The following is a 115,343-nucleotide window of genomic DNA, read 5'->3' on the forward strand; positions in this document are numbered from 1 at the left end:
AATTAGTCTCATAGTAAATAATTCTTTCAAAAAGTTATATTTTTTTTTGATATCTTAAATATGCTTGTGAAATAATAGATTGGGCATTTTCTAAATTTTTTAAAGAGATGTTTTTAGTCCATTTATTTTTTTCTAAATTTTTATAAGTTTCGAAAAAATATATTATTTTATTTTTTAAAGATTTTGAAATATCTCGAATATCAAAAATGTTGTTATATTCATCAGTAATATTTGAATGTGGAACTGAAATAATTTTTTCGTCTATTCCTTTTTCATCTTCCATATTTAACACACCAATAGGTCTACATCGTATTATTACATTTGATTGTAAAGGATATGGTGTAATGATTAAAATATCAAGTGGATCTCCATCTAATGATAATGTTTGATTAATATAACCATAATTACAAGGATAAAATATTGTTGTAGGAAGAAATCGATCTACAGATAATAAATTATATTTTTTATTATATTCATATTTTATAGGAGTAGAATAAGCTGAAATTTCTACAATAGCATATAAATCATTTGGTATTTTAATTCCTGCAGGTATTTTTTTTTGAAACATTTTAAATTCTCTTATAAAAAGCAAACATTTATATAATAAAAATATTATATTTTTTTAAAAAAAGTATTTTTTTTAACAAAATTTTTTATATTTTTAATTGAAAAGTATCAAGATTGAAAATAAAAATATAATCATATATAATATTTATATAATTATAAAATTTATATAAATTTTTTTTATTTTTTTAAATTAATATTTTTTTATAAAAAAAATTTGAAATATATAATCAAAATATTATTAGGATCTAGAATGTTACATTTTAATACAGTTGAAAAAGAAAAAAATATGTTATTACATTATTTAAAATTTTCTTTATGGTATTTAAAGAAAAAAAATATGTCAGGTATTGTAGAAATTAAAAAAATTAATAATTTTAATTTAATGATGCGAAATAAAATTTTAGAAAATTTAGAATATTCTTCTAATATTTTTATTTATATTACAGTATATCATAAAAATCGAAAATATAGCATTTCTTTAAGTAATGTCACAAAATATACTATTCAACAATCTATTGATCGTGCTTTTTTAATTATTAAACATATTGAAAAAGATAATGATAATGATTTACCTAATAAAAATCTATTATTTCAAGGTAATGAAATTTTAAATTTGTTTTTTCCTTGGAATTTTAATATTAAAAAAGTAAAAAATTTAGTTTTAGATGTTGAAAATAGTGCTTTAAATTATAATAAATTTTTAATTCAATCTGAAGGATCTCTTTTTAATAGTTCAATAATAATAAAAATTTTAGGAAATAGTTATGATTGGTTTAAATCACAATTATTTACTGAAAACTATTTATCTAGTTGTATGATTGCATCAAATACTAAAAATATGGAACGTCACTGTGAAGATTTTTTAAGTCGTGATTTTAAAGATTTACAAAATCCTACATTACTTGGGTTAAAAAGTGCTCATAATAGTATTTTAAAATTAGGTTCTCAACGCATCAAAACTCAAATTACTCCGATTATTTTTTCTTGTGAAGTATCTTATAATTTATTTTCTTATTTAGCTAAAGCTTTGAGTGGTTATGCAGTATATAAAAAAAATACTTTTTTATATTCTTTATTAAATACTCAAATATTTCCAAACTGGTTAGAGATTTTAGAAGATCCTTTTTATTTAAAAGGATTATTTTCAACTCTTTTCGATCAAGAAGGTGTCAAAACAGAACGAAGAAAAATCGTAAAAAAAGGAAAAATTAAAACTTGGTTATTAGATACTTATTATGGAAAAAAAATTTTTAAAAATAGTACGGGACATTCAGGAGGTATTCATAATTGGTTTGTGAATAGTCGTATTCCACGATTATCATTTGAAAATTTATTAAAAAAAATGTTTCAAGGGATTTTAATAACTGAAGTTATGGGAGAAGGAGTAAATATGATGACTGGTAATTATTCACAAGGTGCATCTGGTTTTTGGATTGAAAAAGGATGTATAAAATATCCAATTCATGGAATTACTATTTCTGGAAATTTATTGAATTTATGGAAAAATATTATTAATTTATCTAATGATTCTAAAAAATATCAAAAAATTTCTTGTGCGTCTATATTATTGTCAAAAATTCAAGTTTCTGGAATATAATAAAAATATTCATTTTTTAATAATACTCCAAAGAAAGTTAACTTATAAGCCGGGTTCTGTTTTAAACAGCCATTTATCTAGATTAATAATTACTTATTAATTCAAGCGACTCACCCGGAATTTTTTATGCGGGTCACATCTAATTCCTGTTTAGTCTTGCTCCAGATGGAGTTTACCTTGCCAAAATTGTTACCAATTTTGCGGTGCGCTCTTACCGCACCTTTTCATCCTTACCTATTATATAAAATTTTTTAATTTATGATTAAAAAAAAATATAATGGCGGTTTTTTTTCTGTGGCACTAGTCGTAAAATTTCTTTTCCCAGGCATTACCTGGCATCATTACCCTGTGGAGCCCGGACTTTCCTCTATTTATTATCAAAACATAATTCAATAGCGGCTGTTTAGTTAACTTTATTTAAAGTATTTTTATTAATCATTTTATTGTACAGAAAATTTTTTTTTATACCATATATTTTATTCATAATTTTTATAGAATTAGAAAACGATATTTCTTTCAATAAAATATTAAAAATTTTTTTCATTTTAGGAGATATAATATTTTTTTTTTTATTTTTATATCCTTCTATAATAATAACTATTTCTCCTTTTTGCCAATTTAAATTATTTTTTAATAATAATAATATTTCTTGTAATGTTCCAGTTAAAATTTGTTCCCAGATTTTTGTTAGTTCACGTGCAATCATAATTTTTCTTGTTATTTCTATTTCTTTTTTTAAGTCTTTTAAAGTATTCATAATTCTTTTTGGTGATTCATAAAAAATTAAAGTTCTTGTTTCATATTTAATTTTTTTTATTTTTTTTATTCTTTCTTGTGATAATGATGGAAAAAATCCTTCGTAACAAAATGAAGTAGTTTGAATGTTACAAGCACTTAATGCAGTTATAGCAGCACATGCTCCTGGAACAGGGACAATACGAATTTTTTTTTTATAAGCTAAATTTACTAATAAATAACCAGGATCATTTAAAAGAGGTGTACCAGCTTTAGAAACTAATGCAATATTTTGACCATTTAATAATTTTGTTACATATTGAAACGTTTTTTGATATTCATTATGTTTATTTAGAGTGTTAATAATATTTTTTATAGAGAATTTTTTTAGTAAAATTAATGTATGTTGAATACTTTCAGAAAGAATTAGATTAACTGATTTGAGAATGTGAAGAGCTCGATACGAAATATCTTGTAAGTTCCCTATTGGGGTAGGAATAATATATAAAATTCCAATATTATTTTTTTTTTATACATTTTTAAAATCCTTTAAATTTTTAATTAATAATAACATATTTTTGTATTTATTAAAAATATTTTAAAATTACTATTTTAAAAATATACTTATTATATGATATATTATAATAATAATAAAAAATTATTATTTATTTTTTATAAGATAAAATAACTTTTTAGGATGAAAATGTGTGCAGAGTAGTAATAACTGGATTAGGAATTCTTTCTAGTATTGGAGATACTATTGAAAAAGTATTATTTTCATTAAAAAATTTACAATCTGGAATTGTTTTTTCTCAAGAAATGAAAAATGCTGGCTTGAAAAGTAATGTTTGGGGTCCAATTTATTTAAAGAAAAAATATTCTATAAAACGAACAATTAAAAGATTTATGAATGAATCAACTCAATATACATATTATGCGATGAAAAAAGCTATTTTAGATAGTTGTTTGTCAAAAAAAATATATTCTAAAAATTCTAAAATAGGTTTGATTCTAGGTTCAGGATGTGGATCTATACATTCTTATTTAAATTTTTTTAAAATTTTGTTATTAAAAAAAAAAGTACGTTTTATTACCCCATATTCTTCGGTTAAATGTATGCCTTCTTGTAGTTCTGCATTATTAGGTTCTATTTTTAAAATTTATGGGAGAAATTATTCTATTAATTCTGCTTGTTCCAGTTCTTCAAATTGTATTATTCATGGCATAGAATTAATTAAATCTGGTGTACAAGATTTAATATTTGTAGGCGGCGGAGAAGAAGTAAATTGGCAATTAGCATCTCAATTTGATGCTATGGGAGTTTTATCTTCTCAATTTAATTTAAATCCTAAAAAATCTTCAAGAGCTTATGATCAAAAAAGAGATGGTTTTGTAATTTCTGGAGGGAGTGGTATTATTGTTTTAGAGTCTTTAAAACATGCTTTAATACGAAAAGCAAAAATATATGGAGAAATAATTAGTTACAGTAGTACTTGTGACGGATTACATATTACTAATCCTTCAAAAAAAGGTATTATACGTTGTATGACAAATGCTCTGAAGAATGTGCATGTTTCAGTTGATTATCTGAATACTCACGGGACTTCAACCAAAATTGGAGATTTAATAGAATTACAAGCAATTAAGTCTAGTTTTAAAAAAAAAACATTTCCTTTTTTATCCTCAACAAAATCACTTACAGGGCATGCGTTAGGAGTTTCAGGCGTTCAAGAAATTATTTATATTATCTTAATGTTAAAATATAATTTTATTGTTCCAAGTATTAATATTGAGAATTTAGATTTTGAAGCAAAAAATATGAATATTGTACAAAAAAAAATTCAAAAAAATTTAAATGTAGTGATGTCTAATAATTTTGGGTTTGGTGGTAGTAATACTTCTATAATAATTAAAAAATATAAAAAATTTTTATAATCTTTAGTAATATAATTTTTTATAATAACCTAATATACAATATAAGATTTTTAATTATATCATTTTTTTAGATAGGAAAAAGTTACATGAATAAATTAGAATCTTTAAAAAAACATAGTACGATAGTTGTAGATAGTGGTGATTTTGATCAAATTTCTAAATATAAGCCTAGTGATGCTACAACTAATCCATCATTAATTTTAACAAGTATATTATCGAAAAAAAATAATGTTATTTTAGAAAAATCTTTAAAATATGCACGTTTACAAGGTGGTTCTCATAAAAAAAAAATTATAAATGCTAGTGATATGATTACTGTTTTAATTGGAAAAGAAATTTCAAAAAAAATACCTGGATATGTTTCTACTGAAATTAATTCTGAATTTTCTTTTAATATTGATCAATGCGTACGAAAAGCTCAAAAAATAATTAATTTATATAATAATATTGGTGTACATAAATCTCGTATTTTAATTAAATTAGCTGCTACTTGGGAAGGTGTAAAAGCGGCTGAAATTTTAAAAAAAAGTGACATTTTATGCAATTTAACCTTAATTTTTTCTTTTGCTCAAGCTCGTATTTGTGCTGAATCTAAAGTGTTTTTAATTTCTCCATTTGTAGGAAGGATTTCTGATTGGTTTTTAAAAAACGATATAGATAAAAAAAAATCTTTAATTATTGATCATGGAGTTTTAGCATTAAAAAAAATTTTTTATTATTATAAAAAAAATAATTATTCTACTATTATTATGGGTGCTAGTTTTCGAAATGTTGATCAAATTCTTTCGATTGCTGGTTGTGAAAAAATTACTATTTCTCCTGTTTTATTAAATATTTTAAAAAAAAGCAATGGTTTAGTTCCTATAAAATTAAAAGAATGTAATTTATCTAAAAATATTGTTCAACCTACCGCATTAGAAGAATCAGAATTTCGTTGGTTACATAATCAAGATATGATGGCAGTGGAAAAATTAGCGGAAGGAATCCGAAAGTTTTATATAGATCAAAATTCTTTAGATTTATTAATTTCTCAAAAATTGTAAATTTTTATTATAATAATAAAATATTTTTTATTTATTACATGTTGAAAAATTTTATAATATTTTTTAAATTCAAAAATAAATAAGAGGATTTATCATGATTTCAAGACAAAAATTGTCAAATGCTTTACGAATTTTAAGTATTGACGCTATCGAAGAATCTCAATCTGGTCATCCTGGTGCACCATTAGGAATGGCTGATATTGCAGAAGTTTTATGGCGTAATTTTTTAAAACATAATCCTTTAAATCCTCAATGGTGGAATAGAGATCGTTTTATTTTATCTAACGGACATGCTTCTGCATTATTATATAGTTTATTACATTTAACTGGATATTCAATTTCATTACAAGACTTAAAAAATTTTCGTAAATATTTATCTAATACTCCTGGTCATCCTGAAGTGAATCGAACTCCGGGAGTAGAAATTTCTACTGGTCCTTTAGGTCAAGGATTAGCATCTGGCGTTGGTATGGCTATTTCTGAACATATTTTATCTGCATATTTTAATCGTAAAAATTTTTTAATTGTAGATCACTATACTTGGGTATTTGCCGGTGATGGATGTTTAATGGAAGGTATATCTCATGAAGCTTGTTCTTTAGCAGGTACTTTAGGATTAGGTAAATTAATTGTATTTTATGATGATAATGGAATTTCTATTGATGGTAAAGTTGTTGAATGGTTTTCCGATAATACTAAAAAACGTTTCTTAGCTTATAATTGGCAAGTATTAACTGTAAATGGACATGATTTTCAAGAAATTTTACATGCTATTAATTTATCCAAAAATAATCTTTCACAACCTTCATTAATTATCTGTAAAACTATTATTGGTTTTGGATCACCGAATAAATCTAATCGTTCTATTTCACATGGTTCTCCTTTAGGATCAAAGGAATCAAAATTAACTCGATTATCATTAAAATGGTCAGATAAAACTCCTTTTTTTATTCCATCAGAAATTTATAAATTGTGGGATTTTAAAATACAAGGTCAAAAATTAGAAAATCAATGGAATGTTTTGTTTCAAAAATATACTCAAAAATATCCTACACTTTCTAAAGAATATGTTCGCCGTATGTCGCGTCAATTACCAGAAATTTTTCATAAATCTGTTAAAAATTTTTTACTTACAGCACAAAAATTTCCTGAAAATATTTCAACAAGGCAAGCGTCTCAAAAAACATTAGAAATTTTTGGAGCTATTTTACCAGAATTATTAGGAGGATCAGCAGATTTAGCACCTAGTAATTTAACTTTGTGGTCTGGATCTCGTTCTATAACAAAAGACTCTTCTGGAAATTATATTCATTATGGTGTTCGAGAATTTGGGATGACTGCTATTGCTAATGGAATTTTTCATCATGGCGGTTTTATTCCATATACTGCAACTTTTTTAGTTTTTTCAGATTATGCACGTAATGCTATTAGAATGGCGGCATTAATGCATACTCATCAAATTTTTATTTATACACATGATTCTATCGGTTTAGGAGAAGATGGTCCTACTCATCAACCGATTGAACAGTTATCTACTTTAAGATATATACCAAATTTAAGTGTCTGGAGACCATGTGATACTATAGAAACTATATCATCTTGGTATTATGCTGTTCAAAATCAAACTGGTCCTACTGCATTAATATTATCTCGTCAAAACGTTTATCAAATTTCGCGTAGCACAAAACAAATAGAAAATATTTTACATGGTGGTTATATTCTAAAAGAATATGGACAGACAGTAGATATAATCGTAATTTCTACGGGTTCAGAGATAAAAATTGCATTACAAGTATCAAAAATTTTACATTTAAAACATGGTTATGGAATTCGAATTGTCTCTATGATTTCATCTGATGTTTTTGATCAACAAAATCAAAAATATCGTGATTCTATTTTACCACCTAAGATATTAAAACGTATTTCTATTGAAGCGGGTTCTAGTGAATATTGGTATAAATATACTGGTTTAGAAGGTATAAGAATTGGAATTGATAGTTTTGGAGAATCAGCTTCTGGAGAAAAATTATTTGAAATGTTTGGTTTTACTGTAAAAAAAATATTAAAACGTATTCAAAAATTTTTAAAAAAATAAAAATTTAAATTTTTTAATATTTTTGTCTTTTTTTTAATTAAGTAAAAAATTTTTTAGGATATAGAATGCTTAATAATGTATTAAATATAACAAAAAAATTAATTAGTATTCCTTCAATTACTCCTGAAGATTTAGGATGCCAAAAATTTTTAATTTCTCGTTTAAAGAAATGTGGGTTTTTTATTGAAGAATTTAATTTTAAAGATACTAAAAATTTTTTAGCTTCTAAAGGTACAGGACGGTCTTTTTTATTTTTAGGTCATACAGATGTAGTATCTCCAGGAGATATAAAAAAATGGAATACAGATCCATTTGTTCCTCAAGTTATTGAAAATGTTTTATATGGTCGTGGATCATCTGATATGAAAGGTGCGATTTCTGCAATGTTAATTGCTACAGAACGTTTTTTAAAAAAAAATCCTTATCATTTAGGACGTTTTTTATGGTTAATTACTTCAGATGAAGAAGGTAATGGGACTAATGGTATTAGAAAAGTTATTAAAATTTTAGAAAAACGTAAAGAAAAAATTAATTTTTGTTTAGTAGGTGAACCAACGAATGAAATGTTGTTAGGAGATTGTATAAAAAATGGACGTCGAGGTTCTTTAAGTGGAAAAATAAATGTTGAAGGGATTCAAGGTCATATTGCATATCCAACATTATCTAAAAATCCTATTCATATGTCTTTAAAATTTTTAAATGAAATTACAAAATATGTTTGGGATTATGGAAACGATTTTTTTTTGCCAACTCAATTTCAAATTTATAACATATTTACAAATAATTTTAGTAATAACATTATTCCAAGTTTTTTACAGATAGAATTCAATTTTCGTTTTTCTCCTTTACAAACTGTTCAATCTTTACAAAATATTGTAAATTTTTTATTAAAAAAAAATAATTTACAATATACTATTCAATGGAAATTACATGCAAAACCATTTTTTTCTTCTTCAAAATTTTTAATTAATACATTATCAAAAAGTATATATCAAATTATGAAAATTAAACCAAGAATTACAACTACTGGAGGTACTTCAGATGGTAGATTTTTAACTAAAATTTCAGATGAAATTATAGAATTTGGTTTAAAAAATACTACTATTCATCAAGTTAATGAATGCGTTCATGTTGTAGATTTAAAAAATTTAAGTCAAATTTATGAAAATTTTTTATCTTTAATATTTTTATAATTTTATTTTTTTAAAAAAATTTTTTTGTTTAATTATGCAATGATTATGTATATATATTTATCATTGCATAAAAATTTATATAAATATTTTTTTTATATTTAGTATAATGATTTTAAATTTTGTAAAATTATATTAATATTTATTATAAAATAATTATATGTGTGTAATATGAATAATTTTTAAATATTATTTTTTTTTAAATTTATTTTTTTAAGAATAGAAATTAGTTGTAAGCGCATAATATGTGTTAATTTTGTTAAGGGAAGTCTTAAATTGTCTGTTGTAATTAATTTTAAATATTGAGCTGCTGATTTAATTGGTATTGGATTAGTTTCTTGAAATAAAATTTTATGTAAAGGAAGTAATTTTTTATTTTCTTTATAAGCTTTTATGTATTTTCCTTTTAATGCTAATTGACAAATTTTTGCTATTTCTTTTGCAGCAATGTTTGCTGTTACTGAAATAACGCCATGACCTCCTAATTTTATAAAATCTAAAGCAGTAATATCATCTCCACTTATAAGTAAAAAATTTTTTTTAACAGAAAATAAAATTTTTTGTACTCTTGTTAAATCTCCTGTGGCATCTTTAAGTCCTATAATATTTTCAAATTTTGATAAACGAATAATAGTTTTAGGTAATAAATCACAGCCTGTTCTAAGTGGTACATTATATAAAATTTGTGGTAATGTAGTATTTTCAGTAATAGATTTAAAATGTTGATATAATCCTTCTTGTGTTGGACGATTATAATAAGGGGTAACACTTAAACATGCTTTCACGCCGGAATTTTCAAATTTTTTAGTTAAATAAATACTTTCAGAAGTAGAATTAGATCCTGTACCTGCAATAATTGGAATTCTTTGATTTGCAATTTCTACAGTATATAAAATAATATCTGTATGTTCTTGAGGGGTTAATGTTGCAGACTCTCCAGTTGTTCCAACAGATACAATAGCAGTTGTTTTGTTTAAAATATGATATTCGATTAAATTTTTTAAGCTCTTTTTACATAAATTACCTTTAAGATCCATCGGGGTAATTAATGCTACAATACTACCTTTAAACATTTTTATTTTTCCTGAGCTCATATAATCTTAGTAAAATACTTTTTAATATATAAAAATTTTTTGTAAAAATTTTTTTTTATAATAATTTTTGTTAAATTAATAAAATTTTTATATTTTTTTTTATTTAAATGAATAATATTTTTTATAGTTTTTATATTTTTTTTATAAATTCAGAGCTTTAATAAATATTTTTATCGATTTTTAAACGAAGTATTGCATTGTGCTCGATCACGTAATAAATGATCCATTAATACGATTGCGATCATAGATTCAGCTATTGGAATAGCACGTATTCCTACACATGGGTCATGTCGTCCTTTTGTAATAATTGTTGTTTCTTCGCCGATGTCATTAATAGTATTTCCGGGAATCGAAATGCTTGAAGTAGGTTTTAAAGCAGTATGAATAATTATAGAATTTCCATTGCTTATACCACCGAGAATACCTCCTGAATGGTTAGTTAAAAAACCTTGTTTATTAATTTCATCACGATGTTCGCTACCTTTTTGTGATGCTACTAAAATTCCATCTCCAATTTCTACTGATTTTGTTGCATTTATACTCATAATCGCATGTGAAATATCAGCATCTAATCGATCAAAAATCGGTTCACCTAAACCAACAGGTATATTTTCACAAATAATTGTAATTTTTGCTCCTATTGAATCTCCTTCTTTTTTTAGATTATCTAATAGTGAACAAATTTGTGAAATTTTAGTTATATCACTACAAAAAAAAGGATTTTTTTGAACATGATTCCAAGAAATAAAAGGACATTTAATTGGACCAATTTGTGAAAGATAACCACGAATTAAAATACCATAATTTAAAAATAAATATTTTTTTGCTAAAGCTCCTGCTGCAACTCTAATAGCAGTTTCTCGTGCAGATGCTCGGCCTCCTCCTCTATAATCACGAATTCCATATTTTTTTTGATATGTAAAATCTGCATGATTTGGACGAAAAATGTGTTTTATATTTTCATAATCTTGTGAACGAACATCATTATTTTTGATTACAATACCAATACTTGTACCTGTGGTTTTTCCTTGAAATATTCCAGATAAAATTTGAACATGATCGTTTTCACGTCTTTTAGTAGTATATTTTGAAAAACCAGGTTTTCTACGATTTAAATCAATTTGTAGATCTTTTTCTGATAAAGGAAAACCAGGTGGAACACCATCTATAATACCCATTAAAGATTTTCCATGTGATTCTCCACATGTTGTAACACAAAATATTTTTCCAATAGTATTTCCAGACATAAAATTTTCCTATAATTTTATCTTTTTTTAATATAATATTTTAAATATTAAAATTTTTCATAAAACATTTTTATTTTTAAAATAATAAAATTTTTAATATTTTTAAAAATTTTTTTTTAAATTTTTTTTTTTAATATATAAAAATATAATAACATAATTTATATTAGAAAAATAAATGAAATTTTTAATCTTTTTAAAAAATATAATGTTTTTTATAGATTTAATATATATTTTTATTAATATATGCTTAATATTATTTAAAATAATATTATATTAAATAATATATTGTTTTTAAAATTTTTAATATTTTAACATGTTTTATAGAAATAATATTTTTTGGATAATTTTTACATGAATAAAAAAAGAACTTTAATTTCTTCAGAACGTGATTTATTTTTATGCCATGTTCATGATGTTAAAAAAATAACACAAGACACTATTTTTCATACACGTTTACGTGAAAAAAAAAGAAATTTATTAGATAAAAAAATTATTTTTGAACAAGAATTACATAGTTTTTATTTTAAAAATGTTTCTTCGGATACATTATATGTTTTTCATACAGATCCGATTTGTTATATTCGTAATATTAATAATACATTTGATCTCAAAAAATTTAAAAAAGGCGAGTATATACCTGAAGTTTTTTTAGATTTACATGGAGTAAATTTATCTCAAGCTAAAAAAGCTTTAGGTATGTTAATAGCTATTTGTTTAAAAAAAAAATTTTTTTGTGCTAACGTAATACATGGATATGGAAAAAATATTTTAAAAAGTAACATTCCGATTTGGTTAATTCAAAATCCTAATATTATAGCTTTTCATCGAGCTCCTAAAATTTTTGGATTTGATGCAGCTATTTTAATTTTTATAAAAAAAATTAATTAGAATTTATAATTTTTTTTTTAAAAAAAATTTTATATATAATAAAAATTTTTAAAATTATGTTGTGTATATGTTGAAAAATTTAATATATAATTTTTTTTTAAAAAAATGATATAATAATAAAAAAAATTTTAAGGAATATCAATTTTCATACTATTTAAAAATTATTATTTATAAATTTTTTATAAAATAATATTAATTAAAGGAATTAAATGTGTTTATAAAATCTCGTTTACGTTTGGCTATTCAAAAATCAGGTAGATTAAGCGATGATTCTAAAAATTTGTTAATGCGTTGTGGTATAAAAATTAATTTTCAGAAATCAAGTTTAATAGCATGTGCAGAAAATATTTTAATTGATGTTTTGTTAGTTCGTGATGATGATATTCCTGGATTAATTATGGATGGAGTAGTAGAATTAGGTATTGTTGGTGCAAATGTTTTAGAAGAAAAAAGATTAAGCAGATATATGAAAGGTGAACAAGTAATTAAATATGAGATATTGCAAAATTTAGATTTTGGAATTTGTCATTTATCATTAGCTGTTCCAATAGAAATGAAATATAAAAATATTTTAAGTGTAAAAGATTTAAAAATCGCAACTTCTTATCCTTATTTGTTAAAAAAATATTTTGATAAAAATAATGTTTCTTTTAATTCATTTGTTTTAAATGGGTCTGTTGAAGTAGCTTTAAATGCTGGTTTATCTGATGCAATTTGCGATCTTGTGTCAACAGGAGCTACTTTAGAAGCTAATGGTTTAAAAGAAGTAGAAAGAATATATGATTCAAATGCGTTATTAATTTCTCAAAATAATTCAAAAATTTCTACAGAAAAAAAATATATTATTCAAAAATTATTAACACGTATTCAAGGAGTAATAAAAGCTCGTGAATCAAAATATATTATGTTACATGTTCCGGAATCAAAATTAAAATCTATTGTAACTTTGTTAAATGGTGCAGAGCAACCTACAATTTTAAAATTAACTGGTCATACAAATAAAGTTGCATTGCATATGGTTAGTAGTGAAAATGTATTTTGGGAAACAATGGAAAAGTTAAAAGAACTAGGAGCGAGTTCAATATTAGTTTTACCAATTGAAAAAATGATGGAATAAAAGAATTATGAATAAATTGTTAAATACTATAATGATTTGGGAATCTCTTTCTCAAAATAAAAAAAAAAAAATTTTAGAAAGACCAATTTTGTCACAACAAAAAAATTTAAAAAAAAATGTTTCTAAAATTTTGAAAGACGTATTAGAAAATGGTGATTTTGCATTAAAAAAATACACAAAAAAATTTGATAATGTACAATTAAAAAATTTTTATGTTTCAAAAGATAAATTAGAAAATTTTACTCAAAAAATTGACTCAAAATTAAAACAATCTATACTTTTATCTAAAAAAAATCTTGAAATTTTTCATCAAGCTCAAAAACAAAAAGATATAGATGTTATTACATATCCAGGAGTGAGATGTCAGCGCATTACTCTTCCTATACAATCTGTTGGATTATATGTTCCTGGTAATAAATTTCCTTTAATTTCTACTGCTTTAATGTTATCTGTACCTGCTATATTATCTGGATGTTCTGATATTACGATTTGTACTCCACCTCCTGTAAGTGCAGAAATTTTATATATTGCAAAAATTTGTAAAATAAAAAAAATTTTACAGTTAGGAGGGGCACAAGGAATTGCTGCTTTAGCATTTGGAACTACTAGTATACAAAAAGTAAATAAGATTTTTGGTCCAGGTAACATGTATGTTACGGAAGCAAAATTACAAGTAAGTCAAAAAATATCTGGTGTTTCAATTGATATGTTAGCAGGTCCTACTGAAGTATTAATTATTGCAGACGAATTTTCTAATGTTTCATATATAGCGTCGGATTTGTTAGCTCAATCTGAACATGATAAAAATTCTCAATTTTTTTTATTAACACCTAGTTTAAAAATAGCTGAATTAATTCAATTAGAAATTATTCAACAATTTGAAAAACTTGAAAATAAAAAAAATATAAAAAAAGTATTTACACATAGTTATATTATTTTAACTAAAAATTTATTTGAATGTTTTAAAATTTCAAATCAATATTCTCCTGAACATTTAATATTACATATAAAAAATTCTCGAGATTGGATTCCAGAAATAAAAAATGCAGGTTCTGTTTTTCTTGGTTCTTGGACTCCTGAAGCTGCAGGTGATTATGTGACAGGAGCAAATCATGTGCTTCCTACATATGGATCTTCCAAAACATATTCTTCTCTTGGATTATCTGATTTTCAAAAACATATTATCATTCAAGAAATTCAAAAAAATTCTTTAAATGAATTATCTTCTTATATTACAACATTGTCTAATTTAGAAGGAATGGAAGCTCATACTCATTCTGTTAATATTCGTACTTTACTAGCATAAAAAATATATGAAAAAATTAATTCCTATCCATATTGAAACATTATTACCCTATCAATCTGCTAAACGTATAGGATTATTTGGTCAATTTCTTTTGAATGCTAATGAATCTCCGTATAATTATAATATTCAAATGAATTTGGACAATTTGAATCGTTATCCAGATTTTCAACCTAAAAAATTATTAAAAAAATATTCAAATTATCTTCAAATTCAAAAAAAAAATATTTTAATTACGCGTGGATCTGACGAAGCAATTGATTTATTAATTCGAACTTTTTGTGTTTCAAAAATTGATCAAATTATGTTTTGTCCACCGACTTATGATATGTATGAAGTTTGTGCTAAAATTTATAATATTGAAATAATTAAAATTCCTACTTTAAAAAGTTTTCAATTAAATACAATACAAATTGTACAACATATTAAATATGTAAAATTATTATATATTTGTAATCCTAATAATCCTACTGGAAATTTAATTGATATTTCTGATTTATTGTATCTTTTAAAAAAAGTACCTTCAAATTGTTTAGTGATTATTGATGAAGCATATATTGAATTTTCATCTAAAAATAGTAGTATTTTTTTGTTAAAGAAATATTCTAATTTAATTATTTTACGTACTTTATCAAAAGCTTTTGGATTAGCAGGAATACGTTGTGGTTTTTTAATAGCAAGTTCTATAATTGTTAATATATTAAAAAAAGTTTTAGCACCATATCCGGTTCCTTTACCTGTTTCTCAAATAGCAGAAAATGCTTTAAGTAAAAAAAATTTTTCTTTAATTTTTAATAATATTAAAAAAATTTTAGAAAATCGCGATTTTTTTATTTCTAAAATATCAAATTTTCCATATGTAAAAAAAGTATATCCTAGTAATACCAATTTTATTTTAATAAAATTTAAAAATTCTATTAGTGTTTTTCAATATTTATTAAAATGTGGTTTTGTAGTTCGTGATCAATCACATAAAAAAATTTTGAAAAATTGTTTACGGATTACAATTGGTACTAAAAAAGAATGTTTGTTATTAATAAAAAGTTTATTTGATGGATATACAAATGGAATCATATGATTAAAAAAATTTTATTTATTGATCGTGATGGAACATTAATTCATGAACCTTCTATATCAAAACAAGTAAATGATTTAAAACAAATAATTTTTGAACCATTTGTTATTGTTTCTTTAGTAAAATTAATTAAATATGGTTTTGAATTAGTATTAATTACTAATCAAGATGGTTTAGGAAGTAAAAATTATTCTATTCAACAGTTTAGTATTGTTCAAAATTTTATTTTAAAAGTTTTAAGTACGCAAGGTATTAATTTTAGAACAGTATTAATTTGTCCACATTTAAAAATAGATCAATGTAATTGTCGTAAACCAAATCTTGGTTTAGTTAAGTATTGGTTAAAAAAAAATAAAATTTCAAAAGAACATAGTTATGTTATTGGAGATCGTATTACTGATATTCAGTTAGCAAATAATATGCAAATTAAAAGTATTTTATATCATAGAAAAAAATATCCTTGGAATAAAATTACACAAGTTTTAACCTCTTTAAATCGTTATGCTGTTATTAAAAGAATTACTAAAGAAACTCAAATTTTTATTAAAATTTTTATTGATCAAAAAATTAAAAGTTATACAAAAACTGGAATCTTTTTTTTTGATCATATGTTAGAACAAATTCGAGTTCATAGTGGTATTTCTTGGCATTTAACGGTTTTTGGTGATTTAGAAATAGATGATCATCATATTATTGAAGATGTAGGTATCGCTCTTGGTTTAGCTTTTAAAAAATCTTTAAGTTTAAAATATGGTATTTCAAGATATGGTTTTACTTTACCAATGGATGAAAGTTTAGCATCATGTTTTTTAGATATTTCAGGTCGTTCATATTTTTCTTTTTATGCTAAATTTAAAAATTGTTTTATAGGAGATTTAAAATCAGAAATGGTTGAACATTTTTTTAGATCTTTTAGTATGACTATGAAAATTACGTTACATTTACATGCAATTGGATTAAATGATCATCATTGTGTTGAAAGTTTATTTAAAGTTTTTGGAAGAACTTTAAAACAAGCAATTGTAGTACAAGGTAGAAAAATTCCAACTTCAAAAGGTGTTTTATAATGAAAAAAATTATTATTATTAACACAGGTTGTGCTAATTTTTTTTCTTTAAAAAATGCTATTCAACGTTTAAAATATAAAGTTAAAATTAGTTCTAATATTCAAGATATTTTAATGGCTCAAAAAATTTTTTTACCTGGTGTAGGAACTATGCGTGCTGCAATGAATTATTTAAATCTTTTTAATTTAATTCCAATTATAAAAAATTTAAAAGTTCCTGTATTAGGAATTTGTTTGGGTATGCAGATTTTTTTTTCTAATAGTCAAGAAAATGGTTGTTATTCTGCTTTGAATATTATTCCAGAATCTATTATAAAATTAAAAAGTCAAAAATTATTTTTGCCACATATTGGTTGGAATATTGTACAATTTAAAAAGAATAATTTGTTATTTAAAAATATTCCTTTTAATTCAAGATTTTATTTTTTGCATAGTTATTGTTCATTAATAAATCAATATACACTTGCAAAAACTAAATATGGTTCTTTTTTTAGTTCTGCTGTACAAAAAAAAAATTTTTTTGGAGTTCAATTTCATCCTGAAAAATCAGGTAAAGTAGGTGAACAATTGTTAAAAAATTTTTTGGAGATTTAGTTTATGATTATTCCAGCATTAGATATTATGAATAATAAAATTGTTCGTTTATATCAAGGAAATTTTAAAAAAAATACAATTTTTTCAGAAAATATTTTAAAAAAAATTACACAATATGTTAGTGAAGGAGCTAAATTTATACACATTGTTGATTTAGATAGTTGTAAAAATCCTCTAAGAAATCGAAAAAATTTTATTAATTTTTTTTTAAAATTTAAAAAATTTTTTTTTCAAATAGGAGGAGGTATTCGTACTTTTTGTCATGCCTCTGAATTATTAAAATTAGGTATTTATAGAATTGTAATGGGGACTAGTGCATTAAAAGATCCAATGATTTTAAAAAAATTATTTAAAAAATATGGCAGTGATAGAATTGTCTTAGCAATTGATGTTTATGTAAAACAAAATAATTTTACTCAAGTTGCTATTAATGGTTGGCAAGAAATTACTAATGTAACGATAGAAAACATATTAAATATTTATAAACATTATTCTTTAAAACACGTGTTATGTACGGACATTACAAAAGATGGAACATTAAAAGGACCTAATCTTCAATTATATAATTGGTTAGTAATGCGTTTTCCGAAAATTCATTTTCAAGCATCTGGAGGTATTAGTAATTTACAAGATATTAAAAATATTAAAAAAACAGGTGTTAAACATTTAATTATAGGTCGTTCATTGTTAGAAAAAAGGTTTACTTTCTTTGAGGCTAGAAAATGTTGGCAAAACGTATAATTCCATGTTTAGATGTAAAAAATGAAAAAGTGGTTAAAGGAAAAAAATTTGAAGGGCATATTGTAATGGGTGATATTATGTCTTTAGCAAAATTTTATTCTGATGAAGGAGCAGATGAAATAATTTTTTATGATATTATTGCATCAACAGAAAAAAAATTAGTTGATACTGAATGGATTTCTCAGATTTCTGAAATAATTAATATTCCATTTTGTGTTGCAGGAGGTATTCAAAGTGTTCATGATGCAAAAAAAGTTTTGTCTTTTGGGGCTGATAAAATTTCTATTAATACTCCTGCCCTCAACGATCCTTATTTAATTAGTCGTTTAGCAGATTGTTTTGGAACACAATGTGTCGTAGTGGGAATAGATTCTTGGTATAATAAAGATCTTAATGAGTATGAAGTATTTCAAAATACAGGTGACATTAAAAAAAAAAAAAAAACTGTTTGGAAAACTCTTGATTGGATTCAATACGTACAAACTTTAGGAGCAGGAGAAATTGTTTTAAATACTATGAATCATGATGGTTTAGAAAATGGTTTTGATTTAATACAATTAAAAAATATTCGTTCTATTTGTAAAGTTCCTTTAATTGCTTCTGGAGGTGCAGGTACTCTACAAGATTTTTTAGATGTTTTTGTTCAATCTCAAGTAGATGGGGCTTTAGCGGCTTCAGTATTTCATAAAAAAAAGTTTTCAATATATGATGTAAAGAAATTTTTAAATAATAATGGAGTTCAAATCCGTTTATGAAAATTCATCAAAATGTTCATATCTTAGATTGGAATAAAATGAAAGGTATTATGCCTGTTATTATTCAACATTACATTTCCGGAATAGTCTTAATGCATGGATACATGACTTTAGAGGCTTTTTTACAAACTAAAAAAACAAAAATAGTAACTTTTTTTTCTCGTAGTAAACAACGTTTATGGGTAAAAGGAGAAGTTTCAAAAAATTATTTAAATGTAATTAAAATTACTACAGATTGTGATGGTGATGTAATATTAGTTTTAGTGAAACCTAGCGGTTTTACATGTCATTTAAAACGAATTAGTTGTTTTTTAGATAATGAATCTTTGTATTCAACATTATATAATTTAGAAAAAATTATTGAATCTCGAAAATTTTCAATAAACTCTAAATCATATATTAAGAATCTTTATCATTTAGGGATAAATCGTATAACTCAAAAAGTTGGAGAAGAAGCTGTCGAAACAATAATTTCTGTTTTTGATAAAAATATTAATCATTTTATAGATGAAGTATCTGATTTAATATTTCATTTATTAATATTGTTACATTATAAAAATTTAGAATTATATATTATAATAAAAAATTTAAAAAAACGTATTTATTCTTTGTAATTTTTCAATCAATTATAAGTTTTTTGCAAAAAAAATGTTATTTATTATGATGTTTAGGTTTTTAAAAAGAGGATTGATTTAATGATTTTAAATAATATTGGTATTATTGGCATGGGAGTTATGGGGTCTAACATTGCATTTAATTTTTCTAATCATAATGAACGTATCTCCGTATATACTCGTTCTTCAGAAAAATTAAAACAAATTGTTCAAAAAGATCAAAATAATTTTATTATATCTTTTAATTCTTTAAAAGATTTTGTTTTTTCTTTAAAAAAACCTCGTCATATTTTATTGATGATTCCGAGTGGTTCTTCAATTGATTTACTTATTGAATCTTTGTTAAAATTTTTAGATATTGGAGATGTTATAATTGATGGAGGAAATTCTTTTTTTAAAGATACACAAAAAAGAAATAATTATTTAATTAAAAAAGGAATATATTTTATTGGTGCTGGGATTTCCGGTGGAGAAAAAGGAGCTTTATTAGGACCATCTATTATGTATGGAGGAGATAAAAAAGCATGTGCAATATTAGAAATTTTATTTCAAAAAATTTCTGCAAAATATCACGGACAATCATGTTCTGAATATATAGGATCTGATGGTTCAGGTCATTATGTAAAAATGGTGCATAATGGTATTGAATATAGTGATATGCAATTGATTTCTGAAGTTTATTATTTGTTAAAAAATTTACTTCAATTCGATAATCAAAAAATTTCAAATTTATTTAAAAAATGGAATCAAGGTGAACTATGTAGTTATTTAATTGAAATTACTGGAAATATTTTATCAAAAAAAAATAAAAATGGAAATTATATAATAGATTTGATTGAAGATATAGCTAATAATAAAGGTACAGGAATGTGGACGTCTCAAAACGCATTAGAATTATGCGTCCCTTTATCTTTAATAACTGAATCTGTTTTTGCACGTTATTTATCTACTTTAAAAACACAGAGAATTTTAGCTTCTACTTTATTTACAGGACCTGAAAAAAAAATAAAATTTACAAGTAAAGAATTATCAATTTTTTTGAATCATCTTCAAAAAGCATTATATTTAAGTAAAATTTTATCTTATGCTCAAGGATTTACACAATTAAAATTTGCTTCTGAAAAATATAATTGGAATTTACAATATTTCAAAATAGCAAAAATTTTTAGAGCAGGTTGTATTATACGTGCTGATTTATTAAACAAAATTGTAGATGCATATGTAGAAAATAATCAAATTATTAGTTTTTTATTTTCTCCATATTTTCAAAATATTGTAAATCAATATCATAGTTCTTTACGTTATATTGTGTCAATAGGAGTAAAATTTGGAATTTCTATACCTGTTTTTTCAGCAGCTATTTCATATTATGATTCATATCGTTCTAAAATATCATCAGCAAATTTAATACAAGCGCAAAGAGATTATTTTGGATCTCATACATATTCGCGTATAGATAAAGAAGGTTCGTTTCATACTGAATGGATATAATGTATTTTATTTTTTTATAAAATTTTATCAAATATTTTGAGTTATAAATTTTATTTTATACATATATAAAATTTTTTTTAAATTTTGTAAAAAATATATTCTGCAAGTGTTTTAAAAATTTTGGAATCTTGCAGAAAAAAGTAAAAATTTATAATTTTTTATAAAAATTTTTTATATTTTTTGGTGAATAAAAATCAATGAAAAGACAAAAAAAAGATAAATATTTAATTACATGTGCGTTTCCGTATGCAAATGGGCCTATACATTTAGGACATTTGTTGGAACATATACAAGCTGATATTTTTGTTCGTTTTTTACGTATGCAATTACATACTGTTTTTTTTATTTGTTCCGATGATACCCATGGAACTGCGATTATGTTAAAATCGAAACAAGAAAAAATAACTCCTGAAAATTTGATTTTAAAAGTGTTTAAAGAACATAAAAAAATTTTTTTAAAATTTTCTATTATACATGATAAATATTCTTCAACTAATACAAATATTCATAAACAGTTATGTGAAAAAATTTATATAAATTTAAAAAAAAAAAATGTATTTTTTAAAAAAAATATTTTTCAATTATATGATCATAAATTAAAAACATTTTTGTCAGATCGTTTTGTGAAAGGAACGTGTCCTTGTTGTTTTAGCATTGATCAATATGGAGATAATTGTGAAAAATGTGGTGCTATCTATGCAGCTTCAGATTTAATCGATGCAAAATCAGTATTATCGAATTCTTCAGTAAGTTTAAAAAAAACATTACATATTTTTTTAAATTTACCTATGTTTGAAAATTTTTTAAAAAATTGGATTAATTTAGATATTTTTCAACCAGAAATTTTTAATAAAATACAAGAATGGTTAATTCGTGGTTTAAAACCTTGGGATATTTCAAGAGATCAACCGTATTTTGGTTTTTTAATACCGAATTATTTTAATAAATATTTTTATGTTTGGTTTGATGCTTCTATTGGTTATTTAAGTTGTTTTCAAGAATTATGTAAAAAAAAAAAAAATATTGTTTTTTCAGAATTTTGGAAGTTGAATTCATCTACTAAATTATATCATTTTATTGGAAAAGATATTGTAAATTTTCATAGTTTATTTTGGCCTTCTATTTTAGATAGTCTTGAATATCGAAAACCAACAAAAATTGTTGTACATGGGCATATTACTATTCAAGGAAAAAAATTATCGAAATCTACTGGAGTTTTAATTACTGCAAAAAAATGTTTAAAATTTTTTGATTCTGAATCTGTAAGATATTATTTTGCTACAAAGTTAAATAATAACGTTCAAGATATAGAAATTAATTTAAAAGATTTTGTTTATAAAGTAAATGCTGATTTAGTAAATCGAGTGGTAAATTTGGCTTCTAGAACGTCTAGTTTTTTAAAAAAATTTTTTTTTAATACATTATCTAAAAAATTTATTAAATCAGATATATATTTAATTTTTTTAGATGCAATACCTATTATTAAAAAGTTATATTATAATCATCAATTTAGTTTAGTTACAAAAAAAATTATGCATTTAGCTGATTTAGCAAATCAATATATTACTAATGAAAAACCTTGGACATTAGTAAAAGAAAATAATTTCGAGAAAATTCATAATATTGTCTCCATGGGTCTTAATTTGTTTCGTATTTTAATGATTTTTTTAAAACCAATTACCCCTATTTTAGCCAGAAAAACTGAAAAATTTTTAAAAATCTCTTTAGATTGGAACACATGTCATGTTCCTTTATTAAATCATCAAATTGAGAATTTTTTTGAATTACATAAGAGGATCGATATAAAAATTTTAAAAAAATTTTTTAAGGATTATAAGATATAGATTGAATATGATAATTTTTATTATTATTTTTTTTTTTAATAGTTGACGTACTCCAAATGAAAGATATTTTTTTTTTAATTTTTTTTTGATCGTAAGGACAATAAAAAACTCCAATACCTCCAATTAAATTCTGATTATAAAAAATTAATGGAATATTATGTCGTAATTCTATTGGTATTTTATAATCTTGCCAGATATCTTGAATTGTTTTTTTTTTATTATTTCCAGAAACATAAAATTTTCCATTTATTATAAATCTAATATTAATAACAGTATTTTTTGATGGATATGGAAAAAAAGAATATTTTTGATTGTAAGAAATATATAAACCACCTAAATCATAAGGTAATAAAATTTTTTTATAAGGTTTCTTCCATAATAGAATTATGTTTTTTACACATATATTTTTTTTAGTAAAAATCAAAATATTTTTTTTATTATAAATTAGAAAATTTTTGTAAATAATTTTTTTTTGAAGCAAATTATAATTTTTTAAAAATTTTTCTTGAATATTTTGAATTAAAAAAAAAGGAATATTTTTATGTTTTTTTTCCAAAATCCATAAGCGTAATAAAGAATTTTGAAAATTACTTTTTAATTGAGAGAATAAATTTAGATTTAAATTTTTATTGATATCTAAATATTTTTTTAATTTTTTTTGTAAAAGCATTAATAATATTTTTCGTTCTTTTTCTAAAATTTTAATACTAATATAACAATTTTTTAAAAAATAAGACCATTTATTTTGAAAAATAGGTAAAATTTTGTGTCTAATAAAATTTCTTTCATATTTGATATTTTGGTTTGTTTCATCTTCTATCCACGATAATTTGTTTTTTAATGCGATTTTTAAAATATCTTTTTTCAGATATTGTAAAAATGGACGCATTAAAAATGTATGAAAAAAAGGTATTAAAATTTTCATACTTGATAAACCAGTAATTCCACTTTTTCTTTTTAAAGCTAAAAAAAAAGTTTCACATTGATCATTAAGATGATGGGCTGTAACTAAGATTTCTTTTTTTTTTAAAAATTTTTTAAAAACGTCATATCTAGCTAGACGTGCACTAGCTTCTAAACCATATTTTTTAATATTTTTTAATATAATTGAAATTGAAAAAAAATAAATTTTATAATTTTTACATATTTTTTTACAATGTTTTTTTTGTGTTTTGGAGATGTTTGTTAAATTGTGATCTATATAAATTGCTCGTATTTGGATATTTTTTTTTTTTTTATATAAAAAAAATTGATTTAATAAAACAATTGAATCTACTCCTCCACTAAGAGCAATTAAAAATTTTTTAAAACGTTTATGTTTTTTTAATAATTTTTTAATCAAATTTTTTAAACTCATATAAAAAATCAAATAAAATTTTTATATATTTGATGTAATAATAAAAAATATATACGTTTGATCGGATTTGAACCGATTACCTCTACTATGTCATAGTAGCGCTCTAACCAAATTGAGCTACAAACGTAATTTTTTAATTTTTAATAAATTATATTTTTTTTTAAGTAAGAATACAAGAAATTTTTTATTTTTTAAGAAAAAATATTAAAAAATTATTATTAAAAAATTTTATTGTAATAAATAATATTGAACTTTTTATAAAAATTATATATTATCATAAAGATTATTAATTTTTTAGTGTTTTTAAAAATATAAAATTAAATATTTTTTAATAAATTTAAAATTTTTATGTTTTTGAATTTTTTAATATTATATGTTAGATAGTGCTATTATATAAATAAAATTATATGTTAGTAGTTTTTTAAAAATTGTATATTATTTTTGAAATTTTTAAATTTTAAAAATTATATTTGCTTTATGTGAAGATATAATAAATTAAAAATGAATAAAAAAAAACGTTTATCTATTTTATATTCTTTAGAAAAAAAATGTTATTTTCCAATGTCAGAATTACAATATTCTACAAACTTTCAATTATTAATTGCAACGATTTTATCCGCTAGGTCTACAGATTTAAAAGTGAATAAAGTTACAAAAAGATTGTTTTTATTAGCACCTTCTCCATTAGAATTATATTTGTTAGGAGAAAAAAAAATTATGGAAATAATACAATCTTTAGGATTATATAAAAAAAAAACTCAATATATATATAAAGTTTCTAAAATTATTTTATATAAACATGCTAATGATATTCCAAATACACGTTCAAAGTTATTAAAATTACCAGGTGTAGGACGAAAAACAGCAAATATTATTTTAAATAAAATTTTTCAAAAAAATACGATAGCAGTAGATACGCATGTATTTCGTGTATGTAATCGCACTAATTTTGTTTCAGGTAAAACATATAAAATCGTTGAATTAAAATTAAAACGCATGGTTCCGTGGAAGTTTCAATCACGTTTTCACGATTGGTTAGTATTACATGGGCGTTATGTTTGTAAATCTATTAATCCTCAATGTAATTTGTGTATTTTAAAAAAATATTGTGAATATTCTAAGAAATATAAATAATTTTGAATATAAAAAAATTAAAATTAATAGTATTTTTTTGAAAAATTATTTTTTCTAGAAAAAATGTTTTATTTGAAATATATAAAAATTTTATAATGTCGGTAAATTTATGAAATATGAACATGATTGTTTAAATTTATTAAAAAAAAGAGGTTTAATTTTTCAGATTTCTAATGAATTAAGTTTGCAAAACTATATTTTTCAAAAAAAAATTTTTTTATATTGTGGTTTTGATCCTACTGCAGATAGTTTGCATTTAGGACATCTTTTACCAATTATTTGTTTAAAAATTTTTCAAAAATATGGACATACTCCTTATATTTTAATTGGAGGGGGTACTTGTTTGATTGGCGATCCAAGTTTTAAAAAAGGAATTAGAAAAAAGATAGATTTAGAAAGAATTAAATATAATCAAAAAAAAATTAAAAATCAATTATCTTTTTTTTTTCCAAAAAAAAACGATGTTAATGATATACATTTTTTAAATAATAATTCTTGGCTTCAAAATATGAATTTTTTTTATTTTTTAGAAAATATTGGAAAATATTTTTCTGTGAATTCTATGATGAATCGAGAATCTGTAAAAAAAAGACTAGAAGACAAAAATTTTGGTTTATCTTTTACTGAATTTACATATAGTTTATTGCAAGCTTATGATTTTTATCATTTATATAAAACATATGGTATTATTTTACAAATCGGTGGTTCAGATCAATGGGGAAATATGATTTCTGGTATTCATTTAATTAATAAAATATATCAAAAACAAGTTTTTAGTTTAACTACCCCTTTGTTTACTAAATTTAATGGAGAAAAATTTGGAAAAACAGAAACTGGAACTATTTGGTTAGATTCAAAAAAAACCAGTCCTTATTCTTTTTATCAATTTTGGAGAAATTTACCTGATAATACAGTTGACCGAGCTTTTCAATTATTTCTTGTATTTGGTATTACTATTTCGATTTTTGTACCGATTAATAATTTAAAATTTAAAGATATTATTGAAAAAAAAATTTTTTTAGCAGAAAATATGACTTTATTTGTGCATGGTCAAGGAAACTTACTAGCTGTACAACGAATTGTACAATGTTTATTTCATCGAGGTGATTTATCTGTTTTAACAGAAATAGATTTTTTGCAATTGTTGCAAGATGGAATTCCTTCTTATTCTAATTTAGAATTCTGTAAATTACCAGAATTATTAGTTAAAATCAAATTAGCTCCATCTCGATATCAAGCGCGAGTAATGATTCTTTCAGGAGCTATTCAAGTGAATAGAAAAATTCAAAAAGATATAAATTTTTTATGTTCAGATCATGACATTTTTTTTAAAAAATTTACATTAATTTGTCGTGGTAAAAAACATTATGTTTTAATACATTGGAAAAAATAATTTTTTTTTAAAAAAAAATTAAATTTGAAAGCTTTCTCCACATCCACAATAATTTTTGTTTTTTGGATTATTAAAAATAAAATTTGAATTTAAGCCCTTACTTGAATAATCAATGGTAATATTTTGAATTTTAGAAATCCATTGTTTGGGTATATAAAAAATGATTTTATCTTGTAAAATTTGTATATCATTTGTAGTATTTTTTAATACTAGTTTTAAAATATATTTAAAACCTGCGCATCCTGTTTTTTTAATAGTTATTTTTATTCCATGCAAATTATTATTTTTGTTTAATAAATATAATATTTGTTTTTTTGCATTTTTTGTTAGATTTATTTTATATTTTTTTTTTTTAATAAGTTGTATGTTCATAAAAAATTCCAATAATGTTTTTTTAAAAAATTTGTATAATATTTAAATATGATAAATTTACTTAAAATTTTATAATATTTTTTTTATAATTGTCTTTTTCAATATATAATTATTATATATTAAATATTATAAAGTTTTTTTTTAAAAAAAATATATTTATATGCAGAAAAATATTAATATATATTTTTTAATATTAACATATTTTTTAAAAAATATTTTTAATTGTCTAAACATTTTTAAGGTATCATTTTCATATGCATAATTCTAGAGAGAAGATGGATTTACCTAAAACTATATTTTTATTAATGTTTATTTTATCCATGATTATTGTCAGTTTTTATACTTTAAGACCTTTTATGATAAGTTTTTTATGGTCTGGAATGATTGTAATTGCTACTTGGCCAATTTTTTTAAAAATAAAATCTTTTTTAGGTGGGAATAAAAATTTTTCTTCTGTTTTTTTAACTTTTTTTTTATTAATATTTCTTATTTATCCTTTTTTTTACATAATAAATTTATGTATAAAAAATTCTTATTTTTTTTTAGAATGGTTAAGCTCTAATCATTTTCAATTACCAAATTTGCATTTTTTAATAAATTTGCCGTATGTTGGAAAAAAATTATATATTCTTTATCAAAAAATTTTAAATAGTAGTGGACGTTCTCTTATTCAATGTATAAAACCTTATCTAAAAAAAACAACAAAATTTTTATTTTTAAAAATTGGTTATTTTACTAATTTTTTATTACAAATTTTTTTAATGTTAGTATTTAATTTGTTTTTATATTGTAAAGGTGAAAAAGTAGCTAATATATTGCGTCACTTTGCAATTCGTTTAGCATCTACATCTGGAGATATTGCTGTTTTATTAGCGGCGAGAGCAATACGTGCAGTTGCATTAGGAGTTATAGTTACTTCTTTAGTTCAAGGGTTTTTAAGTACTTTAGGGTTAGCTGTTTCAGGAATTCCATATTATACTTTTTTAATTTTTCCAATTTTTTTTTTAAATTTATTGCAAATAGGCTCTTTTCCAATTTTATTACCTGCTATTATTTGGCTTTATTGGATGAATTTTCCTGTGAAAGGAACTATTTTATTGATTTGGAGTATAATAAATTGTATATTAGACAATGTATTACGTGCATTTTTAATTCGTTTTGGAGTTGATTTTCCAGCATTATTATTATTAGCAGGTATGATTGGTGGTATTATATCTTTTGGTTTAATTGGTTTATTTGTTGGACCAGTAGTATTGGTTATTGCATATCGTTTAATTATAATATGGATAAATAAAGCGCCATTTCCACATAATTTAAATAAAAAAATTTCTAAAAATCTTTTTAAAAAACATACTAAATGATTTAATTTGAATTTTTTATATATTTTGAATGATTTAAGATATTTATATGATATATTTTTTAAAATAAAATTTTTTATGTATTAAAATTATAGAGAAAATTATGAATAATATTACGAAAGTTAATTTTTTTAAAAAAAAATTTTTAATAACACGTAAACAATTAATGAATCAATATTTAATTACTGATATTGAAAAAAAATTAATTTATCAAACTCGTATAAATGTTTCAAATATTTTGAAAGGAAAAGATAAAAGATTATTAGTAATAATAGGTCCTTGTTCTATACATGACACTGAAGCTGCATTAGAATATTCAAATAAATTATTAGAATTACGTAAAAAATATGCTTCTAGACTAGAAATTATAATGCGCACTTATTTAGAAAAACCTAGAACAGTAATAGGATGGAAAGGATTAATTTCAGATCCTTTTTTAGATGGTAGTTTACAAATTAATGAAGGTTTGAAAATCTCTAGAAAATTATTATTAAAAATTAATAATTTAGGGGTTCCAGTTGCAACTGAATTTTTAGACACATCTATTAGTCATTTTATTTCTGATTTAATAAGTTGGGGGGCTATTGGTGCTCGTACTACTGAAAGTCAAATACATCGCGAAATGGTTTCTTCTTTATCTTGTCCTGTTGGATTTAAGAATGGTACCGATGGTAATGTTTTAATTGCGATAGATGCTATTCGTGCATCTAATCTTTCTCATATGTTTTTAAATCCTGATGAAAATGGATATATGAATATTAATTATACTTCTGGAAATCCTAATTTACATATTATTTTAAGAGGTGGAAAAAATCCAAATTATTTTGAAAAAGATGTTAAATCTGCTATTAATCAATTACAGTGTTTTAATTTACCAAGTTCTTTAATGATTGATTTTAGTCACGCAAATTGTTCTAAAAAATATCAACAACAATTACATGTTTCTGAATCTGTTTCAAAACAAATTCAAGATGGTTCACATTACATTTTTGGAGTCATGATTGAAAGTTTTTTAAATGAAGGTTCACAAAATATTTCTAATATAAAAAATTTAAAATATGGAGTTTCTATTACAGATGCTTGTTTAAATTGGGATGATAGTGTTTATATTTTAAAAAATTTATCAAAATCTGTGAATGTACGTTTTTAAATTTTTTATAATATTCCATAATATACAAATAAAAAATTTTTTATATAAAATAAAAATTATATTATAAAAATATTATTTCAAAATTATTTAAATATAATATTATATTATTTTTTTTTAAAAATTTAACATTTTTAATTTTTTTTTGTATGTTATATTAAAATATATGATAATTTTTTGTCCTAATTTAGGATTTAATATGCCTATTATTACGTTTTCGACAGGAATTAAAAAAAAATATGTACATAATATTTTTTTAAAAAATATTGTTAAAGAAATATTTAAAAAAACAAAAAAAAAATATATTGCTGGTTATGTTAATAATCAATTAGTAGATTTAAATTTTCTGATTACTAAAGATTCTAAAATAATTTTAATTCCTGAATATGACAGAAATTTTTTAAAAATGATTCGAATTTCGGGAATGCAACTTTTAAATTATGCTGTTACAGAAATTTGGCCTAATATTAAAAAAGCTAGTGGTATGATTACGGATGAAGGGTTTTATTGTGATTTTGACAATATGGATTTTGTTTTTACAACAAAAGATTTATCATTAATTAAAAAAAAAATGTTATATTTGATTTCTAAAGAATATAATATTGTTTTTAAAAAATTTTTTAAAAAAAAATTTTTAAAAATATTAAAAATACGTAAAGAAAAATATCAAAGTTTTTTATTAAAAATTAATGATACATTATCAGACACAATTTCAGTATGTTTTCATGAAAAATATTTTGAAGAATGTCATGAAGTACAAGTTCCTAATATTAAATTTTGTAAGCATTTTTTTTTAAAAAATATTTCAGGTGCTTATTGGTTAAATAATGAAAAAAATAAAATGTTACAACGTATTAATGTTGTTATTTGGTCTTCTTCAAGTGAATTGTTATATTATAAAAAAAAAAAAATAGATGCAGAAAAACGGGATCATAGAAAATTAGCAAAAAAATTAGATTTATATCATGTTGAATATGAATCTCCTGGAATGATTTTTTGGCATCATAATGGATATGTAATTTTTCGACAATTAAAGACATTTATTCGTAATAAATTATTACGAAATTCTTATCAAGAAGTGAAAAGTCCAATAATTTTGAATCAAGCACTTTGGAAAAAAAGTGGTCATTTAGAAAATTATGAAAAATCCATATTTACAACAAATTCTGAACATCAAATGTATTGTATTAAACCTATGAATTGTCCTGGTCATGTTCAAATTTTTAAACAAGGTTTAAAATCATATAAAGATTTACCATTAAGAATATCAGAATTTGGTAGTTGTCATCGCAAAGAATCTTCTGGTTCTTTACATGGTTTGATGCGTGTACGAAGTTTTACTCAAGATGATGCACATATTTTTTGTGCAGAAGATCAAATTCGAGAAGAATTAATTAATTGTATTGATTTAATTTTAAATATTTATCATGTTTTTGGATTTAAAAAAATTACAGTTAAATTTTCTACAAGACCTGAAAAAAGAATTGGTAGTACAGAAACATGGAATAAAGCTGAAAAAGATTTAGAATATGTTTTAATCAATAAAAAATTACCTTTTTCTATTCAAAAAGGTGAAGGTGCATTTTATGGTCCTAAAATAGAAATTTCTTTAGAAGATAGTTTAAAAAGAATTTGGCAATGTGGAACGATCCAATTAGATTTTTATCTTTCTAAAAGATTAGATGCTTTTTATGTTAATAAAAATAATCAGCGTGTTTATCCAGTTATCATTCATCGTGCTATCTTAGGTTCAATGGAACGTTTTATAGGAATTTTAATAGAAGAATATCATGGTAAATTTCCTTTTTGGTTAGCTCCAATACAAATTGCAATTATTATTATTTCTAAAACTCATAAACAATATGCTCAAAAAATTTGTAAAAAATGTTTAATTTTTGGTATACGATATTCTTGTGATTTTAGTGATATTAATTTTAATTTAAAAATTAAAAAATATATTACTCAATATGTACCATATATTATTATTTGTGGTGATAAAGAAATTTCTAAAAATGTAATTACTGTTAGAAAACGTGATAGTAATGTATTATATGTAAAAAATATTCAATTGTTTTTTGAAGAATTATTACAAGAAAGTACTCAACATTATCTTTATTAAAAATAAGAGGTATTTCGTATTAAAGTCGGAAAAAAAAATCAATTAATACATGCGCATCGTATTAATGAAAAAATTCGTGCTATAAAAGTTCGCTTAACAAGCGTAGATGGTGAACAAATTGGTATTTTGAGTTTACAAGATGCGTTAAAAAAAGCTCAAGAATTGGGTGTAGATTTAGTAGAAATTAGCCCTAATGCTGAACCTCCTGTTTGTCGATTAATGGATTATGGAAAATTTTTATATGAAAAAAATAAAGCAACAAAAAAACAAAAAAAAAAACAAAAAATTATTTCTGTTAAAGAAGTAAAATTTCGTCCTAGCACACAAGAAGGAGATTATCAAGTTAAATTAAGAAATTTAATCCGATTTTTAAAAGAAGGACATAAGGTTAAAATTACTTTAAGATTTCGTGGACGAGAAATGGCACATCAACGTATTGGTTTAAAAATTTTAAAACGAGTACAACAAGATATAAAAATATTAGCAATTATTGAATTTTTTCCTACAAAAATCGAAGGACGACAAATGATTATGTTATTATCACCTAAAAAAAATATTAAGTAATTTTTTTACAAAATTACTTTTTTAAAAAAAAATGGAAATAATATTTTATGCCAAAAATCAAAACTATACGTAGTGTTTCTAAACGATTTAAAAAAATTTCTTCTGGTCATTTAAAACGTAAACAAGCAAATTTACGACATTTATTAACTCATAAAACAACACATAAAAAACGTCATTTGCGTAAAAAAATTGTTTTAAAATCTATTGAGCGTTCAAAAATTTTACTTTGTATACCATATTTATAATAACTATGATAAAAATTTTTTATTTTTAAGAGAGGTTTTCTATGGCTCGTGTTAAACGAGGTGTTATTGCACATGCACGTCATAAAAAAATTTTAAAACAAGCAAAAGGATATTATGGTGCAAGATCTCGAGTTTTTCGAGTAGCAAAGCAAGCTGTTATTAAAGCTGGACAATATTCATATAGAGATCGAAGACAAAAAAAAAGAGATTTTAGAAAATTGTGGATAATACGTATTAATGCGGCAGTAAATTCTTATAATTTGTCATATAGTCAATTTATGTTTGGTTTAAAGAAAAAACATATTTTTTTGAATAGAAAAATTTTGTCTGATTTATCTATTATGAAAAAAGATGATTTTTTTTTATTAGTAAAAAAAGTTAAAAAAATTTTAGAAACAAATAAATTGGATTTAAATCGATAAAAAATTATTTTTTTAAAGAATATCTTTAGTAAGATAAAGATAATAGATTAATTTAATAATAAATTTTTTTTCTTTTATTTTGATGTAGGATAAATAATGTGAAATCAGAAAAAGAAATTGTTGTTTTTTTAAAAAATATTTTTAAAGAATTTTTATATGAATTAAAAAATGTGCAAAATGTATTTCAATTAGATATTTTAAAATCGCAATATTTAGGAAAAAAAAGTGTTTTAGTAAAATATTTAAAAAATATTAAAAATTTTCCACTTTTATTGCGTAAAAAACGTAGTATTTTTTTAAATACTTTAAAAAAAGATATGTTACAACAAATTTTTATAAAAAAAAAACATCTTAAAAATAAGATTTTTAAAATTCATAAAAATATAATTAAATACGATGTTTCTTTACCGGGACGTCGTATAAATCAGGGAGGTTTGCATCCTATTACGTTAATGTTAAATAAAATTAAAAAATTTTTTTATAATTTTGGTTTTGTGAGTTTAGAAGGTCCGGAAGTTGAAGATGAATATCATAATTTTGATGCTTTAAACGTTCCAAAAAATCATCCTTCTAAAAGATTAAGTGATACTTTCTGGTTTGATACAAAACGATTATTACGTACGCAAACTTCAAGTATGCAGATTAGAGCATTAGAAAAATATAAAATACCATTTAGAATTATTATTCCTGGTAAAGTGTATCGACATGATTTAGATATGACGCATACTCCTATGTTTCATCAAATTGAAGGATTAATTATTGAACCTCTGATATCATTTTCTAATTTAAAATGGTTATTAAATTCTTTTTTGAAACATATTTTTAGTTCTCAAATTGAAATTCGTTTTAGAACGTCTTTTTTTCCTTTTACTGTTCCTTCTTTAGAGACAGATATAAAAAATGTTTCAGGACAATGGTTAGAAATTTTAGGAGGAGGAATGGTTCATCCAAATGTTTTAAAGAAATTTCATGTAAATTCAAAAAAATATTCTGCTTGTGCTTTTGGAATTGGGATTGAACGTATCGCTATGATTAAATATCATATTAAAGATATTCGTAATTTTTTTGAAAATAATATAGATTTTTTGAAGCAATTTAAGAGTGAGTGAAATATAAATATATGAAATTGGGAGAAGAATGGTTATATGATTTAGTTCCTTCTTTAAGAAATTGCGTAAATTTTAAAAAAAAATTACTGCAGGTAGGAATAGAAACACATTATGTTCCAGATTTGATAAGTCCACCTTTAGTATCAAATGCAATTGTTGGTACTATTACAAATATTTTAGTACATCCTAAAAATAAAAATTATATGATATATTTAGTATATTTAGGAAATTTTTTTTTGCATAAAACAATTATTAGTTTTTTAAAAATTTTTCATATTGGCGATAAAGTTTTAGTTGCTATTTCTAATGTTACATATTATAAAAATTCTTTTGTAACTAATGTTGAAATTTTTGGAAAAATTTCAGAAGGATTTTTTTGTGATTTTTACATGTTGAACAGAGGATTTAAAAAAAATGACATAGTTTTTTTATCAAAAAATATTTCTAATGGAGAAAATTTTTCTAAATATTTATTAAAAAATGCTCGAATTATTAAGTTTGAATGTCCCAGTAATCGTATAGATCTACAATGTGTTTTTGGTCTTGCTCGAGAAATTGCAATTATTAATCAATTATCATTACCTCAATTACCTAAAAAAAAAATATTAAAAAATTTTAAAAAATATCGTTGTCAAATCGATTTTGAAGATTTTTCAGAACATATTAATTATACCTTTAGAGAAATACATAATTTAGATAATAAAAATGTATTTTTACCATTTTTAATTCAAGAAAGATTAAGAAAATGTGATTTGATGTTTGAAAATGTTTTAGAAAATTTAGTTCATTATCTTTTTCTTGAAACTGGTCATTGGTTTCATATTTTTGATATAGATTTATTAAAAAAACAAAAAATTAAAGTACGTCTAAGTAAAAAAGGAGAATGTGTTTATATTTCTTCAAAAAAAAAAATTTATTTGCAAGAAAACACTTTAATTTTATCTAATTTTGAACAAATTTTATCTTTTTCAGATATGTTTGAAATTACAGGAGCAAAGGTTACTAAAAATACAAAAAATTTATTTATTGGAACTATGGATTTTTTACAAGAATCTTTTTTTTTAAAAAAAAAAGAAATATTTTTTTTAAAAAAAATATGTACAAATTTAAAATATAATATTTGTTCTTATAAATGTTTAAACATTTTAGATTATTTTACTTTTTTAATTTTAAAAATTTGTGGTGGTACAGAAACAACGGTTTTTATGAAATTAAAAAATTTTTTTAAAAAAAATACAAAAAAAATTTTAGTAAATTTTAAAAAAATTAATAATATTTTAGGTGTTAAAATTCTAGAAAAAAAAATTGTACATATTTTAAAAAAAAATTTTTTTAAATATACTTTTGAAAATAATTTAGTATATTTTCAACCGCCTTATTGGCGTTTAGATATTTTAATTGAAGAAGATATTATTGGCGAAATAGTTAGTAAATTTGGGTGTCATAAAATTCCTAGTCTTCCTTTTAAACAAAATAGTTACAATTCTTCTATTCAATTGAATAATGTTATTTCTTTATCGCGTATTAAGTCGTTTTTAATTAATAACGGTTATTTTGAAATCATTTCTTATAGTTTTATTAATCCAAAATTTCAAAAATTTTTTTTTCCAAATCAAAAATTTTTAGTAATTAAAAATCCAATTTCTATTGAAATGTCTGTTATGCGATCTACTTTATGGATAGGATTATTGAATTGTGTTGCATACCATCAAAATCGACAATATGAACATATACGTATTTTTGAAACTGGTTTATGTTTTTTTTTAGATGATACTAAAAATTTACATGTAAGACAAGAAGATTATTTAGCATGTGCTATTAGTGGATTTGTAAAGACGAAATCTTGGTATTCTACTAATAGAAATTTTGATTTTTATGATATGAAAGGAATTGTAGAATCAATTTTTGATTTATTTGGACAATTAAAAAAAATACATATTTCTCCAAAAATTTTTCATGGATTAAAATCAAATTGTAGTGCTGGAATTTATATTTCTAATCAATTAATAGGAAAAATAGGAATTTTAGACTCTTTAATATCGGAAAAATTTTCTATTACACAGCCAGTTATATTATTTGAAATTTTATGGAAAAAAATTTTTTTAAAAAATTCGTTTATTGTGCGTCCTATTTCTGAGTTACCAAAAATCAAACGAGATATTTCTATTATTGTGAAAGAAGATATTATGAGTTCTCAAATTGTTAACATGTGTTATCAAATTTTAAAAAATGATAATGTTGAAATTTTTTTATATGATATGTATCATGGCGAAAAAATTCAGAAAGGTTATAAAAGTTTATCTTTACGTTTTATTTTTGAAAGTTTTAAAAAAAATTTAGTAGAAAATCAAATATCAAAAAAAATTCAAAACTGTATTTTAGGATTAAAAAATGAATTTCAAGCAATTTTAAGAGATTAAATTTATGGTATTAACAAAAGCAGAAATTTCTGATTTTTTATTTAATAAATTAGATTTAAATAAACAAGATGCTAAAGAACTAGTAGAAATTTTTTTTGAAGAAGTTAGAAAATCTTTAGAAAAAGGAGAAAATGTAAAATTATCTGGTTTTGGTAATTTTTATCTGCGTGATAAGAAACAACGTCCAGGTAGAAATCCTAAAACTGGAGAAAATGTATTTATTTCAGCTCGACGTGTTGTCATTTTTAAAGCTGGTCAAAAATTACGTCATAGAGTAGAAAAATTTTCAGAAATTCCTAAAAAAAATAAAAAATAGAAATGATTATAATAAATAAAAAAGTAATATAGTTTCATGTTGTTAAATTTTTTTTTATTTTAAAAATAATTTTTTAGTTTTGTTGATTTCTTTTAAACTGTTAATATTGACGATTTTGAATTTTAAAGGTATGATTATAAGAAAAAGATTTTTTATATATAATTTTTTATTTACAAGTACAAATTATTCAAAAAAGTTATATAAATTTTTTTTATATTTTTTTATAAACAAAAAAATATTTTAAAAAATATATATATTCTCTTTTTAAAATACCTTTCCAGATATAAAGACGCATGTGTTCAAGGTAATAAATTATTATTATATTTTTTGGACAGATGGTAATTTATTACTGGACATAAATTATTTACTTTTTTTAGAAGGTATTTATATGAATTTTTTAAATTTTAATCGATTAATGTCAATATATTCTAATTTTTCTACAAATAATCCATATTTTTTTATATTTATGTTATGTGTTTTTTTTGTTATTGTTTATTTTTCTGTTATACGGCCGCATCAAAAAAAAATAAAAGAACATGAAAATTTTATTGAAAAATTAAATGTTGGTGATGAAATTTTGTTAAATAGTGGTGTTGTAGGTCGTATTGAAAAAATATTAAAAAATGATTATATTGTATTATTATTGAATGCTACTACGTTAATTTTAATTAAAAATCAAAGTATTTTAAAAAATGTTCCTAAAGGTACATTAAAATTAAATAATATTATTTAATATTATTTAATATTATTTAATTTTTTTAATTTTTTACACAAAAAATTAAAATTTTTAAAAATAATATTTTTTAATAATTAAAAATATGAAAAATGTTTTTTTAAAAAATGATTTTTTTTTTAGAAAATATGCTCTTAAGTACCTTTAATTCTGTACTTAAGAGGATTATTTTTTTTAAAAAATTAAAAAAATTTTTTGTATATTTATTTTTTTTTTGGAATTTTTAAACAAGAAAAATCTGCAAAATAAAAAAATATTTCTTTTACGTAATTCATTAAAATTAATCGATTATTTTTTATTATTGTATTTTCGTGATTAATTAAATTATTTTCAAAAAATTTTTTTAATAAAATACATAATTTTTTGATTTTTTTAAAAAATTTTAAATAACAAAATTTTTTTGTTTTGTTTTGTATTTTTTTTTGAATGTTTTGGATTTTTTGAAATAAAATTTTTTCTGTTGTATTAAAAAATTTAAAATTTATTAAAACAATTAAATTTTTAGAATAATTTAATTTTTTTAAAATATTATCAATTCTTTTATAAGTAACAATTATTAGATAATATTGTTTTTTTTTTTTATATTTGTGTAAAATAAAAATTCGTTTATAAATATCTAAAAAATTTGTAGTATTTAAAACTAATATTGATTGTATTAAATCTTTTGAATATTTTTTTGTATAAAATTGTTGAAATTTTTTTTTAAAAAAAAATAAAATTTTAGTTATTAATTCTTTGACATTTTTTTTAATAGAATAAGATTTTAAAGAATGTTTAATTAATTTATCAAATCGTATTTTAATTTTATATTTAATTAAAATTCTTAAAATACCTATTGCTGCTCTTTTAATAGCATAAGAGTCAGAATTTTTTTTTGGTTCTTCGTGTATGCTAAAAATTCCTGTAATAGTATCTAATTTATCTGTAATTGAAATAATTTGTGCAATAGTATAATTAGGTAAATGATCGGTAGAAAATTTTGGAAAATAATGTTCTTTAATTGAACATGAGATTTCTTTTTTTTCATTAAAAAATTTTGAATATTGAGATCCGATAATTCCTTGTAATTCCGGATATTCAAAAACCATTAACGTTGTCAAATCACATTTAGATAATTGTATAGTACGTGTTAAAAGTTTTAAATTAACATTTTTAATTTTTTTACTTAACCAAATACTGACTTTTTGAATTCGTAATATTTTTTCAAACAAAGTACCTAATTTATAATGAAAGCTAATATTTTTTAATAAATTTATTCTATTTTCAAATGGAATTAATAAATCTTTTTTTAAAAAAAATAATACATCATTAAATCTTGCTGATAAAACGTTTTCATTACCTAAAATAACATTTTTAAAATTTTTTGATTCTATATTACTAACACAAATGAAAGTATTTAATAATTTTTTATTTTTTGAACTATAGACAGGAAAATATTTTTGTTGCTTTTCCATAACATAAATTAAAATAGATTTAGGTATTTTTAAAAATTTTTTTGAAAAAGATCCTATTAATACTTTTGGCCATTCTACCATTGATGTAACTTCATTTAATAAAGAATTTTTAATATCAACAAAATATGAAAAATCTTTCATTATATTAATCAAATCAAAAAATATTTTTTCTTTTCGTGTTTTTTGATTAATAAGTATTTTTTTTTTAATATAAAATTTTTCTGTATAATAATTTGCATGTAAAATAGAAAAAAAGTATGGATCTAAAAAAAAATGGCCCATCGATGTAGAATTAGAAGTTAATCCAAATAATTTAATAGGTATTACAATATTATTAAATAAAATTAATATGTTTCGGATTGGTCGAATAAATTTAATATTTGATTCATTCCAAAACATTGCGTTTTTACAAGGTATTTTAAGAAGTGCGTATGGAATAATTTTTTTTAGAACATCAAATAATGTAATGGAATTTTTTTTAATATTATAAGTTAAATATTTTTTTTTATTAATAATACTTTTTTTTATATTTTTTTTATTTATTTGAAATTTCTTTATCCATTTTTGAGTATCTTGAGTAATATTTCCATTTTTTTTATAAGCATTTTTTAATAAAGGTCCTTTAATTCGTATTGTTTGTTCTTTGTTGTTGTTTTTTAAATCAATTATTTTTAATGCTAAACGTCGTGGAGTTGAAAATTTTTGTATTTTATCCCAGACAATATTGTTAGTTTTCAATAATTCTAAAAAAATTTTTAAAAATTCTTTTAATATTTTAGATAATTGATAGGCCGGGAGATCTTCGATAATTAGTTCTATTAAAAAGATATTTTTTTTCATTTATAAAAACCTAAGTATGATGATAAAAAAAAAAATTAATTATTATTAAAATTTTTTAAATAATTTAATGCGATTTCTTTAATTTGAGTACGTATTTTTTTAATATAATGTGTACGTTCAGTTACAGAAAAAGTTTTTTTACAATCTAATAAATTAAAATAATGTATAGCATGTAACATATGTTCATAAGCTGGAATAATTAAAATTTTTTTATGTTGATTTAATCGTTTTGATTCTTTAAGATAAATTTTATATAATTTATATAATATTTTAGAGTTTGATTCAGAAAAATTATATAAAGAATGTTGTTGTTCAAAATTATTAAATAATTGACCATATGTAGTAATTTTATTTTTATTTTGAGTCCAAATAATTTCAGAAATATTTTTGCATTGTTGTATATGTAATGCTAATCTTTCTAAACCATATGTAATTTCAGTTGAAATAGGAACACTATTTAATCCTCCCATTTGTTGAAAATAAGTAAATTGTGCGATTTCCATTCCATTAATCCAGATTTCCCATCCTACACCGCAAGCGCCTAAAGTTGTATTTTCCCAATTGTCTTCTAAAAATCTTATATCATTTTTTTTAATATCAATGTTTAAATGTTGTAAAGATTGTATAAATATTTGTTGAATATTTTTTGGAGCAGGTTTCAACAGTACTTGAAATTGATAATAATGTTGTAAACGATTTGGATTTTGAGTATATCGTCCATCAGACGGTCGTCGTGTAGGTTGTACATAAGCTATTTTTTTTTTTTTTGAATTTAAAGCAGTAAAAAAAGTTTGATGGTGAAAAGTTCCTGCTCCAATTATAATATCTAAAGGTTGTAAAATTGTACAATTTTGTAAATTCCAAAAATTTTTTAAAGAAGAAATAATTTCTGAAAAAGTTAAAAACTTTAAAGAGTTCATATAAATAAGTCCAAATATTTTATTTTTTAATTATTGATAAAATTATTATGATATTATTTAAACATATAAAAGTAAATTAAAAATTTTTTTAAAAAATTTATAATATTTTTTTTAAAATAATATTTTTTTTTAAAAAAAGTAAAAATTTTTTAAATTAAAATAAATATATTAAAAAAAATTTTAGAATATTTCTTTTTAAAACATAATTTCACATTTAAAAAATTTTTTCAAGGATAAAAATTTGAATTATGAAATATATTGGAGCTCATGTTAGTTCTGCTGGAGGAATAGAAAATTCAGTTTTACGTGCATATCAAATAGGCGCAACAGCATTTGCATTATTCGTGAAAAATCAAAGACGTTGGGTTTCTAAACCTTTAACAGAATTTTCGAAAATTTCATTTAAAAAAAATTGCAAAAATTACGGATATTCTCCGCAACAAATTTTACCTCATAGTAGTTATTTAATTAATTTAGGGCATCCAGATGATTATTTACGGAAAAAATCACAATTCTTTTTTATTCAAGAAATAAAAATATGTTTTGAATTAGGATTGTCTATGATAAATTTTCATCCAGGTAGTTTCTTAAGTGTAATTTCTGAAAAAAAATGTTTACAAAATATTATTAAATCTATTAATACAATATTAAATTGTACAACCGGAATTGTTTTAGTTATTGAAAATACTGCAGGACAAGGTAGTAATGTTGGATATTGTTTTGAACATTTAGCATATATTATTAAATATGTAGAAGATAAAACTCGAATTGGAATTTGTTTAGATAGTTGCCATTTGTTTGCGGCAGGTTATGAATTGCGTAATTTTTCAAGTTTTTTAAATACTTTTAAAAAATTTGAAGATATTGTAGGGTTTAAATATTTAAAAGGTTTACATTTAAACGATTCTTGCATGCCTCTGAATAGTCGTATTGATCGTCATGAAAATTTAGGAAAAGGATATATTAAAAAATTTTTTTTTGAATGGATTATGAAATCTCAACAATTTATTAATATTCCTATTATTTTAGAAACGAAAGATTTTAATTTATGGCCTATAGAAATTCAATGGTTAAAAAAAATACAAAAAGGTAAAATTATTGATATTTTAACATCATAAAAAGTATACAATGAAATAATAATATATTCCTAAATATCTTAAAAATAATTTTTTAATATTTTATATATTTTAATTTATTTTTTTAACTTGAGAAAAAAATGATTACATTAAAAACTGATATAAAAACTAAAAGTGGTACTCAATATAATCGTTTGATGCGTAAATTTTATAATAAAATTCCTGCGATTATATATGGTTTTAAAAATAATAATATTACAATATCAATTTTTTTAAATCATAATGATTTTTTAAATGCTCAAAAAAAAAAAAATTTTTATGTTTTGCCATTATGTTTATTATTGGAAAATAAAAAATATATAGTAAAAATTAAAGAAATACAAAGACATCCAATTAAATCGAAAATTTTACATATAGATTTTTTACATATTTCAAAATAAATTAAAAATTTATATTATTGATATAATGATATTATTTCTATATAAAAAAATTTTTATCGGCACTAAAAGTATAAATGTATTTTTTAAAATATTTATATTTATATATTTTTTAAATTTTTTACTTTTTGTGCCGATTCTAGAATTTTTTATTAAAAAAAATTTTTTTTTAATATAAGATGTTTAAATAATTTATAACATAAAATAGTTTGAGGTTGTGAAAGTAAAAAAAATATTTGAAAAACCATAATTAAAATAATAATTAGAAGTAATAAAAATCCGTTTTTTATTGAAATCTTGAATTTAAAAATATGAAATTTTTTTTGAGTTTTAAAAAAAATTATCCAATTAAACAAAATATAAATAAATAAAAAAAAAGTACATAAAAAAAATGTTATAAAAAATAAAAAAAAATTAGAGTTTGGTATTCTTTGCATAGAATTTGAAGTTAAAGCAGTTAAAATTCCCGGTAAAAAATATATAATAGGCCAACATATACAAGCAAAAAAATTTGGAATAAAAAAATTTTTTGTTGAAATATTAAAAATTCCAGATATTACAGGAATTAAAGGACGAATAGGTCCGATAAATTTTCCAAAAAAAATGGTAAAAAAACTGTATTGAAATAAATATTTATAAATTTTTTTTATAATTTTTTTTTTTTTTTGAATAAAATTCATGTTTTTTATTTTTTTTTGACCAATTTTTCCTATAAAATATGAAATTAAATCTCCAAGATAACATCCTATAAAACTTAAAAACCATGCATGATAAAAATTTATTTTTTCATGTCCGATAAATGTTCCTAATGTACTCATACAGACTAATCCAGGAATAAATAATCCAATAAAAAGTGTAGATTCCAGAAAAGAAATTATAAATACTATAAAAGGTAAATGATTTAATATAAAATTCATATAATGAGCAAGATAATATTTCATAATTTTTCAATAATTTCAAAGTAATAGTGAATAGTATACATATTATTTTTTATAAAAAATTTTTTCTTTATATATTATTAAGGGTTTTATATATTTATGTATAATAAGTTTTTAAAAAAACATTCTCCTATTAAAAGATTAGGTCAAAATTTTTTAAAAAATTCTTTTATAATTTCTAAAATAATTGATCAGATGAATATTCAATATCAAGATCATATGATAGAAATTGGTTCTGGTTTAGGTGCTTTAACAGTTCCAATTAGTCAAATAGTAAAAAAATTAATTGTTTTAGAAATTGATGAAAAATTAGTTTTTTTTTTATCTAAAAATATTTTTTCTAACATAGTTCGTATTTTTTTAGTAAATGCATTAAATTTTAATTATAAATTATTCTTAAAAAAATATGATGGTATTTTATTTCGTATTTTTGGAAATTTACCTTATAATATTTCTACTCTTTTTTTATTAAAAATAATGAAAGTTAATGAATATATTTTTGATATGCATTTTATGTTTCAAAAAGAAGTTGCTGATCGAATAATTGCACTGCCTAATACTAAAAAATATGGACGTTTGAGTATTGTAACTCAATATTTTTATAACATTAAAATTATTTTACATGCAACACAAGAAGATTTTTTTCCAAAACCTAAAGTGGATTCTACTTTTTTAAAGTTTATACCAATATTTAAAAAAAAAAATATTAAAAAATATTTAATTTTATTAGGATATGTTACGCAAATAGCATTTAAAAATCGTAGAAAAATTATAAAAAATAGTTTAGGTATACTTTTTAATGAAAAAACATTATTGTCTTTAGGAATTAATCCTTTAAATCGACCAGAGAATATAACAGTTTTACAATATTCAAAATTAGTAGATTTAATTATTTTAGAAAATTTGTTATAATTTTTTTTGTTTTCAATATTATATAATTTTTTCAAATATAAAAATGCAAGCAAAAAATCAGCTTGCATTTTTTATATTTTATATTATTCAAAACAATAAAATTTTTAAATATGCAACTTATAAATTGATTTTTTTTAACGACATTGTATTTGTTGAATTGAATAAACATTTATTTTATCATGGTTTTTAAAAGCTCCATATGTTGCATATACACCCTTTAAAGTAGTATCATAATGTATTTGATTTTGTATAATATATTGAAAAATTTCTTTATTATAATTTTTTTTTTGAGAGAAATCTGGAATGTTAATGATGTAAACATATTTTTTATTTTTTAAAATTTCTTTTAAATAAATTTTTTTAAGATTAAGACAATTAATATGATGTAAATTAAGTTTTGAATTTTCTAAAAATTTATATATTTTTTTTGAAACAAAATCAATAATAAAACCTAAATTGATAAATTTTTTGCATATTTTAAAAATTTTTTTTAAATTTTGAAATGGTATTATACATAAAATTAAACCAGGAATTAAAATTTTAGAAACAGTACTTTGTAAAGCTTTATAAAAAGCATGTGAAAATTTTTTTCCAATCCCCATTACTTCGCCTGTAGATTTCATTTCTGGTCCTAAAATTAAATTAGAGTTTTCAAATTTATTAAATGGTAAAACAACTTCTTTTACAAAAAAATATTTTGAAGATTTTTCTTTGAGACATTTTTGTTTTTTTAAAGTATGATTAATCATTACATAAGCAGAAATTTTTGATAATTCATAACCAGTAGCTTTGGAAAGAAAAGGAATAGTTCGTGATGCCCTAGGATTTACTTCTAAAATATATATTTTTTTTTTTTGAATTGCAAATTGAGCGTTCATTAATCCTTTAATTGAAAGTTCTATAGCTAATTTTTTAACTTGTTTTTTAATTTTTTGTATTATTTTAGATGAAAGAGTATAAGGTGGAAATACGCATGCTGAATCTCCTGAATGTATTCCAGCAGGTTCTATATGTTCTAAAATTCCACCAATTAAAACATTTATACCATCACATACAATATCTACGTCTATCTCTGTTGCATTTTCTAAATATTGGTCTAATAATATTTTTTGAATTTGAGAAGTATTTTTTAAATTTTTAAAATATTTATTTAATTCTATTGGATTTTTAATAATTTTCATATCACGTCCACCTAAAACATAAGACGGGCGCATAATAATAGGATAACCTAAAATTTTAGATTTTTGAGAAGCTTCTTCAAAAGTATTTACGATATAGTTGTTTGGTTGTTTAAATTTCAATTTTTGGATTATTTTTTGAAATTTATTTCTATTTTCTGCTTTATCAATATTTTCGTATGTGGTTCCTAAAATTTTAATATTGAGTTTTTGAAAATATTTTGCTAATTTTAAAGGAGTTTGCCCACCATATTGTATAATGATTCCTAAAGGTTTTTCTAAATTTACAATAGAAATAATATGTTCCAATGTAATCGGTTCGAAATACAATCGATTAGACATATTATAATCAGTTGAAACTGTTTCTGGATTACAATTAATCATAATAGTTTCATAATTTTTATTCATTAAAGCTTGAGATGCATGTACACAGCAATAATCAAATTCAATTCCTTGACCAATTCGATTAGGACCTCCTCCTAAAATAATAATTTTTTTTTTGTTTTTAGTAGGAATTGATTCACATTCATCATCCCATGTTGAATATAAATAAGCAGTTTCTGTCGAAAACTCTGCAGCACAAGTATCAATTCTTTTATAAACAGGGCGAATATCAGAATTTAATCGAATATCACGGATTATTTTTTCTTTTACATTTATTAATTGTGAAATTCTTAAATCTGAAAATCCTTTTTTTTTAATAAATTTTAAAAATTTTAAATTTATTTTTTGTATTTCAATTTTTTTAATATCTTTTTCAATAAAAATAATTTCTTGAATATAATATAAAAACCAAGGATCTATTTTAGTAAAATGATTTATTTTTTTTATTGACCAATTTTTTCGAAAAGCTTCTCCAATATACCATACTCGTTCTGGACCAGCATGAGTTAATTCATATATTAATTTTTTTTCATTATTGATAATCTCAATTGAAGCAGGTTTCCATAATGTAATATCAAATCCAGAAGAATTTATTTCTAAACTTTGTATAGATTTTTGTAAAGCTTCGGAAAATGTACGTCCAATAGCCATAACTTCGCCAACAGATTTCATTTGAGTGGTTAATCTATCAGTACATTCTGGAAATTTTTCAAAATTAAATCGAGGCATTTTAACTACTACATAATCTAACGAAGGTTCAAAAGCTGCTGGAGTACCAACACCAGTTATTTCATTTTGCAATTCATCTAAAGTATATCCAATTGCTAATTTTGTTGAAATACGTGCAATAGGAAAACCAGTAGCTTTTGATGCTAGAGCGGAAGATCGAGAAACTCTAGGATTCATCTCGATAATAATCATATCTCCATTTTTTGGGTTAATAGCAAATTGAACATTTGCTCCTCCATTATGTACTCCTATTTCTTGTAAAATATTTTTAGAAGCATTGCGCATTTTTTGAAATTCAATATCACTTAAAGTTTGTGATGGCGCTACAGTAATTGAATCTCCTGTATGTATTCCCATAGGATCTAAATTTTCTATTGAACAAACTACAATAAAATTTTCTTTTGTATCACGTATAATTTCTAATTCATATTCTTTCCAACCAATTAATGATTTATCTATTAAGAGTTCATGTGTAGGAGATAATTTAAATCCTAATCGACAAATTTTTTTAAATTCTGGAAGTGAATAAGCAATTCCTCCGCCACTACCTCCCATAGTAAATGATGGTCGAATAATGCATGGAAAACCAATTTCTTCTACTGTTAATAGTGCAGTTTGAAGATTGTTAACAATTTTACAAGGAGCTGTTTTTAAATTAATTTTTTTCATAGATTTTTCAAATAAATGTCTATCTTCAGCTTTTTGAATAGCTGAAATAGTGACACCAATAATTTCTATGTTATTTTTTGTTAAAATTTTTTTTTTATGTAATTTTAAAAGACAGTTTAATGCTGTTTGTCCACCCATAGTAGGTAAAATAGCATTTGGTTTTTCTTTTTGTATAATTTTTTCAATAATCGAAGATTTTAGAGGTTCGATATATGTCTGATCTGCTAAATTCGGATCTGTCATAATAGTCGCTGGATTAGAGTTGATTAAGACTATTTTAATACCTTCTTCTTTCAATACTTGGCAGGCTTGCACTCCTGAATAATCAAATTCGCAAGCCTGTCCAATTATAATAGGACCTGCACCTAAAATAAGAATTTTTTTTAAATCAGATCTTTTAGGCATTTTTTTTCCTTTTTAGACATTATTTTAATAAATTTATCAAATAAAATTTGTATATCATGTGGGCCAGGAAAAGCTTCAGGATGACCTTGAAAACTAAATGCTAAAGAATTTTTCAAAGATATTCCTTGAATTGTATTATCAAATAGAGAAATATGGGTAATTTTAATATTTTTATTTAAAGATAAAGGATCAATAGTATAATTGTGATTTTGAGAGGTAATAAAAATACGATTATTTGATAGTGATTTTACAGGATGATTAGAACCATGGTGTCCAAATTTCATAGTTATAATTTTTGCATTTTCTGCTAAAGCTAAAATTTGATGACCTAAACAAATTCCAAAAATTGGAATATTACAAAATAATAATTTTTTAATTTGTTGTACAGTGAACGCACATAATCGGGGATCACCTGGACCATTTGATAGAAGAATTCCTGAAGGTTTTAATTCTAAAATTTTTTTTATTTTAGTTTCTGCGGGAACAATTGTAATAATACAATTTTTTTTAGACAAAATTTCTAAAATGTTTCTTTTAATTCCAAAATCATATACTACAACATGAAACAAATTTTTTTTTTTATATGGAATATGAAATCGATTTAAATAATTAAAAGGACTGGAAGATTTCTTAGTAGTCCAAATATATTTTTTTTTTGTGCTTTTTTTTAAAATTATGTTTTTTTTAGGGAAATTTGAATATTCTGAAATTTTTTTTAAGATTTTTTTTGAAGAAATGTTAATATCTGTAGTAATGCAACCATATTGAGTTCCAGATGTTCGAATAATTTTTGTTAATTTTCGAGTATCAATATCTGTAATTGAAATAATTTTATTTTCTTTAAGATATTTTAAAATTGTTTTTTGACTTGTATAATGGCTTGCTATTTTTGATAAATTTTTAGCAATAATGCCTTTTACATGTATTTTTTTTGATTCTGAAGAAAAATTATTAATACCAATGTTTCCGATATGTGGGTATGTAAAAACTATAAACTGATTACTATATGAAGGATCTGTTAAAATTTCTTGATATCCAGTCATAGAAGTATTAAAAACAATTTCTCCAAAAATAGTTCCTTTTATTCCATCATTTTTTCCGTAAAAAATAGTACCATCTTGTAATATTAAAATTGCCTTAATGTGCAAGATAATTTCTCCTAAATTATGTGAAAAAAAATTTTAGAACATTCTAAAATAAAATTTAAGATTATCTCAAATTACTTCTTTTAAGGTATCTTCCATAGTAAAAAATCCATTTTTTTTATTATTAATCCAAACAACAGAATTTAAAGCGCCTCGAGAAAATATGTTTCGATGATTTGCTTGATGTGTTATTTTTATAATTTCTTCTTTCATTGATAAGATAACTGTATGTTCTCCGATTACTTTTCCTATTCGAATACTTGAACTACCAATTTTTTTTTGTACATTTTTAGTATTTAAATAATAATAATTTAATATATCTTTTTTTAAAAATTTCCAATTAAAAAAATTAGTAATAATTGATTGTAAATATAAAGAAGTTCCAGATGGTAAATCTTTTTTTTGAGAATGATGTGTTTCTAAAATAGAAATTTCATTAACTTCTCCTAAAATTTTAAAAATTTTTTCTAAAATTAAACACATCAAATTAATACCTAAACTAAAATTAGGAGAACATAAAATAGAAATTTTTTTTGAATATTTTTTAATTTTTTTCATTTGAGTATTAGTAAAACCAGTCGTACCAATCACAATTTTTTTATTTCTTTGTAAACAAAATTTTATATTTTCTAAAGAATTTTCAGGAGTACTAAAATCAATCATAACATCAAAATTAATATTAGTATTTTTTTTTAATTTTTCTAAAGTTAATATCGGAAAAGAAAATTTTTTTTTTATTTTTTTTTGATTTTTTTGTATGTGATATGTAATTGGATTTATTAAAGCAGCAACACAAATAATTTGATTATTTTTTTTTAATTCTTTGATTAATGAACGACCCATTTTTCCATATGCACCAGAAATTATAATGTTGATATGTTGATTCATAAGTTTTCCAATATTATTTATTTTAAATATTTAAGAATTATTTATTTTATTTTGTGTATAAAAAAAATAAAATAAATTTACTGCATATATTAATTATATATGTATAAAAATTTTAATTTTATTAGTATATCGTATGTTGTATAGCTTTTGAATGTATTTTTAAATATGTTTCAAAATAAAAATATTGAGTTTTATACATAAAACTCAATATTAGAAACATATTGTATTTTACAAAAAATAAAAAACAATAAAAATTTTTAAATTTTTTCATCTAAATAAAAACTGATTGTTAAAAAAATTCCTATAATTATATAAATATCTGCTAAATTGAATGTAAAAAAATGAAAATTTTTTAAATGGAAATCTAAAAAATCAATTACATATCCAGTTATAGATCTGTTTAATAAATTTCCTAAACTTCCAAATATAATTAATAAATATCCAATATTATTATTTTTTATAGAAGTCTTAGGATGATAAATATATAAAAAATAATTTATTATTAAGAAAAAAAATATATTAAAAAACAATAAAAAAAAATTTTTTGAATAATTCAAAGAAAATAAATTTAATGAAATACCATAATTATGTAAATTTTTAAGATTTAAAAAACAAAAAATTTTTTTTTTTTTGATAAGGAACAATTTTTGAAATTAAATATTTACTTAACAAATCTGAAAATAATATTATAGTACCAATAATTAAATTATATTTTTTTTTTTTTAAAAAAATGTTCTTTTTTCTCCTGTTCCGTAAATATTTAAAAAACATCGAGAACAAATATTTGTATTGATAAAATTTTTTTTGAAATTTTCGATATAATGCCAGCATCTTATACATTTTCTTCCAATAGATTTTTTAATTAAAATTTTGCATTTTTTAAAATGATTACTATTTTTTAAATTTTTTGGAGCAATATGATATTTTTTAAGAACAATTTGAGAAACAGAAAAAAAAAGTGGTAATTCTTTACTATGAATTCTTTTTAATATTTCCAATATCGAATCAGAAACATATAAAATAATTTTAACTTCTAAATTACTTCTAATTATTTTTTTTTCTCTTTTTTGTTCAATTTTTTTGTATATTTCATCTCGTAATAAAAATAAAATTTTCCAAATTTTAGAATCAAAAATTGTTTTTGAAAAATATTTTTTTTTTAAATTGTACCAAGTAGTTACAAAAATAGAGTGTTCTAATTTTTCTGGAATATAATTCCAAATTTCGTCAGCAGTAAAGGATAAAATAGGAGAAATCCATCGAACAAAACAATGTAAAATATAATATAAAACTGTTTGACTGCTCCTTCTTTCAAGACTGTTTTTTTTAAACATATATAAACGATCTTTAACAATTTCAAAATAACGTGAACTTAATTGTATAGAGCAAAAATTTAAAATATTTTTAACTACTGTATGAAAATCAAATTTAGAATAATTTTTAATAATTTTTTTTTGAAATTTTTTTGTTATATTTAAAATCCAATGATCTAAAATTAATATTTTTTTTATTGGAATGGAATGAAGACTAGGAACAAAATCATATAAGTTTGCTAATAAAAAACGCACAGTATTTCGAATACGTCGATAATATTCTGAAGTTTGTTTTAAAATTTTATCAGAAATAGATATTTCATTTGAATAATCAGTATATGCTACCCAAAGTCGTAAAATATCTGCACCCCATATTTGAATAATTTTTTGTGGTGAAATAATGTTTTCTAATGATTTTGACATTTTTTGTTTTTTTTGATCTACTACAAAACCATGAGTAATAACTGTTTTATAAGGAATAGATTTACGAGTGCACATAGAAATAATTAAAGAAGACATATACCAACCTCGATGTTGATCTGATCCTTCAATACATAAATCTGCAATATAATTTTTTTTATTAAGAACATTATATTCATAAATTTTTAATTGATGATTTGATCCAGATTCAAACCAAACATCAATAATATCACTAACTTTTTCGTATTCATCAAAATTTTTATTTAATAATATTTGAGGATCTAAATTCCACCATATTTGGCTTCCTTTTTTTTTAACTATTTTACAAAAATTTTTTATAATTAAAATAGTATCAGGATGTAATTTTTTAGTTTTTTTATGAATAAATAATGGAAGTGGAACACCCCATTTTCTTTGTCTTGAAATACACCAATCTGGTCTATTTTTAACTAAAATTTTCATTTTTTGGTTTCCCCATTTAGGGATCCAATTTATAAAATCAATTTTTTTTAAAATTTTTTTTTGTAATAAAGTTTGATCAATTTTTATAAACCATTGAGGTGTAGCACGAAATATTACAGGAGTTTTATGTCTCCAACAATGTGGATAACTATGAAAAATATTTTTAAGTAAAAAAATACAATTTTTTTGTTGTAAAATTTTTAAAATAATTTTTGAACTTTTAAAAATGTGTGTTTGATTAAGTAAATCATATTTTTTAAAATTATATTTACCTAAAGAATCAATTATATTTTTAGGATGAATATTATAATGTTTGCATGAAAAAAAATCTTCAATACCATGATCAGGAGCCATTTGTACAGCTCCAGTACCTAAATCTTCAGTAACATATTGAGATAATATAATTGGAATTTTTTGTTTGGTAATGGGGTGTAATACCTTTAATAAATCAAATTCTTTACCGAATAAAATTGAAATTTTTATAAAATGAATTATTTTTTTTTTTTTTAATAAAATAGGTAATAATTTTTTTGCACAAATAAAAAGAGAAGAAGAAGTTTCAAATAAAATATATTCAATTTTTGGATGTAATGCAATAGCTTGACAAATTGGAATTGTCCAAAGAGTTGTAGTGTATATAATAAGTGAAATTTTTTTTTTTTTAATAAAAAAATTAGAAAAATTTTTTATTTTTTTTTTAAAAATTTTTTCTGAATTAATTAAATCCATAGTAAAAAAAATTGATTGACATTTTTTGGAAAAATATTCTATTTCTGCTTCAGCTAAAGAAGATTGACAATCAAAGCACCAATAAATAGGTTTGAAACCACGATATAATTTTTTTTTTTCAATAATTTTTTTTAAAATTAATAAAGTATTTGCTTCATTTTCATAATTCATCGTTAAATTAGCATTTTTCCAATCAGCTAAAATCCCTAATCTAACAAAATCTTTTTTTTGTTGTTTAATTTGTTCAAATACATATTTTCTACAAATTTTATGAAATTCTAAAATAGTAAAATTTTTTATTTGAATTTTTAATTTTTTTTCTATTTGATGTTCAATAGGTAAACCATGGCAGTCCCAACAAGGAATATAAGGCGCATAAAAATTTGACAATCTTTTAGATTTTACGATGATATCTTTTAAAATTTTGTTAACTGCATGTCCTAAATGAATATTTCCATTAGCATAAGGAGGTCCGTCATGTAAAAAAAAATGTTTTGTATTTTTTTTTGAATGTTCAAAAATTTGATAAATATTTTCGTTCGTCCATTTTTTTAAAATTTCCTGTTCTTTAATAATTAAATTTGCCTTCATAGAAAATTTTGTTTTTGGTAAATTAATGTTATGATTGTTAAAATTCATAATAATCTCTTTTAAATTATGCTAAAAAACAATAATAAAATATATAAAAAATATGTTTTTTGTTATAAAAAATTTTTATATAATATATTTTAATTTAAAAAATATAAATATTTTAATATACTTGTATTTTCAAATAATAACAATGCTTATAGTTATAAGATATTTTTTTTAGTCAATATTTTATATATATTAAGTTAAATCAATTAAATTTTAGACAGAAGGGAACATATTATTGGCTAATATTAAATCATCTAAAAAAAGAGCAATATCTTCAGAACGTCAAAGAAAATTAAATGTAAGTAAAAAATCTAGGGTAAAAACATTTATAAAAAAAGTATTAATTTCAATTAAAAAAGTTGATTTAAAAGAAGCAAAAAAAAATTTTATTATTATGCAATCTATTTTAGATAAAAGTGTATCAAAAAAAATATTTCATAAAAACAAAGCTGCTCGTTATAAATCTAATTTATCTTTTAAAATTAAAAATTTAAAACATTTTAAATAATTTTAAAGGAGCGAGGGAATACGAGTATTGTTTCTATGAAACAAATTTTTCATAGCGGACAATACTTTCTCTCGCATAAATTATTATTTTGTTAAAGCATCAAAAAATCTTTTTACACTATTAAAAAATCTTTTTGATTTTGGGCTATTGTTTTTACCTTTAACATCTCCAAAACTTTTTCCTAATTTATGTAATAAATTTTTTTGAGACATATTTAAATTAACTGGAGTTTCAACAATAATTTTACAAAATAAATCACCTTGCAATCCATTTCGAACTGATCGTATTCCTTTTCCTCGAATTCTAAAGAGTTTACCAGATTGGGTTTCTTGAGGAATTTTGAAATTAATTCTCCCTTCTAAAGTAGGAATTTCTATTTCCCCACCTAAAGCTGCCATAACACAATTGATAGGTACTTCACAATGTAAATTATTATCTTCTCGTTTAAAGATTGGGTGTTTTTTTACATTAATTTGAATGTATAAATCTCCAGAACGTGCTCCATTTAATCCCGCTTCTCCTTCGTTATTTAATCTTATTTTATCATTTGTATCAATTCCAGAAGGAATCTTAATAGATAATTTTTTTGATTTTTTAATTCTTCCTTGCCCATAACATTTTGCACAAGGATTTTTAATAATTTTTCCTTGTCCAGAACAAATTTCACAAGTTTGTTGTACACTAAAAAAACCTTTTTGCATATGAATTTGACCGTTTCCATGACAGTTTGTACATATCACAGGTTTTGTTCCGCGTTTTGAACCAGTTCCATAACAATCAATACATTTTGTTAACGTAGGAATATTAATTTCTTTATAAGTTCCTTTCACAGCTTCTTCTAAAGTTAATTCTAAATCATATTGTAGATCAGAACCTTTAGTTTTTTTATTTTTTTTTGTATTACCAAAAATATCTCCAAACACATCACCGAAAATATCACTGAAATCTGATGTAGAAGTTCGAAAATTATTATTAAAATTGTTATGTGAAGAATTTTGTTCAAAAGCAGAATGTCCATATTGTTCATATAATTTTCTTTTTTTAGGATCACTTAAAATTTCATATGCTTCTTTTACTTCTTTAAATTTTGTTTCGGCATTTTTATTACCTTGATTACGATCTGGATGATATTTCATCGCTAATTTTTTATATGCACGTTTGATTTCTAAATCAGTAGCAGTATTAGAAATATTTAAAATTTGATAATAATCTTTTTTCATATATTATTCTTCTATTTAAAAATTGAAAACTCAACGGGTGTCTAATAGAATAAATCTATTTCACCCGTTAGTAAATCTAAATAATTTTGTAAATTGTAATATTATTCATTATTCAATTTTATAAAATAAATTATTTTTTTGGTTTTTCTTTTACTTCTTCAAATTCCGCATCAACAGCTGTTTCTTCGGATTTTTTTGTATTTTCAGGTTTATTATTATTTTCTTGATTTTGTGCTAAATTATTAAATTTAGAATTTAATTGTAAAATTTTTTGAATATTTTTATTAATTTCTTCTTTATCTTCACCTTTTAAAGATAAATCTAAATTTTTTAAAGTAGTTTCAATTTCATTTTTATCTTCTACATTTAGTAATGTATTATATTTTTGTAATTGTGTTTTAGTACTATGTGAAATTTGATCACCTTGATTTCTAATTTTAATTAATTCTTCAAATTGTAAATCTTTTTCGGAATTTTCTTGAGCTTCAGAAATCATTTTTTTAATTTCTGATTCGTTTAATCCAGATGATGCTTTAATAGTAATTTTTTGTTCTTTATTAGTAGCTTTATCTTTTGCAGAAACATGAAGAATACCATCAGCATCAATATCAAAAGTCACTTCTATTTGTGGTATACCTCGTGGTGCCGCTTGTATTCCATCTAAATTAAATTGTCCTAAAGATTTATTATCTGAAGATCTTTTTCGTTCACCTTGTAAAACATGAATGGTTACGGCAGATTGATTATCTTCTGCTGTTGAAAAAATTTGACTATGTTTAGTAGGAATTGTTGTATTTTTTCCTATTAAAGTAGTCATAACTCCACCCATAGTTTCTATACCTAAAGATAATGGAGTAACATCTAATAACAACACATCTTTTACATCACCAGATAAGACGCCTCCTTGTACAGCTGCACCTACTGCAACAGCTTCATCAGGATTTACATCTTTACGAGGAGCTTTTCCAAAAAATTCTTCTACTTTTTTTTGTACTAAAGGCATCCGTGTTTGACCACCAACTAAAATAATATCGTGTATTTCAGAAATTTTTAATTTGGCATCTTTTAAAGCCATTTGTAAAGGTTTAATAGATCTAATAACTAAATCTTCAACTAAAGATTCTAATTTTGATCGAGTAACTTTAATGTTTAAATGTTTAGGACCTTGTGAATTTGCAGTAATATAAGGTAAATTAACATCAGTTTGTTGAGCAGAAGAAAGTTCTATTTTTGCTTTTTCAGATGCTTCTTTTAATCTTTGCATAGCTAAAGAATCATCTCTTAAATCAATTCCTTGTTCTTTTTTAAATTCTTGAACTAAAAAATTTATTAAACGATTATCAAAATCTTCTCCTCCTAAATGCGTATCTCCATTAGTAGCTAGAACTTCAAATGTTTTTTCTTTATCAACATCATCAATTTCTATAATAGAAATATCAAAAGTTCCACCCCCTAAATCATATACAGCAATAATTCTATTTCCTTTTCCTTTATCTAAACCATAAGCTAAAGCAGCAGCAGTAGGTTCATTAATAATTCTTCTTACAGTTAAACCTGCTATTCTTCCTGCATCTTTAGTCGCTTGACGTTGGGCATCATTAAAATATGCTGGAACAGTAATTACTGCTTCTGAAATTTTTTCTCCTAAATAATCTTCAGCAGTTTTTTTCATTTTTTTTAATACTTCTGCAGAAATTTGGGGAGGTGCAATATTTTCATTTTTAATTTTTATCCATGCATCTCCATTTTCAGATTCGGAGATTTCATAAGGCATAATTTTTATATCTCTTTGAACTTCTTCATCTCGGAATTTTCTTCCAATTAATCGTTTAATAGCAAATAAAGTGTTTTTAGGATTAGTAATAGCTTGTCTTTTAGCGGGTTGTCCAACTAAAATTTCATTTTCTGCAGTATATGCAATAACTGATGGTGTTGTTCTTTCTCCTTCAGAATTTTCTAAAACTCGTGCAGTAGTACCATCCATAATAGCAATACATGAATTTGTAGTTCCTAAATCAATTCCAATAATTTTACTCACAATATGTTATCCTTATAATTAAATAAAATTTTATAATATTATATTTTAAAACTATAAAATTAAAAAATTTATAATTCTTTAAAGAGAATACTAATGTAATGGGGTCATTTTGTTAAGCATCAAGGGGGGTCTTTACAAAAATATGTTTTTTAAAATTAAAATAATAGTTTTTTAATTTTAAATTTTATTTTAAAAAAATATAATTTCTATAATTATATGATTTTATGTAATATTAAAATATTAAGGAATTTTTATGCAAAATTATTGTTTTTTTTATTTTATTATAATTAGTATTATATTATGTTGTTCAATATTATTAATTAGTTTTATTTTAGGAGGAAAATCATATTCACATTATAAAAATTTTCCTTTTGAATGTGGTATGCCATCTTTATATAATTCTAGATTTCAAATGTCTATTCAATATTATGTAATCGCAATATTGTTTGTGATATTTGATACTGATATATTATATTTATATACTTGGTCAATTAGTATACATGAATGTGAATGGTTTGGATTTTTAGAAGCGATTTTTTTTATTTTATTTTTATTAATTACATTGTTATTTTTAGTGAAAATGAAAATTATTAAATAAATTTTTTATAAAATTTTTTTTATAGAAATTTTTTTGTTATAAATTTTTTTGAGATAATAAAATTATGGAATATACTTTAACTCCTGTATTTGAAAAAAATAAAGAACGTATTAAAAAAGAAATTAATGTTTCTGATCCTTTTAAAAAAATGATTGAAAAAAACTTTTTTTTTGGAAAATTATCTCAATATTTACATATGTTAGTTAATTGGGGTCGTAAAAATTCATTATGGCCATATAATTTTGGATTATCTTGTTGTTATGTAGAAATGGTTAGTGCTTTTACGTCAATACATGATGTATCGAGATTTGGTTCCGAAGTATTACGTTCTTCCCCACGTCAAGCGGATTTTATTGTTATTGCGGGTACACCTTTTTTAAAAATGGTACCTATTATACAGAGAATATATGATCAAATGTTAGAACCAAAATGGGTGATTTCTATGGGTGCATGTGCTAATTCTGGAGGAATGTATGATGTATATTCTGTAATTCAAGGTGTAGATAAATTTTTACCGGTTGACATATATGTTCCAGGATGCCCCCCAAGACCAGAAGCATATATGCAAGCTCTTTTATTATTACAAAAATCTATTACTTTAGAAAAAAGACCACTATCTTGGATTATTGGAGATCAAGGAATTTATAAAGCTAAAATAAAATCAAAAAAAAAAAATATATAATATTTTAGAAAATTTTTTTGTTTTTAAAATAATATTTTTATGTTTTTAAAATTTATTTTATTTTTTTTTTTAAAATAACATATAAATTTTTTAATTTTTAAAAATGAGAATACATTAAAAATGTTAGAATATTTAAAAAAACCCATCATACAAGATTTATTTAAATTTTTTGGAAAATCACGTTTTTTAATACAAAATTCATCTTTAAATTTTCCAGTTTTTTGGATTCTTTCAAGTGATTTATTAAAAATTTTAAATTTTCTTTATTTCTATAAATTTAATTCATATAATTTTTTATTTGATTTACATGGAGTTGATGAACGTTTACGAAAAAATTCTTCTAAATTACCTCAAGCAGATTTTTCTGTATTTTATCATATTATTTCTTTAAAAGATAATAGTGATATTATGTTTAAAATTGCTTTATCTGAAAATAATTTACAAGTGCCTACTATTACATCTTTATTTGTAAACGCTAATTGGTATGAATGCGAAACGTGGGAGATGTTTGGAATAGTTTTTATTGGTCATCCTAATTTAAGACGTATTATTATGCCAAATAATTGGAAAGGATTTCCAATGCGTAAAAATTATCCTTGTCGAGCTACTGAAGAACAAAAACTTTTTTTTACTTTAAAAGAAGAACAAACAGCAATAGATATGTTATCTTTTAAACCAAAAGAATGGGGCATAAAAAATGATAAAACAGGATTTAAATATATGTTTTTAAATCTTGGCCCTAATCATCCATCTGCGCATGGTGCATTTCGAATTTTATTACAATTAGAAGGAGAAAAAATTATAGATTGTATGCCAGATATTGGTTATCATCATCGTGGAGCAGAAAAAATCGCAGAACGACAAACATGGCATAATTATATTCCTTATACTGATAGAATAGAATATTTAGGAGGTTGTTTAAATGAAATGCCTTACATATTAGCAGTAGAAAAATTAGCTAATATTATAGTTCCAAAAAGAGTTGAAGTAATTCGAATAATGTTATCAGAATTATTTCGTATTAATAGTCATTTATTGTTTATTTCTACCTTTATACAAGATACAGGAAGTATGAGTACAGTTTTTTTAGCATTTACAGATAGACAAAAAATTTATGATTTAATTGAACTAATTACTGGAGCTCGAATGCATCCTGCTTGGTTTCGAATTGGAGGAGTAGCTAAAGATTTACCGAAAAATTGGGATGTAGTTTTAAAAAAATTTTTACAATGGATGCCTAAAAGACTAAAATTTTATATTGATGTAGCATTAAAAAATAGTATTTTAATCTCTAGATCTCAAGGGATAGCTTCTTATACATCTCAAGACGCAATTAGATGGGGTGTTACTGGAGCTGGATTAAGAGCTACTGGAATTGATTTTGATGTTAGAAAAAAAAGACCTTATTCAGGTTATCAAAATTTTGAGTTTGAAATTCCTATAGGTTCAGGTCTTAGTGATGCTTATACTCGTGTGATGTTAAAAGTAGAAGAGATTTATCAAAGTTTGAAAATTTTAACACAATGTTTAAAAAATATGCCATGTGGTCCTTTTAAAGCTGATCATCCTCTTACTACTCCACCTGAAAAAAATAAGTCTTTTAAAGATATAGAAACTTTAATAACTCATTTTTTATCGATGTCTTGGGGAATTATTTTAAAACCAAATGAAAGTTTCCAAATGGTAGAAGCTTCAAAAGGTATTAATAGTTATTATTTAATTAGTGATGGCGAAATTTCTAGTTATAGAACTAGAATTAGAACTCCTAGTTTTCCTCATTTACAACAAATTCCTTCAGTTATTAAAAATTCAGTTATTTCTGATTTAATAGTATATTTAGGAAGTATTGATTTTGTTATGTCAGACGTAGATCGTTAATTTTAGAGTGTGTTTTATGTATAAACGGGAAAATTTAATGTGTGAATTAAGTAAAAAAGAAATTTTTAAAATACAATACGTAAAAAATAAATACCCATATGTTCAAGCTTCTATAATAGAAGTTTTAAAAATAGTACAAAAAGGTCATGGGTGGATATCAGATTCATTACTTCAAGAAATATCTAATATTTTAGAAATTTCTAGTTGTGAAATTGAAGGAATTGCTACTTTTTATAGTCAAATTTTTAGAAAACCAGTTGGAAGAAATATAATTCGTTATTGTGATAGTGTTGTATGTTTTTTAAATGGTTGTAATCAAATTAAAAAAACATTAGAACAAATTTTAAATTTAAAAATAGGACATACAACACAGGATTTTCGATATACTTTATTACCAACTTGTTGTTTAGGTGCATGTGATCAAGGGCCTGTAATTATGATTAATAAAGATTTAATTTATAAAGTTAAAAAAAAAATAATTTTAAAAATTCTGGATGTATATAAATGAAAAAAATTAAATTAACAAATGAAACGCATCCTTTAACATGGCGTTTAAATTCTAAAATTTCGCCTATTTGGATCAAAGAATATATTAAAACAAATGGATATTTAGCTATTTTAAAAACTTTAAAAAATTTTCAGCCTAATGAAATTATTAATTTAATTATAAATTCTAAATTAAAAGGTAGAGGAGGTGCTGGATTTCCTACAGGTGTTAAATGGAATTTAATGATGAATAATACGAAAAAAACGCGCTATTTAATATGTAATGCAGATGAAATGGAACCGGGTACTTATAAAGATAGGTTTTTATTAGAAAATTTACCTCATCAGCTAATTGAAGGTATGTTAATTGCAGCATATGCTTTAAAAGCCTCTTGTGGATATATTTTTTTACGTGGTGAATATTACGTTGCGGAAAAAAATTTAAAAAAAGCATTAAAAGAGGCAAAATATTATGGATATTTAGGTACAAATATATTAAAAAAAAATTTTAATTTTAATATTTTTTTACATACTGGAGCAGGAAGATATATTTGTGGAGAGGAGACTGCATTAATTAATTCTTTAGAAGGAAAACGAGCTAATCCAAGATTTAAACCACCATTTCCCGCTTTCTCAGGATTATGGGGTAAACCTACTTGTATTAATAATGTAGAAACTTTATCTAATATTCCTTCTATTATTATGAATGGAATTTCTTGGTATCATAATTTATCAAATAGTGTTGATACAGGTACTAAAATAATAGGTTTTTCAGGATTAGTAAAAAATGCAGGTTTATGGGAATTACCATTAGGAATTTCAGCTAGAGAAGTATTAGAAGATTATGCTGGAGGAATTAGATCTGGTTTTTTTTTAAAAGCATGGCAACCAGGTGGAGCTGGAACAAGTTTACTAACTGAAAAACATTTGGATGTGAAAATGGACTTTGTAAGTTTACAAAAAATAGGTAGTAGATTAGGAACAGGATTAGCTATGGCAATAGATAACTCTATAAATATTGTGTCATTAGTATTAAATTTAGAAATTTTTTTTTCTCGTGAATCTTGTGGTTTTTGTACTCCTTGTCGTGAAGGATTACCATGGACTGTTAAGATTTTAAAAAAATTAGAAAAAAAACAAGGAAATAAAGGAGATATAGAATTGTTAGAAGAAATTTGTGAGAATTTAGGACCTGGAAAAACTTTTTGTGCTCATGCACCAGGAGCAATATCTCCATTAAAAAGTGCAATTAAATATTTTCGTTCAGAATTTGAAAAAGGAATTTTTTTATCGCCTAATTCGTTTCAAAATATTTTAATAGATTCTTAATTTTTTTAAGAAAACTTTTTGATTTAGTATAAAATATAAAAAATTTTTAAAAAATAATTTTTAAAAATTTGTATAAAATTTCAAATAAAAAAATTTTGGAGAAAAAAGATTTAATGTTAACTATTTATATAGATAAAAAAAAATTTATTACATCACGTTTTGGAAATTTGTTAGAAATTTTTTTATCTCTTGGATTGAATATTCCTTATTTTTGTTGGCATCCTAGTTTAGGAAGTATCGGGTCTTGTCGGCAATGTGCTGTTAAAATTTATAAAGATGAAACTGATCGTATTGGTACTATTGTAATGTCTTGTATGACATCTGTACTTCCAAACATGAAAATTTCTGTTTTAGATTCAGAAGTTTTGAAATTTCGAAAAAGTATTATTGAATTTATGATGTTAGAACATCCTCATGATTGCCCAGTATGTTCAGAAGGTGGTAAATGTCATTTGCAAGATATGACTGTATTAAATCAACATCATAGGAGACGTTATCAATTTAAAAAACGTATTTTTAAAAATCAATTTTTAGGACCTTTTATACAACATGAAATGAATCGTTGTATTACATGTTATCGTTGTGTTAGATATTATAAAGATTATGCTGGAGGAAAAGATTTTGGAGTATATGGAAGTAGTAATAAAATTTATTTTGGTAGATTTAAAGATGGATTTTTAGAAAGTGAATATTCAGGAAATTTAGTTGATATTTGTCCTACTGGAGTATTTACGGAAAAAAAAGAACATAATATTTATGCTCGTAAATGGGATATTAAATATACACCTAGTATTTGTCCACATTGTAGTATTGGTTGTAACATTAGTATAGGTGAACGTTACGGAAAAGTTTGTGTTGTAGATAATCGTTTCAATTTTGATATTAATAAACATTTTTTATGTGATTTAGGTCGATTTGGATATGGTTATTTGAATAATAAAAAAATTTCTTTTACTCCTCTTCTTAATTTCAAGAAAAATAAAAAAAAAATTTCTAATATAGAAGCGATTAAATTAATTATTAATTTAAAAAAAAAATATAAAGAAAAAATTTTTGGAATTGGGTCTTCAAGAGCTAGTTTAGAAAGTAATTTTGCATTACGTACATTAGTCGGAAAAAAAAATTTTTTTTCAGGAATGGATAAAAAATTAAATAAATGCATGTCTTTTATAATAAAAATTTTAAAAAATAGTAATATTTATATTCCTACAATAACAGAAATTGAAACATATGATGTAATTTTAATTTTAGGAGAAGATTTAACTCAAACAGCATCTCGTGCAGCATTAGCGGTAAGACAAGCTATAAAAAATATTTTTTTGAAAAAAAAAAAAATAGAAAATATTGAATTATGGAATTCTGAAGCTATAAAAACTATTTTTCAAAATAAAAAAAATTCTTTATTTATTACTAGTACAGATATAACAAAATTAGATGACATTAGCGAATATACTTATTATGCACCTGTAGAACAACAAATAAAATTTGGTATTTTAATTTTAGAATGTTTACAAAAATTATATTTTAAACAAACTATTGATGAAAAACATTTTTCAAAAATAATAATACATATCGCTCAATCTTTATTAAATTCTAAAAAACCGTTAATTATTTCAGGAGCGAGTAATATAAATTTATCTTTATTAAAAATAGCACATAATTTGGCTGCTTTTTTAAAAATATGTAGTCCTGAAATAGGATTAATTTTATTTCCTTCTTTTGTAAATAGTGTCGGTGTTTCATTATTAAATGGTTTTTCTTTTAAATTTCTTTTAACACGTATTATCAAAGAAAAAATAAAAATTTTAATTATTTTAGAAAATGATATTTCTCTTTTTTTAAAAAATAAAGATTTTTTACAATTAACAAATAATATTAAAAATATTATTGTTATAGATCACAAAAATTCTAATACAGTTTTAAAATCTACTATTTTTTTACCATGTTCAAAGATTTCTGAAAGTACTGGGACATTTGTAAATTATGAAGCTAGAGCTCAAAGATTTTTTAAAGTTATAGATTCTAACTTTTACACAAAAACATGTGTTGTATTAGAAAGTTGGCGTTGGTTGCATGCACTCTATAATGAAGAAACTAATTTTAAGGTTATTAATTCATATACTTTAGATGAAATTTTTTTAAATTGTATAAAAAAAATTTTTTATTATAAAAACGATAATAATACAATTTTTCATTCTCAAACACATATTTTAAATCAAAAAATTTTGCGATCAACGAATCGTTTTAGTGGTAGAACGTCTTTTTCTTCTAATATAACTGTTCATGAACCTTTATATTCTAATGATTTAGATTCAACATTTACTTTTTCTTTAGAAGGATCTTCTTCGAAAAAAGAAAATTTTTCTCATATTCCTTTTACATGGTCTGCAGGTTGGAATTCAATACAATCTTTATATAAAACGCCTTCTTATTATCAAAAAAAAGAAAAAAAATATCAAAATGGATTACTTTTGTTATCTAAAAGAAAAAAATATAATTTTTCTTTATTTACTATCATTCCAAAACTATTGACTTTTAAAAAAAATGTAAAAGAGTTTGTAATTTTTCCATATTATAAATTATTAGGTAGTGAAGAAATAAGTCAAAATTCAAAAGAAATTAAAAAAATAATTAAAGAAAGTTATATCATTTTAAATATTATAGACGGAAAATCGTTACAATTAAAGAATTATGATTTATTAAAATTTACGATTGACTTAAAAAAATTTAAATTTCCTGTTTTATTTTCTAAAAAAACAAGTTTAGGAACTATAGGTTTACCAATCGGAATCTTTAATCTTTCTTTTTCTTTAATCGGAAAAAAAATTTTTAATTTAAAAAAGGTTATAAAAACATGAAGTGTTTTAGTTGTTTGTTAAAAATTTTTGCTAATTTTTTTTTAATAAGTATTATTATTATGATTATTATTTTAAGTGCAGCTTTTTTAAGTATTATTGAAAGAAAATATTTAGCATATTTTCAAAATCGTTGTGGTCCAAATCGTGTAGGTTGGAATGGATGGTTACAAATTCTTGCGGATGGTATAAAAATTTTGTTTAAAGAAGATTGGATACCTCCTTTTAGTGATAAATGTATTTTTGTTATTTCACCTATTATTTCATTTTTATCATTATTATTTGTTTTATTTACAATTCCATTTACAAAAAATTTTTTTATAATAAATTTAAATATTGGAATTTTATTTTTTTTAATGATGTCTTCAATTTCTGTATATGGAGTTTTATTAGCTGGATGGTCTAGTCAAAATAAATATTCATTGTTAGGTGCTATTAGATCTGCAGCCCAAACGTTAAGTTATGAAGTTTTTTTAGGGTTGTCAATTATGGGTGTGGTAGCTCGTGCAAAATCTTTTAATATTTTAAAAATTATAGAAAGTCAAAAAACAATTTGGAACGTTGTTCCTCAATTTTTTGGATTTATAACTTTTTTTATTGCTGTTCTTGCAATTTGTCATCGTCATCCTTTTGATCAACCTGAATCAGAACAAGAACTAGCTGACGGATATCATATTGAATATTCTGGAATGAAATTTGGTATGTTTTTTATTGGTGAATATATTTCTATGATTACCGGTTCAGCTATGATAGTTAGTTTATTTTTTGGTGGATGGATGGGTCCATATTTTCCTGGATATATATGGTTTTTAATAAAAATATTTTTATGTTTATTATTTTTTATTTTATGTCGTGCATCTTTACCTCGTCCGAAATATAACGATGTAATGTTATTTAGTTGGATTTACATTTTACCTTTGACATTATTAAATTTACTTTTTACTGCTTTCTTTTTATTATATTTTAATAAATAATTTGGAATATTTATGTACTTTAAACATTTTTTTTTAAAAATATTCAGTCAAATTCGAAGTTTGTTATTAATTTTTTTAAATATTTTTGAAAAATCAGAAACTAGATTATATCCTGAAGAAAATTTAAGATTGTCATCTCGATATCGAGGAAGAATTATTTTAACATGTACACCAAACGGTGAAGAACGTTGTGTTGCATGTGGTTTATGTGCTGCTGTTTGTCCAGTAGGTTGTATAGCATTAGAAAAAACAGAACAGAAAAATGGTCGATGGTTTTCAAAATTTTTTAGAATTAATTTTTCTAGATGTATTTTTTGTGGATTATGTGAAGAAGCATGTCCTACTGCAGCGATTCAATTAATACCAGATGTGGAATTAGGCGATTTTAAACGAAAAAATTTAATATATGAAAAAAATAATTTATTAATTTCAGGTACTGGGAAAAAGAAAAAATATGATTATTACGTTTTTTCTGGAGTTACATTAAAAAATGTTTCAATGGGAAAAAAATTGCATAGAAAAAATAAAATAGATATTAAATCTTTATTACCATAATGATAGATTAAGGAATTTTTATGAATTATTTATTTTACTTATTAAGTTTTTTAGCTATTTTTTTTACTTTTTTATCAATTTTTACAATTAATTCAATATATGCTTTATTATATTTCATTTTATCTTTATTTTCTATTTCAGGATTTTTTTTTTTATTTGGAACTCATTTCATTGGAGCTCTTGAAGTAATTATTTATTCAGGAGCAATCATGGTTTTATTTTTGTTTATAATTATGTTAATTAATATTAAAAAAGAAAAAAAAATAGAAATATTTTCTAAAAAAAATTTTTTGTATCATATAATTTTTATGTGTTTATTTGGATTTTTCATAAGCGTATATAGTTATATGTTCTTTACTTATTGGAATAAAAATATAATTTTTAAACAATATAATTTAAAAAATATTGGTATTTTTTTATTTCGAGATCACGTATTTATTGTAGAATTAGCATCTTTAATTTTATTTACTGCGATTATTTTAGTGTATTTTTTTATTAATTTATATAAAAAAAATAATAATTATTAAAAAGGAAAAAAATATATGATATCTTTATATAAGAGTCTTTGGGTATCTTTAACATTGTTTTTATTAGGTTTTTGTTCTTTAATTATTCGTCGTAATTTATTTTTTATATTAATTAGTTTAGAGATTATTATAAATTCTATTGCTTTTTTTTGGGTAATAGTAGGAGAATACTGGAGAACTCTAGATGGACAAATTATGTATATTGTAATTATTACTGTTGCTGCAGCGGAAGCTAGCATTGCATTAATTATTCTTTTCAATATCTCTCAATATTATAAAACATTAAATCTTGATAAATTAAGTGAGAAACATAAATGATTTTTGTGAATTTAGCTATATTTTTTCCTTTTTTAAGTTTTTTATTATTATTATTTAATAAAAATTTATTTTCTAAAAAAATAATTTATTTTATAGGAAATTTTTTTGTTTTTTTATCTTTTTTGTGTGTAATAAAAACAACTTTTCTTTTATATTATCATCCGCAAACATTAATAATTCCTTTATGGTCGTGGATAAAATGTGATTTATTTAATATAAAATTTAATTTTATTATTAATAAAAAATCTATTTTGTTACTTGATATGGTTACTTTTATTGGTTTTTTAATTAATTTTTTTTCTATTTGGTATATGGAAAAAAACGATGATATATCTCGTTATTTCGCATATATTAATTTGTTTATTATGTGGATTGAAATTTTAATTTTATCTGACAATTTGTTATTAATGTTTTTTAGTTGGGAAGGTGCAGGATTATGCTCATATTTGTTAATTGGTTTTTATAAAAAAAAAATTGAAAATGGTTATTCAGCATTAAAATCTTTTTTAATAACTCGATTTACTGATTCTTTTTTATTAATTGCAATGTTTTTAATCATACAAAGATATCATACTTTAAATTTTTTAAAATTAAAAAATGTTGTTTTTTACAATTCTTTAATATTAAAAAATCATTTTTATAATCATATTATTTCTTTTTTTTTATTATTAGGTGCTATCGGAAAATCTGCTCAAATTCCAGTTCATATTTGGTTGTTAGATGCTATGGTAGGTCCTACACCGATTTCAGCATTGTTTCATGCTGCTACTATGGTTACATTAGGTATTTATTTAATTATAAAAACTTATTATTTTTTTTTATTATCTCCTATAATTTTAAAATTTTTGATTTGGATAGGAGTATTTACATTAATAATTTCAAGTTTTACTGCAATTTTTCAATCTGATTTAAAAAAAATTTTGGCTTATTCTACAATGAGTCAAATGGGATATTTATTTTTATCATTAGGAATTAAAAATATTCATGCAGCTTTTTTACATTTATTATCTCATTCATTTTTTAAAGCATTATTATTCTTAGCTTCTGGTTCTTTAATTAAAAACTTGAATTATGAACGTAATATTTTTAAAATAAATGTTTCATATAAAAATTTTAAAATTATTTTTTTTAGTTTTTTTGTTGGTTGTTTATCTTTATTATCATTTCCATTTATAACTTCTAGTTTTTACAGTAAAGAACAAATCTTTGTTTCTCTTTTAAAATCTAATCATTTTTTTGTTTTGTCTTTAGCAATGTTAGGTACTTTTTTTACAAGCATTTATACATTTCGTGTATTTTTTTATATTTTTAATTTTTCAGTTTTTGATTCAAAATACATTAAAAAGAATGATATTTTACAAAATTTTTCGTTAATTATTTTAAGTATTTCTTGTTTACCTGTAACATATTTTGGGATTCAGAAATTTTATAATTTTTCATCTATTTCTATGATAATTAATGAAATTTCATGGAAAATGAGTATTTTTACATTTTTAATTTCGATGTTAGGTGGAATTTTTTTATATATGTTTAAAAAATTTTTTCAAGATATATGTTTTTTTTATCGAAGAAAAAATTTTATAAAATTTTTTCAAAAAGTTATTAAAAAAGATTGGTATTTTAACAAATTATATAAAAAATTATTTTGTTTATTTTTTTTTAATTATATACAATTTTTTAAAAAAAATTATTTAGAAAATTTTTTTGATATTTTTTCGATTTTAATAAAATTTTTGAGTAATTGGAAATTATTAGAAAATAAAAAAAAATTTTCTTGGTATTTCAGCATAATTATTATAATAAATATAATTATTTTATTAATGTGTATATATTTTTTTTAAATTTTTAAGTTTTAAAAAAAATTTTTTAAAAAAATATAATTTTTTAATTTTTTAAAATATTTCGGAGTAACATAATAATGTTATTATTGTTTTTTATTGTAGTACCTTTTTTTAGTTCTATTATATGTTTATTATTTTTTAATAAAAAAACTATATTACCTTTTTTTATTACTTTGTTAACTTCTGTAGGTTGTTTAATAGTATCTATTTATATTTTTTATAAAAAATTTTTTTTATTGAATAATTTATCTAATAATAGTTTGTTTTTATTAGATTTTCAAAAGATTTGGTTGCCAGAATTTGGAATTTCGTTTCATTTAAGGTTAGACAGTTTATCATTATTAATGATTATTTTAACGTCTTTAATAAGTTGTATTGCAGTTATGTGTGATTGGAATATAAATTATAAAAATTCTGGATTATTTTATTTTTATTTTTTATTAACAATATTAGGTTTTTTTGGAGTGTTTTTATCTGAAGATTTATTTTTATTTTTTTTGTTTTGGGAATTAACAATTTTTCCGTTATATTTTTTAATTTTGTATTGGCATAATGAAGAATTAAATATTCAATTTGTTTCTCAAACAATAAAAAAATTTTTTGTTTATTCTCAAATATCTGGAATGTTTTTATTAATTTCAATTTTATATTTAGTTCAAGAATATTATAATTTAACAGGATTATTGACTTTTGATTATTTAATATTACAAAAAGTAATTTTGCCTTTTAATAAAGAATTTTTTTTAATGTTAGGTTTTTTTCTTGCTTTTATTATTAAAATGCCGATCTTCCCATTTCAAGATTGGTATTCTAATATTCATCTTTGTACTCCTGCTTCAGGTTCAATTGATATTTTAGGTTTTTTATTAAAAACTTCTTTATACGGTTTTTTACGTTTTAATTTATGCTTTTTTCCAAATGTGTTATCAATTTTTTTTAAAATTGGAAATTTTTTAAGTTTTTTAACTATTTTTTATAATATTTTTTTAGTTTATACACAGAATAATATTAAAAAAATTATTACTTCTTTGTCAATGATACATATTGGAATAATTTTTTTAGCATTAAATAATATAAATCAATTTTCTTATCAAGGAATGTTTTTATATTTTGTATCTTGTACTTTAATAACATCTGCATTATTTATTATAATAAAAAATTTAAAAGAAAACTTCAATACTTATAATATTTTTTCTTATATAAAACTTTCTCAAAATTTTACTTCTTTATCATCCTTTTTTTTATTTTTTTTATTGATTAATATCGGAATACCTGGAACAGGAAATTTTAGTGGAGAAATTTTAATATTGTTAGGATCTTTTTTAATCTCCCCAATATTAGTTAGTATTGTAGTTTTTAATTTATTATTTTTAGTAGGTTTTATATTAAAAATAATTGTTTCAATGTATTATGGACCTGAAAATAAAGTTTCATTTATTCAAAAAAACGTATTTTTTTCATATATTTTGTTATATTGGATAATTTTTTTAATTTTTTTAATTGGTATTTTTCCTCAAATAGTTTTTAATTTTTCTACATCTTGGTTTACTTTTATCTCTCAAAAAAATTTATTTTTTCTTATTTAATAAGGTTTCAATAAATGATATTAGATATTTTTAAAACTTTTATACCTATTTTTTCGATTGCAATTTTAATATTTTCTATCATTATTATTATGTTAAATATGTCATTATATAAAAATTTTTTTATTAGTTATTATACAGTTTTATTAAGTTTAATTTTTTGTGTTATTTTTTTATTTTTTCCTAATTATAAAATTTTTTTTAGTTTATCAAAATTTATTATTTATGATAATTATACTCGTATTTTTTTAGGATTATTATATATTTCAGGATTTTTTACTTGTATTTTTATAAAATATTTTCTCAATTTTAATTATGTTCAAAAAGAAATTTTTTATTTATTTTTATTAATATCAATTATTGGAGGTATTATAGTTAGTTTATCAACACATATTATTTTATTTTTAATGGGTATGGAATTATTATTTTTACCAATAATAGGTTTGATAAATTGTTCAAATACAAAATATACATTAATTATTTCTATAAAATATTTTTTTGTTTCTATATTAACAACTTCTTTTATGTTATTAGGATTTGCGTTTTTATATTTAATATATGGAAGTTTAAATTTTTCTAATATTTTTTCTTATTTTATATTATGTAACAATTCAGTTACTAAAGTATTAATTAATATCAGTGTTTTGTTTATTTTAATTCCTATTTTTTTTAAATTGTCTTTATTTCCATTTCATTTTTTTTTACGTGATATATATAAATTTACTTTTTCTCCAGTCTTAATATATTTTACAACAGCAACAAAAATTTCTTTAATTCTTTTTTTAACTCATTTTCTTTCAAAAATTTATTATTTAAAAAATTATATTATTACTTATCAAATTTTATTTTTTTTTATAATACTTTCAATATTTTTTGGAAATTTTTTAGCGTTTTTTCAAAAAAATATTAAAATTGTTTTGAGTTATGCTTCGATTTCTCATACAGGTTTAATATTAATGCTTCTTTTAAATAATTCTTTTTTAAATAAAATTTTTCCAGAATTTATATATAGTATAATAAGTTACATATTAAGCACTATTTGTTTTTTTAGTATTTTAAGTATTTTAGAATATCAACAAGATAAAAAAAAACAAAATATACAGTATCATTCTTTGAAAGGATTATTTTGGTATCATCCAGTGTTTGGAATTATTATAACAATTTTATTATTTGTATTTTCTGGTTTTCCATTAACTTTAAATTTTTGGGGAAAATTTTATTTATTAAGATTTGCAATTAAAAAAAAATTATGGTTTTTATTATTTTCTTTAGTATATAGTAGTTTTTTTAGTATTTTTTGCTATTTTCCGTTTTTACAAAATATATATTTATTTCCTGAAAAATTTAATGCATTATTTTTTCAAAAAACATTCAAAATTTCAAAAATTTATATTATTATGATAATTTTTTTGATTAGTACATTAGTATTTTATGGATTTTTTCCAAATATTTTAAAGTTTTAACATTTTTTAAAAAACATAATAATTCAAATTTTAAAAATCTCTCAAATATTTTTTTGAGAGATGAAATTATTAATTTTTTTTTAAAAAGAATTTTTAAACATTTCTGAAATTGATTTTTCTTTATTAATTCTTCTGATAGCTTCCGCTAAAATTGGTGCTACTGTTAAAACACGTAAATTTTTTAATTTTTTTATTTCTGATGATAATGGAATTGTATTACATACGATTATTTCATTGATTTTTGATGTTTTTAAATTTTTTACAGCATTTCCAGAAAATACAGGATGAGTTGCATAAGCTAAAATTTTTTTTGCTCCTTTTTTTTTTAAAGCTTCAGCTGCTTGACATAATGTAGAACTGGTGTCAATCATATCATCAATTAAAATACAATTTCTATTTTTTACATCTCCAATAATATTCATAACTTGTGAAACATTAATTTGAGGTCTTCTTTTATCTATAATTGCTATATCTGAATTTTTTAATAATTTAGATATTTCACGAGCTCTTATAATTCCACCAATATCTGGAGAAATAATCATTGGTTTAGATAATTTTGTTTTTAGAATATCTTGTAATAAAATTAAACTACCAAACATGTTATCAATTGGAATGTCAAAAAAACCTTGAATATGTTCCGCATGTAAATCAATAGTTAAAATATGATTAATACCTACATGTGATAAAATATTTGCGATTACTTTAGCTGTAATAGGAACACGAGAAGAATGTATTCGACGATCTTGTCGCGCATATCCAAAGTAAGGTATAACAGCTGTTATTTTTCTGGCTGATGCTCTTTTTAAAGCATCTGCCATAATTATTAATTCCATTAAATTATCATTAGCAGGAACACAAGTTGATTGTATTAAGAAAATATCATATCCTCGAATATTTTCATTAATTTGTACACTAATTTCACCATCACTAAATTTACTAACTTTAGATTTTCCTAATTGTAAGTTTAAACATTGTGCAATTTTTTTTGCTAATTTTGGAATAGAATTTCCTGTAAATAATTTTATTTCTGACATATTAGAACCATGTATTTAATTGAGAAAATATAAAAAACATATTTTAGATTTTTAAATAATAAAATTTTTAAAATAAAAATTTTTTATAAAATATTTTTTAATATAAATTATTTTAAATATTATATTTTAATTATTATGGTAAAATAATATTGTATTCTTTTAAATTTAATAATATTCTATATTATAGAAAATTGTAGCATATTTAAAAGATTATTATCATGTTTCAAAAAATATAAAATGTTCAAATATTTTCTTTTACAAAATATTATATAGTCATTTAATTTAGTTTTAAAAAATAAAATAGTTTTTTATTTTGAATAAATTTAAAATGTTTAAATGTGATTATATATAATAGGATATATAATTGTTATGAATAAGTCTTTATTACAAAAATTAGAAAATTTATCTAAACGTTATAAAAAATTAGATAAATTATTGCAAAATAATTATAAAAATTTGACACGTTTAGAATATATAAAATTTTCAAAAGAATATTCTAATTTAAGTATTTTAAATAATGTTTTTATGTTGTGGAAAAAATCTTTAATACATATTAAACAAACAGAATTGTTATTATCTGATATTGAATTAAAAAATTTAGCAATAAAAGAATTAATTATTTTAAAAAAAAAAAGTAATGATTTATTAAATAAATTGAAATCTTTATTAATACCTATAGATCCTCAAGATAATCATAATTGTTATATTGAAATTCGCGCTGCTACTGGAGGAGATGAAGCAGCATTATTTTCCAGAGATTTATGTAAGATGTATATTTTGTATGCTGAATTAAATTTATGGAAAGTAGAGATAGTAAGCAAAAATATTGGTGAATATGGTGGTTATAAAGAAATTATTTTAAAAATTATTGGTCAGGGTGCATCAGGAAAATTAAAATTTGAATCTGGAGGTCATCGTGTTCAAAGAATTCCTCAAACTGAATCTCAAGGTCGAATTCATACTTCTTCTTGCACAGTTGCTGTTATGCCTGAATTTAAACAATCTAAAAAAATAATTTTAAAAAATTCAGATTTAAAAATAGATACTTTTAGATCTTCAGGAGCTGGTGGTCAGCATGTTAATACTACAGATTCAGCCGTTCGAATTACACATATACCTACTGGATGCGTGGTAGAATGTCAAGATGAACGATCACAACACAAAAATAAAGATAAAGCTTTATCAGTTCTTTTATCTAAAATTCATACTCTTCAATTACAAAAACAACGTTTAAAAAGTTCTTTAATGAGAAAAAATTTATTAGGAACTGGTACTCGTACTGATCGTAATCGTACTTATAACTTTCCTAAAAATCGTGTAACAGATCATCGAATTAATTTAACATTGTATAGATTAGATGAAATTTTATTAGGTAATTTAGATTTATTAATTCTACCTATATTACAAGAATATCAAACAGATCTTTTGTTAAATATATAATTTTTGGATATTATTATGATAATTTTTGATTGGTTTTTATCTGCAACAAATAGATTATTTAACAGTCTTAGTCCTCAGTTAGATGTTTATCTTTTATTACAATATGTTTTGAAATATACTTCTATACAATTAATGATGGTAGAAGAAAAAAAAAATTAACAAAACAAGAAATAGAAATTTTAGAATCATTATTAAAACGACGAATTAATGGGGAACCTATTGCATATTTAATTCATCAAAAAGAATTTTGGTCATTAAAATTATATGTGAATTCTTTTGTTTTAATTCCTAGAGTTGATACAGAAATAATAATAGAACAAGTTTTAAAAAAAATTAATAATTTTTCTTTAAAAATTTTGGATTTAGGTACAGGAAGTGGTGCGATTGCAATAGCATTATCTTATGAATGTCCAAAATGTTATGTTATAGGTATTGACAATAATTTTTTTTCTCTGATGGTTGCTAAAAAAAATGCTTTATCTTTAAAATTATTGAATATATTTTTTTTATATAGCAATTGGTTTTCTGAGTTGCATAAAAAAAAATTTCATATTATAGTAAGTAATCCTCCTTATTTGTCATTTTTAGATTTTAAAAAATTATATTCTAATTTATTATATGAACCTTATTTTTCATTAGTCTCAGGAAATTCAGGTTTAGAACATATTAAATATATTATAAAACAATCTCCTAAATTTTTATATAATAATGGATGGCTTTTTTTGGAACATGATTATAAACAAACTAAAATTATACAATACTTTTTTAAAAAATATAATTTTTTTTCTATCAAATCATATCGAGATTATAATGGATATTATAGAGTAACATGTGGAAAATATGTGTATTAATTTTGAATTTAAAAGTAATTTAAAAATAACTTTTTTAAATTTTAATAAGTAAAATTTTTATATATAAAAATTTTTATAATAATTTTATTATTTAAAATATTAAAAAATATAAAATATTTTAAATAATTAATTTTTTTTATTTTTTAAATAAATTTTTTAATAATTTTTTATTTGAAAAAATTTATTTGATTATTAAATTTTAATAATTTTTTTAAAGAATTAATACTTAGGAAATATATGATAGATTTAACAAAAATTGATTTTTTAAATACTTCAATTTTTGATATTATGATTGAAATAATGTCAGAAATTAAAAAAAATTTTTTGAAAAATTTTATTAAAAAGGAAATAATAAAAAACATTTATAGTTTAGAAAAAGTATTATGTCATGAAGATACTGAAATAAAAAAGATTCAAAAAATTTTAAAATATTTTTATACTATTTGGAATTTTAAAGAAATTGATAAAAAACATAAAGTTTCAGAAATTATTTGGTTAGATGCTGTATTTAAATTTAAATATGGTACTTCTTTTACTTTAGGAATAATTTTATTACATTTTTTTTCATATTTTAAATTACCTGTTTTTCCTGTTTTATTTCCTACTCAATTAATTTTAAAATTTATAAATATAGAAAATGAAATTTTTTTTTTAAATCCAGTAAATGGAGAATTCATAAATACTCACATTTTAGAATTATGGTTAAAAGGGAATATTAGCCCTACTTGTAAATTATGTTTAAAAGATTTAAAAATTTCAAAATCTACTCAAGTTATTCAAAAAATATTAAATATTTTAAAAATTGCTTTAATAGATGAACGTAAAATAGAATTATCTTTAAAAGTTAGTGAAATTTTATTAAAATTATATCCAAAAGATCCATATGAAATTCGCGATCGCGGTTTAATATTTTCTCAATTAGATTGTTATCATGTAGCTGTAAAAGATTTATTATATTTTGTAGAAAATTGTCCAGAAGATCCTATTAGTGAAATTATTAAAGCGCAAATACGAACTATTGAAAGAAAATTAATTATTTTTCATTAATTTTTTTAAAAATATTAATATAATATATTATTTTTTATAACATTTTTTTTAAAAAAAAATATAGATAATTTATTATTTTTAATATTAAAATTTTTTAAAAATGGTATTTATTTTTTAATAAAAAAGATTTTTTTTATTTTTTAAAAGGATTAACAAATGGAAAAAAAAGTAATTTTAGTTTTAAATTGTGGTAGTTCTACTATAAAATTTTCAATTATTAATTTTAAAAAAAAAATTTTTTTGAAAGGAGTTATAGATTATTTAAAAACTTCAAAAGTTTGTGCAATGTGGACTCATTTAAACTTTTCAAAAGAAATTTTTTATTTTAAAAAAAAAATTACTTATAAAATTGGATTAAAATTTATTTTTAATTTATTGAAAAATCAATTTAAAAAATATTATAATAATATCATAGGAGTTGGTCATCGAGTAGTTCATGGAGGCGAAGAAATAAAAAAAACTTCTTTAATTACAAAAGAAATTTTAATAAAAATTAAAAAATCTAGCATTTATGCTCCTTTACATAATCCTAATAATTTATTAGGAATAAAAAATTCTTTAAAATATTTACCTCATTTATCTGATAAAAATGTTGCTATTTTTGATACTACTTTTCATTCTACTATACCTAAAATTGCTTTTTTATATGCTATTCCTTATTTTTTTTATAAAAAACATAAAATACGCCGTTATGGAGCTCATGGGATTAATTATTTGTACATTACACAAAAAAGTGCTGTTTTATTAAATAAAAATATTTATTCTACAAATTTAATTATTTGTCATTTAGGAAATGGTGCTTCTATTACGGCAATTGTAAAAGGAAAATCAGCAGATACTTCTATGGGATTAACACCATTAGAAGGATTAGTTATGGGAACTCGATGTGGTGATTTAGATCCTTCTATTATTTTTTATTTATATGAAATTTTAAAAATTCCTATTAAAAAAATTAAAAAAATTTTGATGAAAAAATCAGGATTATTAGGATTAAGCGAAATAAATAGTGATTTTAGAATTTTAGAAAAACAATATAAAGACAATATTCAAACTGAAATTTCGATTAAAATTTTTTGTTATCGTTTATCTAAATATATCGCAAGTTATTTTGTTCCTTTAAATGGAAAAATAGATGCATTAATTTTTACAGGTGGTATTGGAGAAAATTCTGGATTAATTCGTAAAAAGATTATTAAAAAAATTCAATTTCTTGGTTTTAAATTAGATAAAATAAAAAATATAAATAATAATTTTCAAAAAAATTCATCTATTCATCAAGAAAAAAGTATTCCAATTTTTGTTATAGCAGCTGATGAAGAAAAAATGATTGCTTCTGAAACGTTTAAAATATTAAAAAATTGTGAACAAAAATAAAATTTTTTGTTATAAAATTTTTATTTAATACATTTTTTTAAAAATATTTAATTTTTTTTATTACTAAAATGGTTTAATTATGTGTGAAAATATTGTAAAAAATTTTAAAAAATTATTAAAAAAAAAAGCTAAAGAAAAGTTAAGAACTATTATTTTTCCTGAAAGTTATAATAAAAAAATTTTACAAGCAGTCTCTATTTGTATGACTGAAAATTTAATTAATTGTGTACTTTTAGGTAATAAAAAACGAATTTTTTTGTTATCAAAGGTTTGGAAAATTCCTTTGAAAAAAAATATTAAAATTATTAATCCTAAAAAAATATATCTTAAATATTTAAATCGTTTAATGTTTTTAAGATCTAAGAAAGGAATGAATATAGAATTAGCAAAAGAACTTTTATTAAATAATTCAATTATTTTATCTATTATGATTTTAGAATCTGGAAAAGTTGATGGAATGGTAGCAGGGATTGAGCATATGACTTCTGATGTTATTCGTCCTACATTGCAATTAATTCAAGCAACAGTTAAAAAATCATTTGTGTCTTCTATGTTTTTTATGTTATTACCAAAAAAAATTTTATTATATGCTGATTGTGCATTAAATATTAGCCCTAATTATGTACAGTTATCAAAAATAGCATTACAAACTGCGGATACTGCTTCTCAAGTATTGATAAAACCACGAATTGCTATGCTTTCATATAACACAGGTATTTTAATAAAAAACGAAATGACTCAAAAAATTATTCAAGCAATTAATTTAGTTAAAAAAACAAAAAAAAATATAATAATTGATGGCCCTTTACAATATGATGCAGCTATTAGCACGACAGTCTCTAAATTAAAAAGTCCAAATTCTCCTTTGAAAGGCAAATCAAATATTTTAATTTTTCCAGATTTAAATTCTGGTAATATTACTTATAAAGCTGTCCAACGTTCTTCTGGTATTATTTCTATTGGACCAATTTTACAAGGTCTTTTAAAACCAGTTAATGATTTATCTCGAGGTGCATCTGTAACAGATATTGTATATACCGCAATTTTAACTGCAATACAAGTTTCTTCTGAATAAATTTTTAAAATTTTTAAAAAACTTTTTTATATCGATTTAAAAGAAAAATATAATTTTAAAAAATTATATATGCCTCTTTTTTATTTTTTTACGTTCTAATAGATATAATGTTTTTTATATTTTTCAAAATGTAAATATAATAAATTTTAAGTATAAATTTATTTTTTTGTATATAATATTTTTACAATAGTAATAGTAATAGTCAGAAAAATAATAAGAGGCATATATTATGCAAATTATTATATTTTTATTATAAATTAGTATTGCGAACTTTTTGTAAAGCCACTACTTTTTCTTTTTTATTTGTTCGTATTAATATTACTCCTTGCGTATTACGTTTTAAAATAGTCACTTCAGAAACTCGTGTACGTACTAATGTACCGGCATTTGTAATTATCATAATTTGATCATTTTTTTGTATTTGTATAGCTCCGATTACGACACCATTTCTAGGAGTTACTTTAATAGAAATAATTCCTTTTGTTGCTCGTGATTTAATTGGAAATTCTTTTGAAGATGTTTGTTTGCCAAAACCATTTTCTGTTACTATTAAAATATTTTCATTTTTTTTTGGAATTAAAAGAGAAACTACTTTATCATTTTTTTCGATTTTCATTCCTTTTATTCCCGAAGCAGTTCTTCCCATTTTACGAACAGTTTTTTCTTGGAAATGTACTGCTTTTCCTTTTGAAGTAAATAACATTACTTGATTAAAACCATTGGTTAAAGAAACTCCAATTAATTCATCGTTTTCACGTAATTTGATTGCAATAATTCCTGAATTACGAGGTTTTTTAAATTGATTTAAAGAAGTTTTTTTTACATAACCATGTGAAGTTGCCATAAAAATATTAAAAGAAGCAGTATATTTAGTTAAAGGTAAAATTGTAGTAATTCGTTCAGTTTTGTTTAAAGGTAATAAATTTACAATAGGTCTCCCACGAGCATGACGACTAGTTTCTGGAAGTTGGTACACTTTCATCCAATATACAATACCACGACTAGAAAAGCATAAAATTGTATCATGTGTATGAGTTACTAATAAACTTTGGATATAATCTTCTGCTTTCGTTTTTGCAGCTGATTTTCCTTTTCCTCCTCTTTTTTGTGCATTATATTCAGTAATAGGTTGATATTTAACATATCCAGAATGAGATAAAGTTACTACAACATTTTCTTTAGGGATTAAATCTTCTATTAAAATTTCTGTTTCTTGATTTAAAATTTTTGTTTTTCTTGAATCAGAAAATTGTTTCTTCAAAATTAACAATTCATCTTCAAGTACAGAAATTAGTTTTTTAGGTGTAGATAAAATTTCTATTAATTTTTTTTTTTCTTTTTTTAAAGTTAAATATTCTTTTTGAATTTTGTTATTTTCTAAAGTAGTTAATTTATGTAATTTAATGTCTAATATTGCATGAGTTTGTCTTTGACTTAAAAAATATTTTTTTTGTATATTTTCGTTTAAAGTAGTTTTGTTATTATATTTTTTTTTTATTATTTTCCATGGGGTTTCCATTAACGTTTTTTTTGCAATATGTATCGTATTTGATTTTTTAATAATTTCTAGAATAATATTAATGTTGTTTAATGCTATAGTAAATCCTTTTAAAATATGTAATCTTTTTTTATATTTATTTAATTCATATTGTGAGCGTCTAGAAATAATTTGTTGTCGGTGCATAACAAATTCATGCAAAATATTCTTTAAATTCATTACCCGTGGTTGTCCTGCACATAAAGCAACCATGTTGAATCCAAACGATGTTTGTAAAGATGTTAAAGAATATAATTGATTTAAAATTAACTCTGAAATTGTTTCTTTTTTTAATTCTATAACAATTCTCATTCCATCTTTATCAGATTCATCTCGAATAGTAGAAATACCTTCAATTTTTTTTTCTTTAATAAGCTCAGAAATTTTTTCTATTAATCGAGTTTTATTTACTTGATATGGAATTTCATGAATAACAATAGATTTTTTTTTTGTTTTAATATTTGTTTCTAAAGAACTTTTTGAACGTATTAAAATTTTACCACGTCCTGTTCGATATGCTTCTTCAATTCCTGATTTTCCATTAATAATTCCAGCAGTTGGAAAATCTGGACCAGGTATCAATTTCATTAATTCTTTTAAAGAAATTTCATTGTTATGTATATATGCTAAACACCCATTAATCACTTCACTTAAATTATGTGGAGGAATATTAGTTGCCATTCCAACAGCAATTCCAGAAGATCCATTAATAAGTAAATTAGGAATTTTTGTTGGTAAAATTTCTGGAATTTTTTCTGTTCCATCATAATTAGGTAAAAAATTAATAGTATTTTTTTCTAAATCACATAACATTTCATGTGCAATTTTTGACATTCGAACTTCTGTGTATCTCATTGCTGCTGCTGAATCACCATCAATTGAACCAAAATTTCCTTGTCCATCGATTAATGTATAACGTAATGAAAAAGGTTGGGCCATTCTTACAATTGCATCATATACTGCTGTATCGCCATGTGGATGATATTTTCCAATAACATCTCCTACGATTCTTGCAGATTTTTTATGTGGTTTATTCCATTCATTTTTTAATACACTCATCGCAAATAATATACGTCGATGTACTGGTTTTAATCCATCGCGAACATCTGGTAATGCTCTTCCAATAATTACAGACATTGCATAATCTAAATATGAATTTTTTAATTCTTTTTCAATATTGACAGGTGTAATATTTTTAGAAAGATCTTCCATTAATTTTTAATCTCTATCTTATAATTTTTTATAAAAAATAATATCATTTATATTTTTTTAATATATTGGTTTTTTATTTTTTATAGTTTAATTTATATTTTATTTTTTTTAAAAAAAATATTTTTTTTAAAAAACAAAAATCAGAAATGTATAAAATTTTTTTTCTGATTTTTGTTTCCAAGTTTTCTACATATAAAAAAATATTTTATGGAAATTAAATTGTAACATATCAATTATTTTTTAATATGATTTTTGTATTTTTGTGTTAAATAATTTCTAATTCCTTCTGGAGATGCAATAATTCCTTTTTTTCCAGACGTCCAATTTGCAGGACAAACTTCTCCATTTTTTTCATGAAATTGTAAAGCATCAATAATACGAAGTATTTCATGAATATTCCGTCCTATTGGTAAATCATTAACAGATTGATGTCTAACAATATGATCGCGATCTATCAAAAAAGACGATCTTAAAGAAATTCCTAAATTCGGATGTTCAATTCCATATATGCTTTGAATATTGCGTGTAAGATCAGAAATTAAAGGATATTTCATCAATCCAATGCCGCCATTTTTTAAATCTGTATGCACCCAGGCGTGATGAGTATATACTGAATCAATAGATATTCCAATCAAACATACATTTCTTTTTTCAAATTCTTCATATAAAGTATTAAATTCTAATAGTTCAGAAGGACACACAAATGTAAAATCTAATGGCCAAAAAAAAAGAAGAATATATTTTTTTTTTGCGTATTTTAACATATTAAAATCATGTATAATTTTTCCATTAGGTAAAAGAGCTGATGCTGTAAAATTAGGTGCTTTTTGCGCTGTTAAGATCATTTTTAATCCTTTAAAATATAAAAATTTAATATTTTTAAATTTTTTAATAAGTTTTAAAAAATTTATTTGAATTATATGTTTTGAAAGAAAAAATTTTTTATATTTTTTTTAAAAAATTAAATTATTTTTACGATTGCTTTTTTAATAACTTCATCTTGAATCATATAACCGTGTTTAATAATTTTTACTAAATTAAATTTTTGATTTGATTTATTTAATTGAGGATCTTTATTTTCTAAAATATGTATATTTGGATCGTATTTTATAGAACTTTGATTAATTTCTTTAATTTTCCATATTTTAAAATTTTTTTGAAATGATTTTTGCGTTAATTTTAAGCCTTTAACAATTGGATGCATATCTATATTTTTTTTTTTTGTATCATGTAAAAATTTTTTAAATTGTAATAAAATAGGATATAATTTTTTAAAAAAATTTTTAAATAGCATTTTTTTAATAATTTTTATTTCTTTTGTTGTATTTTTTTTAATATTATCTAATGTTGCATAATATCTCAATTTTACATTATTAATGTCTTTTTTAAGAATATCGATTTCTTTTTTTTTAGTTTGTATCTCAATGTTATTTTTTTTAATTTCGTTTTTAAAATTTTTGTCTATTTTTGTTTCTTTATCTAAGTTTTTTTCAAAATTTTCTTCTTGTATCATTTTTTTATCTTATATAATAATAATTTTTTTATATTGGTTATAGAAAATTCTTTTATTTTTTAAAATATTTTTTTAAAATAATTTTTTTTAAAATTTTTTGTTCAATTAATTTTTTTTTGGAGCTGGCGGGATTCGAACCCGCGTCCAAAATATTTCTTTTTTTTTGTTCTACATGCATATTTTGCTCATTTTTTCATTATCTAAACTTTAGCAAACCCAATTTTAGTAATATATCTTATTTAATTATTTTTATATTTAGTTTAAGACAACTAAATATCTCATTTTTTTGTTTTATATGACCTTTTAATGATTTTCTTTTTTGTACAAATAATAGAGAGAAAAAAACTAAAAGAAAAAAAAGGGCTTAATTACAGTTTTTAAGCTGCTAAAGCGTAACTATTATTTGTATTTGCGAATATAATTTATATGGTTTTTTAACGAGGCAAACCAATTCCTCGACATGCGCAAAAAATTTTCTTTATTTTGTCAAATCCAGAACAGCCCCATTTTCTTAAATATTATATAAATTTTAGTATATTTTGAAATTTAAAACAATGTTTTTATTTTTTTAAAAAAAATTTTTTTTATAAAAATAATAAATGAAGAAAATTTTATATTTATTTTTAAAAAAAATTTTTAATCAAATAAAATATATAATTTATGGTATTCTAATTTTTATTTTGTATTTAAAATTTTTATTTTCTATAATAAAAAATAAAATATATAAATTTTTTAATGTATGATTTTTTGATTTTCTTTTCAATTCAAATTATATTTATTGGTAAAAAAAAATGAAAAAAACTATTAAAATTATTAAAGAACAAATTTGTGCTAATACTATTCTATTATATATGAAAGGTACTCCAAAACATCCACGATGTGGATTTTCATCACAAGCAGCTCAAATTTTAAAATCTTTTGAAATAAATTTTAAATATATTGATGTTTTAGAAAATCCAAATATTCGAAAATATTTACCCATATATTCGCATTGGCCAACTTTTCCGCAATTATGGGTTAATCAAGAATTAATTGGAGGTTGCAATATTATTGTAGAAATGTTTCAAACAGGAGAACTATTAAAAATTTTAAAAAATGTTTAATAAATATTTTTTAATGATAGAAATTTTATAAAAATTTTTTTTATTTTTTTATGAAGTAACATTAGGTGGCCATCCGCCTAATCGTTTCCAACGATTTACTAATTCACAAAATAATAAAGCTGTTTGCATAGTGTCATATAAAGCAGAATGTGCTTGAGTAGTGTCAAAAGGAATTCCTGAAATTTTACATGCTTTTGCTAATACTGTTTGACCTAAGATTAATCCACTTAATGCAGCTGTATCAAAAGTTGTAAAAGGATGAAAAGGATTTTTTAAAATTTTTGTTCTTTTAGCTGCTTCCATTAAAAAAGTATGATCAAAATTAGCATTATGAGCTACAATAATAGCTCTTTTACAATGATATTCTTTAATTTTTTTTCGAACTAATTTAAAAATTTTTTTTAAAGCTTCATACTCACTAATAGCTCCTCGCAAAGGGTTAAAAGGATCAATTTTGTTAAAAGCTACTGCTTCAGCTTGTATTACAGATCCTTTAAAAGGTTGGATATGAAAATGTAGTTTTTCATCTGTTTTTAACCATCCTAATTTGTTCATTTTTAATGTAATAATTGCAATTTCTAATAAAGCATCAGTTTTAGCATGAAATCCTGCACTTTCAATGTCAATAACAACAGGATAAAATCCTCGAAATCTATAACATAATGATGGTTTTAATTGTGTATATGTTGACATAATAATCTCATTTAGTATTTAAATTCCATATATATTTAAAAAAAATATTTTTTTATACATAAAAATCTATTTATTGTAGTTTAAATGATTTAAAATAGTATAAAATATTTTTTTAATGTAACAATATAATTTTTAATTATAAAACACTTTTTTCAAATGAAAATATATTTATAGGAAGAAAAATATGAAAATTATTAATAAATTACCTATTTTGCCATATTCTTATGATCATTTTGAACCTTATATTGATAAAAAAACAATGGAATTACATTATACTAAACATCATGCTGCATATTTAAATAATGTTTTATTATTTTTAAAAACCACTATATATCAAGATAAATCTTTATCATATATTTTAAAAAATTTTGACACTTTAAAATTATTAAAAAAAGATGTATTAAAAAATAATTTAGGTGGTCATATTAATCATTGTTTTTTTTGGAAAGGTTTAAAAAAAAATACACAAATTTCTAATATTTTTTATAAAGAAATTAATAAACAATTTGGAAATTTTCAAAATTTTGTAGAAATTTTCGAAAAAACAGCCATGCAACATTTTGGTGCTGGGTGGGTTTGGTTAATTAAAATTAAAAATAATTTAAAAATAATTTCTACAAAAAATCAAGATTATCCAAGTTTTTTAACAGATAGAATTAATATGGATATTATTCCTATTATTGGATTAGATTTATGGGAGCATGCATATTATTTAAACTATTTTAATCAAAAAATTGAATATGTTCGATCTTTTTGGAAAATTATTAATTGGGATCGTGCAAATAAATTATTTTTAAAAGTATCTCATGATTCATTAAAATAAATGAAAAAAATATTATTTTGATAAAAAACAATTTAATTAAAAAGGTGTTTTTTGAAAGAAATAAAAATGATTGTAGGATTAGGAAATCCTACTAAAAAATTGCAAAATACTAGACATAATATGGGTATTTTATTTTTAAAAAAATTTTCAATATTTCAAAATGTTTCTTTAACTTTTGAGAAAAAATTTTCTGGATATGTAGGTTTTTCATATTTTCAAAATAAAAAAATTCATTTTTTTATTCCTAATACTTTTATGAATCTTAGTGGGCAAATTATATTTTTATATGCTAATTTTTATAAAATTTCTGCGGAAGAGATTTTGATTGTTCATGATGAATTAGATCTTAATCCAGGACAATTAAAAATTAAATATAGTATGGGTCATAATGGGCATAATGGTATGAAAAATATTTTAAATTTTTTTAAAAAAAAAAAAATTTTACAAATATATGTTGGGATTGGTCGTCCTCTTTCCAAATTAGATATTTGTACATATGTATTAAGTAAACCTAGTATTGGAGAATTTCAAAAAATTAATTACATTATGAAAACTAGTTTTTTTTATATGTCAGATTTGATTTCTGGGAAAATATTACAGTTTAAAAAAAAATTTTTTTTATCTATTTAGTTTTTAAAATTAAATAAAATATTAAAAAAATTTTATTTAATCTATATGATATAAAAAATATTTTTAAAATATTTTTGAATTTTTATCTTTTATAATCGAGATCTTATTGTGAGTTTTAAATGCGGTATTATAGGTTTACCGAATGTAGGGAAATCTTTATTGTTTAATTTAATGACACATTCGAAAGTACCATCTGAAAATTTTCCATTTTGTACTATTAAACCAAATATAGGATATTCTTCTGTTTTCGATACACGTATAAATGAAATTTTTAAAATTATTCCTGCAAAAAAGAAAACATTTTGTTGTATTGAAGTACGTGATATTGCCGGGTTAGTGAAGGGAGCTTCACAAGGAGAAGGTTTAGGAAATTCATTTTTAGAGCATATCAAAAATATTAATACTATTATTCATGTCGTAAGGTGTTTTGAAAATGAAAAAATTACGCATATTTATGATCGTATTGATCCAATAAAAGATATAGAAATTATTAATTTAGAATTGTTATTGTCAGATTTATCAAATTGTCAAAAATTTTTAAAAAATTTTAAACAACAAAATTTAGAAAAAAATTTTTTTGAGAAAAAAAAATTTTTATTATTAAAACGTTGTTTTTCTTTTTTAACAAAAGGAATATTTTTATTTTTATCAGATTTTGATCAAATAGAATTGAAAATTTTAGAAATATATAATTTTCTAACTTTTAAACCAATAGTATATGTATTAAATATTTCTAAAAATATAAAAAAAAATATTTTATTACATAAAGTTTTAAAATTTATTAAAAAAACTAATTCTAAATTTATATCTATACCATTATTTTTAAAAAATGAACAACAAGAGAATGTTGTAAATATTTCAAATTCTTTTAATGCTATAAAAAAAATTCAATTTAAAGAGCGAGAAACATGTTTAAAAAAAATTATTCAAATTGGATATGAATTATTGTCTTTAAAAACTTTTTTTACAGTTGGAATTTTAGAAATTAAAGCATGGTCTATTCATATAAATGCTACATCAGAAGATGCGGCACATATGATACATAGTGATTTAAAAAAAGGATTTATACGTGCTCAAATTATTTCATATATTGATTTTATTAAATATAAAGGCGAAAAAGGCGCTCGTCGTTTTGGAAAAGTACGTTCTGAAGGAAGGAAATATATTTTAAAAGATGGTGATATTGTTCATATTTTATTTAATGTATAAAATTTTTTTAGAGAGGCATAAAATATATGTCTCTCTAAAATTTTTAAAATTTTTTAAAGATTTTTTAATAAAAAATGTTTTAATTGTTGGAAATCGGATTCTAAAGTATGGGATAATATTTTTTTCTTATTATGCATATATAAAATTTTCGGTATTGATAAATCAATTTTTAAAATTTTTTCTACAACGGTTTGAAATTTTGAGGGATGAGCAGTGCCTAAAAATAATCCAAAATCATTTTTTTTTATTTTTTTTTTTAATAAATGATATGCAATTGAGGCATGAGGTTCTGAGATATAATTTAAATTATATAATTCTTTTAAAGTTTTTTTTGTTTGTTTTTCTGATACACTTCCAAATTTTAAAGTTTTTAAATTCCATTTTTTTCTTAAAAAAAGTTCTTTAACACGAGGCCAATTATTAGGTTGACTTATATCCATTGCATTAGAAATGGTAGAAATAGTAGGTTTTGGTTCCCAAACACCATTTTTTAAAAAATTTGGAACAGTATTATTTGAATTCGTAGCTGCTATAAAATTTTTAATTGGTAAACCTAAAGATTTAGCTAATAAACCAGCAGTTAAATTTCCAAAATTTCCGCATGGTACTGAAATTATTAAATTTTTTTGATGTTGTATTGGAGTTAAAGAAAATGCTTCAAAATAATAACAAATTTGAGCTAATAACCGACTAATATTAATAGAATTAGCAGAAGTTAAATGCATTTTTTTATTTAATAATGAATCATTAAATGATTTTTTTACTAAATTTTGACAATCATCAAAACTTCCATTTATAGAAATAGTATGAACATTATGTCCTAAAGTACAAAATAATTTTTCTTGTAAAGTGCTTATTTTTCCTTTTGGATATAAAATTACAACTTGTATATTTTTCATTTTATAAAAAGCATGTGCTACAGCAGCTCCTGTATCTCCTGAAGTAGCTGTTAAAATAGTCATGGGTTTATTTTTAGTATTTAAAAAAAGTAAAATTTGAGCCATAAAACGAGCCCCAAAATCTTTAAATGCTAAAGTTGGACCATGAAACAATTCTAAACAAGAAATATTTTTTGTAATAGATTTTAAAATAGGTTTTTGAAAAGAAAAAGAATTTTTAACAATTAATTTTAAATTTGATAACGAAATTTCATCATTTAAAAAATAAGATAAAATTTGTGTACTTCGATCAATAAAATTCATGTTTATTAAATGATCAAGTGTATTATGATCTAATATTGGTAATTTTTTTGGGAAGAATAATCCTTGTTTTTTACCTAAACCTAGTTGTACAGCTTGTAAAAATCCTACTTCTTCTTTGGGATCTTTTAAATTATATAATTTCATTTTCTTACCTTACTTGTTTAGAACCATAATTATCTATTTTGCAAATATGAACAAACCCTTTTTTATTTTGTAAAAAATTTTTTTTTAACCATGTTTCAGATGTTTTTGCAACCTCATAATCATCACAAATCGAAAAAATAGTTGGACCAGAACCTGAAATATGGCAAGTTCTAGCTCCTAATTTTAAAAGATTTTTTTTAGTTACATCAAAATTTTTTAAAAGAGGTATTCTATATGGTTCGGCAATTAAATCATTCATAACTTGTAATGCTAGTTCTTTTTGATTAGTATATATAGCGTGCATAAAAGTAGCGATATTTTTGTTTTGTTGCACGCAAGTTTTTCGTGTATATTTTTTTGGTAAAATATCTCTTGAAATTACAGTAGATAACTGACTACCCGGCCATGCAATTACCCAAAACCAATTTTCAAACATAGGAATTTTTTGAGAAATAATGTTTTTTTCTTGAATAATTAATTGTGTACCTCCTAAAAAACTAGGAGCTACATTATCATAATGTATACTTCCTGAAACTAATCCTTCTAATTTTCCCATAATTTTTAATAATTTTTGTTTTTTTAAATTCGTTTTAAAAAAAATATTTAATGCGACAGTACTAGCGACAATTGAAGAAGCACTAGATCCTAATCCTGACCCAATCGGCATATTTTTTTCTAAAATTATTTTAACAGGGATTTTTTTTTGGATAATTTTACAAAAAATTTTCCAAGTTTGATAAACAATATTTTTGTGCATATTATTTGGAAGTTGCGTAGAAAATTCTCCGGTGTTTATAATATTAAAAATTTTTGAAGAACATACGGTGATACAATCTCCTAAAAAGTTGTGATCAATAGGAGAGATAGCTGCTCCTAAAAGATCAAATCCAACACCAAGATTTCCTATAGAAGCAGGTGCATAAATTTTTATCATTAGTTTATATAATATCCTGTTAAAATTAAAGTTAAATATGTAATAAATCTGAAAACATTCCTGAAGCAGTTACATTTTTTCCTGCACCATAACCTTGGATAATTAATGGAATTGGAGAATAATATTGAGTATAAAAAACAAATATGTTTTCTCCATTTTTAATTTTATATAAAGGATTTTTCTTAGATATAGATTTTAATTTAACTTCACAAACTCCGTCTTTCTTGATTGTTCCTATAAAACGTAACACTTGATTCATTTTTTGTGCTATTTTATTTTTTTCAAAAAATATATTATCTAAAGTAGTTAAATTTGTCATAACTTCTTCAATATTTTTTAATTTTAAAATATTTTTAGGTAGAATGTTTTCAATTTTAATATCAGAAAGTTCTAATTTATATCCTATTTCTCGCGCAATAATTAATAATTTACGAGCAATATCAATACCTGATAAATCTTCTCGGGGATCTGGTTCAGTAAATCCTAATTTTTTTGCTTTTTTAACAGCTTTAGAAAAAGTAATATTTTTTTCTAATAAACCAAAAATGAATGACATAGATCCAGATAAAATTCCAGAAAATTTTTGAAATTTATCTCCAGTAGATAATAAATTTTTTAAATTTTTAATAATAGGTAATCCTGCTCCAACATGAGTTTCATAAAAAAATTTTTTTTTATAAAATAATGCCGTTTTATGAATTTTTTTATAAGATTGAAAATTTGTGGTATTAGATTTTTTATTTGCTGAAACAATATGAAATCCCTTTTTGAAAATATTAATATAATTTTTAGCAATTTGAGTACTTGATGTACAATCTATTAATATTGGATTTTGAATATTAAAATTTTCGGGAAGTTTTAATATTTCTTTTAAATCAAAATTTTTTAAAGTATCTTGTTTTAGATTTTTTAAATCAAAATTTAAAATGTTTTTTTTATCAAAAAGATATTTTTTAGAATTTGAAATTACATGAATACAAATTTTTTTATTTTTATTTTTAAGAAACTCTTTTTGTTGTGTAATTTGTTTTAATAATGTTTGCCCAATTCCTCCAATTCCAATTATAAAAATATGAATTTTTTTTCTTTGATAATAAATTTTTTGATGTAGAGTTTTTAAAAAAGAAGATAAAATTGTATTATTTAAAAGAATTAAAAAATGAAAATTATATAAACTATGGTCTATTTCGATTATATTTTTTTTATATTTTTGAATAGTTTGAAAAATAAATTGAATAATATAATGATTATAATAAAAATTAGAACTAATTAAAGAAACTAAACTTAAATTTTGAGTTATTTTGAAATATATAATTTTTTTTTTTGATAAATCTTTTAAAAAAAAATTATTAAGATTTTTTAAAATTATTTTTTTTTTTTCAGTAGGTAAACAGATTAATATTTTTTGATGTGTATAAGAAGGTTTAATAAAAAAAATTTTTATTTTGTGTATATTAATAAAATTTAAAATTAATTCTATGTATTTTAAAATTTTTATTTTTTTAAAAATTTTAAATGTAATTAAAAAAATTTTTTTAATATATGTTAGTCCTTTGATGAAAACATGACTTTTTTTTGTTTCATTATTAATTTTTGTTCCTTTAGACGTTAAATTATTTGTATTTTTTATTATGCAAGGAATATTATTTTTTTTTAAAGGAGAAATAGTACTTGGATGTAATATTTTAGCACCAAAAAAAGATAATTCTTGTGCTTCTTGATAAATTAAATTTTTTAATAAAACAGCAGTAGAAATTTTTTGTGGATCACAAGTATAAATTCCATCTACATCAGTCCAAATTTCACAAATTTTTGCATTTGTACATACTGATAAAGCTGCTGCAGAATAATCTGAACCATTTCTTCCTAAAATCACCAATTTTTTATTTTGATTACCAGCAATAAAACCAGGCATCAAAATAATATTTGTTTTTGGTATTTTTAATTTTTCAATATTGTTTTTAGAATTTTTTAAATCAATTTTAGAATTTAAATATGTTCCTGTAGTAATAAAATTTTTTACAGGATCTATAATCGTAATATGATATTTTTTGATTTTTAATAAAAAATACATAATATAAACAGAAATTTTTTCACCTATACTAATAATTTTTGCTTTAATAGAATCTGAACATGTTTTAGCATATTTGATGATTTTCAATTTTTTTTGTAAAAAAATACATTTTTTTTTTATTTTTTTTTTTAATTTTTTATATTTAATTATTTGTTTTGTTGTTTTAAAAGAATTTATCAAATTCCTAAAAAAAATATATATTTTTTTTATTATCTCTTTTATTTTTTTTTTTTTTTCTAATACAAGAGTTATAGAATTGAATAATAAATTAGTAATTGTAGAAGGAGCTGATAATACAATTCCAATTTGTTCTTTTTTAAATTTTTTTATAATAATTTGTAAAACAATTTGGAATTTTTCTGCGTTAGCAAGTGATGTTCCCCCAAATTTTAATACCCTCATAAGTTACCGATCCTTTAAATATATTTTTATATAATGAGTGAAAGAGGAGAATAACACTTTTTAAAAATTTTTTTTAAAAAAAATTTTTAAATAAAAAATTAATATTTTTTTATAAAAATTCATGAAATGAAAAAAAGAACATATTCATTTGAAAATAATATATTTATTAATAATAAAATTACATAAAATAAAATTATATCATATTTTTATATTTTTTAAATATAGCAATAAAAAGAGAAAATTTTTTATTAAATATTTTTTTAAAAAAATATTTTTAAAAAGTAATATTGTTTTAAGATTTATTTTTTATTTTCCATTGTTGTAAAATTTTTTTTAAATTAGAATTTTTTTCTATTATAATACGTAAATTAAATAATTCTAAAGCATAAAAAAAAATAATGTTTTTTTTTTTAATAAAATATAAATTTTCAATATCTTTTTGGTATGACCAAATTTTAGAAATATAAATTAATAAATTTTTTGGAATACCTAATAAAGCAGAAGATTTTTTTAAAATTTTTTTAACAGAAAAATAATATGCTTGATCATAAGATATTTTTTTTTTTTCAATATTTTTTTGTATTGTATCAACTAATAAATACCATAAAAGAGCAGAAAATAAAAATGATGGATTGTATTGTGAATTATATAAAATTTTATAATCATTTCTTTTAAATGCTTCTTTTCTAATTTTTTTGGAAAATTTTTGATATTTTTTTCGAACATTTAAAAAAATGATTGGCAACAAATGTTGAATTAAAGAATATTTTTTTAATTTTTTATAAGTTTGATATCCATATCCGGAACAAAATAATTTAATTGATTCATTAAACAATCGTGGTACTGGAACATTTTTTAATAAATGAGATAATCGTTCTAAAGGTTCCGATGTTTTTTTAGTAATATTCATATTTAAATGTGCAGAAAATCGAATTACTCGTAACATTATTACAGGATCTTCACGATATCTGGTTTCAGCATGACCAATTAAACGAATAATTTTTTTTTTAATATCATTTAAACCTCCTACGTAATCATAAATACAAAAATCTTTTATATTGTAATATAATGCATTAATTGTAATATCGCGTCTATATACATCTTCTTCAATTTTTCCATATTTATTATCTTGTAATAACATGCCATTTGTGTGTTTCTTTTGAGAATTATATTTTTTTTTTTTTTTAATATTAGGATGCGTTCTAAAAGTAGAAACTTCAATAATTTCTTTTGGAAAGATTAAATGAACAATAATAAATCTTCTTCCTATTAAACGACAATTTTTAAAAATTTTTCTTAATTCATGTGGTGTAGCATCAGTAGAAATATCAAAATCTTTTGGTATGTTTTTTAATAAAATATCTCGAATACTTCCTCCAACTAAATAAGCTTTGTATCCTAATTTATTTAATCTATATAAAACTTTAATAGAATTTTTGCTAATTTCTTTAAAAATTATATTTTTTTTCTTTATAAGAAAAGTCATTTTAGTAGTATCATATAAGAATATTATTATGAAAATTTTTAAAAAACTATTTTTATTATTTTATTTTTAAATATATTAATAATATAAATAAATATTAAATTTTTAAAAGATTTAAAATATAATAATTTAAATTATGTATTTTTTAAAATAAATTTTTAAAAATAATAGAATTTGTATATAAAAATATTTGATATATTATAAGAATAAATTTATAAAATTTTTTTGATTTTTAACGATATATTTGTTTTTTTTTTAATTCAGATAATGTTTGACAATCAATACATAAATTAGCAATTGGTTGAGCTTCTAATCTTTTAATTCCGATTTCTATTTCGCAAGTTATACAATAACCAAAAGTAGAATTTTCAATTCTTTTTAATGTATTATTAATCTTAGTAATTATTTTATATTCTCGATCTCTATTTCTTAATTCTAAATTTATTTCCTCTTCTTGAGATGCGCGATCAATTGGATCTGGTAAATTAATAGATTTATCTTGAATATTAAAAACATTTTTAGTAATTATTTTATTTATTTTTTTTTTCCAAGTTTCTAAAATAATTTTGAAATGTTTAAGTTGCTGAAGATTCATATATTTTTCATTTTTTTTTTGTTTATAAGGTTGTAATCCTGCTTGGAACAAAAGATTTAAAGAATTTTTGAAATTTTTTTTTTTCATAAATTTTTTTCTTTTTAAAAGAGAACAATACTAATTTTTATTTTGTAAATTTTTATAATTTTAAAATTATATATTATTTTCAAAAATAATAATATATAAAAATTTTATATTAATAATTTTATTGATTTTTTTGATTTTTTTTAAAAAAATAAAATATAATAGATTTTAAAAAATAAAATATTTTTTAATATAAAATTAAAAATTTTTTTAAAAAAAATATTTAAAAAATTATAACACAAAGTAAGGTCTAATATGAAATTTGTTTGTGGTTTACAATATAAAGGAAGTTTATATAAAGGTTGGCAAAAACAAAAAAAAGTTCCTACGATACAATATTATTTAGAAAAAGCAATTTCAATTATTGCTAATCATAAAATTGAAACAGTTTGTGCAGGACGAACTGATTGTGGTGTACATAGTTTTGGTCAAGTTATTCATTTTGAAACTTTTGTTGTAAGAAGTTTAAAAAGTTGGTTAAAAGGAATTAATTCTTTATTACCAAAAGATATCACTTTATTATGGATTAAAAAAATTTCTATAGATTTTAATGCTCGGTTTTCAGCTTTAAAACGATTTTATCGTTATATTATTTTTAATCATACTCTGCGTTCTAGTTTTTTTTTTGAATATTATTACTATGTTTATAAAAATTTAAACGTCTGTTTAATGAAGAAAGTAAGTTTTTTTTTAGTTGGAGAACATGATTTTATTAATTTTCAAGGAAGTCAAAAAAATTCCATTAATTGTACAAAACGAAGAATTTTTAAAGTAAAAATTTTTAAAATAAACAATTTTATTATTATTGATATTATTGCAAATTCTTTTTTATATCATATGGTACGTAATATTGTTGGAGCACTTTTATTAGTAGGTCTTTCAAAAAAATCTGAAATTTGGTTTAAAGATTTGATATTTTCAAAATTGCCTCAAAAATTTTATACAACTGTTCCTGCTTGTGGGCTATATTTAATGGCTGTTATGTATCCTAAACATTTCAATATTCCTTTTTTTATATCTTTTAAAAGATTTAAAAATTTTTTTTTTTAAAAAATATTATTTTATTTTAAAATAAACATTATAAATTTAAAAAATATTTTTATAATTTATTTTTTTACTAAATTTTTTGGATATAGTAAAATAAATTAAACTATTAGTTTAAATTAATTTATTAAGACATTAAGAGAAACATTTTTATATTTTTATGATATCAATATATTTTAAAAATTTTTTAAAGAAATTTTTAAAAAAATTTTTTTATTTTTCGAATAAAAAAATTTTAAAAGTGTTTTATTTTATTATAAATTTTTTATGATATTAATTCATAAAAATATTTGTATCACATTTTTAAGATATGAGACTTTGCAGCATGTTAGGTAAATTTTTTAAAAAAATTTTTATGAACCATAATCAAAAAGTTTTAAATTCTTTTAAACCTTTAATTATCCAAATAAATCAATTAGAGCAAATTTTTAGTCAATTATCGGATGAAGAATTAAAAAATAAAACTTTAGAATTTAGAAGACGATTAAAAATTGAAGAAACTTTAGATTCTTTACTTCCAGAAGCATTTGCTACAGTTCGAGAAGCAAGTAAAAGAGTTTTAGGTATGCGGCATTTTGATGTACAATTATTAGGAGGAATTGTTTTACATTCTCAATCTATCGCCGAAATGTGTACAGGTGAAGGAAAAACTTTAACAGCAACTTTACCGGCATATTTGCATTCTTTAACAGGTCAAGGTGTACATATCATCACAATGAATGATTATTTAGCAGAAAGAGATGCAAAAAAAAATAGTGTTTTATTTAATTTTTTAGGAATTTCTGTTGGAATTAATGTACATGGACTATCTTTTACAAAAAAGAAAAATGCATATCAAGCAGACATTACATATGGAACGAATCATGAATATGGATTTGATTATTTACGTGATAATATGATTTTTTCGCATTCAGAAAAAGTACAAAGAAATTTATATTTTGGTTTAATAGATGAAATAGATTCTATTTTAATTGATGAAGCTCGTACTCCATTAGTAATCTCGGGTGCAACACAAAATAATAATGATTTGTATTTTCAAATTAATGAATTAATTCCTTTTTTTATAGCAATAAATTATTCTCAAAAACAAATAGATTATAAAAATAATCTTAATTTTGTAATAGATTATAAAAGAAAACAAATAAATTTAACTGAAAAAGGTATGAAAAAATTTGAAAATTTGTTAATCAAAAAAAAATTTTTATCATCAATTAGTTCTTTGTATACTTCAAAAAATATCATATTTTTACATCATTTTTTATTAGCATTACGCGCTCATATTTTATTTTTAAGAAATATAGATTATATAGTGATGAATAAAAAAGTTATTATTGTAGATGAACATACTGGACGTATGATGTTTGGTAGACGTTGGTCAGATGGCTTACATCAAGCTATAGAAGCAAAAGAAAATGTTCCTATATTAAATGAAAATAAAACTTTAGCATCAATTACTTTACAAAATTATTTTCGTTTATATAAGAAACTATCTGGTATGACAGGAACTGCTATTACAGAATCTTATGAATTTAATACAATTTATAATTTAGATACTATTGTAATTCCTCCGAATAAACCTATGATTCGTAAAGATTTTTCTGATTTAGTATATATTACAGAGAAAGAAAAAATAAAAGCTATTATTAAAGATATTTGTCAATGTGTATCACGTAAACAACCTGTTTTAGTTGGTACAATATCAATTCAAAAATCTGAAATGATTTCAAATTATTTAAAAAAAATGAATATTTCGCATAATATTTTAAATGCAAAATTTCATGCTCAAGAGGCTAAAATTATTTCTTCTGCTGGTCAACTTTCAGCCGTTACAATTGCAACAAATATGGCGGGTAGAGGTACTGATATTGTTTTAGGGGGTTCTTTTTTTACTCAATTTGAAAAAAATTTTTTATTTAATAAAAAATATACATATAAAATTTATAAAAAAGAATGGAAAAAACGACATCAATTAGTAGTTGAGACGGGTGGACTACATATTATTGGTACTGAAAGACATGAATCACGTCGTATTGACAATCAATTATGTGGTCGTAGTGGACGGCAAGGAGATCCAGGTTCATCACGATTTTATCTTTCATTAGAAGATTCATTAATGAAATTGTTTATTTCTAAAAAAACAATTCAAATGATATATTCATTAGGAATTAATTCAAAACAAGTTATTGAACATTCTTGGGTTAATAAAGCGATTCAAAATGCTCAAAAAAAATTAGAAAATCAAAATTTTAATTTAAGAAAACAATTATTAGAATATGATAATATTTTTAATGAACAACGACAAGCAATTTATTCGGAACGTAAAAAAATCGTTAATAGTTATAATGTAGAAAAATATATTTTAAATTTAATTAAAGATTTTTTAAAAAAAACTTTAAAAAAATTAATTATATCAAAAAATTTAAAAGATTTAAATATAATGGAATTAGATAAATTATTGAAAAAATTATTTTATTATCCATATACAATAGAAGTTATATTTAAAAAAAAAAAAAAATTGAAAAAAAATTTAAAAATTTTAAAAAAAATTTTGATTCAAAAAATTTTAAAACATTATATTTTAAAACTTTCTTCTATAAAAAATAAATATAGACTTATTTTAGAAAAATGTATTATTTTACAAACATTTGATTTATTTTGGCAAGATCATTTAAACATTATGGAATCTGTACGTCAAGGAATACATTTAAGAGGATATGCCCAAAAAAATCCTAAACAAGAATATCAGAAAGAATCTTTTTTAATTTTTAAGAATATGTTACATAATATTAAGTATACGATTGTAAAAAATGTATTTCAAATTTTTTTTGTAGATTTTTCTCAAAAAAAATTTCTATATAAAAATTGTATTTTACATAAAGATTATGAAACTTTAAATCTCTTATTATTGAATAAAAATTATAAAAAAAAATAAAAAACATATTTTTATTTTTTTTTTTGTTAAAATATATATTATGTATTTTAAAAATATTTTTTATGTATAAATTATTAAACATTTTTTTTAAAAATTTTTATTAATACTTTAAATAATTTAAAGAAAATAATTTTATTTTTTTCATATGTATTATATAGTTTTAGAAGGATTTTAATTTATGATAAATAAAATTTTAGATGATATTGATCCTATAGAAACTGAGGAATGGTTACAAGCAATAAAAAACATATTATCAAAAGATGGAAAAAATCGTATTATTTTTTTGATAAATACAATAGTTCAATTTTTAAATAACAAAGGTTATAAAAATTTATTAAATTATAAAAGTTTAGATTTTTTAAATACTATTCCTGTAAACAAAGAATCGATTTATCCTGGAAATTTAATTATTGAAAGGAAAATTTGTGCATTCGTAAGATGGAATGCAGTGATGTTAGTTTTGAGAGCATCTAAAAAGAACAAAGATTTAGGAGGTCATCTTTCATCTTTTCAATCTTCTTCAATAATATATGAAGTTGCATTTAATCATTTTTTTCGAGCTTCTAATAATCTAGATGGTGGAGATTTTATCTATTTTCAAGGTCATATTTCTCCAGGAATTTATTCTCGAGCTTTTTTAGAAGGTCGTTTAACAGAAACAGAACTAGATTCTTTCCGACAAGAGTCCAGTGGAAAAGGTTTATCTTCATATCCGCATCCAAAATTAATGCCTAACTTTTGGCAATTTCCAACAGTTTCAATGGGTCTCAGTGCTATTTCGGCGATTTATCAAGCTCGTTTTTTGAAATATTTATTACATCGTAAATTAAAAGATACATCACGTCAAAAAGTTTATGCTTTTTTAGGTGATGGAGAAATGGATGAACCAGAATCTAAAGGAGCTATTACTATTGCTTCAAGAGAAAAATTGGATAATTTAATTTTCGTTATTAATTGTAATTTACAACGTTTAGATGGTCCTGTCTATGGAAATGGTAATATCATTAAAGAATTAGAAAATTTTTTTTTAGGTGCAGGATGGTATGTAATAAAAGTAATATGGGGTAGTAAATGGGACAAATTATTAAAAAGAAATGGATCGGAAATGTTAAAAAAATTAATGTATGAAACTTTAGATGGAGATTATCAAACATTACGGTCTAAAAATGGACAATATATACGAAAAAATTTTTTTAATAAATATTTCGAAACAAAAAAATTAGTTCAAAATATGACTGATGAAGAAATTTGGGAATTAAACCATGGAGGACATGATGAAAAAAAAATATATTCTGCATTTGCTTTAGCTTTACAAGTTAAAGAAAAACCAGTCGTTATTTTAATGCATACAATTAAAGGATATGGATTAAATACGGAAGGAAAGAACAATGCTCATCAAATAAAAAATATGTCTATAAAAGATTTAAAAAATTTTGCTAAACATTTAAATTTGTCAAAAAAAAATATTAATTTTGAAATGTTACCATATTTAAAATTTGATAATAATTCAAAAGAATATCAATATTTACATGATCAACGAAAAAAATTGTGCGGTTATTTACCTAATCGAAGATCTAAATTTTCTGACAAATTGTGTCTTCCTACTTTAGAGAATTTCAAAATTTTATTAAAAAAATCTTTAAAACCTTTTTCTACTACAATGTTTTTCGTTAGAATATTAAATTTTTTATTAGATTTCAAAGATATAGGAAAAAAAATTGTTCCAATCGTAGCAGATGAAGCTCGAACATTTGGAATGGAAGGTTTATTTCGGAAAATTGGAATTTATAATTCGCAAGGTCAAAAATATATTCCTGCTGATAAAGAACAACTATTTTATTATCGTGAATCTAAAATGGGTCAAATTATTCAAGAAGGAATTAATGAATTAGGTGCTGGATCTTCTTGGATAGCAGCTGCGACTTCATATAGTTCAAATAATTATCCAATGATTCCTTTTTACATTTTTTATTCTATGTTTGGATTTCAAAGAATTGGAGATTTATTATGGTCTGCTGGTGATCAACAAGCAAGAGGATTTTTAATTGGAGCTACATCTGGACGTACTACATTAAATGGAGAAGGATTACAACATTCAGATGGACATAGTCACATATATTCATTAACTTTTCCAAATTGCATTTCTTATGATCCTGCGTACCATTATGAATTATTAGTGATTATTCAAAATGGTTTAAAAAGAATGTATGGAAAAAATCAAGAAAATATTTTTTATTATATTACGACTATGAATGAAAATTATTATATGCCTAATATAGAAATTACATCACAAATAAAAAAAGGTATTTGTAAAGGAATATATTTATTAGAATCATATAATGGAAAAAATGGAAAAGTACAATTATTAGGATCTGGTTCTCTTTTAAGAATTTTAAAAAATTCTGCAAATATTCTGAAATCTGAATATGACATTGGATCCGATATATATAGTGTAACTTCTTTTACTGAATTAGCACGAAATGGACAAGATTGTGCACGTTGGAATTTTTTAAATTTTCATTTAACTCCAAAAATTTCTTATGTTTCAAAAATTTTAAAAAATTTACCTACTATTGCTGTAACTGATTATATGAAAATTTTTGCAGAACAAATACGATCTTATATTCCATCTCCTTATTTTCATGTTTTAGGAACTGATGGATTTGGACGTTCCGATAGTCGTCGAAAATTGCGTAATTTTTTTGAAATTAGTGAAGGTTATATTATTAGTTCTGTAATTTATTTATTAATACAACAAGGAAAAAAATTATCTTCGCAAATATTATTAAAAGCATTTAAAGATTTTAATATTTCTATAGATAAAATGAATCCTAGGTTATCGTAAGAGAGAAAGATGAATGGATATAAATATTTATATACCGGATATTGGAATTGAAAATGCAGAAGTGATAGAAATTTTAGTTAAAGAAGGAGAAGAAATTAAAAAAGAAAAAAGTTTAATAATTTTAGAAGGACAAAAATCTTCTTTAGAAATTCCCTCTCCAGTTTCAGGAAAAATTAAAAAAATTTTTATAAAAATAGGAGATATTCTAAAGAAAGGTTCTATGATTATGTCACTTGATAAATGTGAACCTTTAATTATTAAAAAAAACATTTTAGAAGAAAATTGTAAAAAACAAAAAATTAAAAATTCTGTTTCATTAAGTAGTAACACTTCTAAAAATTTATTAAATAATCATCTTAATAAAAACAAAAATTTTTCGAATTATTTTGTTTATGCTTCTCCTTTTATACGACGTTTAGCATTTTTAAAAAATATTGATTTAACTAATATTATTGGTAGTGGTCGTAAAGGAAGAATTTTAAAAATAGATTTATTAAATTTTAATCAAAATAATACTAAAAAAACATTAGATTCATCTATTTTAAAACTTAAAGAAAACAAAATAAATGATGATATTGATAAAAAAAATGTTCATTATTTGACTTCTATACAAAAAATTGTAGGTCAAAATTTATTAAAAAATTGGAAAAATATTCCTCATGTTACTCAATTTGATGAAGTAGATATTACGAAATTAGAAAAATTTCGTCTTTCTGATTCTTTAAAAGAATTAAAAAATTCTAAAGAAGATAAAATTACTATATTGTCTTTTATAATAAAAACGATTAGTTTTATTTTAAAAAAATTTCCATTATTTAATAGCACATTGCATTTTGATCAATCAAAAGTAATTTTACATCCAAAAATTAATATTGGAGTAGCTATGGATACTCCTGAAGGATTGTTAGTTCCTGTTATTAAAGATGTAGAAAAAATTAATATTTTTGAAATTGCATTAATATTAAAAAAATTTTCTTTAAAAATTAAAGAAAAAAAATTAAATGTTCTTGATATGAAAGAAGGAACATTTACGGTTTCTAGCTTAGGAGGATTAGGAGGTGTAGGATTTACTCCAATTATTAATGCTCCTGAAGTTTGTATTTTGGGAATTTCTAAATCTCAAATAAAACCGATTTGGAATGGTAAAGAATTTGTCCCTCGTTTAATTTTACCTTTTTCTATTTCTTATGATCATCGCGTGATTAATGGCGCTGACGCTGTACGTTTTACTACTTTTTTTAAAAAATGTTTAAATGATATTCGTATTTTATTATTATAAAAAAAATATATAATTGTTTAATTATTTTTTAAATAATCTTATATATAATTAAATTATTTTTATATTATTTTTTTAGTTTGAATAGAGTATACAAATTATGAAAAAAACTATACATATAGATGTAGTGGTAATAGGTGGTGGAGCATCTGGATATTCAGCAGCATTTCGTTGCGCAGATTTAGGATTATCAGTCTGTTTAATTGAAAAATTTGGTATTTTAGGAGGAACATGTTTAAATGTTGGGTGTATTCCTTCAAAATCGTTGTTATATTTATCTAAAGTAATTAAAGAAGTAGAAAATTTAGAAAAAGAAAAAATTTTTTCATTTACTAAAAAAAAAATTAATATTCAAAAAATTCAAATATGGAAAAATTTAATAATTGAAAAATTATTGAAAGGTTTAGAACATCTTTCTAAACAAAGAAATGTTCTTTTAATCAAAGGTTTCGCAAAATTTTTTGATAAAAATACAGTAGAAATTTTTGATAATTCTGAATATAAATATATTACGTTTGATTATTCTATTATTGCTTCTGGTTCTCACGCATCTAATATTTCTCATTTTTTACCAGAAAATAAACATGTTTGGAATTCTACAGATGCTCTTAAATTATCGTGTATTCCAAAAAATTTATTAATTATAGGTGCTGGAATAATTGGATTAGAAATGGCTACTATATATCAAGCGTTAGGTTCTGCAGTACATATTGTTGATACATCTAAAACGTTTATGCCTAATTTAGATCTTGATATAAGTAATTATCTTTTAAAGATTTTTAAAAAAAATATTTCTATTTCTTTAGAAACAACTGTTTCTAAAGTACAATATTTAAAACATGGGTTAGAAGTTACTTTTAATGATTCACATGGAGTTTCAACAAAAAATTTTTATGATTATGTATTAGTGGCGGTAGGACGACGTCCAAATATACAAAATATGAATTTTTCAAAATTATCTTTGGAATTAAATGATTTTGGTTTTATAAAAGTAGATTCACAATTACGTACTAATATACCAAATATTTTTGCTGTTGGTGATGTTACTGGTCAACCTATGCTAGCTCATAAAGGAATTTATGAAGCACATATCGCTGCAGAGGTTATTATAGGTCAAAAACATCATTTTGATCCTTTAGTTATACCATATGTAGCATATTGTGACCCTGAAATAGCTTGGGTGGGAATAAATGAAAAAATTGCATTAGAAAAGAATATAGATTTTGAATCTGTTTCTATTCCTTGGATTTTTTCTGGAAGAGCGGTATCAACTAATTGCTCTGAACATGGTATAACAAAAATTATTTATGATAAAAAGACACATAAAATTTTAGGAGCAACTATATTAGGTCGTAATGCTGGAGAATTAATTTCTCAAATTAGTATTTCGATTGAAATGGGATGCGAAGCAGAAGATTTATCTTTAATTATTTTTCCTCATCCTACATTATCAGAATCTATTAATTTAGTTTCAAAATTGTTTTTAGGGTGTGCTACAGATGTGTTAAACAAAGTTTAAAAATTGTTAATAATAAAAAATATATTTGAAAAAATTACTTTTTATAAAAATATATTAAAAAACATGTTTTTAATTATAAAATAAATAAACAAAATATTATAAAATAAATAGTTTATTTTTATTTTGAAAATAAAAGGAGCAGGTGATTTTCCTGCTCTAAATTTTTTTTGTATGAGTTCAGTTAAAGCAATCTTTTTTAAATACTAAACGAAAGACCACATCCACATGTTGTTTTCGCATTAGGATTATTTATAATAAATTTAGTTCCTTCTAAATTTTCTATAAAATCTAAAGTCCCTCCTAACAAATATTGAAAACTAATAGAATCTATAATAATTAAATTATTATAATTTTTTATAATAATATCATCTTTATTTTTTTTATGGTCTAATTTAAACCCATATTGAAAACCACTACATCCTCCTCCCGTAATATAAATTCTTAATTTTATTTTTTTTTTTTTTTTAAGATTAATTAATTTTTTTATTTGTTTTTGAGCTGCAATCGTACAGATTAAAAATAAATTTTTTTTTATAGTCATTAGTTTTTTAACATTTTATTGTAGCAATTTTTAGTTAATTAAATATAATGTATGAATACTATTTGATTTCTAAGAATATAAAATATAAATATAAAAAAATAAAAATTTTTTTATAAGATATATATTTTTTAAAATAAGGGTTAACTTCATTAAAGTTTTTATTTAAAAAAAATATTAAATTAGATAACCCTTTTATAAATAGAATTTGACAATAAATTATTTTTTTTTTCTTAAAAAAGCTGGAATATTTAAAAAAGATTTTTCACGTTGTTTTGTATATGTTGATGAATTAGATTGTTTATAATCTGTACGTTGTGTGGTAGAAGATGGATCGTTTGTATTTTTTGTATTTTTATATTCTGGTTTTGTTAAATTTTGATGGGGATTTGAAATTGGAATCCCATTAATTTCAGAATCGGTATCCATACCTATACCAGTTGCTACAACAGTAACACGTAGAGAATTTTCCATCTTAGGATCTAAAGAAGTTCCTATAACTACAGTGGAATGGTCTGATGAAAAAGAACGTATTGTATTTCCAACTGTTTCAAATTCATCTAATTTTAAATCGAATCCTGCTGTAATATTTACTAAGATTCCACGTGCACCAGATAAGTCTATATCTTCTAATAATGGACTTGATATTGCGATTTCGGAAGCTTCTTCAGCTCTATTTTCTCCAGAAGCTGTTCCTGTGCCCATCATAGAATATCCCATTTCAGACATAACAGTACGTACGTCTGCAAAATCAACGTTCATTAAACCAGGACGTGTGATTAATTCGGCTATACTTTGAACTGCTCCTTTTAAAATATTATTTGCTGCTCCAAACGCATCTAATAAAGAAATTCCTTGATCTAAAACTTTTAATAATTTATCATTAGGAATAATAATTAAAGAATCAACATATTTTGACAGTTCTTTTAAACCATGATCTGCAAATAACATTCTTTTTTTACCTTCAAAACTAAAAGGTTTAGTAACTACTGCAACAGTTAAAATACCTAATTCTTTTGCGACTTCTGCTACTACGGGCGCTGCTCCGGTTCCGGTACCACCTCCCATGCCTGCGGCTATAAAAATCATATCTGCGCCTTCTAAAGATTTTTTTAAAGTTTCTTTATCTTCTTCTGCAGAAGTTCGACCAATTTCAGGATTTGCACCAGCTCCTAATCCTTTAGTAATGTTATTTCCAATTTGAATTGTTTGTCCTACTGCAATAGTTCTTAAAGCTTGCGCGTCCGTATTAACAGCGAAAAATTCTACTCCTTCAATTTTTTCACGTACCATGTGCTCTACAGCATTACTTCCACCGCCTCCAATTCCAATTACTTTGATAATTGGATCGTTATTGAATTCTACAGGTTCAAACATTTTTTTTTCCTTATAATATAGTCATTTATATAAAATTTTTTTTAAAATTCTTTTTTAAACCAATTATTAATTTTATTAAACCATTTCATAAATAATCCTGGTTTTTTTAATTCACGTAAATTGAATTTTTGATCGTTTTTTCCACAAATTAATAATCCAATAGTAGTAGAATATTCTGGTGAAAAAATTTCTTGAGGAATTTCAGAAATGTTTTGAGATTTTCTAATTTGTACTTTATTATTTAAAAATTTTTCAGAAAACATATTTAAATTTTTAATTTTTGAAGCTCCACCAGTAAATATAATTCCTGAATTTAATTGAAAATTTTTTATAGAATTATTTTTTACAGTAGTAACTTTTTGAATTTCTGTATTAATTAAATTTAATAATTCTAAATATCTAGGTTCTATAATTTCAACTAAAGAATTTTTATGAAAATTTTGAACTTTTTTTTCGTGAGGTCTAGGAATTTCAAAAGTTTCAGAAGAATCTAGTAAAGAAGATATTAAACTTCCATATTTAATTTTTATTTTTTCGGCTTCAGTAAAAGAAATAGAAAATGCATATGCAATATCATGTGTAACTAAATTTCCTGCATATGGTATCACTGCACTATGTCTTAAAGTACCATTTTTATAAATATTTATGTCCATAATGTCTCCCCCAATATCTACTAGACATACTCCAGAATTTTTTTCTTCTTGAGTTAAAATTGCTTCACTAGATGCTAATCCAGAAAAAATAACTTTTTTAACCTGTAGATTACATTTTTCAATAGCTTTAATAATATTTTTTTTAATATGATTATCACCGGTAATTAAATGTACATTTGCTTTCATACGCATTCCGGATAATCCAATTGGATTTTGTATGCCTTTTTGATGATCAATTTCATAATCTTGAGGAATAACATGTAAAATATGATGATTATTTTGTATACGAACTGATTTTGCTGTTTTAATAACATTTTGTACATCTTTTTTAGTAATTTCTTCAGATAAAATAGGAACTATTCCAATTTCATTTTGACAATTTATTTCAGCGTTTGAAATTGCTAAATAAATGTGTTTTATTTTACAATTTGCCATCGTTTCAGCTTTATAAATAGCTTTTTTGATACATTGAACTAATTCTTCTAAATTATTGATAATTCCTTTACAAATACCACGAGTAGAAGCAGTTCCAAATCCAATAATAGTTATGTGATTTTTTTCTAAAATTTCACCAATTAAAATAGAAATTTTAGTTGCTCCAATTTCTAATCCAGTTATTAAATTTTTTTTTATGGTACTAATCATGTTCTTTAGTCTTCAATAGAGTATAAAATATATAATATTTTTTATTCATTTTTTTATTAAATTTATAAAATATTTAATATTATATATAGAATATAATATAAATTTAAAATTTAATATATTCTTTTTAAAATTGTTTTTGTGAAAAATAAAAATTATATTATAATATATTTTTTTAAAAAAAAATTTATTTTATGAAAATTTAATTTTTGTATAAAAATTTTATTTTATATTTTTTATTTTAAAGATTGTTATATTTTAATAATATTTTTGTAATTATTTTTAAATATTTCATATTTTAAATGAATTAAGATTTTTAAAAAAAATTTTTAATATATTGATTTTATCATATTATCTAAAAAATATAGAAAAACATTCATATATCTTAAAAAAATGTTCTTTTGTAATTTAAATTTTTTTAAAAAAAATAATTTTTTTATTTTTTTAAAATAATTTATTATTTTTAATATTATAATATTTTTGCAAAACGTAAAATTGCACTTCTAGATTTTTTATTTGTATTAATTTCTTTTTTTGTAGGTTTAATTTTTTTAAAATTTTCAATTTTTTTTTTAGATCTTTTTTTTAGTTCTGTTTCTGTAATAGGTAATCCCATGGGAACTTTTATTATAGAGCTATTTTTTTTAAAAAAATTTTTTATAATACGATCTTCTGAAGAATTAAAACTTATAATAGCTAAAATAGCTCCAGGTTTCAAAATTTTTAATGAAATATTTAAAATTTTTTTTAGTTCTTTAAGTTCCTGATTAATATAAATTCTTAACGCTAAAAAAGTACGGGTAGCTGGATTTTTAAATGGATATTTTAATGGAACTGCTTGTTTAATAATTTTAACTAATTCAAAAGTAGTTAAAATAGGTTTTTTTTTTTGATATTTTTTTATTAAAAATGCAATTTTTTTTGCATATTTTTCATTTCCAAAGTTTTTTAATATTTTAGATAATTTTTCTTCTTTTAAGAAATTTAATTTTTGAGATAAAGAAAATCCTAAGAGTGGATTCATCCGCATATCTAAAGGTCCATTTTTTTGAAAAGAAAAACCTCTTTTAGAATTTTTTATTTGAAATGAAGAAAGACCTAAATCTAAAATCATACCATTAATTTTTTTATTTAAATTTAATTGCGTAGTATATTTTAAAATATTAGAAAAAACATCATTAAATAATAATAAACGTGAATCATTAATTTTTTTCCCAGATTTAAAAGCTAAAGGGTCCCTGTCAAATCCTAGAACGCGTCCGTTAGAACTTAAATATTTTAATATTTCTTTTGTATGTCCTCCATTTCCAAAAGTACCATCAATATAAATTCCATTTTTTTCAATATTTAATGATTTTATAACTTCATTTAATAATACTGGTATATGTTGCATATTTTTTATTTATTTTTTTAAAAAAATGTAAAAATTTTTTTTATATATCTTGAAAAATTCTATTTTATTAATGTGAGCGTATTATATTAATTGTACCTGAACTTTCTAATTTTAAAATTTTAAACTTTTTTTTTATTTTTTTTAATAGAATATTTAAAGTTTTAGGAGTTCCATGTATTTTAATAACATATAATAATTTTTTTTTATAAAGAATTTCTCCTTTTTCTTCGTATAAAATTTTTTTTAAAATAAGAAATTTTTGATTATTTTCTATAAAAATTTTTATTAAATATAGTTTTTGTTGTATATAATTACTTTCTTTTATAATTTTTACTTGTATAACATTTATTAATTTTTCTAATTGTTTAATAATTTGCTTAATAATATTTAAATCTCCAGACGTATGAATATTAATGTTAGAGATTAATTTATTTTGTGTAGGTACAACGGTTAATTGATCAATGTTATAATTTCTTTGCGAAAAAAGTCCAACAACACGAGACAATGCTCCTACTTCGTTTTCTAATAAAATTAATAAAATATATTGCATAATATTTATTTATTATTCCTTATTTATTAAACAGCATATCATTCATACCACCATTTTTAATTTGCATCGGATATATATGTTCGGATGGATCAATATGAACATCTAAAAAAACTAAAGAACCTTTTTTTACAATATCTAAAGATTTTTTTAATATTTTTTGGATATCATGATTATTTTTTAAAATTATTCCTACGTGTCCATAAGATTGAGAAAGTTTTGCAAAATTTGGTAGAGATTTCATATATGAATGAGAATGACGGCCTGAATAAATTAAATCTTGCCATTGTTTAACCATACCTAAAGCTTGATTATTCAAATTAATAATCAATATGGCTAAATTATATTGTTTAGCTGTAGAAAGTTCTTGAATATTCATTTGAATACTACCATCACCAGTAATACAAATTACTAAATTTTTTGGAAATGCTAATTTTACACCTAAAGCTGCTGGCAGTCCAAATCCCATCGTTCCTAATCCTCCAGAATTAATCCAGTGTCTAGGTTTTTGAAATTGATAATATAAAGCTGTAAACATTTGATGCTGTCCGACATCAGAAGTAATATACGCTTTACCATGCGTTAAAATAGATAATTCTTTTAAAATTTTTTGAGGTTTAATGTATTTTTCTGATTGATAAAATTTTATTTTTTTTTGTTTTTTCCAATGTTGTATTTTAGTCCACCATTTATCTATTTTTTTTTTAGAAAATTTTATTTTTTTATGTTTTATAAATTTTAACATTTTTTTTAAAATTTTTTTTGCATCTCCAATTATAGAAAGATCAGCTTGAATTGTTTTAGAAATTGAAGTTGGATCAATATCAATATGGATAATAGTAGCTTTTGGGCAATATTTCTCGATATTATTAGTAGTACGATCATCAAATCTTGTACCAATAGCTAAAATTAAGTCAGAATGATGCATTGCCATATTTGCTTCATATGTACCATGCATTCCTAACATTGATAAATTTAAAGGATGGTTGCTTGGAAAAGCTCCTAATGCCATCAGTGATAAAGTAATCGGAAAGTTTAAAAGAATTATTAATTGATATAATTCTTGATAACTCTCAGAATGTATAATACCTCCTCCTGCATAAATCACTGGTTTTCTAGAATGTTTTAAATATTTAAAAATTTTTTTTATTTTATGGGTTGAAATTTTTTTTTTTTTAAAATATTTGTTAATAAAAATTTTTGAAGAAAAAATGTATTTTTTTTTAATTTTTTGATTTAAAAAGTCTTTTGGAATATCTATAACAATTGGTCCCGGTCTTCCAGAAGTAGCTAAAAAAAAAGATTTTTTAATAATATTTGGTATTTCAATGGTTTTTTTAATTAAAAAACTATGTTTTACAATTGGTCTCGAAATTCCAATCATATCACATTCTTGAAACGCATCAGTTCCAATTAAATTTGATGCAACTTGTCCAGAAATAATTAATAATGGAATAGAGTCCATATATGCAGTAGCAATACCAGTAATAGCATTTGTGGCGCCAGGTCCTGATGTCACTAATGCTACTCCAATTTTTCCTGTAGAACGAGAATAACCATCTGCCATATGTACTGCAGATTGTTCATGTCTGACTAAAATATGTTGTAAATGTTTACAATTTAATGTTTTAAATGCGTCATAAATATCTAATATTGCTCCGCCTGGATATCCAAAAATTTTTTTAATTTTTAAATCTATTAAAGATTGAATAACCATTTCTGCGCCAGATAATAAGATCATCAGAAATATCCTAAATTAAATTAAAAATGTATTAATATTTTAGTACTATAAATAAAAATTATAATAATTTTTATGTATAAAAAACATATTATTTTGTTATTTATAAAAAAAATATGTATATCGCATATTGAAAATTTTTATAAAATTTTTTTAACAACAGAAAAAAATTTTATTTTTTTTCAAATTAATAAACTTATTTATTTTTTAATAAAATATATAATATTTTGAAAAAATACATCCGCTTAAAAAAGCGGATAAATAAAAAATTGGTAATATTTTAATAAAAATGTTAAGAAATATTATATAGTATTTGTTTATCACGTAATAAAGAATTTAATTCTGTTTTTTTTAAAGTTTTATTATCTACTTTTTTAACAATAACAGCGCAATATAATTGAATATTTTTATTTTTAGAGGCAATAGTTCCTGGAACAACAACAGAATATTTAGGAATTTTTCCATATGATATTTTATCAGTAGAACGATCATAAATTTTTGTACTTTGACCGATATAAACTCCCATTGAAATAACTGAACCTTTACCTACAATGACTCCTTCAACAATTTCTGAACGAGCTCCAATAAAACAATTATCTTCAATAATTGTAGGATTATTTTGAACAGGTTCTAGTACTCCTCCTATTCCAACTCCTCCAGACAAGTGGACATTTTTTCCAATTTGAGCGCAAGATCCTACTGTTGCCCAAGTGTCAATCATAGAATTTTTTCCAATATATGCTCCAATATTAATAAAACTTGGCATAATGATAACATTTTTCTCAATGAAGGCTCCAAATCTTATTGTAGCATTAGGAACAATTCGTACAGAATCTTGAGAAAATTGTATTTTATCATAATATGTATATTTTAAAGGAATTTTATCATAATATGTATCATGCATTGTTTTTATTAAATGATTTTTTTTGTTAGATAAATATAATAATACTGCTTTTTTAATCCATTGATTAGTCTGCCAAGATTTTTGTATTTTTTCTGCTACACGGATTTTTCCGGAATTTAAATATTGAATTATTTTATTTATGATTTTTGTATTTTTTTCTGAAATTTGATAATTTTTATTTAAGTTTTTTTTTTTAAAAATTTTTTCAATTTTTTTTTGAAATTCAATCATTTGAAGTAATAATCCTTATAAAATTATAAAAATAATTTAATTTATTTTTTTGTGAAATTTTTTTAATATTTTATTTTTAAATTGTTTTTTAATAAAAAAATATGTATTTTTATGTTTAAAATTTTTTAAAAAATGATATTTTTATTTTTTAATAAAAAAAAATTAAGAATGGATAATAATAGGTGATATTTTTTCATCTTTTTGCCATGTTAAAATTTCACAACCATTTTTTGTTACCGCAAGAGTATGTTCATATTGTGCAGAATTTTTTCCATCTTGAGTTTTTACTGTCCATCCATCTTTCATTAGTTTGGTATTATGAGTACCTGCATTAATCATTGGCTCGATTGTAAATGTCATACCTTCTTGTAAAAAAAAATTATTTTCTATATTTTTATAATGTAAAACTTGAGGCAATTCATGAAAATTTTTTCCGATACCATGTCCACAATATTCTTTAACAATTGAAAAATTATATAATTTTACATATTTTTGTATCGTTTTTCCAATATTTTTTAATAAGATTCCAGGTTTAACAATAGATATAGCTTTGTACAAACTTTGTTGAGTAACATTACATAATAATTGATTTTCTTTTGAAACATTACCTACAAAATACATTCGTGATGCGTCACTATAATAACCATTTTTTATTACTGCAATATCAATATTAACAATATCTCCATTTTTTAAAAAAATTTTTTTGTTTGGTATTCCATGACAAATAACATCATTAATTGATATACAAACAGAATTTGGAAAACCTTGATATCCTAAACATGCAGGTATAGCATGTTTTTTTTTAGTAATATACTGTAAACAAATTTGATCAATATCATAAGTACTAATGTCTGGAGAGATATATTTAGAAATCATTTGTAGTGTATCAGAAGTAATTTTTCCAGAAATTTTCATTTTTTCAATTTCTTTTTTATTTTTAATTAACATTTTAATTAGTCTTTAAGGTCAGAAAATTTTTAAAGTGAATAAGAATATTTTAAAAAATTTTGAAAGATTCGTATATTATTTATTTAGAATATATTAACATGTATTTTTTAAAACAATATTTAATAAAATATTTTTAATTTAATATTTTTTTATTATAATATAAATTTGTTTTTGATATTTTTATACATTATATATTTTTTTTTAAAAAAAATTTATTATATATTAATCTTAATAAATTTTTTTTAAATATTATATATTTTTTTAAAGGAAGAATTATTATGATAAATATTTCTATGAAACATTTGATCAAAGCTGGAGTTCATTTTGGGCATCAAACTCGTTATTGGAATCCTAAAATGAAACCATTTATTTTTGGAGTGCGTAATAAAGTTCATATTATTAATTTAGAAAAAACAGTTCCTTTATTTTATAATGCGATACAAGAATTAAAAAAAATTGTTTCTCGTAAAGGTAAAATATTGTTTGTAGGTACTAAAAAAGCTGCGAATAAGGCAATTAAAATTGCTTCTATTTCTTGTAAACAATATTATGTTAATCATCGTTGGTTGGGAGGAATGTTAACAAATTGGAAAACGGTTCGACAATCTATTAAACGATTAAAAGATTTAGAAATGCAATCTAAAGATGGAACTTTTGAAAAATTAACTAAAAAAGAAGTGTTGTTAAAAATTCGTTTAATGAAAAATTTAGAAAAAAGTTTAGGAGGTATTAAAAACATGGGTGGTTTGCCAGATGCTATGTTTGTAATTGATGCATCTCATGAACATATAGCTATAAAAGAAGCTAATAATTTAGGTATTCCTGTTTTTTCTATAGTAGATACGAATTCTAATCCTGATGGAGTAGATTTTATTATTCCGGGGAATGATGATGCAATTCGTGCAATTAATTTGTATTTAAAAATTATTTCAAATTTTTTAAAGATTTAATAAAATTAAAAAATTTTAGAATATTTTTATAAAAAAATTAATAAAATTTTTTTTTAAAAAATATAAAAAATATATTTTTTAAAAATTTTATTAATTATTGGAGTATTTAAAAATGAAAAAAATAGATATTAATTTAATTTTAAAATTAAGAAAAAAAACTGGTTCAAGTTTAATAGAATGTAAAAAATCATTAATAAAATCTAATGGTAATGTTGAAAAAGCTTTAGATTATTTAAGAACTACAGGTATTTGTACTGCTATAAGACATAGTATGAATAAATCTAAAATAGGAAAAATTTTTTTATATTGTGATCATATAACATCTGTTTTAGTACAATTAAATGCAGAAACAGATTTTGTAATAAAAAATTCTTTGTTTTCTGATTTAGGTAATAAAATTGCTCAATATGCAGTAAAAAATAAAATTTTTGAAATAAAAGAGTTAAGAAAAATTTTTAATAAAAAAATAATTTTTTTAATTAATCAAATAAAAGAAAATATTGTATTAAATAAAATTGAACATTTGCAAGGACAATATATTAGCGCTTATCTACATGCTGGACGAATTGGTGTATTATTAAAATGGAATGCTGAATTTAATGTTACTAATTTAGAATTAGGTAAAAAAATAGCTATGCATATTGCAGCTTCAAATCCTTTATATTTATCACAAGAAACTATTCCAAAAGAAATTTTAAAAAAAGAATATGATATACAAATGAAATTAGCGAAAAAAACTGGAAAAAGTTCTTTTGTTTTAGAAAAAATTGTACAAGGTCGTATTAAAAAATTTCAAAATAATTATACTTTGTTAGAGCAAAATTTTATTTTTGACTCAAATAATACTGTAAAAAAATTTTTATACGACAAAAATTTTATCATAAAAAAATTTATTTTTTTTTCTTTAAAAGATGAATAAAAATAATTTTTTTATATAAAAGATAATTGTTAAAAATATAATAAAATTTTTAAAATTTATATATAAAATGATTAGTTTTTTATATCTTAATTGAGATTATTGATTTAATTGTAAATGTATGTTTTTGTATATTATATATATAAATATTTTTTTTATTTTTTTAAAGAATTATATTTCGATAATTAGGAAAATAAGTTATGCTTAAGAGTATAAAAGAGGATTTACATATACGTATGAATAAATGCGTTAATGTTTTTTCAATTGATTTAAAAAAAGTAAGAACTAATAATGCTTCTCCAGTATTAATAGAAAATATTTTAATAAATTATTTTGGTACTTTAACACCGTTAAAAAATCT

96 protein-coding genes, 1 tRNA gene, 2 other RNA genes and 1 pseudogene (1 of these 100 only partly in view) are annotated in these 115,343 nt (G+C 21.8%); 63 read left to right on the top strand and 37 right to left on the bottom strand.

From position 1 onward, the window contains the following. Positions 1-34: 34 nt before the first annotated feature. Entirely contained in the window at positions 35-568 is a 534-nt protein-coding gene (gene ppa / locus BTSPAZIEG_RS00280) for an inorganic diphosphatase (RefSeq protein ID WP_075472326.1), read from the bottom strand. 249 nt (positions 569-817) lie between these two features. Between ppa and BTSPAZIEG_RS00285 the strand changes: the two genes are divergently transcribed. Then, positions 818-2,164 (top strand): metallopeptidase TldD-related protein, encoded by a 1,347-nt coding sequence (locus BTSPAZIEG_RS00285; protein WP_075472328.1) that lies wholly within the window; start codon positions 818-820, stop codon positions 2,162-2,164. A 29-nt stretch (positions 2,165-2,193) separates the two neighbouring features. Here BTSPAZIEG_RS00285 and rnpB read toward each other — a convergent pair. Together rnpB and rsmI are read right to left on the bottom strand one after the other, a co-directional pair. Further along, positions 2,194-2,579, bottom strand: an RNA gene (gene rnpB, locus BTSPAZIEG_RS00290) — RNase P RNA component class A. Beyond that, positions 2,568-3,416, bottom strand: a complete 849-nt coding sequence (rsmI, locus tag BTSPAZIEG_RS00295; RefSeq protein ID WP_075472330.1) for a 16S rRNA (cytidine(1402)-2'-O)-methyltransferase — start codon at positions 3,414-3,416, stop codon at positions 2,568-2,570. The genes rnpB and rsmI overlap by 12 nt, the downstream gene beginning before the upstream one ends. A 188-nt stretch (positions 3,417-3,604) precedes the next feature. Here rsmI and BTSPAZIEG_RS00300 point away from each other — a divergent pair, with 188 nt between their 5' ends. The 4 genes from BTSPAZIEG_RS00300 to dapE all read left to right on the top strand — a co-directional run bounded on the left by BTSPAZIEG_RS00300 (position 3,605) and on the right by dapE (position 9,165). After that, entirely contained in the window at positions 3,605-4,834 is a 1,230-nt protein-coding gene (locus tag BTSPAZIEG_RS00300; protein WP_075472332.1) for a beta-ketoacyl synthase N-terminal-like domain-containing protein, read from the top strand. 86 nt (positions 4,835-4,920) lie between these two features. Then, positions 4,921-5,877, top strand: coding sequence for a transaldolase (locus BTSPAZIEG_RS00305; RefSeq protein ID WP_075472334.1), 957 nt, complete (start codon positions 4,921-4,923; stop codon positions 5,875-5,877). Positions 5,878-5,971: 94 nt separating this feature from the next. After that, positions 5,972-7,972: a transketolase gene (tkt, locus tag BTSPAZIEG_RS00310; protein WP_075472336.1), complete on the top strand. Its 2,001-nt coding sequence runs from the start codon at positions 5,972-5,974 to the stop codon at positions 7,970-7,972. A gap of 65 nt (positions 7,973-8,037) precedes the next feature. Beyond that, entirely contained in the window at positions 8,038-9,165 is a 1,128-nt protein-coding gene (dapE, locus tag BTSPAZIEG_RS00315; RefSeq protein ID WP_075472338.1) for a succinyl-diaminopimelate desuccinylase, read from the top strand. A gap of 179 nt (positions 9,166-9,344) precedes the next feature. Here the strand turns inward: dapE and dapA are convergent, their stop codons facing one another. Next, the gene (gene dapA, locus BTSPAZIEG_RS00320) at positions 9,345-10,235 is read right to left on the bottom strand and encodes a 4-hydroxy-tetrahydrodipicolinate synthase (protein WP_075472340.1); all 891 of its coding nucleotides are present in this window, start codon (positions 10,233-10,235) and stop codon (positions 9,345-9,347) included. A gap of 191 nt (positions 10,236-10,426) precedes the next feature. Next, complete coding sequence (gene aroC, locus BTSPAZIEG_RS00325; protein WP_075472342.1) at positions 10,427-11,503, bottom strand: chorismate synthase; 1,077 nt, start codon at positions 11,501-11,503, stop codon at positions 10,427-10,429. Between the two features lie 351 nt (positions 11,504-11,854). On the opposite strand from aroC, the gene smrB reads away from it, so the two are divergent. The 11 genes from smrB (at position 11,855) to metG (ending at position 22,991) form a co-directional block, all read left to right on the top strand. Beyond that, a complete protein-coding gene (gene smrB, locus BTSPAZIEG_RS00330; RefSeq protein ID WP_075472344.1) occupies positions 11,855-12,391 on the top strand; it encodes an endonuclease SmrB in 537 nt (178 codons plus the stop codon). Between the two features lie 211 nt (positions 12,392-12,602). After that, a complete protein-coding gene (hisG, locus tag BTSPAZIEG_RS00335; RefSeq protein WP_075472346.1) occupies positions 12,603-13,508 on the top strand; it encodes an ATP phosphoribosyltransferase in 906 nt (301 codons plus the stop codon). A gap of 7 nt (positions 13,509-13,515) precedes the next feature. Further along, positions 13,516-14,814: a histidinol dehydrogenase gene (hisD, locus tag BTSPAZIEG_RS00340; protein WP_075472348.1), complete on the top strand. Its 1,299-nt coding sequence runs from the start codon at positions 13,516-13,518 to the stop codon at positions 14,812-14,814. 7 nt (positions 14,815-14,821) lie between these two features. Beyond that, positions 14,822-15,889: a histidinol-phosphate transaminase gene (gene hisC, locus BTSPAZIEG_RS00345; RefSeq protein WP_075472350.1), complete on the top strand. Its 1,068-nt coding sequence runs from the start codon at positions 14,822-14,824 to the stop codon at positions 15,887-15,889. Then, positions 15,886-16,953, top strand: a complete 1,068-nt coding sequence (hisB, locus tag BTSPAZIEG_RS00350; protein WP_075472353.1) for a bifunctional histidinol-phosphatase/imidazoleglycerol-phosphate dehydratase HisB — start codon at positions 15,886-15,888, stop codon at positions 16,951-16,953. The genes hisC and hisB overlap by 4 nt, the downstream gene beginning before the upstream one ends. Further along, the gene (gene hisH, locus BTSPAZIEG_RS00355; RefSeq protein WP_075472355.1) at positions 16,953-17,546 is read left to right on the top strand and encodes an imidazole glycerol phosphate synthase subunit HisH; all 594 of its coding nucleotides are present in this window, start codon (positions 16,953-16,955) and stop codon (positions 17,544-17,546) included. The genes hisB and hisH overlap by 1 nt, the downstream gene beginning before the upstream one ends. Positions 17,547-17,549: 3 nt before the next feature. Continuing rightward, on the top strand, positions 17,550-18,287 hold the full coding sequence (locus BTSPAZIEG_RS00360; RefSeq protein WP_075472358.1) for a 1-(5-phosphoribosyl)-5-[(5-phosphoribosylamino)methylideneamino] imidazole-4-carboxamide isomerase: 738 nt from the start codon (positions 17,550-17,552) through the stop codon (positions 18,285-18,287). After that, on the top strand, positions 18,269-19,042 hold the full coding sequence (gene hisF, locus BTSPAZIEG_RS00365; protein WP_075472361.1) for an imidazole glycerol phosphate synthase subunit HisF: 774 nt from the start codon (positions 18,269-18,271) through the stop codon (positions 19,040-19,042). The genes BTSPAZIEG_RS00360 and hisF overlap by 19 nt, the downstream gene beginning before the upstream one ends. Further along, entirely contained in the window at positions 19,039-19,656 is a 618-nt protein-coding gene (gene hisIE / locus BTSPAZIEG_RS00370) for a bifunctional phosphoribosyl-AMP cyclohydrolase/phosphoribosyl-ATP diphosphatase HisIE (RefSeq protein ID WP_075472363.1), read from the top strand. Before hisF ends, hisIE begins: the two co-directional genes overlap by 4 nt. An 81-nt stretch (positions 19,657-19,737) precedes the next feature. Continuing rightward, positions 19,738-21,147 (top strand): decarboxylating NADP(+)-dependent phosphogluconate dehydrogenase, encoded by a 1,410-nt coding sequence (gene gnd / locus BTSPAZIEG_RS00375; protein WP_075472365.1) that lies wholly within the window; start codon positions 19,738-19,740, stop codon positions 21,145-21,147. Between the two features lie 197 nt (positions 21,148-21,344). After that, on the top strand, positions 21,345-22,991 hold the full coding sequence (metG, locus tag BTSPAZIEG_RS00380) for a methionine--tRNA ligase (protein ID WP_075472367.1): 1,647 nt from the start codon (positions 21,345-21,347) through the stop codon (positions 22,989-22,991). On the opposite strand, the gene tilS is transcribed toward metG, so the two are convergent. Both tilS and BTSPAZIEG_RS00390 read right to left on the bottom strand, forming a co-directional pair. Beyond that, positions 22,972-24,348: a tRNA lysidine(34) synthetase TilS gene (tilS, locus tag BTSPAZIEG_RS00385; protein WP_075472369.1), complete on the bottom strand. Its 1,377-nt coding sequence runs from the start codon at positions 24,346-24,348 to the stop codon at positions 22,972-22,974. The two genes, metG and tilS, sit on opposite strands and share 20 nt — an antisense overlap. Positions 24,349-24,400: 52 nt before the next feature. Next, positions 24,401-24,475, bottom strand: a tRNA-Val gene (locus BTSPAZIEG_RS00390). Positions 24,476-24,849: 374 nt separating this feature from the next. Here BTSPAZIEG_RS00390 and nth point away from each other — a divergent pair. Then, positions 24,850-25,482 (top strand): endonuclease III, encoded by a 633-nt coding sequence (gene nth / locus BTSPAZIEG_RS00395; RefSeq protein WP_075472371.1) that lies wholly within the window; start codon positions 24,850-24,852, stop codon positions 25,480-25,482. Between the two features lie 109 nt (positions 25,483-25,591). Beyond that, on the top strand, positions 25,592-26,875 hold the full coding sequence (gene tyrS, locus BTSPAZIEG_RS00400; RefSeq protein WP_075472373.1) for a tyrosine--tRNA ligase: 1,284 nt from the start codon (positions 25,592-25,594) through the stop codon (positions 26,873-26,875). A gap of 18 nt (positions 26,876-26,893) precedes the next feature. Here tyrS and BTSPAZIEG_RS00405 read toward each other — a convergent pair whose 3' ends face one another. Further along, on the bottom strand, positions 26,894-27,247 hold the full coding sequence (locus BTSPAZIEG_RS00405) for a HesB/IscA family protein (RefSeq protein WP_075472375.1): 354 nt from the start codon (positions 27,245-27,247) through the stop codon (positions 26,894-26,896). Positions 27,248-27,501: 254 nt separating this feature from the next. Between BTSPAZIEG_RS00405 and ydiK the strand changes: the two genes are divergently transcribed. From ydiK to yajC, 10 genes are all read left to right on the top strand, one after another. Continuing rightward, positions 27,502-28,608: an AI-2E family transporter YdiK gene (gene ydiK / locus BTSPAZIEG_RS00410; RefSeq protein ID WP_075472377.1), complete on the top strand. Its 1,107-nt coding sequence runs from the start codon at positions 27,502-27,504 to the stop codon at positions 28,606-28,608. Between the two features lie 100 nt (positions 28,609-28,708). Then, positions 28,709-29,755 (top strand): 3-deoxy-7-phosphoheptulonate synthase, encoded by a 1,047-nt coding sequence (locus tag BTSPAZIEG_RS00415; protein ID WP_075472379.1) that lies wholly within the window; start codon positions 28,709-28,711, stop codon positions 29,753-29,755. A 196-nt stretch (positions 29,756-29,951) separates the two neighbouring features. Further along, positions 29,952-31,871, top strand: coding sequence for a threonine--tRNA ligase (gene thrS, locus BTSPAZIEG_RS00420; protein WP_075472976.1), 1,920 nt, complete (start codon positions 29,952-29,954; stop codon positions 31,869-31,871). Between the two features lie 18 nt (positions 31,872-31,889). Beyond that, positions 31,890-32,435, top strand: a complete 546-nt coding sequence (gene infC / locus BTSPAZIEG_RS00425; RefSeq protein WP_075472381.1) for a translation initiation factor IF-3 — start codon at positions 31,890-31,892, stop codon at positions 32,433-32,435. A gap of 47 nt (positions 32,436-32,482) precedes the next feature. After that, entirely contained in the window at positions 32,483-32,680 is a 198-nt protein-coding gene (gene rpmI / locus BTSPAZIEG_RS00430; RefSeq protein WP_075472383.1) for a 50S ribosomal protein L35, read from the top strand. Between the two features lie 41 nt (positions 32,681-32,721). After that, positions 32,722-33,102 (top strand): 50S ribosomal protein L20, encoded by a 381-nt coding sequence (rplT, locus tag BTSPAZIEG_RS00435; RefSeq protein WP_075472385.1) that lies wholly within the window; start codon positions 32,722-32,724, stop codon positions 33,100-33,102. A 98-nt stretch (positions 33,103-33,200) separates the two neighbouring features. Next, on the top strand, positions 33,201-34,211 hold the full coding sequence (gene pheS / locus BTSPAZIEG_RS00440; RefSeq protein ID WP_082252435.1) for a phenylalanine--tRNA ligase subunit alpha: 1,011 nt from the start codon (positions 33,201-33,203) through the stop codon (positions 34,209-34,211). A gap of 11 nt (positions 34,212-34,222) precedes the next feature. Then, positions 34,223-36,631 carry a phenylalanine--tRNA ligase subunit beta gene (gene pheT, locus BTSPAZIEG_RS00445; protein ID WP_154017293.1) on the top strand — a complete coding sequence of 803 codons (2,409 nt, stop codon included), beginning with the start codon at positions 34,223-34,225 and terminating at the stop codon, positions 36,629-36,631. A 4-nt stretch (positions 36,632-36,635) separates the two neighbouring features. After that, on the top strand, positions 36,636-36,947 hold the full coding sequence (locus tag BTSPAZIEG_RS00450; RefSeq protein WP_075472389.1) for an integration host factor subunit alpha: 312 nt from the start codon (positions 36,636-36,638) through the stop codon (positions 36,945-36,947). Between the two features lie 295 nt (positions 36,948-37,242). Beyond that, the gene (gene yajC, locus BTSPAZIEG_RS00455) at positions 37,243-37,680 is read left to right on the top strand and encodes a preprotein translocase subunit YajC (RefSeq protein ID WP_231937939.1); all 438 of its coding nucleotides are present in this window, start codon (positions 37,243-37,245) and stop codon (positions 37,678-37,680) included. A 203-nt stretch (positions 37,681-37,883) separates the two neighbouring features. On the opposite strand, the gene glyS is transcribed toward yajC, so the two are convergent. Together glyS and BTSPAZIEG_RS00465 are read right to left on the bottom strand one after the other, a co-directional pair. Next, positions 37,884-39,974: a glycine--tRNA ligase subunit beta gene (gene glyS, locus BTSPAZIEG_RS00460; RefSeq protein WP_075472393.1), complete on the bottom strand. Its 2,091-nt coding sequence runs from the start codon at positions 39,972-39,974 to the stop codon at positions 37,884-37,886. A gap of 35 nt (positions 39,975-40,009) precedes the next feature. Further along, on the bottom strand, positions 40,010-40,894 hold the full coding sequence (locus BTSPAZIEG_RS00465; protein ID WP_075472395.1) for a glycine--tRNA ligase subunit alpha: 885 nt from the start codon (positions 40,892-40,894) through the stop codon (positions 40,010-40,012). A gap of 248 nt (positions 40,895-41,142) precedes the next feature. Between BTSPAZIEG_RS00465 and nfo the strand changes: the two genes are divergently transcribed. Together nfo and rplY are read left to right on the top strand one after the other, a co-directional pair. Then, complete coding sequence (nfo, locus tag BTSPAZIEG_RS00470) at positions 41,143-42,012, top strand: deoxyribonuclease IV (protein WP_075472397.1); 870 nt, start codon at positions 41,143-41,145, stop codon at positions 42,010-42,012. Positions 42,013-42,110: 98 nt separating this feature from the next. Next, positions 42,111-42,410 carry a 50S ribosomal protein L25 gene (rplY, locus tag BTSPAZIEG_RS00475; RefSeq protein WP_075472399.1) on the top strand — a complete coding sequence of 100 codons (300 nt, stop codon included), beginning with the start codon at positions 42,111-42,113 and terminating at the stop codon, positions 42,408-42,410. Positions 42,411-42,559: 149 nt separating this feature from the next. Here rplY and BTSPAZIEG_RS00480 read toward each other — a convergent pair whose 3' ends face one another. Next, positions 42,560-43,348 (bottom strand): DedA family protein, encoded by a 789-nt coding sequence (locus BTSPAZIEG_RS00480; RefSeq protein ID WP_075472401.1) that lies wholly within the window; start codon positions 43,346-43,348, stop codon positions 42,560-42,562. Positions 43,349-43,444: 96 nt separating this feature from the next. On the opposite strand from BTSPAZIEG_RS00480, the gene rsmA reads away from it, so the two are divergent. Next, the gene (gene rsmA / locus BTSPAZIEG_RS00485; RefSeq protein ID WP_075472403.1) at positions 43,445-44,257 is read left to right on the top strand and encodes a 16S rRNA (adenine(1518)-N(6)/adenine(1519)-N(6))-dimethyltransferase RsmA; all 813 of its coding nucleotides are present in this window, start codon (positions 43,445-43,447) and stop codon (positions 44,255-44,257) included. A 134-nt stretch (positions 44,258-44,391) separates the two neighbouring features. Here the strand turns inward: rsmA and carB are convergent, their stop codons facing one another. The 5 genes from carB to ileS all read right to left on the bottom strand — a co-directional run bounded on the left by carB (position 44,392) and on the right by ileS (position 53,218). Then, positions 44,392-47,622 carry a carbamoyl-phosphate synthase large subunit gene (carB, locus tag BTSPAZIEG_RS00490; RefSeq protein ID WP_075472405.1) on the bottom strand — a complete coding sequence of 1,077 codons (3,231 nt, stop codon included), beginning with the start codon at positions 47,620-47,622 and terminating at the stop codon, positions 44,392-44,394. Further along, positions 47,601-48,770 carry a glutamine-hydrolyzing carbamoyl-phosphate synthase small subunit gene (carA, locus tag BTSPAZIEG_RS00495; protein ID WP_082252436.1) on the bottom strand — a complete coding sequence of 390 codons (1,170 nt, stop codon included), beginning with the start codon at positions 48,768-48,770 and terminating at the stop codon, positions 47,601-47,603. The genes carB and carA overlap by 22 nt, the downstream gene beginning before the upstream one ends. 66 nt (positions 48,771-48,836) lie before the next feature. Continuing rightward, the gene (gene dapB / locus BTSPAZIEG_RS00500; RefSeq protein WP_075472409.1) at positions 48,837-49,655 is read right to left on the bottom strand and encodes a 4-hydroxy-tetrahydrodipicolinate reductase; all 819 of its coding nucleotides are present in this window, start codon (positions 49,653-49,655) and stop codon (positions 48,837-48,839) included. A gap of 257 nt (positions 49,656-49,912) precedes the next feature. Beyond that, on the bottom strand, positions 49,913-50,299 hold the full coding sequence (locus tag BTSPAZIEG_RS00505) for a signal peptidase II (protein ID WP_075472411.1): 387 nt from the start codon (positions 50,297-50,299) through the stop codon (positions 49,913-49,915). Between the two features lie 78 nt (positions 50,300-50,377). Continuing rightward, on the bottom strand, positions 50,378-53,218 hold the full coding sequence (ileS, locus tag BTSPAZIEG_RS00510; RefSeq protein WP_075472413.1) for an isoleucine--tRNA ligase: 2,841 nt from the start codon (positions 53,216-53,218) through the stop codon (positions 50,378-50,380). A gap of 232 nt (positions 53,219-53,450) precedes the next feature. On the opposite strand from ileS, the gene rpsT reads away from it, so the two are divergent. Then, positions 53,451-53,723 carry a 30S ribosomal protein S20 gene (gene rpsT / locus BTSPAZIEG_RS00515; RefSeq protein ID WP_075472416.1) on the top strand — a complete coding sequence of 91 codons (273 nt, stop codon included), beginning with the start codon at positions 53,451-53,453 and terminating at the stop codon, positions 53,721-53,723. Between the two features lie 83 nt (positions 53,724-53,806). Here the strand turns inward: rpsT and dnaJ are convergent, their stop codons facing one another. After that, the gene (gene dnaJ / locus BTSPAZIEG_RS00520) at positions 53,807-54,943 is read right to left on the bottom strand and encodes a molecular chaperone DnaJ (protein ID WP_075472418.1); all 1,137 of its coding nucleotides are present in this window, start codon (positions 54,941-54,943) and stop codon (positions 53,807-53,809) included. Between the two features lie 130 nt (positions 54,944-55,073). Next, positions 55,074-56,981, bottom strand: a complete 1,908-nt coding sequence (gene dnaK, locus BTSPAZIEG_RS00525; protein WP_075472420.1) for a molecular chaperone DnaK — start codon at positions 56,979-56,981, stop codon at positions 55,074-55,076. A 253-nt stretch (positions 56,982-57,234) separates the two neighbouring features. Between dnaK and ndhC the strand changes: the two genes are divergently transcribed. The 13 genes from ndhC (at position 57,235) to BTSPAZIEG_RS00590 (ending at position 72,070) form a co-directional block, all read left to right on the top strand. Further along, positions 57,235-57,579 carry an NADH-quinone oxidoreductase subunit A gene (gene ndhC, locus BTSPAZIEG_RS00530; protein WP_075472422.1) on the top strand — a complete coding sequence of 115 codons (345 nt, stop codon included), beginning with the start codon at positions 57,235-57,237 and terminating at the stop codon, positions 57,577-57,579. A gap of 64 nt (positions 57,580-57,643) precedes the next feature. Then, on the top strand, positions 57,644-58,261 hold the full coding sequence (locus BTSPAZIEG_RS00535) for a NuoB/complex I 20 kDa subunit family protein (RefSeq protein ID WP_075472424.1): 618 nt from the start codon (positions 57,644-57,646) through the stop codon (positions 58,259-58,261). Positions 58,262-58,381: 120 nt separating this feature from the next. Further along, positions 58,382-60,139, top strand: coding sequence for an NADH-quinone oxidoreductase subunit C/D (nuoC, locus tag BTSPAZIEG_RS00540; protein WP_075472427.1), 1,758 nt, complete (start codon positions 58,382-58,384; stop codon positions 60,137-60,139). 16 nt (positions 60,140-60,155) lie between these two features. Continuing rightward, entirely contained in the window at positions 60,156-60,647 is a 492-nt protein-coding gene (gene nuoE, locus BTSPAZIEG_RS00545; RefSeq protein WP_231937941.1) for an NADH-quinone oxidoreductase subunit NuoE, read from the top strand. After that, positions 60,644-61,954, top strand: a complete 1,311-nt coding sequence (gene nuoF, locus BTSPAZIEG_RS00550; RefSeq protein ID WP_075472429.1) for an NADH-quinone oxidoreductase subunit NuoF — start codon at positions 60,644-60,646, stop codon at positions 61,952-61,954. The genes nuoE and nuoF overlap by 4 nt, the downstream gene beginning before the upstream one ends. A 113-nt stretch (positions 61,955-62,067) precedes the next feature. After that, the gene (gene nuoG / locus BTSPAZIEG_RS00555) at positions 62,068-64,812 is read left to right on the top strand and encodes an NADH-quinone oxidoreductase subunit NuoG (RefSeq protein ID WP_075472431.1); all 2,745 of its coding nucleotides are present in this window, start codon (positions 62,068-62,070) and stop codon (positions 64,810-64,812) included. Further along, positions 64,809-65,783 carry an NADH-quinone oxidoreductase subunit NuoH gene (nuoH, locus tag BTSPAZIEG_RS00560; protein ID WP_075472433.1) on the top strand — a complete coding sequence of 325 codons (975 nt, stop codon included), beginning with the start codon at positions 64,809-64,811 and terminating at the stop codon, positions 65,781-65,783. The genes nuoG and nuoH overlap by 4 nt, the downstream gene beginning before the upstream one ends. A 12-nt stretch (positions 65,784-65,795) precedes the next feature. Continuing rightward, positions 65,796-66,338, top strand: a complete 543-nt coding sequence (gene nuoI / locus BTSPAZIEG_RS00565; RefSeq protein WP_075472435.1) for an NADH-quinone oxidoreductase subunit NuoI — start codon at positions 65,796-65,798, stop codon at positions 66,336-66,338. Positions 66,339-66,358: 20 nt separating this feature from the next. After that, positions 66,359-66,865, top strand: coding sequence for an NADH-quinone oxidoreductase subunit J (locus BTSPAZIEG_RS00570; protein ID WP_075472437.1), 507 nt, complete (start codon positions 66,359-66,361; stop codon positions 66,863-66,865). Positions 66,866-66,880: 15 nt separating this feature from the next. Beyond that, the gene (nuoK, locus tag BTSPAZIEG_RS00575; protein WP_075472439.1) at positions 66,881-67,183 is read left to right on the top strand and encodes an NADH-quinone oxidoreductase subunit NuoK; all 303 of its coding nucleotides are present in this window, start codon (positions 66,881-66,883) and stop codon (positions 67,181-67,183) included. Beyond that, positions 67,180-69,024: an NADH-quinone oxidoreductase subunit L gene (locus tag BTSPAZIEG_RS00580; protein WP_075472441.1), complete on the top strand. Its 1,845-nt coding sequence runs from the start codon at positions 67,180-67,182 to the stop codon at positions 69,022-69,024. The genes nuoK and BTSPAZIEG_RS00580 overlap by 4 nt, the downstream gene beginning before the upstream one ends. A 77-nt stretch (positions 69,025-69,101) precedes the next feature. Further along, on the top strand, positions 69,102-70,610 hold the full coding sequence (locus BTSPAZIEG_RS00585; RefSeq protein WP_075472443.1) for a complex I subunit 4 family protein: 1,509 nt from the start codon (positions 69,102-69,104) through the stop codon (positions 70,608-70,610). Positions 70,611-70,624: 14 nt separating this feature from the next. Further along, positions 70,625-72,070, top strand: coding sequence for a proton-conducting transporter membrane subunit (locus BTSPAZIEG_RS00590; protein WP_075472445.1), 1,446 nt, complete (start codon positions 70,625-70,627; stop codon positions 72,068-72,070). An 80-nt stretch (positions 72,071-72,150) separates the two neighbouring features. On the opposite strand, the gene BTSPAZIEG_RS00595 is transcribed toward BTSPAZIEG_RS00590, so the two are convergent. After that, positions 72,151-73,095: a ribose-phosphate pyrophosphokinase gene (locus BTSPAZIEG_RS00595; RefSeq protein ID WP_269447315.1), complete on the bottom strand. Its 945-nt coding sequence runs from the start codon at positions 73,093-73,095 to the stop codon at positions 72,151-72,153. A gap of 378 nt (positions 73,096-73,473) precedes the next feature. Here BTSPAZIEG_RS00595 and prfA point away from each other — a divergent pair, with 378 nt between their 5' ends. The 6 genes from prfA (at position 73,474) to pta (ending at position 78,891) form a co-directional block, all read left to right on the top strand. Continuing rightward, positions 73,474-74,544, top strand: a complete 1,071-nt coding sequence (gene prfA, locus BTSPAZIEG_RS00600) for a peptide chain release factor 1 (RefSeq protein WP_075472449.1) — start codon at positions 73,474-73,476, stop codon at positions 74,542-74,544. A gap of 15 nt (positions 74,545-74,559) precedes the next feature. Next, on the top strand, positions 74,560-74,703 hold the full coding sequence (locus tag BTSPAZIEG_RS02130; protein WP_154017294.1) for a hypothetical protein: 144 nt from the start codon (positions 74,560-74,562) through the stop codon (positions 74,701-74,703). 44 nt (positions 74,704-74,747) lie between these two features. After that, positions 74,748-75,395, top strand: coding sequence for a peptide chain release factor N(5)-glutamine methyltransferase (gene prmC, locus BTSPAZIEG_RS00605; protein ID WP_231937944.1), 648 nt, complete (start codon positions 74,748-74,750; stop codon positions 75,393-75,395). 237 nt (positions 75,396-75,632) lie between these two features. Then, the gene (locus tag BTSPAZIEG_RS00610; protein ID WP_075472451.1) at positions 75,633-76,442 is read left to right on the top strand and encodes a tetratricopeptide repeat protein; all 810 of its coding nucleotides are present in this window, start codon (positions 75,633-75,635) and stop codon (positions 76,440-76,442) included. 156 nt (positions 76,443-76,598) lie between these two features. Further along, positions 76,599-77,816 (top strand): acetate/propionate family kinase, encoded by a 1,218-nt coding sequence (locus BTSPAZIEG_RS00615; protein WP_075472453.1) that lies wholly within the window; start codon positions 76,599-76,601, stop codon positions 77,814-77,816. A gap of 79 nt (positions 77,817-77,895) precedes the next feature. Next, on the top strand, positions 77,896-78,891 hold the full coding sequence (gene pta, locus BTSPAZIEG_RS00620) for a phosphate acetyltransferase (protein WP_075472455.1): 996 nt from the start codon (positions 77,896-77,898) through the stop codon (positions 78,889-78,891). Positions 78,892-79,141: 250 nt separating this feature from the next. Here the strand turns inward: pta and gyrA are convergent, their stop codons facing one another. The 4 genes from gyrA to ssrA form a co-directional block, all read right to left on the bottom strand. After that, a complete protein-coding gene (gene gyrA / locus BTSPAZIEG_RS00625; RefSeq protein WP_075472457.1) occupies positions 79,142-81,640 on the bottom strand; it encodes a DNA gyrase subunit A in 2,499 nt (832 codons plus the stop codon). 233 nt (positions 81,641-81,873) lie between these two features. Further along, the gene (locus BTSPAZIEG_RS00630) at positions 81,874-82,485 is read right to left on the bottom strand and encodes a peroxiredoxin (protein ID WP_075472459.1); all 612 of its coding nucleotides are present in this window, start codon (positions 82,483-82,485) and stop codon (positions 81,874-81,876) included. Between the two features lie 116 nt (positions 82,486-82,601). After that, positions 82,602-83,153 (bottom strand): nucleotide exchange factor GrpE, encoded by a 552-nt coding sequence (gene grpE / locus BTSPAZIEG_RS00635; RefSeq protein ID WP_075472461.1) that lies wholly within the window; start codon positions 83,151-83,153, stop codon positions 82,602-82,604. 116 nt (positions 83,154-83,269) lie between these two features. Continuing rightward, positions 83,270-83,658, bottom strand: a transfer-messenger RNA (tmRNA) gene (gene ssrA, locus BTSPAZIEG_RS00640). Between the two features lie 286 nt (positions 83,659-83,944). On the opposite strand from ssrA, the gene grxD reads away from it, so the two are divergent. Continuing rightward, positions 83,945-84,256, top strand: coding sequence for a Grx4 family monothiol glutaredoxin (grxD, locus tag BTSPAZIEG_RS00645; protein ID WP_075472463.1), 312 nt, complete (start codon positions 83,945-83,947; stop codon positions 84,254-84,256). Positions 84,257-84,304: 48 nt separating this feature from the next. Here the strand turns inward: grxD and rnt are convergent, their stop codons facing one another. Next, a complete protein-coding gene (rnt, locus tag BTSPAZIEG_RS00650; protein WP_075472465.1) occupies positions 84,305-84,949 on the bottom strand; it encodes a ribonuclease T in 645 nt (214 codons plus the stop codon). 184 nt (positions 84,950-85,133) lie between these two features. On the opposite strand from rnt, the gene BTSPAZIEG_RS00655 reads away from it, so the two are divergent. The 3 genes from BTSPAZIEG_RS00655 (at position 85,134) to ychF (ending at position 87,611) form a co-directional block, all read left to right on the top strand. Continuing rightward, positions 85,134-85,772: a superoxide dismutase gene (locus tag BTSPAZIEG_RS00655; protein ID WP_075472468.1), complete on the top strand. Its 639-nt coding sequence runs from the start codon at positions 85,134-85,136 to the stop codon at positions 85,770-85,772. Between the two features lie 51 nt (positions 85,773-85,823). Beyond that, positions 85,824-86,402, top strand: a complete 579-nt coding sequence (gene pth, locus BTSPAZIEG_RS00660) for an aminoacyl-tRNA hydrolase (protein ID WP_154017295.1) — start codon at positions 85,824-85,826, stop codon at positions 86,400-86,402. A 108-nt stretch (positions 86,403-86,510) separates the two neighbouring features. Continuing rightward, positions 86,511-87,611, top strand: coding sequence for a redox-regulated ATPase YchF (ychF, locus tag BTSPAZIEG_RS00665; RefSeq protein WP_075472472.1), 1,101 nt, complete (start codon positions 86,511-86,513; stop codon positions 87,609-87,611). Positions 87,612-87,664: 53 nt separating this feature from the next. Here ychF and thrC read toward each other — a convergent pair whose 3' ends face one another. From thrC to dksA, 5 genes are all read right to left on the bottom strand, one after another. Continuing rightward, positions 87,665-88,957, bottom strand: coding sequence for a threonine synthase (gene thrC / locus BTSPAZIEG_RS00670; protein ID WP_075472474.1), 1,293 nt, complete (start codon positions 88,955-88,957; stop codon positions 87,665-87,667). A 4-nt stretch (positions 88,958-88,961) separates the two neighbouring features. Next, positions 88,962-89,891 carry a homoserine kinase gene (gene thrB, locus BTSPAZIEG_RS00675; protein WP_075472476.1) on the bottom strand — a complete coding sequence of 310 codons (930 nt, stop codon included), beginning with the start codon at positions 89,889-89,891 and terminating at the stop codon, positions 88,962-88,964. A 31-nt stretch (positions 89,892-89,922) separates the two neighbouring features. Further along, entirely contained in the window at positions 89,923-92,367 is a 2,445-nt protein-coding gene (gene thrA, locus BTSPAZIEG_RS00680) for a bifunctional aspartate kinase/homoserine dehydrogenase I (RefSeq protein ID WP_075472478.1), read from the bottom strand. 292 nt (positions 92,368-92,659) lie between these two features. Next, entirely contained in the window at positions 92,660-93,853 is a 1,194-nt protein-coding gene (gene pcnB / locus BTSPAZIEG_RS00685; protein ID WP_075472480.1) for a polynucleotide adenylyltransferase PcnB, read from the bottom strand. 229 nt (positions 93,854-94,082) lie between these two features. After that, positions 94,083-94,532, bottom strand: a complete 450-nt coding sequence (gene dksA, locus BTSPAZIEG_RS00690; RefSeq protein WP_075472482.1) for an RNA polymerase-binding protein DksA — start codon at positions 94,530-94,532, stop codon at positions 94,083-94,085. A gap of 252 nt (positions 94,533-94,784) precedes the next feature. Between dksA and truA the strand changes: the two genes are divergently transcribed. From truA to lpdA, 5 genes are all read left to right on the top strand, one after another. Next, positions 94,785-95,579 carry a tRNA pseudouridine(38-40) synthase TruA gene (gene truA, locus BTSPAZIEG_RS00695; protein ID WP_075472484.1) on the top strand — a complete coding sequence of 265 codons (795 nt, stop codon included), beginning with the start codon at positions 94,785-94,787 and terminating at the stop codon, positions 95,577-95,579. A 319-nt stretch (positions 95,580-95,898) separates the two neighbouring features. Next, positions 95,899-98,505, top strand: a complete 2,607-nt coding sequence (secA, locus tag BTSPAZIEG_RS00700; RefSeq protein WP_075472486.1) for a preprotein translocase subunit SecA — start codon at positions 95,899-95,901, stop codon at positions 98,503-98,505. 178 nt (positions 98,506-98,683) lie between these two features. After that, entirely contained in the window at positions 98,684-101,350 is a 2,667-nt protein-coding gene (gene aceE, locus BTSPAZIEG_RS00705; RefSeq protein ID WP_075472488.1) for a pyruvate dehydrogenase (acetyl-transferring), homodimeric type, read from the top strand. A 13-nt stretch (positions 101,351-101,363) separates the two neighbouring features. Further along, positions 101,364-102,629 carry a 2-oxo acid dehydrogenase subunit E2 gene (locus BTSPAZIEG_RS00710; RefSeq protein WP_075472490.1) on the top strand — a complete coding sequence of 422 codons (1,266 nt, stop codon included), beginning with the start codon at positions 101,364-101,366 and terminating at the stop codon, positions 102,627-102,629. 97 nt (positions 102,630-102,726) lie between these two features. After that, the gene (gene lpdA, locus BTSPAZIEG_RS00715) at positions 102,727-104,145 is read left to right on the top strand and encodes a dihydrolipoyl dehydrogenase (RefSeq protein ID WP_075472492.1); all 1,419 of its coding nucleotides are present in this window, start codon (positions 102,727-102,729) and stop codon (positions 104,143-104,145) included. A 196-nt stretch (positions 104,146-104,341) separates the two neighbouring features. Here lpdA and erpA read toward each other — a convergent pair whose 3' ends face one another. The 8 genes and pseudogenes from erpA to map all read right to left on the bottom strand — a co-directional run bounded on the left by erpA (position 104,342) and on the right by map (position 113,122). Then, positions 104,342-104,686: an iron-sulfur cluster insertion protein ErpA gene (gene erpA / locus BTSPAZIEG_RS00720; protein WP_075472494.1), complete on the bottom strand. Its 345-nt coding sequence runs from the start codon at positions 104,684-104,686 to the stop codon at positions 104,342-104,344. 404 nt (positions 104,687-105,090) lie between these two features. Next, a pseudogene (gene ftsZ, locus BTSPAZIEG_RS00725) lies at positions 105,091-106,060 on the bottom strand (cell division protein FtsZ); the annotation flags it as partial. A gap of 41 nt (positions 106,061-106,101) precedes the next feature. After that, the gene (gene ftsA / locus BTSPAZIEG_RS00730) at positions 106,102-107,358 is read right to left on the bottom strand and encodes a cell division protein FtsA (protein ID WP_075472498.1); all 1,257 of its coding nucleotides are present in this window, start codon (positions 107,356-107,358) and stop codon (positions 106,102-106,104) included. A 466-nt stretch (positions 107,359-107,824) separates the two neighbouring features. Further along, on the bottom strand, positions 107,825-108,748 hold the full coding sequence (gene rsmH, locus BTSPAZIEG_RS00735; protein ID WP_075472500.1) for a 16S rRNA (cytosine(1402)-N(4))-methyltransferase RsmH: 924 nt from the start codon (positions 108,746-108,748) through the stop codon (positions 107,825-107,827). A 67-nt stretch (positions 108,749-108,815) separates the two neighbouring features. Continuing rightward, the gene (gene ilvN / locus BTSPAZIEG_RS00740) at positions 108,816-109,298 is read right to left on the bottom strand and encodes an acetolactate synthase small subunit (RefSeq protein ID WP_075472502.1); all 483 of its coding nucleotides are present in this window, start codon (positions 109,296-109,298) and stop codon (positions 108,816-108,818) included. Between the two features lie 19 nt (positions 109,299-109,317). Next, positions 109,318-111,036, bottom strand: coding sequence for a biosynthetic-type acetolactate synthase large subunit (gene ilvB / locus BTSPAZIEG_RS00745; RefSeq protein ID WP_075472504.1), 1,719 nt, complete (start codon positions 111,034-111,036; stop codon positions 109,318-109,320). Positions 111,037-111,325: 289 nt separating this feature from the next. Beyond that, positions 111,326-112,168, bottom strand: coding sequence for a 2,3,4,5-tetrahydropyridine-2,6-dicarboxylate N-succinyltransferase (gene dapD, locus BTSPAZIEG_RS00750; RefSeq protein WP_075472506.1), 843 nt, complete (start codon positions 112,166-112,168; stop codon positions 111,326-111,328). A 162-nt stretch (positions 112,169-112,330) separates the two neighbouring features. Next, entirely contained in the window at positions 112,331-113,122 is a 792-nt protein-coding gene (gene map / locus BTSPAZIEG_RS00755; RefSeq protein WP_075472508.1) for a type I methionyl aminopeptidase, read from the bottom strand. Positions 113,123-113,394: 272 nt separating this feature from the next. Between map and rpsB the strand changes: the two genes are divergently transcribed. The 3 genes from rpsB to frr form a co-directional block, all read left to right on the top strand. Further along, positions 113,395-114,066 carry a 30S ribosomal protein S2 gene (gene rpsB / locus BTSPAZIEG_RS00760; protein ID WP_075472510.1) on the top strand — a complete coding sequence of 224 codons (672 nt, stop codon included), beginning with the start codon at positions 113,395-113,397 and terminating at the stop codon, positions 114,064-114,066. Positions 114,067-114,178: 112 nt separating this feature from the next. After that, positions 114,179-114,985 (top strand): translation elongation factor Ts, encoded by an 807-nt coding sequence (tsf, locus tag BTSPAZIEG_RS00765; RefSeq protein WP_075472512.1) that lies wholly within the window; start codon positions 114,179-114,181, stop codon positions 114,983-114,985. 197 nt (positions 114,986-115,182) lie between these two features. Further along, positions 115,183-115,343: the start of a ribosome recycling factor gene (gene frr, locus BTSPAZIEG_RS00770; protein ID WP_075472514.1), read on the top strand. 397 nt of this gene lie beyond the right edge of the window; only the first 161 of its 558 coding nucleotides appear in the window; it begins with the start codon at positions 115,183-115,185; the stop codon falls past the right edge of the window.

The organism is Buchnera aphidicola (Tuberolachnus salignus) (assembly GCF_900016785.1).
Taxonomy (GTDB): domain Bacteria; phylum Pseudomonadota; class Gammaproteobacteria; order Enterobacterales; family Enterobacteriaceae; genus Buchnera_F; species Buchnera_F aphidicola_M.

What these genes read in the sequence shown, in the direction of transcription:
- ppa (WP_075472326.1), bottom strand. Translation starts at nt 568, where the DNA reads ATGTTTCAAAAAAAAATACCTGCAGGAATTAAAATACCAAATGATTTA.
- BTSPAZIEG_RS00285 (WP_075472328.1), top strand. Translation starts at nt 818, where the DNA reads ATGTTACATTTTAATACAGTTGAAAAAGAAAAAAATATGTTATTACAT.
- BTSPAZIEG_RS00305 (WP_075472334.1), top strand. Translation starts at nt 4,921, where the DNA reads ATGAATAAATTAGAATCTTTAAAAAAACATAGTACGATAGTTGTAGAT.
- tkt (WP_075472336.1), top strand. Translation starts at nt 5,972, where the DNA reads ATGATTTCAAGACAAAAATTGTCAAATGCTTTACGAATTTTAAGTATT.
- dapE (WP_075472338.1), top strand. Translation starts at nt 8,038, where the DNA reads ATGCTTAATAATGTATTAAATATAACAAAAAAATTAATTAGTATTCCT.
- dapA (WP_075472340.1), bottom strand. Translation starts at nt 10,235, where the DNA reads ATGTTTAAAGGTAGTATTGTAGCATTAATTACCCCGATGGATCTTAAA.
- aroC (WP_075472342.1), bottom strand. Translation starts at nt 11,503, where the DNA reads ATGTCTGGAAATACTATTGGAAAAATATTTTGTGTTACAACATGTGGA.
- smrB (WP_075472344.1), top strand. Translation starts at nt 11,855, where the DNA reads ATGAATAAAAAAAGAACTTTAATTTCTTCAGAACGTGATTTATTTTTA.
- hisD (WP_075472348.1), top strand. Translation starts at nt 13,516, where the DNA reads ATGAATAAATTGTTAAATACTATAATGATTTGGGAATCTCTTTCTCAA.
- hisC (WP_075472350.1), top strand. Translation starts at nt 14,822, where the DNA reads ATGAAAAAATTAATTCCTATCCATATTGAAACATTATTACCCTATCAA.
- hisB (WP_075472353.1), top strand. Translation starts at nt 15,886, where the DNA reads ATGATTAAAAAAATTTTATTTATTGATCGTGATGGAACATTAATTCAT.
- hisH (WP_075472355.1), top strand. Translation starts at nt 16,953, where the DNA reads ATGAAAAAAATTATTATTATTAACACAGGTTGTGCTAATTTTTTTTCT.
- BTSPAZIEG_RS00360 (WP_075472358.1), top strand. Translation starts at nt 17,550, where the DNA reads ATGATTATTCCAGCATTAGATATTATGAATAATAAAATTGTTCGTTTA.
- hisF (WP_075472361.1), top strand. Translation starts at nt 18,269, where the DNA reads ATGTTGGCAAAACGTATAATTCCATGTTTAGATGTAAAAAATGAAAAA.
- hisIE (WP_075472363.1), top strand. Translation starts at nt 19,039, where the DNA reads ATGAAAATTCATCAAAATGTTCATATCTTAGATTGGAATAAAATGAAA.
- gnd (WP_075472365.1), top strand. Translation starts at nt 19,738, where the DNA reads ATGATTTTAAATAATATTGGTATTATTGGCATGGGAGTTATGGGGTCT.
- metG (WP_075472367.1), top strand. Translation starts at nt 21,345, where the DNA reads ATGAAAAGACAAAAAAAAGATAAATATTTAATTACATGTGCGTTTCCG.
- tilS (WP_075472369.1), bottom strand. Translation starts at nt 24,348, where the DNA reads ATGAGTTTAAAAAATTTGATTAAAAAATTATTAAAAAAACATAAACGT.
- nth (WP_075472371.1), top strand. Translation starts at nt 24,850, where the DNA reads ATGAATAAAAAAAAACGTTTATCTATTTTATATTCTTTAGAAAAAAAA.
- tyrS (WP_075472373.1), top strand. Translation starts at nt 25,592, where the DNA reads ATGAAATATGAACATGATTGTTTAAATTTATTAAAAAAAAGAGGTTTA.
- BTSPAZIEG_RS00405 (WP_075472375.1), bottom strand. Translation starts at nt 27,247, where the DNA reads ATGAACATACAACTTATTAAAAAAAAAAAATATAAAATAAATCTAACA.
- ydiK (WP_075472377.1), top strand. Translation starts at nt 27,502, where the DNA reads ATGCATAATTCTAGAGAGAAGATGGATTTACCTAAAACTATATTTTTA.
- BTSPAZIEG_RS00415 (WP_075472379.1), top strand. Translation starts at nt 28,709, where the DNA reads ATGAATAATATTACGAAAGTTAATTTTTTTAAAAAAAAATTTTTAATA.
- thrS (WP_075472976.1), top strand. Translation starts at nt 29,952, where the DNA reads ATGCCTATTATTACGTTTTCGACAGGAATTAAAAAAAAATATGTACAT.
- rpmI (WP_075472383.1), top strand. Translation starts at nt 32,483, where the DNA reads ATGCCAAAAATCAAAACTATACGTAGTGTTTCTAAACGATTTAAAAAA.
- rplT (WP_075472385.1), top strand. Translation starts at nt 32,722, where the DNA reads ATGGCTCGTGTTAAACGAGGTGTTATTGCACATGCACGTCATAAAAAA.
- pheT (WP_154017293.1), top strand. Translation starts at nt 34,223, where the DNA reads ATGAAATTGGGAGAAGAATGGTTATATGATTTAGTTCCTTCTTTAAGA.
- BTSPAZIEG_RS00450 (WP_075472389.1), top strand. Translation starts at nt 36,636, where the DNA reads ATGGTATTAACAAAAGCAGAAATTTCTGATTTTTTATTTAATAAATTA.
- glyS (WP_075472393.1), bottom strand. Translation starts at nt 39,974, where the DNA reads ATGAAAAAAAATATCTTTTTAATAGAACTAATTATCGAAGATCTCCCG.
- BTSPAZIEG_RS00465 (WP_075472395.1), bottom strand. Translation starts at nt 40,894, where the DNA reads ATGAACTCTTTAAAGTTTTTAACTTTTTCAGAAATTATTTCTTCTTTA.
- nfo (WP_075472397.1), top strand. Translation starts at nt 41,143, where the DNA reads ATGAAATATATTGGAGCTCATGTTAGTTCTGCTGGAGGAATAGAAAAT.
- rplY (WP_075472399.1), top strand. Translation starts at nt 42,111, where the DNA reads ATGATTACATTAAAAACTGATATAAAAACTAAAAGTGGTACTCAATAT.
- BTSPAZIEG_RS00480 (WP_075472401.1), bottom strand. Translation starts at nt 43,348, where the DNA reads ATGAAATATTATCTTGCTCATTATATGAATTTTATATTAAATCATTTA.
- rsmA (WP_075472403.1), top strand. Translation starts at nt 43,445, where the DNA reads ATGTATAATAAGTTTTTAAAAAAACATTCTCCTATTAAAAGATTAGGT.
- carB (WP_075472405.1), bottom strand. Translation starts at nt 47,622, where the DNA reads ATGCCTAAAAGATCTGATTTAAAAAAAATTCTTATTTTAGGTGCAGGT.
- dapB (WP_075472409.1), bottom strand. Translation starts at nt 49,655, where the DNA reads ATGAATCAACATATCAACATTATAATTTCTGGTGCATATGGAAAAATG.
- ileS (WP_075472413.1), bottom strand. Translation starts at nt 53,218, where the DNA reads ATGAATTTTAACAATCATAACATTAATTTACCAAAAACAAAATTTTCT.
- dnaJ (WP_075472418.1), bottom strand. Translation starts at nt 54,943, where the DNA reads ATGAAAAAAGATTATTATCAAATTTTAAATATTTCTAATACTGCTACT.
- ndhC (WP_075472422.1), top strand. Translation starts at nt 57,235, where the DNA reads ATGCAAAATTATTGTTTTTTTTATTTTATTATAATTAGTATTATATTA.
- BTSPAZIEG_RS00535 (WP_075472424.1), top strand. Translation starts at nt 57,644, where the DNA reads ATGGAATATACTTTAACTCCTGTATTTGAAAAAAATAAAGAACGTATT.
- nuoC (WP_075472427.1), top strand. Translation starts at nt 58,382, where the DNA reads ATGTTAGAATATTTAAAAAAACCCATCATACAAGATTTATTTAAATTT.
- nuoE (WP_231937941.1), top strand. Translation starts at nt 60,156, where the DNA reads ATGTATAAACGGGAAAATTTAATGTGTGAATTAAGTAAAAAAGAAATT.
- nuoF (WP_075472429.1), top strand. Translation starts at nt 60,644, where the DNA reads ATGAAAAAAATTAAATTAACAAATGAAACGCATCCTTTAACATGGCGT.
- nuoG (WP_075472431.1), top strand. Translation starts at nt 62,068, where the DNA reads ATGTTAACTATTTATATAGATAAAAAAAAATTTATTACATCACGTTTT.
- nuoH (WP_075472433.1), top strand. Translation starts at nt 64,809, where the DNA reads ATGAAGTGTTTTAGTTGTTTGTTAAAAATTTTTGCTAATTTTTTTTTA.
- nuoI (WP_075472435.1), top strand. Translation starts at nt 65,796, where the DNA reads ATGTACTTTAAACATTTTTTTTTAAAAATATTCAGTCAAATTCGAAGT.
- BTSPAZIEG_RS00570 (WP_075472437.1), top strand. Translation starts at nt 66,359, where the DNA reads ATGAATTATTTATTTTACTTATTAAGTTTTTTAGCTATTTTTTTTACT.
- nuoK (WP_075472439.1), top strand. Translation starts at nt 66,881, where the DNA reads ATGATATCTTTATATAAGAGTCTTTGGGTATCTTTAACATTGTTTTTA.
- BTSPAZIEG_RS00580 (WP_075472441.1), top strand. Translation starts at nt 67,180, where the DNA reads ATGATTTTTGTGAATTTAGCTATATTTTTTCCTTTTTTAAGTTTTTTA.
- BTSPAZIEG_RS00585 (WP_075472443.1), top strand. Translation starts at nt 69,102, where the DNA reads ATGTTATTATTGTTTTTTATTGTAGTACCTTTTTTTAGTTCTATTATA.
- BTSPAZIEG_RS00590 (WP_075472445.1), top strand. Translation starts at nt 70,625, where the DNA reads ATGATATTAGATATTTTTAAAACTTTTATACCTATTTTTTCGATTGCA.
- prfA (WP_075472449.1), top strand. Translation starts at nt 73,474, where the DNA reads ATGAATAAGTCTTTATTACAAAAATTAGAAAATTTATCTAAACGTTAT.
- BTSPAZIEG_RS02130 (WP_154017294.1), top strand. Translation starts at nt 74,560, where the DNA reads ATGATAATTTTTGATTGGTTTTTATCTGCAACAAATAGATTATTTAAC.
- BTSPAZIEG_RS00610 (WP_075472451.1), top strand. Translation starts at nt 75,633, where the DNA reads ATGATAGATTTAACAAAAATTGATTTTTTAAATACTTCAATTTTTGAT.
- BTSPAZIEG_RS00615 (WP_075472453.1), top strand. Translation starts at nt 76,599, where the DNA reads ATGGAAAAAAAAGTAATTTTAGTTTTAAATTGTGGTAGTTCTACTATA.
- pta (WP_075472455.1), top strand. Translation starts at nt 77,896, where the DNA reads ATGTGTGAAAATATTGTAAAAAATTTTAAAAAATTATTAAAAAAAAAA.
- gyrA (WP_075472457.1), bottom strand. Translation starts at nt 81,640, where the DNA reads ATGGAAGATCTTTCTAAAAATATTACACCTGTCAATATTGAAAAAGAA.
- BTSPAZIEG_RS00630 (WP_075472459.1), bottom strand. Translation starts at nt 82,485, where the DNA reads ATGATCTTAACAGCGCAAAAAGCACCTAATTTTACAGCATCAGCTCTT.
- grpE (WP_075472461.1), bottom strand. Translation starts at nt 83,153, where the DNA reads ATGATACAAGAAGAAAATTTTGAAAAAAACTTAGATAAAGAAACAAAA.
- grxD (WP_075472463.1), top strand. Translation starts at nt 83,945, where the DNA reads ATGAAAAAAACTATTAAAATTATTAAAGAACAAATTTGTGCTAATACT.
- rnt (WP_075472465.1), bottom strand. Translation starts at nt 84,949, where the DNA reads ATGTCAACATATACACAATTAAAACCATCATTATGTTATAGATTTCGA.
- BTSPAZIEG_RS00655 (WP_075472468.1), top strand. Translation starts at nt 85,134, where the DNA reads ATGAAAATTATTAATAAATTACCTATTTTGCCATATTCTTATGATCAT.
- thrC (WP_075472474.1), bottom strand. Translation starts at nt 88,957, where the DNA reads ATGAAATTATATAATTTAAAAGATCCCAAAGAAGAAGTAGGATTTTTA.
- thrB (WP_075472476.1), bottom strand. Translation starts at nt 89,891, where the DNA reads ATGATAAAAATTTATGCACCTGCTTCTATAGGAAATCTTGGTGTTGGA.
- thrA (WP_075472478.1), bottom strand. Translation starts at nt 92,367, where the DNA reads ATGAGGGTATTAAAATTTGGGGGAACATCACTTGCTAACGCAGAAAAA.
- pcnB (WP_075472480.1), bottom strand. Translation starts at nt 93,853, where the DNA reads ATGACTTTTCTTATAAAGAAAAAAAATATAATTTTTAAAGAAATTAGC.
- dksA (WP_075472482.1), bottom strand. Translation starts at nt 94,532, where the DNA reads ATGAAAAAAAAAAATTTCAAAAATTCTTTAAATCTTTTGTTCCAAGCA.
- truA (WP_075472484.1), top strand. Translation starts at nt 94,785, where the DNA reads ATGAAATTTGTTTGTGGTTTACAATATAAAGGAAGTTTATATAAAGGT.
- secA (WP_075472486.1), top strand. Translation starts at nt 95,899, where the DNA reads ATGTTAGGTAAATTTTTTAAAAAAATTTTTATGAACCATAATCAAAAA.
- aceE (WP_075472488.1), top strand. Translation starts at nt 98,684, where the DNA reads ATGATAAATAAAATTTTAGATGATATTGATCCTATAGAAACTGAGGAA.
- BTSPAZIEG_RS00710 (WP_075472490.1), top strand. Translation starts at nt 101,364, where the DNA reads ATGGATATAAATATTTATATACCGGATATTGGAATTGAAAATGCAGAA.
- lpdA (WP_075472492.1), top strand. Translation starts at nt 102,727, where the DNA reads ATGAAAAAAACTATACATATAGATGTAGTGGTAATAGGTGGTGGAGCA.
- erpA (WP_075472494.1), bottom strand. Translation starts at nt 104,686, where the DNA reads ATGACTATAAAAAAAAATTTATTTTTAATCTGTACGATTGCAGCTCAA.
- ftsA (WP_075472498.1), bottom strand. Translation starts at nt 107,358, where the DNA reads ATGATTAGTACCATAAAAAAAAATTTAATAACTGGATTAGAAATTGGA.
- rsmH (WP_075472500.1), bottom strand. Translation starts at nt 108,748, where the DNA reads ATGCAACATATACCAGTATTATTAAATGAAGTTATAAAATCATTAAAT.
- ilvN (WP_075472502.1), bottom strand. Translation starts at nt 109,298, where the DNA reads ATGCAATATATTTTATTAATTTTATTAGAAAACGAAGTAGGAGCATTG.
- ilvB (WP_075472504.1), bottom strand. Translation starts at nt 111,036, where the DNA reads ATGATCTTATTATCTGGCGCAGAAATGGTTATTCAATCTTTAATAGAT.
- dapD (WP_075472506.1), bottom strand. Translation starts at nt 112,168, where the DNA reads ATGATTGAATTTCAAAAAAAAATTGAAAAAATTTTTAAAAAAAAAAAC.
- rpsB (WP_075472510.1), top strand. Translation starts at nt 113,395, where the DNA reads ATGATAAATATTTCTATGAAACATTTGATCAAAGCTGGAGTTCATTTT.
- tsf (WP_075472512.1), top strand. Translation starts at nt 114,179, where the DNA reads ATGAAAAAAATAGATATTAATTTAATTTTAAAATTAAGAAAAAAAACT.